The organism is Peribacillus sp. SRI_006 (assembly GCF_057586375.1).
This window is the reverse complement of record NZ_JBYCZT010000001.1, coordinates 115343-230685: the sequence shown is the minus strand read 5'-3', so window position 1 is coordinate 230685 and position 115343 is coordinate 115343. Positions and strand designations below refer to the sequence as shown.

The 115343-nt window shown below is 41.9% G+C and carries 105 protein-coding genes, 1 other RNA gene, 2 pseudogenes and 3 other annotated features (2 of these 111 running past the window's edge); of the genes and pseudogenes, 18 read left to right on the top strand and 90 right to left on the bottom strand.

All coding sequences use genetic code 11. From position 1 onward, the window contains the following. The 15 genes from AC2YHV_RS01075 to AC2YHV_RS01005 all read right to left on the bottom strand — a co-directional run. Positions 1–52 carry the 5' end (the start) of a nucleotide sugar dehydrogenase gene (locus AC2YHV_RS01075; RefSeq protein WP_487372427.1) on the bottom strand. The gene continues 1268 nt to the left of window position 1, outside the view, so the window shows 52 of its 1320 coding nt (coding positions 1–52); the start codon lies at positions 50–52; its stop codon lies beyond the left edge, outside the window. Between the two features lie 28 nt (positions 53–80). Then, on the bottom strand, positions 81–1346 hold the full coding sequence (locus AC2YHV_RS01070; protein WP_487372426.1) for a lipopolysaccharide biosynthesis protein: 1266 nt from the start codon (positions 1344–1346) through the stop codon (positions 81–83). Positions 1347–1349: 3 nt separating this feature from the next. Next, positions 1350–2555, bottom strand: a complete 1206-nt coding sequence (locus AC2YHV_RS01065) for a glycosyltransferase (RefSeq protein WP_487372425.1) — start codon at positions 2553–2555, stop codon at positions 1350–1352. A gap of 7 nt (positions 2556–2562) precedes the next feature. Further along, positions 2563–3120, bottom strand: a complete 558-nt coding sequence (locus AC2YHV_RS01060) for an acyltransferase (protein WP_487372424.1) — start codon at positions 3118–3120, stop codon at positions 2563–2565. A 292-nt stretch (positions 3121–3412) separates the two neighbouring features. After that, positions 3413–4807, bottom strand: a complete 1395-nt coding sequence (locus AC2YHV_RS01055; protein ID WP_487372423.1) for an O-antigen polymerase — start codon at positions 4805–4807, stop codon at positions 3413–3415. A 31-nt stretch (positions 4808–4838) separates the two neighbouring features. Further along, on the bottom strand, positions 4839–5756 hold the full coding sequence (locus tag AC2YHV_RS01050) for a glycosyltransferase family 2 protein (RefSeq protein WP_487372422.1): 918 nt from the start codon (positions 5754–5756) through the stop codon (positions 4839–4841). Between the two features lies 1 nt (position 5757). Next, the gene (locus AC2YHV_RS01045) at positions 5758–6864 is read right to left on the bottom strand and encodes a glycosyltransferase family 4 protein (RefSeq protein ID WP_487372421.1); all 1107 of its coding nucleotides are present in this window, start codon (positions 6862–6864) and stop codon (positions 5758–5760) included. Continuing rightward, positions 6839–7483 carry an acetyltransferase gene (locus AC2YHV_RS01040; protein WP_487372420.1) on the bottom strand — a complete coding sequence of 215 codons (645 nt, stop codon included), beginning with the start codon at positions 7481–7483 and terminating at the stop codon, positions 6839–6841. The genes AC2YHV_RS01045 and AC2YHV_RS01040 overlap by 26 nt, the downstream gene beginning before the upstream one ends. After that, positions 7480–8127 (bottom strand): sugar transferase, encoded by a 648-nt coding sequence (locus AC2YHV_RS01035; RefSeq protein WP_487372419.1) that lies wholly within the window; start codon positions 8125–8127, stop codon positions 7480–7482. The genes AC2YHV_RS01040 and AC2YHV_RS01035 overlap by 4 nt, the downstream gene beginning before the upstream one ends. Then, entirely contained in the window at positions 8127–9242 is a 1116-nt protein-coding gene (locus AC2YHV_RS01030) for a DegT/DnrJ/EryC1/StrS family aminotransferase (protein WP_487372418.1), read from the bottom strand. The genes AC2YHV_RS01035 and AC2YHV_RS01030 overlap by 1 nt, the downstream gene beginning before the upstream one ends. A 212-nt stretch (positions 9243–9454) precedes the next feature. Further along, positions 9455–10348, bottom strand: a complete 894-nt coding sequence (galU, locus tag AC2YHV_RS01025) for a UTP--glucose-1-phosphate uridylyltransferase GalU (protein WP_487372417.1) — start codon at positions 10346–10348, stop codon at positions 9455–9457. 16 nt (positions 10349–10364) lie between these two features. Further along, on the bottom strand, positions 10365–12185 hold the full coding sequence (locus AC2YHV_RS01020; protein WP_487372416.1) for a polysaccharide biosynthesis protein: 1821 nt from the start codon (positions 12183–12185) through the stop codon (positions 10365–10367). A 321-nt stretch (positions 12186–12506) separates the two neighbouring features. Next, complete coding sequence (locus tag AC2YHV_RS01015) at positions 12507–13271, bottom strand: tyrosine-protein phosphatase (protein ID WP_487372415.1); 765 nt, start codon at positions 13269–13271, stop codon at positions 12507–12509. Between the two features lie 136 nt (positions 13272–13407). Continuing rightward, positions 13408–14085, bottom strand: coding sequence for a CpsD/CapB family tyrosine-protein kinase (locus AC2YHV_RS01010; protein ID WP_430142820.1), 678 nt, complete (start codon positions 14083–14085; stop codon positions 13408–13410). A 36-nt stretch (positions 14086–14121) separates the two neighbouring features. Next, the gene (locus AC2YHV_RS01005; protein WP_487372414.1) at positions 14122–14802 is read right to left on the bottom strand and encodes a YveK family protein; all 681 of its coding nucleotides are present in this window, start codon (positions 14800–14802) and stop codon (positions 14122–14124) included. Between the two features lie 475 nt (positions 14803–15277). On the opposite strand from AC2YHV_RS01005, the gene AC2YHV_RS01000 reads away from it, so the two are divergent. Beyond that, complete coding sequence (locus tag AC2YHV_RS01000; RefSeq protein WP_487372413.1) at positions 15278–15604, top strand: helix-turn-helix domain-containing protein; 327 nt, start codon at positions 15278–15280, stop codon at positions 15602–15604. Between the two features lie 426 nt (positions 15605–16030). Here the strand turns inward: AC2YHV_RS01000 and AC2YHV_RS00995 are convergent, their stop codons facing one another. The 3 genes from AC2YHV_RS00995 to AC2YHV_RS00985 form a co-directional block, all read right to left on the bottom strand. Then, entirely contained in the window at positions 16031–16180 is a 150-nt protein-coding gene (locus tag AC2YHV_RS00995) for a hypothetical protein (RefSeq protein ID WP_487372412.1), read from the bottom strand. A gap of 462 nt (positions 16181–16642) precedes the next feature. Next, positions 16643–16780 carry a hypothetical protein gene (locus AC2YHV_RS00990; RefSeq protein ID WP_487372411.1) on the bottom strand — a complete coding sequence of 46 codons (138 nt, stop codon included), beginning with the start codon at positions 16778–16780 and terminating at the stop codon, positions 16643–16645. Between the two features lie 331 nt (positions 16781–17111). Then, on the bottom strand, positions 17112–18596 hold the full coding sequence (locus AC2YHV_RS00985) for a glycosyl hydrolase family 28-related protein (protein ID WP_487372410.1): 1485 nt from the start codon (positions 18594–18596) through the stop codon (positions 17112–17114). Between the two features lie 934 nt (positions 18597–19530). On the opposite strand from AC2YHV_RS00985, the pseudogene AC2YHV_RS00980 reads away from it, so the two are divergent. Further along, positions 19531–20708 (top strand): annotated as a pseudogene (locus AC2YHV_RS00980) (MFS transporter). Between the two features lie 207 nt (positions 20709–20915). Then, positions 20916–21107, top strand: a complete 192-nt coding sequence (locus AC2YHV_RS00975) for a hypothetical protein (protein ID WP_034308728.1) — start codon at positions 20916–20918, stop codon at positions 21105–21107. 212 nt (positions 21108–21319) lie between these two features. On the opposite strand, the gene AC2YHV_RS00970 is transcribed toward AC2YHV_RS00975, so the two are convergent. Then, a complete protein-coding gene (locus AC2YHV_RS00970; RefSeq protein WP_487372409.1) occupies positions 21320–22822 on the bottom strand; it encodes a CDP-glycerol glycerophosphotransferase family protein in 1503 nt (500 codons plus the stop codon). Positions 22823–23593: 771 nt separating this feature from the next. Between AC2YHV_RS00970 and AC2YHV_RS00965 the strand changes: the two genes are divergently transcribed. From AC2YHV_RS00965 to AC2YHV_RS00955, 3 genes are all read left to right on the top strand, one after another. Continuing rightward, the gene (locus AC2YHV_RS00965; RefSeq protein ID WP_487372408.1) at positions 23594–24430 is read left to right on the top strand and encodes a phosphodiester glycosidase family protein; all 837 of its coding nucleotides are present in this window, start codon (positions 23594–23596) and stop codon (positions 24428–24430) included. A 169-nt stretch (positions 24431–24599) separates the two neighbouring features. Further along, entirely contained in the window at positions 24600–24986 is a 387-nt protein-coding gene (locus tag AC2YHV_RS00960) for a helix-turn-helix transcriptional regulator (protein ID WP_487372407.1), read from the top strand. A gap of 279 nt (positions 24987–25265) precedes the next feature. Further along, on the top strand, positions 25266–25739 hold the full coding sequence (locus tag AC2YHV_RS00955) for a VOC family protein (protein ID WP_487372406.1): 474 nt from the start codon (positions 25266–25268) through the stop codon (positions 25737–25739). 50 nt (positions 25740–25789) lie between these two features. Here the strand turns inward: AC2YHV_RS00955 and AC2YHV_RS00950 are convergent, their stop codons facing one another. From AC2YHV_RS00950 to AC2YHV_RS00890, 13 genes are all read right to left on the bottom strand, one after another. Continuing rightward, entirely contained in the window at positions 25790–27673 is a 1884-nt protein-coding gene (locus AC2YHV_RS00950; RefSeq protein ID WP_487372405.1) for a S8 family peptidase, read from the bottom strand. Between the two features lie 714 nt (positions 27674–28387). Next, positions 28388–29095: an ABC transporter ATP-binding protein gene (locus tag AC2YHV_RS00945; RefSeq protein ID WP_034308744.1), complete on the bottom strand. Its 708-nt coding sequence runs from the start codon at positions 29093–29095 to the stop codon at positions 28388–28390. Further along, the gene (locus AC2YHV_RS00940; RefSeq protein ID WP_034308746.1) at positions 29095–29877 is read right to left on the bottom strand and encodes an ABC transporter ATP-binding protein; all 783 of its coding nucleotides are present in this window, start codon (positions 29875–29877) and stop codon (positions 29095–29097) included. The genes AC2YHV_RS00945 and AC2YHV_RS00940 overlap by 1 nt, the downstream gene beginning before the upstream one ends. Then, positions 29849–30814: a branched-chain amino acid ABC transporter permease gene (locus AC2YHV_RS00935; protein ID WP_034308749.1), complete on the bottom strand. Its 966-nt coding sequence runs from the start codon at positions 30812–30814 to the stop codon at positions 29849–29851. Before AC2YHV_RS00935 ends, AC2YHV_RS00940 begins: the two co-directional genes overlap by 29 nt. Before the next feature lie 13 nt (positions 30815–30827). After that, positions 30828–31706, bottom strand: a complete 879-nt coding sequence (locus tag AC2YHV_RS00930) for a branched-chain amino acid ABC transporter permease (protein WP_034308751.1) — start codon at positions 31704–31706, stop codon at positions 30828–30830. Between the two features lie 163 nt (positions 31707–31869). Then, positions 31870–33048: an ABC transporter substrate-binding protein gene (locus AC2YHV_RS00925; protein WP_487372404.1), complete on the bottom strand. Its 1179-nt coding sequence runs from the start codon at positions 33046–33048 to the stop codon at positions 31870–31872. A gap of 550 nt (positions 33049–33598) precedes the next feature. Then, complete coding sequence (locus AC2YHV_RS00920; RefSeq protein ID WP_034308755.1) at positions 33599–34306, bottom strand: ABC transporter ATP-binding protein; 708 nt, start codon at positions 34304–34306, stop codon at positions 33599–33601. After that, on the bottom strand, positions 34306–35085 hold the full coding sequence (locus tag AC2YHV_RS00915) for an ABC transporter ATP-binding protein (protein WP_063590527.1): 780 nt from the start codon (positions 35083–35085) through the stop codon (positions 34306–34308). Before AC2YHV_RS00915 ends, AC2YHV_RS00920 begins: the two co-directional genes overlap by 1 nt. Then, entirely contained in the window at positions 35060–36031 is a 972-nt protein-coding gene (locus AC2YHV_RS00910; RefSeq protein ID WP_034308758.1) for a branched-chain amino acid ABC transporter permease, read from the bottom strand. The genes AC2YHV_RS00915 and AC2YHV_RS00910 overlap by 26 nt, the downstream gene beginning before the upstream one ends. A 13-nt stretch (positions 36032–36044) precedes the next feature. Next, positions 36045–36923 carry a branched-chain amino acid ABC transporter permease gene (locus AC2YHV_RS00905; RefSeq protein ID WP_034308761.1) on the bottom strand — a complete coding sequence of 293 codons (879 nt, stop codon included), beginning with the start codon at positions 36921–36923 and terminating at the stop codon, positions 36045–36047. A gap of 76 nt (positions 36924–36999) precedes the next feature. Then, a complete protein-coding gene (locus AC2YHV_RS00900; RefSeq protein WP_487372403.1) occupies positions 37000–38187 on the bottom strand; it encodes an ABC transporter substrate-binding protein in 1188 nt (395 codons plus the stop codon). 190 nt (positions 38188–38377) lie between these two features. Further along, positions 38378–39139, bottom strand: coding sequence for a tRNA threonylcarbamoyladenosine dehydratase (locus tag AC2YHV_RS00895; RefSeq protein ID WP_048684392.1), 762 nt, complete (start codon positions 39137–39139; stop codon positions 38378–38380). 111 nt (positions 39140–39250) lie between these two features. Beyond that, positions 39251–40399 (bottom strand): M20 family metallopeptidase, encoded by a 1149-nt coding sequence (locus AC2YHV_RS00890; protein ID WP_411738717.1) that lies wholly within the window; start codon positions 40397–40399, stop codon positions 39251–39253. A gap of 84 nt (positions 40400–40483) precedes the next feature. Here AC2YHV_RS00890 and AC2YHV_RS00885 point away from each other — a divergent pair, with 84 nt between their 5' ends. After that, positions 40484–40708 carry a hypothetical protein gene (locus AC2YHV_RS00885; protein WP_487372402.1) on the top strand — a complete coding sequence of 75 codons (225 nt, stop codon included), beginning with the start codon at positions 40484–40486 and terminating at the stop codon, positions 40706–40708. On the opposite strand, the gene AC2YHV_RS00880 is transcribed toward AC2YHV_RS00885, so the two are convergent. The 5 genes from AC2YHV_RS00880 to AC2YHV_RS00860 form a co-directional block, all read right to left on the bottom strand. Next, positions 40699–41670 (bottom strand): nuclease-related domain-containing protein, encoded by a 972-nt coding sequence (locus AC2YHV_RS00880; RefSeq protein WP_487372401.1) that lies wholly within the window; start codon positions 41668–41670, stop codon positions 40699–40701. The two genes, AC2YHV_RS00885 and AC2YHV_RS00880, sit on opposite strands and share 10 nt — an antisense overlap. Before the next feature lie 503 nt (positions 41671–42173). Continuing rightward, a non-coding RNA gene (ssrS, locus tag AC2YHV_RS00875) (6S RNA) lies at positions 42174–42359 on the bottom strand. A gap of 86 nt (positions 42360–42445) precedes the next feature. Beyond that, positions 42446–44215, bottom strand: a complete 1770-nt coding sequence (aspS, locus tag AC2YHV_RS00870) for an aspartate--tRNA ligase (RefSeq protein WP_487372400.1) — start codon at positions 44213–44215, stop codon at positions 42446–42448. Positions 44216–44227: 12 nt separating this feature from the next. Next, a complete protein-coding gene (hisS, locus tag AC2YHV_RS00865) occupies positions 44228–45499 on the bottom strand; it encodes a histidine--tRNA ligase (RefSeq protein ID WP_487372399.1) in 1272 nt (423 codons plus the stop codon). 97 nt (positions 45500–45596) lie between these two features. After that, positions 45597–45833, bottom strand: a binding site (T-box leader). Between the two features lie 79 nt (positions 45834–45912). After that, positions 45913–46086, bottom strand: a complete 174-nt coding sequence (locus AC2YHV_RS00860) for a hypothetical protein (RefSeq protein WP_034308777.1) — start codon at positions 46084–46086, stop codon at positions 45913–45915. A gap of 129 nt (positions 46087–46215) precedes the next feature. On the opposite strand from AC2YHV_RS00860, the gene AC2YHV_RS00855 reads away from it, so the two are divergent. Further along, positions 46216–47985, top strand: a complete 1770-nt coding sequence (locus AC2YHV_RS00855; protein ID WP_487372398.1) for an N-acetylmuramoyl-L-alanine amidase family protein — start codon at positions 46216–46218, stop codon at positions 47983–47985. Between the two features lie 65 nt (positions 47986–48050). On the opposite strand, the gene dtd is transcribed toward AC2YHV_RS00855, so the two are convergent. From dtd to AC2YHV_RS00825, 6 genes are all read right to left on the bottom strand, one after another. Continuing rightward, positions 48051–48494, bottom strand: coding sequence for a D-aminoacyl-tRNA deacylase (gene dtd / locus AC2YHV_RS00850; RefSeq protein WP_487372397.1), 444 nt, complete (start codon positions 48492–48494; stop codon positions 48051–48053). A gap of 15 nt (positions 48495–48509) precedes the next feature. Then, positions 48510–50708: a RelA/SpoT family protein gene (locus AC2YHV_RS00845; protein ID WP_034308787.1), complete on the bottom strand. Its 2199-nt coding sequence runs from the start codon at positions 50706–50708 to the stop codon at positions 48510–48512. 318 nt (positions 50709–51026) lie between these two features. Continuing rightward, positions 51027–51539, bottom strand: coding sequence for an adenine phosphoribosyltransferase (locus tag AC2YHV_RS00840; RefSeq protein ID WP_034308789.1), 513 nt, complete (start codon positions 51537–51539; stop codon positions 51027–51029). Continuing rightward, positions 51530–53905, bottom strand: coding sequence for a single-stranded-DNA-specific exonuclease RecJ (gene recJ / locus AC2YHV_RS00835; protein ID WP_369315750.1), 2376 nt, complete (start codon positions 53903–53905; stop codon positions 51530–51532). Before recJ ends, AC2YHV_RS00840 begins: the two co-directional genes overlap by 10 nt. Before the next feature lie 145 nt (positions 53906–54050). Next, positions 54051–56312 (bottom strand): protein translocase subunit SecDF, encoded by a 2262-nt coding sequence (gene secDF, locus AC2YHV_RS00830; protein WP_487372396.1) that lies wholly within the window; start codon positions 56310–56312, stop codon positions 54051–54053. 195 nt (positions 56313–56507) lie between these two features. After that, complete coding sequence (locus AC2YHV_RS00825; protein WP_034308797.1) at positions 56508–56813, bottom strand: post-transcriptional regulator; 306 nt, start codon at positions 56811–56813, stop codon at positions 56508–56510. A 170-nt stretch (positions 56814–56983) separates the two neighbouring features. Here AC2YHV_RS00825 and spoVB point away from each other — a divergent pair, with 170 nt between their 5' ends. Continuing rightward, positions 56984–58546, top strand: coding sequence for a stage V sporulation protein B (spoVB, locus tag AC2YHV_RS00820; protein ID WP_487372395.1), 1563 nt, complete (start codon positions 56984–56986; stop codon positions 58544–58546). A 29-nt stretch (positions 58547–58575) separates the two neighbouring features. Here the strand turns inward: spoVB and AC2YHV_RS00815 are convergent, their stop codons facing one another. Beyond that, a complete protein-coding gene (locus tag AC2YHV_RS00815) occupies positions 58576–59232 on the bottom strand; it encodes a DUF421 domain-containing protein (RefSeq protein ID WP_487372394.1) in 657 nt (218 codons plus the stop codon). A 193-nt stretch (positions 59233–59425) separates the two neighbouring features. Here AC2YHV_RS00815 and AC2YHV_RS00810 point away from each other — a divergent pair, with 193 nt between their 5' ends. Next, the gene (locus AC2YHV_RS00810) at positions 59426–59797 is read left to right on the top strand and encodes a TIGR04086 family membrane protein (RefSeq protein ID WP_170946870.1); all 372 of its coding nucleotides are present in this window, start codon (positions 59426–59428) and stop codon (positions 59795–59797) included. 47 nt (positions 59798–59844) lie between these two features. Here AC2YHV_RS00810 and yajC read toward each other — a convergent pair whose 3' ends face one another. The 10 genes and pseudogenes from yajC to safA form a co-directional block, all read right to left on the bottom strand. Next, positions 59845–60129 (bottom strand): preprotein translocase subunit YajC, encoded by a 285-nt coding sequence (yajC, locus tag AC2YHV_RS00805; RefSeq protein WP_057276622.1) that lies wholly within the window; start codon positions 60127–60129, stop codon positions 59845–59847. Between the two features lie 43 nt (positions 60130–60172). Beyond that, the gene (tgt, locus tag AC2YHV_RS00800) at positions 60173–61312 is read right to left on the bottom strand and encodes a tRNA guanosine(34) transglycosylase Tgt (RefSeq protein WP_034308807.1); all 1140 of its coding nucleotides are present in this window, start codon (positions 61310–61312) and stop codon (positions 60173–60175) included. A 36-nt stretch (positions 61313–61348) separates the two neighbouring features. Continuing rightward, positions 61349–62377 carry a tRNA preQ1(34) S-adenosylmethionine ribosyltransferase-isomerase QueA gene (gene queA / locus AC2YHV_RS00795; protein WP_057276623.1) on the bottom strand — a complete coding sequence of 343 codons (1029 nt, stop codon included), beginning with the start codon at positions 62375–62377 and terminating at the stop codon, positions 61349–61351. A 38-nt stretch (positions 62378–62415) separates the two neighbouring features. Continuing rightward, complete coding sequence (locus tag AC2YHV_RS00790) at positions 62416–62622, bottom strand: DUF2905 domain-containing protein (protein WP_034308809.1); 207 nt, start codon at positions 62620–62622, stop codon at positions 62416–62418. Further along, positions 62619–63617 carry a Holliday junction branch migration DNA helicase RuvB gene (ruvB, locus tag AC2YHV_RS00785; protein ID WP_034308811.1) on the bottom strand — a complete coding sequence of 333 codons (999 nt, stop codon included), beginning with the start codon at positions 63615–63617 and terminating at the stop codon, positions 62619–62621. The genes AC2YHV_RS00790 and ruvB overlap by 4 nt, the downstream gene beginning before the upstream one ends. Positions 63618–63628: 11 nt before the next feature. Further along, positions 63629–64243: a Holliday junction branch migration protein RuvA gene (gene ruvA / locus AC2YHV_RS00780; protein ID WP_057276624.1), complete on the bottom strand. Its 615-nt coding sequence runs from the start codon at positions 64241–64243 to the stop codon at positions 63629–63631. A gap of 332 nt (positions 64244–64575) precedes the next feature. Continuing rightward, entirely contained in the window at positions 64576–65085 is a 510-nt protein-coding gene (locus tag AC2YHV_RS00775; protein ID WP_419775894.1) for a BofC C-terminal domain-containing protein, read from the bottom strand. A gap of 100 nt (positions 65086–65185) precedes the next feature. Further along, positions 65186–65785: a YhcN/YlaJ family sporulation lipoprotein gene (locus tag AC2YHV_RS00770; protein WP_487372393.1), complete on the bottom strand. Its 600-nt coding sequence runs from the start codon at positions 65783–65785 to the stop codon at positions 65186–65188. Between the two features lie 102 nt (positions 65786–65887). After that, positions 65888–66835, bottom strand: coding sequence for a phosphotransferase (locus tag AC2YHV_RS00765; protein WP_170956534.1), 948 nt, complete (start codon positions 66833–66835; stop codon positions 65888–65890). Between the two features lie 2409 nt (positions 66836–69244). Further along, positions 69245–69389 (bottom strand): annotated as a pseudogene (gene safA / locus AC2YHV_RS00760) (SafA/ExsA family spore coat assembly protein); the annotation flags it as partial. A gap of 337 nt (positions 69390–69726) precedes the next feature. Here safA and ypfJ point away from each other — a divergent pair. Continuing rightward, positions 69727–70572 carry a KPN_02809 family neutral zinc metallopeptidase gene (ypfJ, locus tag AC2YHV_RS00755; protein WP_487372392.1) on the top strand — a complete coding sequence of 282 codons (846 nt, stop codon included), beginning with the start codon at positions 69727–69729 and terminating at the stop codon, positions 70570–70572. 395 nt (positions 70573–70967) lie between these two features. On the opposite strand, the gene nadA is transcribed toward ypfJ, so the two are convergent. From nadA to nadB, 3 genes are read right to left on the bottom strand one after another with little or no spacing between them, the layout of a single operon-like run. Continuing rightward, on the bottom strand, positions 70968–72074 hold the full coding sequence (gene nadA / locus AC2YHV_RS00750) for a quinolinate synthase NadA (protein WP_057276629.1): 1107 nt from the start codon (positions 72072–72074) through the stop codon (positions 70968–70970). After that, positions 72071–72922, bottom strand: coding sequence for a carboxylating nicotinate-nucleotide diphosphorylase (gene nadC, locus AC2YHV_RS00745; protein ID WP_487372391.1), 852 nt, complete (start codon positions 72920–72922; stop codon positions 72071–72073). The genes nadA and nadC overlap by 4 nt, the downstream gene beginning before the upstream one ends. After that, the gene (nadB, locus tag AC2YHV_RS00740) at positions 72903–74486 is read right to left on the bottom strand and encodes an L-aspartate oxidase (RefSeq protein ID WP_430756700.1); all 1584 of its coding nucleotides are present in this window, start codon (positions 74484–74486) and stop codon (positions 72903–72905) included. The genes nadC and nadB overlap by 20 nt, the downstream gene beginning before the upstream one ends. Before the next feature lie 103 nt (positions 74487–74589). Between nadB and AC2YHV_RS00735 the strand changes: the two genes are divergently transcribed. Together AC2YHV_RS00735 and AC2YHV_RS00730 are read left to right on the top strand one after the other, a co-directional pair. Beyond that, positions 74590–75717 (top strand): IscS subfamily cysteine desulfurase, encoded by a 1128-nt coding sequence (locus AC2YHV_RS00735; protein WP_095679654.1) that lies wholly within the window; start codon positions 74590–74592, stop codon positions 75715–75717. A 49-nt stretch (positions 75718–75766) separates the two neighbouring features. Further along, positions 75767–76297 (top strand): transcription repressor NadR, encoded by a 531-nt coding sequence (locus AC2YHV_RS00730; protein ID WP_063575563.1) that lies wholly within the window; start codon positions 75767–75769, stop codon positions 76295–76297. Positions 76298–76357: 60 nt separating this feature from the next. On the opposite strand, the gene AC2YHV_RS00725 is transcribed toward AC2YHV_RS00730, so the two are convergent. From AC2YHV_RS00725 to AC2YHV_RS00675, 11 genes are all read right to left on the bottom strand, one after another. Beyond that, positions 76358–77050, bottom strand: coding sequence for a DUF6944 family repetitive protein (locus AC2YHV_RS00725; protein ID WP_063575562.1), 693 nt, complete (start codon positions 77048–77050; stop codon positions 76358–76360). A 361-nt stretch (positions 77051–77411) separates the two neighbouring features. After that, positions 77412–78287, bottom strand: coding sequence for a prephenate dehydratase (gene pheA / locus AC2YHV_RS00720; protein WP_063575561.1), 876 nt, complete (start codon positions 78285–78287; stop codon positions 77412–77414). Positions 78288–78853: 566 nt separating this feature from the next. Then, positions 78854–79303, bottom strand: a complete 450-nt coding sequence (locus AC2YHV_RS00715) for an ACT domain-containing protein (protein ID WP_034308837.1) — start codon at positions 79301–79303, stop codon at positions 78854–78856. Between the two features lie 40 nt (positions 79304–79343). Next, a complete protein-coding gene (obgE, locus tag AC2YHV_RS00710; protein ID WP_048688961.1) occupies positions 79344–80633 on the bottom strand; it encodes a GTPase ObgE in 1290 nt (429 codons plus the stop codon). Positions 80634–80681: 48 nt separating this feature from the next. Further along, the gene (locus tag AC2YHV_RS00705; RefSeq protein WP_063575560.1) at positions 80682–81221 is read right to left on the bottom strand and encodes a Spo0B domain-containing protein; all 540 of its coding nucleotides are present in this window, start codon (positions 81219–81221) and stop codon (positions 80682–80684) included. 537 nt (positions 81222–81758) lie between these two features. Beyond that, positions 81759–82049, bottom strand: a complete 291-nt coding sequence (gene rpmA / locus AC2YHV_RS00700) for a 50S ribosomal protein L27 (RefSeq protein ID WP_034308845.1) — start codon at positions 82047–82049, stop codon at positions 81759–81761. A 12-nt stretch (positions 82050–82061) separates the two neighbouring features. After that, positions 82062–82394 carry a ribosomal-processing cysteine protease Prp gene (locus AC2YHV_RS00695; RefSeq protein WP_048688952.1) on the bottom strand — a complete coding sequence of 111 codons (333 nt, stop codon included), beginning with the start codon at positions 82392–82394 and terminating at the stop codon, positions 82062–82064. A 13-nt stretch (positions 82395–82407) separates the two neighbouring features. Further along, entirely contained in the window at positions 82408–82716 is a 309-nt protein-coding gene (gene rplU, locus AC2YHV_RS00690; RefSeq protein ID WP_034308849.1) for a 50S ribosomal protein L21, read from the bottom strand. A gap of 13 nt (positions 82717–82729) precedes the next feature. Then, positions 82730–82813, bottom strand: a sequence feature (ribosomal protein L21 leader region). A 75-nt stretch (positions 82814–82888) separates the two neighbouring features. Then, on the bottom strand, positions 82889–84361 hold the full coding sequence (locus AC2YHV_RS00685; RefSeq protein ID WP_487372390.1) for an Rne/Rng family ribonuclease: 1473 nt from the start codon (positions 84359–84361) through the stop codon (positions 82889–82891). A gap of 42 nt (positions 84362–84403) precedes the next feature. After that, positions 84404–85270 (bottom strand): M50 family metallopeptidase, encoded by an 867-nt coding sequence (locus tag AC2YHV_RS00680; protein WP_034308855.1) that lies wholly within the window; start codon positions 85268–85270, stop codon positions 84404–84406. After that, positions 85263–86012, bottom strand: a complete 750-nt coding sequence (locus AC2YHV_RS00675) for a M23 family metallopeptidase (RefSeq protein WP_034308857.1) — start codon at positions 86010–86012, stop codon at positions 85263–85265. The genes AC2YHV_RS00680 and AC2YHV_RS00675 overlap by 8 nt, the downstream gene beginning before the upstream one ends. 257 nt (positions 86013–86269) lie before the next feature. On the opposite strand from AC2YHV_RS00675, the gene AC2YHV_RS00670 reads away from it, so the two are divergent. After that, positions 86270–86713, top strand: a complete 444-nt coding sequence (locus AC2YHV_RS00670; protein ID WP_034308861.1) for a S1 domain-containing RNA-binding protein — start codon at positions 86270–86272, stop codon at positions 86711–86713. 130 nt (positions 86714–86843) lie between these two features. Here AC2YHV_RS00670 and minD read toward each other — a convergent pair whose 3' ends face one another. The 10 genes from minD to AC2YHV_RS00620 form a co-directional block, all read right to left on the bottom strand. Next, on the bottom strand, positions 86844–87647 hold the full coding sequence (gene minD, locus AC2YHV_RS00665) for a septum site-determining protein MinD (RefSeq protein WP_034308862.1): 804 nt from the start codon (positions 87645–87647) through the stop codon (positions 86844–86846). A gap of 2 nt (positions 87648–87649) precedes the next feature. Further along, on the bottom strand, positions 87650–88333 hold the full coding sequence (gene minC, locus AC2YHV_RS00660; RefSeq protein WP_034308864.1) for a septum site-determining protein MinC: 684 nt from the start codon (positions 88331–88333) through the stop codon (positions 87650–87652). Positions 88334–88450: 117 nt separating this feature from the next. Then, on the bottom strand, positions 88451–88969 hold the full coding sequence (mreD, locus tag AC2YHV_RS00655) for a rod shape-determining protein MreD (RefSeq protein ID WP_057276634.1): 519 nt from the start codon (positions 88967–88969) through the stop codon (positions 88451–88453). After that, positions 88966–89838, bottom strand: coding sequence for a rod shape-determining protein MreC (gene mreC, locus AC2YHV_RS00650; RefSeq protein WP_057276635.1), 873 nt, complete (start codon positions 89836–89838; stop codon positions 88966–88968). Before mreC ends, mreD begins: the two co-directional genes overlap by 4 nt. 139 nt (positions 89839–89977) lie before the next feature. Beyond that, positions 89978–90997 (bottom strand): rod shape-determining protein, encoded by a 1020-nt coding sequence (locus tag AC2YHV_RS00645; protein WP_034308871.1) that lies wholly within the window; start codon positions 90995–90997, stop codon positions 89978–89980. Between the two features lie 148 nt (positions 90998–91145). Beyond that, entirely contained in the window at positions 91146–91820 is a 675-nt protein-coding gene (radC, locus tag AC2YHV_RS00640; protein WP_053537324.1) for a RadC family protein, read from the bottom strand. Positions 91821–91879: 59 nt separating this feature from the next. After that, a complete protein-coding gene (locus AC2YHV_RS00635; protein ID WP_098186765.1) occupies positions 91880–92449 on the bottom strand; it encodes a Maf family protein in 570 nt (189 codons plus the stop codon). A gap of 189 nt (positions 92450–92638) precedes the next feature. Further along, on the bottom strand, positions 92639–93604 hold the full coding sequence (locus AC2YHV_RS00630) for a hypothetical protein (RefSeq protein WP_142398224.1): 966 nt from the start codon (positions 93602–93604) through the stop codon (positions 92639–92641). Between the two features lie 306 nt (positions 93605–93910). Beyond that, the gene (locus AC2YHV_RS00625; protein ID WP_487372389.1) at positions 93911–94663 is read right to left on the bottom strand and encodes a prepilin peptidase; all 753 of its coding nucleotides are present in this window, start codon (positions 94661–94663) and stop codon (positions 93911–93913) included. Positions 94664–95253: 590 nt separating this feature from the next. Beyond that, positions 95254–96537, bottom strand: a complete 1284-nt coding sequence (locus tag AC2YHV_RS00620; RefSeq protein ID WP_487372388.1) for a bifunctional folylpolyglutamate synthase/dihydrofolate synthase — start codon at positions 96535–96537, stop codon at positions 95254–95256. 98 nt (positions 96538–96635) lie between these two features. Between AC2YHV_RS00620 and AC2YHV_RS00615 the strand changes: the two genes are divergently transcribed. Together AC2YHV_RS00615 and AC2YHV_RS00610 are read left to right on the top strand one after the other, a co-directional pair. After that, the gene (locus AC2YHV_RS00615; RefSeq protein ID WP_487372387.1) at positions 96636–97577 is read left to right on the top strand and encodes an ATP-grasp domain-containing protein; all 942 of its coding nucleotides are present in this window, start codon (positions 96636–96638) and stop codon (positions 97575–97577) included. Further along, positions 97546–98391, top strand: coding sequence for an ATP-grasp domain-containing protein (locus tag AC2YHV_RS00610; protein ID WP_487372386.1), 846 nt, complete (start codon positions 97546–97548; stop codon positions 98389–98391). The genes AC2YHV_RS00615 and AC2YHV_RS00610 overlap by 32 nt, the downstream gene beginning before the upstream one ends. 56 nt (positions 98392–98447) lie before the next feature. Here AC2YHV_RS00610 and AC2YHV_RS00605 read toward each other — a convergent pair whose 3' ends face one another. After that, complete coding sequence (locus AC2YHV_RS00605; protein ID WP_034308891.1) at positions 98448–101099, bottom strand: valine--tRNA ligase; 2652 nt, start codon at positions 101097–101099, stop codon at positions 98448–98450. A gap of 42 nt (positions 101100–101141) precedes the next feature. Continuing rightward, positions 101142–101370, bottom strand: a binding site (T-box leader). 226 nt (positions 101371–101596) lie between these two features. Between AC2YHV_RS00605 and AC2YHV_RS00600 the strand changes: the two genes are divergently transcribed. Continuing rightward, positions 101597–101788 (top strand): hypothetical protein, encoded by a 192-nt coding sequence (locus AC2YHV_RS00600; RefSeq protein ID WP_034308896.1) that lies wholly within the window; start codon positions 101597–101599, stop codon positions 101786–101788. A 56-nt stretch (positions 101789–101844) separates the two neighbouring features. Here the strand turns inward: AC2YHV_RS00600 and ysxE are convergent, their stop codons facing one another. The 8 genes from ysxE to hemA all read right to left on the bottom strand — a co-directional run bounded on the left by ysxE (position 101845) and on the right by hemA (position 111062). Further along, entirely contained in the window at positions 101845–102915 is a 1071-nt protein-coding gene (ysxE, locus tag AC2YHV_RS00595; RefSeq protein ID WP_230135225.1) for a spore coat protein YsxE, read from the bottom strand. Positions 102916–103010: 95 nt separating this feature from the next. Then, positions 103011–104411: a stage VI sporulation protein D gene (gene spoVID, locus AC2YHV_RS00590; RefSeq protein WP_487372385.1), complete on the bottom strand. Its 1401-nt coding sequence runs from the start codon at positions 104409–104411 to the stop codon at positions 103011–103013. A 405-nt stretch (positions 104412–104816) separates the two neighbouring features. Further along, complete coding sequence (hemL, locus tag AC2YHV_RS00585) at positions 104817–106106, bottom strand: glutamate-1-semialdehyde 2,1-aminomutase (RefSeq protein ID WP_063575549.1); 1290 nt, start codon at positions 106104–106106, stop codon at positions 104817–104819. A 40-nt stretch (positions 106107–106146) separates the two neighbouring features. Continuing rightward, positions 106147–107139 (bottom strand): porphobilinogen synthase, encoded by a 993-nt coding sequence (hemB, locus tag AC2YHV_RS00580; protein ID WP_487372384.1) that lies wholly within the window; start codon positions 107137–107139, stop codon positions 106147–106149. Continuing rightward, positions 107136–107933 carry a uroporphyrinogen-III synthase gene (locus AC2YHV_RS00575; RefSeq protein ID WP_487372383.1) on the bottom strand — a complete coding sequence of 266 codons (798 nt, stop codon included), beginning with the start codon at positions 107931–107933 and terminating at the stop codon, positions 107136–107138. The genes hemB and AC2YHV_RS00575 overlap by 4 nt, the downstream gene beginning before the upstream one ends. Beyond that, positions 107933–108865, bottom strand: a complete 933-nt coding sequence (hemC, locus tag AC2YHV_RS00570; RefSeq protein WP_057276649.1) for a hydroxymethylbilane synthase — start codon at positions 108863–108865, stop codon at positions 107933–107935. The genes AC2YHV_RS00575 and hemC overlap by 1 nt, the downstream gene beginning before the upstream one ends. A 9-nt stretch (positions 108866–108874) precedes the next feature. Then, positions 108875–109705, bottom strand: coding sequence for a cytochrome C assembly family protein (locus tag AC2YHV_RS00565; protein ID WP_283928974.1), 831 nt, complete (start codon positions 109703–109705; stop codon positions 108875–108877). Positions 109706–109715: 10 nt separating this feature from the next. Next, the gene (gene hemA, locus AC2YHV_RS00560) at positions 109716–111062 is read right to left on the bottom strand and encodes a glutamyl-tRNA reductase (protein ID WP_283928975.1); all 1347 of its coding nucleotides are present in this window, start codon (positions 111060–111062) and stop codon (positions 109716–109718) included. Positions 111063–111315: 253 nt separating this feature from the next. On the opposite strand from hemA, the gene AC2YHV_RS00555 reads away from it, so the two are divergent. Then, positions 111316–111798, top strand: coding sequence for a LiaI-LiaF-like domain-containing protein (locus AC2YHV_RS00555; RefSeq protein WP_063575548.1), 483 nt, complete (start codon positions 111316–111318; stop codon positions 111796–111798). A gap of 56 nt (positions 111799–111854) precedes the next feature. On the opposite strand, the gene yihA is transcribed toward AC2YHV_RS00555, so the two are convergent. From yihA to lonB, 3 genes are all read right to left on the bottom strand, one after another. Continuing rightward, positions 111855–112436 (bottom strand): ribosome biogenesis GTP-binding protein YihA/YsxC, encoded by a 582-nt coding sequence (gene yihA, locus AC2YHV_RS00550; RefSeq protein WP_034308918.1) that lies wholly within the window; start codon positions 112434–112436, stop codon positions 111855–111857. Next, a complete protein-coding gene (lon, locus tag AC2YHV_RS00545) occupies positions 112433–114754 on the bottom strand; it encodes an endopeptidase La (protein ID WP_057276651.1) in 2322 nt (773 codons plus the stop codon). Before lon ends, yihA begins: the two co-directional genes overlap by 4 nt. A 255-nt stretch (positions 114755–115009) precedes the next feature. Further along, positions 115010–115343 carry the end of an ATP-dependent protease LonB gene (gene lonB / locus AC2YHV_RS00540; RefSeq protein ID WP_187049838.1) on the bottom strand. 1337 nt of this gene lie beyond the right edge of the window, so 334 of the gene's 1671 nt are visible here — the last part of the coding sequence; its start codon lies beyond the right edge, outside the window; it ends in the stop codon at positions 115010–115012.

The window sequence follows — 115343 nt, the reverse complement described above, 5'->3', positions numbered from 1 at the left end:
CCACAACCGAGACCCTTTCTTCTTTAGATATTATTTTTTCATATAGTGACATAATCGATTCCTCTATTCATTTTATTTAATTACTTTCTTTCTCCATATGCATATTTCATCACAAACAAGTAGTAAATTATATAAATTAATGAAAATACAACTGTAATGGACATCAAATATTGATTTATATTTAAAGCCATTGACTTGGCAATTATGAAACAACTTATTGATGCAATAATAAACAATAGTTGAAGACCTAGTTCAAGGTGTTGTTTCTTTACCACTTGTAATCCAAATGCTACTGTATTTACAATTAATCGTATTCCAAACATGGGTGCAAGGATTTGCACATACACCCCTGCCTGACTCCAACCAGACCCAAAGACAATTTCAAATACAATAGGTGCCAGAAAATACAAAGATAATACCATCGGTATCGCTATTAAAAATAGAATAATACTTGTCTTTTTGAAACTGTTAATAAATTTACCAGTTTCATCATATTCTCTAGAGGCCTCTTGAAAAAATACTTTTGCTATATTATTACTCATTACTGTAAGAGGTAGTCCTAATACTTTGTAAGATATTGAGTAAAAACCTAAAGCAGTTAATCCAAATAACGATTCTACAAAAAGCATTATTGAAGCATATGAAAACCGATTAGCAAACATTGCCGGAGCTGAATATAATGGTTGACGATAATGACTTTTCATTACTGCAACCATTTCACTCTTACTTGATGCCCATATTTCATTAAGATGAGGCTTGATTGTTGTCGATTGCTTTTTAAATCCAAAAAACATTCCAGCAGTATGTGATATTAACATACCGAAAACACCAAATTTTAAAAAACCCAAAATAACAGTTCCAAAATTCTGTACTGAAGTTCTTAAAACATATACCGACGTCATAACTTTGTATTCTTTATATCTGTTGTTATAGGCTTCTAGAATCCTAATTAATCCATTCAGTACTAACATTACAAATATAAATATAATTGCATAGGAATAGCTTCTATACTCTTCTTTCATAACAAAGTAAAAAAAACCATATCCCAGAGAAGCTATGATACTAAAAATAATTGTAATTAAAACAGATAGCTTAATTATAGGATAAATATTTTTTTTATCTGGTTCAGAAACAATAGTAGCGTCATATCTCCCACAAATAATACTTCCAAACAAACTTTCTGCAGTCAGTATCAATGCATACACGCCTAATTCCGTAGGAGTAAAAATTCTTGTCAAAATTGGAGATACTAAAATTGTTATTGCTTGAGCAACTAACGATCCGGATATTAGAGTAATAATTGCTTTACCAAATCCATCATTTAAACGACCTTTTATTTTAAGCATCTGTTACTTATCCTCCTGTATAACAGAGCATATATTAGAATAGTATTCTTTTGATAAAGAAACATCACTTAAAAGCCTAACAGTATTCTTTGCATTCTCTCTAATTCTCTTTTGTTCTATAGGACTTAATGTCATAACTTGATATAGTGTTTTGTAAATTTCTTCTTCATTATTAGAGTCTGTTAGAAAACCATTTTCACCGTCAACAATGATGCCATCTATTCCCTGCCCTCGGGTTCCAATAATTATACATCCGGCAGCCATGGCTTCTAAATATACTAAGCCCAATGTCTCCTTTTTACTAACCATTAAAAAAATATCTGCAGATTCCATTAAATGAAATGTCTTTTCCCTACTTACTTTACCGTGAAATATTAGTCTGTCAGCAACACCAATATTTTGCGCCAATTCTTCTATATGTTTTTTTTCTTCTCCTTCACCCACAATATTGAAAGAATACTGTATTTTTTCATCAATTCTATTTAATGCCAAAATACTCTTAGCAACATTTTTATTTTTGTCTAATCTTCCTGCATATATTATATTAATCTTATCAGTAATGTTATAACTTGCTTGAGTTAAATTAATAGATATAAAATTGTCTGGGATGCCAGATAAGCACATAAATGATTTTTCATAAATTCCTATAAGTTCTTCGAATTCTTTTTTTATTACAAAAGATCTGTAACCTATGGCATCAAACTTATTAAAATACTGCTTCCAAAAATTTATATTTGCCCTACTTTTAATATTTTTGATATCAAATGAATGAATTACCGCAATGGATTTGGGGAAAATATCAAACTTCCTTATGAAATCAACATAATATGTTGGAAAATGCACGACCCCTATCTCCGGATAAAAATTCTCATTTGTACAATATTGCTCTAATAGTCGAGCATACTTGTTACTAAAATAACTAAAGGTTTTTATAGATTTGGGGAATAACAATAAATTTTCAAAAAAGAGCAAATTATTTCCGTAATCATCAATATATAAGTAATCTTTATATTTCGATTTAATAGGAACCACTCTTTTTAATTGTTTCCAAGCAGATTTAAAACCGTGCATAAACGAATGTACAACAAGAATATCGTTATCATCTGCAAACTCTTTCAGTAAATAGTGTACAGCTTTAGTATCTTCAAATAAATCATTTCTATGTTTAATCGGATAAAACGGTGTAATGATTACAATTCTATTTTTCATGGCTTCCTCAGTCTAACCTTTTTAAAATTTTTGCAGGATTACCAGCTATTACACAATTACCTTCTGGAAAACTTTTAGTAACAACTGAACCTGCTCCAACTATTGTTTTATCTCCTAATATAATACCAGGCAATATTGTTGAATTCATGCCCACCCAACATTTCTCCCCTAGGATTATATCTTTTGCTTCTTCATGATTATCTAAATCACCAATTTTGTGATTTTGAGTAATTAATCCAACATTCGGTGCAATATATGTGCCATCACCTAATATTATTTTCCCGTGGAAATTCTGATAATAACAGCCGAAATTCTGAAAATTATTCATATCATTCGGATTAAAAATAAGATTTTTGTAGTTTCCAACATTATTACGATGCGAAACTGGAAAAGGAATTCTTCTATTGTAACCAACTATTTTTTGCATAAAAATGCAACGCCAGCACCAACGCCATCCTTTAGATGAATTATCGAACCATCGACCTTTTAAATATTGCTTATCGTACAAAGTAGACATAATTAACCTAGAAATTTCGATGAAAATTTTTATAGCTACTTTTTTCAAAACCAAATCCTCCTCAGCCTACTAGCTTTTTCATATCGGCTATGTTTCAATTATTAATATTTTTTTGAAACAGACTACATTTTGAAACGCTTCAATCAAGATTGTAAATGGGTTCCCTAGATTCTAAACAGCAATGATAAGGATGGATAAGGAAAGGAATAGATTAACAAAAATAAAGTGGCAGCATTAATCTAAAAAACTTTGAAAGATTTCCTGATCAAAATGGTCTGAAATAATGTACAACCTTTTTCTAAACTTAATACCATTCCCCCAACATCAAAAAAATTCATTACTATAATTTCTGTTTTAGTGATACCTTTAGCGATTTTTTGTAAATATAGATTATTATTAAAGCTAACAAAACAACATCTAGTCTATTTCGTACAATTGCAGAAATGTCAGCATTATTTAAAAAAGTTATCATTGAAAAGGAAATTCTATATAACACGATTTTAATAGCAAAATTATTATCAAAAAAAATAAAAATCTTATCCAATTTTCTTAAAATCCTCCCAATTACAAAACATATAGGTATCAATGTCAGAAAACCAAATTGATAATAATTATAAGTTAATAAATCTACGGGAATTCCTCCAGTTGGTGTTACTCCTAGGAATACCCCATAAGCTTCCGTATTGAGAGTCGACAACGCAATAAGAGACTCTTTGCTGAGGCCTACTAAATTTAATAATGAACTAGGAATCATTGTTAATGGCCAAATAAAATAATCATACATATAACGATAGCCATTAACGTCAATTAAATCGTTTCTTAATGAAAAATTCGTAAATGGATAGCTAAATTCACTTAAAAACCCTGTAATAAAGTTACCGTTTTTTTCTACCAAGTAATTTCCATACGCAAAATACTGAAATAATGCATCTAAATAATTAAGTAGAAACAATCCTACCACAAACATACCTACTAACCCTAAAAAGTTCTTCTTACTTCCTTTACTAATAGTGAAAAGAAAAGGTAAAAAGAAAATTATTAAAGGAGCACGTCCTTGGTTGTAGAATAAAAATAAAACAGAAAAGAGGAATGAAACTAAAAATTTTATAATAATAAACTTACTCTTTTTCATACGATATAAATAAAGATACAAATACGGTGTTACTAGAATAATTACTGAGAGAGTAACAAGTTGTAAATAACTTGACCTTATAAAATCAGTTGGGGATTTATCAAGACCTCTAGTCATAGCTCCTAACGATAAGTATGTTTTTAATGAACCAACCTCTGCAATTAAAAAAATCATACTTCCTAATCCAACTAAAAAAACCACATCAGTTATACGATTTATTTTCTTATATAATACATCTTTTCCTACAACATTTTGATTTATGCTGTCCTGAATAGGATTGCTGCCTTTTGACTTAAAGTTCAATTTGTACGAAAAAACAATTAAAAGTAAGCAAATACTGCTAATAAAAAGATTCAAGAAAATTTCTTCATCACTTAGTCGATTTAATAGCCTTGTAAAGAGTGAAGTATCATCTCTATATAACTTAAAAAAGGTTTGTATAAAAGGCACAACAAAATAAAACATACTGAATGATAAGATGAACATACTTAAGCCATTAAATCCCTTATATGATATAATCCTTTTAACATATCCATACACTAGTAAAAAGATTACAACATAAATAGCAAAGGACATATAGGAAAATATACTATTAAATACCATAAATATCTCCTATCAATTTATTATTCTCTTGTTAAATATTAAAACCATAACTCTTTTTAAACGTACGGCGATATGCCAAATGTAAAAAGTATCTAATAACATCCGCCACCCTTACATCCCTATTTTTCACCATTTGATATCCTGCATTAAAATTCTTTATTGTAATTACTCTATATCGAAATAGTTGAAGGTTAATAATTTTATAAAATTTACTTTTTTCTTCTTTAGATAATTCTTCAATATGTGATTTAAATGCGTTTAAATAATGGTCAGTAATTTGATCCATATCAAAAAATCTTTTCTCAGATGTTAAATGTCTATGATATATTAAGCCCATTTCATCAACATAAGCTAATTTGTATTTTTTTAGAAGTCTTACAGAAAACTCAATATCCTGATTTCTGTTAAAAGATTCATCAAAGCCACCTAATTCTTCAAAAACTGCTCTTCGTACCATTAGATTTGATCCTGCCTGAATGAAAAGATTTCTACAAAGCTCTTCAAAATATAAATTACCTTCTCTACTCTCTGCACACAAAGTATCGATTTTTCCATTTCTCAATCGTTTATATTTTGTATAACAAGCTCCCCAAGAATTGTCTCGTGTCTCCAAACAATTAACTTGTACCTCTACTTTACGAGGAAGAAACTCATCATCATCATCTAATAGCATGATATATTCACCTTTTGAGTTTCTAAATCCCGTATTTCTTGCTGCCGAACCATTTTTATTGCATTCATGTTTAATATATTTCACTTTTTGATTATCTCTATATTTCTTCATTAATTCTTCAGTTTCAGTTCTTCCAGGTGTATTGGGATTATTATCATCTACTACTACAACTTCAATACTAGAATAGGTTTGATTTAAAACTGAATCAATTGCCCTAGATAATTTTAAAGGCCTATTGTATGTTGGAATTATTACGCTAACCAATTTTCTCTCCATTTTAATTCCTTCCTTGATTCATAATCACATATTTTATTTCCTTTAAATACTCATTAATTACTATTTGTCTATTAAACTCATTCTCTACTTTCTTTCTACCTGCTAACCCCATCTGCCTTTTAGTTTTATAATCTAAGCTTAAGAATTTATCAATCTTCTCTATCAGATCTTTACTATTTTGTTGCATAACAATGTACCCATTTACATCATTGTCAACTATCTCGCGGCAACCACTCCTATTGGTGGTAATAATTGGTCTACCAGATGCAGCACTTTCAAGTAATACATTTGACATTCCTTCCGGATAATATGTAGGGTGAATTGTACAGTGAGAGATTTTGTGATATTCCCTTACATCACTTTGCATTCCATGATATTTGATAACATCTTTGGCTTGCATTTCTTTCAATTTATCTTCATATGCATCTTCACAAAATCCTAAGATATGAAACACAGTATTTGGGTACTTGACCCTAATATACTCAGCGGCTTCTAAATATTGATCGATACCTTTTTCTTTCATTACACGAGCAATAAACAAAAAATTGATTGTTTTATCTGATGGATAATCTAATAAAGAATAATAGTCAAGGTTAACGCCGGATCCTGGTATTAATCTATGATTTCCACTAATAATTTTCTTCTTAAGCATAAACTCTTCATTCTCTTTATTCTGAAAAAAAACACATTTTGCTTTCTTTAAAGATACCTTATACAAAAAAAGAGTGATCTTTTGCAATATCCCACCATTTTCTACTGCTGATCCAAGCCCTGTAATATTTGCAATACTAGTGATACCACTCATTCTACAAGCTAAACCACCATAAACGTTTGGTTTAATCGTGTATGTTAAAACCAAATCTGGTTTGATATCCTTAATAATTCTTCTATAATTTAATATCAATTTCAAATCAGTTATCGGATTAGTACCTCTCCTGTTAATTGCTGTGTCAATAAATTTACAACCCAACTCTATTAACTCAGAAATAAACTCACCATTAGGGAGGGATATATATACTTCATTTTCCTTAACTAATTCCTTTAATAGTTCTTTTCTAAATTTATATAAGCCCACATCGTTATTAGCCAATATTAGAATCTTTGACATTACAAACTCTCCCAGCTGGAATTCCTACATATATTCCCGATTCAGTTATTTCTTTAACAACTACAGCACCCGCACCGATTTTACAGTCTTTACTGATGTTTAAGTTATTACTTACTATACTTCCAATACCTAACCATGACCCATGTCCAACTTTCACTGTACCAGCTAAATGCGCACCTGGTGATATATGAACAAAATCTTCAATTGTATTGTCATGGTCTATCGTAGCACCAGTATTGATAATGCATCCCTTGCCGATTATTGTACAGCAATTAATCACTACTCCAGCCATCACCACTGTACCGGAAGCTAACTCAACTTTATCCCCGATAACAGCAGTAGGATGAATCAATGTGGGGATGATTACTCCCTTAGCTTCAAGTTTCCCATGCACCTTTTCTCGTGTGGAATTATCACCTATACCTACAAAGATATCGTAATCTTGTATATGATTAAATACATCAGTTGATTTACCGATCACTTCTATTCCCATTGAAGATTTAATATTTTCGTTATCATCTAAAAAAGCAAGACTTTGCCATTTATTCATTTTCAATGCGATATCAGCAACAACTTTTCCATGACCACTGGCACCGATTATAAGAAGTTTATTTTTCATAATTCTATTCTTTCCTTTTGATTGGACCCTTTGAATGGCTCCATCGTTGCAGCAACTTCTGAATTTATACCTTCCCTTATAAAGACCTTTTTAATAGTAAGAAAAATAATCTTCCAGTCCCCAATGAAGCTTACATTATCTACATACTCTACATCGAGATCAAATTTATTTTCCCAACTAATAGCATTTCTTCCGTTCACCTGAGCCAAACCGGACAATCCAGGTCTAACCTCATGCCGACGCTTTTGATGATCATTGTAAATTGGGAGATACTGAACCAGCAAAGGCCTTGGGCCCACAATCGACATATCTCCCCTAAGAATATTAAAAAGTTCTGGAAGTTCATCGAGGGACGTAGAGCGCAGTAACCTTCCAAACCTCGTCAACCTAACATTATCAGGAAGCAGCTCTCCAAGTTCATCTCTTTCATCCGTCATTGTTCTAAACTTATACATCATAAAAATATTCTCATTCAGTCCTGGCCTTTTTTGTTTAAACAACACTGGACTGCCCAACTTTACTCTTACAAGAAATGCAACAACCAGAAGGATAGGACTAAGGATAACAATTGCAAGCAAAGATAGTATGAAATCCATAGCTCTTTTTATAAATTTTCTATAAATACCATCCTTAGAAGATTTCATTATCTTTCCCACAACCCTTTAATAATTTCAACAACTCTCTCCAAATCCTCGTCCGTTAACTTTGTATCAGAAGGCAAGCAAATACCATTCTCAAACAATTTTTCCGATACATCCGTTCCAACAAAGTCATACTTCTCAAAAAATGGCTGAAGATGCATTGGCTTCCAAACCGGTCTTGATTCAATATTTTCTTTTTCAAGAGCTTCCATAACATCAATCGGTCTAACATTACCATTCAGAGTCATAGAACTTAACCAATAATTCGGTTTATCCCACTCATTACTAGGCATGAACTCTACACCGTCAAGTTCACCAAGTTCTCTCTTATAAAACTCAAGGATATAATTCTTCTTCTCAACTCTCTGATCTAATACCTTTAGCTGCCCTCTGCCAATCCCAGCAACTACATTGCTCATCCGATAATTAAATCCTAATTCACTATGCTGATAGTGCCTTGCTTGGTCCCTACTCTGAGTCGCCCAAAATCTTGTCTTAGCAATACGCTCTTCATTATTAGAAACTAGCATCCCACCGCCTGAAGTAGTGATAATCTTATTCCCATTAAAAGAGAAAATCCCATAATCACCAAAGGTCCCAGTATGTCTCCCTTTATAATAAGTACCTAAGCTTTCAGCAGCATCTTCTATTACTGCTACCTCATGCTTATTGCAAATCTCCATTATCTTATCCATATCTGCAGAAAGTCCGTAAAGATGAACTACAATTACGGCTTTCACTTCAGGGTATTTCTCAAAAGCATCTTCCAAAGCTTTAGGACACATATTCCAAGTCTCGTAATCACTATCTATAAAAACAGGAATGGCTTTTTGATAAATTACCGGGTTGACAGTTGCTGAGAATGTTAATGTAGGACAAAACACAATATCTCCTTCTTCAACTCCTGCTGCTTTAAGAGCTAAATGGATTGCGGCTGTGCCTGAAGATAGTGCTGCAGCAGCTTTAATTCCTACCTTATTTGCCAATTCTATTTCAAATTGATTTACATTTTCCCCAAGAGGAGCAATCCAGTTCGTATCAAAAGCTTCCTTTATATATTCCATTTCATAACCTTCATCACTCATATGTGGTGATGATAGGAATAATCGATCCTTCATCTCTAAAACTTCCTTCCTACAATAAGTCACTTTATATGTAGATATTTTTCAAACAAGTTCTTTCTCCATCTAGCCACTATTAAAATAGGGTTAAAGATGGTTAAAGAGTATCCAAGGAAGATGGGTATAAAGATATCCCTTGATGTTTCACTTGTTAAATCTTCCTTAGGTAAAACTATATGAATCATATTTCACGAAAAACATGAATATACCTATGCATTAATCTTTTCTGAGGAAATCTCCTTAACCATTTGTTCTAAAAACTCTACTAAATCATCCTTGATTTCTTCATTTTGCAAAGCAAACTCTATCGTCGTTTTCACAAACCCTAACTTCTCCCCAACATCATATCGTTTTCCTTCAAAATCATAAGCAAAAACTTGCTGTGTCTGGTTTAACTGTTGAATCGCATCTGTTAACTGAATTTCCCCGCCTGCACCAGCTTCTTGCTGATCAAGCATACTGAAGATTTCAGGAGTAAGGATATATCTTCCCATTATTGCCAAATTAGAAGGAGCTGTTCCTAAGGCTGGTTTTTCTACAAAGTTTTCAACTTGATATAGTCGTCCATCTTGAAAAGCGGGATCAATTATCCCATAGCGATTGGTTTCTTCCTTTGGTACAGTTTGAACTCCGATAATTGAATTATTTGTTTCCTCAAACTGATTCATTAACTGCTTTAAGCAAGGCGTTTCACTCTGGACAATATCATCACCTAAAAGTACGGCAAATGGCTCGTCCCCAATGAATTTACGTGCACACCATACAGCGTGACCTAATCCTTTTGGTTCCTTCTGTCTAATATAATGGATATTAGCAAGTTTTGAGGAATATTGTACCTTATTGAGCAACTCTACTTTTCCTTTTTCCAATAGGTTTTGTTCGAGTTCAGGAGCGTAATCAAAATGGTCCTCAATAGCACGTTTGCCTTTTCCAGTTACGATTATTATATCTTTTATTCCTGATGCAACAGCTTCCTCGACTATGTACTGAATCGTTGGCTTATCAACGATTGGTAGCATCTCCTTAGGCATAGCTTTTGTAGCAGGCAAAAACCGAGTGCCCAACCCTGCTGCCGGAATGATTGCTTTTGTGATTTTCTTCACTTTATAGTCCTCCTTATTACTTAACTGCTGAGAAAGTTCTGTTCTTTCTTCGATTTGCTAAATTTATAACGAAATCTTTAAGTTCTGTTATGGAAAAATCATCATAAGAGTTTAAAAGATACTGTATTTCCTCTTCCTGTTCCAGTACTGCTTTTCCTATAAAGATTTTAGGGAATACCGCTTCACTATGAACCTCTTTCTCCCCTAATAGTTCTTCATACATTTTCTCACCAGGACGAATCCCTGAGAATTCAATTCCAATTTCGTCTACCGAATAACCTGATAACTGGATAAGGTTTGTAGCTAATTCCACTATCTTAACTGGTTCACCCATATCAAGAACGAATATTTCTCCGCCACGAGCCAAAGAACTTGCCTGTATGACTAATCTGGATGCTTCAGGTATAGTCATAAAATACCTTGTCATGTCTGGATGTGTGACCGTTATTGGTCCACCTGCCTGGATTTGCTTTTTAAATAAAGGAATGACACTTCCCCTGCTGCCTAAAACATTTCCGAAGCGAACCGCAACAAATTTTGTTGTGCTATGTTTAGCTAATTGCTGTATGATCATTTCAGCAATCCGCTTTGTCGAACCCATGACGTTTGTTGGGTTAACGGCTTTATCAGAAGAAATCATTACAAACGCACCCACACCAAAAGTATCTGCTGCTTCTGCAACATTCTTTGTACCAAAAACATTATTCTTAACTGCTTCACGAGGATTGTATTCCATTAGCGGGACATGTTTGTGTGCAGCCGCATGGTAAACAACATCAGGTCGGTAGGTTTCCATCACTTCAAAAATTCTATCTCGATCTTGAATATCTGCGATGACTGGTATGATTTCAATTTGATTGGCATATAACTTTTTCAGTTCCATGTCAATCTGATAAATGCTATTTTCTCCATGTCCTAGTAATATCAGAGTTCCCGGAGAGAATCTGCATATCTGACGGCAAATCTCCGAACCAATAGATCCTCCAGCTCCAGTTACTAATATGGTCTTACCAGTTACATATTCAGAAATACTATTAATATCTAATTCAACAGGTTCTCTTCCTAAAAGATCTTCCACTTCCACTTCTTTAAACTGATTAACAGCTACTTTCCCTAACATAATATCTTCAAGCATCGGCATTATTTGTGTTTTTGCATTTGTTTTCACACATTCATCAAAAATGACCTTCAATTCTTTCTTACTTAATGAAGGAATCGCAATAACAATATTATCTATATGATATTTTCCAACCATTTCGGGGATATGTTTTGAGTTACCGACAACAGGTATTCCTAATATGTCTAGCTTTTCTTTTTTCGGATCATCATCAATGAACGCTACTGGTTTAAGTTCCGTATCATGATTATTGAGAAGCTGACGTACAACCATGGTTCCGGCAGATCCCGCACCGATTACCAATGTGTTTCTGGTTTCCTTTTGATTATTTATCAAACGGTCACGCAGCATTCTCCAAGAAAAGCGGGAACCCCCAATAAGGATAACATGCATCATCCAGGTCAATGCCATGGCTCTTACGTAAACATCTTGAAAAACAATTAACTGGATGGCGATAACAGTGATAACCGATAGGCTTACGGCTTTAACTATGGACAGTAACTCTCCAATACTTGCATACTCCCAGGCCTTCTTATACAGTTTATAAATAGAAGCAAAAAAATGATGGCTAATTAATAGAGAGACAGATGTGACCAAGAGCGTTGGTAATTTAAATATATTTAAATACGGATACAAGAATAAATAACTTACATAAATGGCCGATAATACTATTAATGAGTCTAATAGGGCCAGAAGTGTTAATCGTTTTCGGTAGGCCAACCACATTTCCCCCTTTAATATTGTTTGATTTACTCTCTTTTACATACTGTTTTAATGTATTGAATTCTATTTCACATGCTTTTCATTGTTAATATAAGAATGAAATATGCTTTACATGTTCCCATTTGCTATGTTTCTTTAATGCCCTTATTTACCATTTACCCTAAGGACCGTTTTGAATGATGAACAATGAACTTTCTAAATTCAAGGTGGTTTATCCACCTCCTCTATTGGTTGCTCCAGCAACAAAAGAACCTAAAACTTTACACGGAGGCAAAATTTTTTTATAATGATGAAAACGTTTCCTAACTTTCTGGTTTTCTAAAAGATCCCTAAGATTTTCTTTTTGAATGGAACGGGTTTTTCAATAGAAGGACTTTGTCCCTTTATTAGCTGTTCAGCATTTTCTTTAAAATAAAATGTACGTTGTATTCCGTATGTTTTAGTGATTGTTTCATAGGCTTGTTGTAACGTGAATCCTCTAGAACCTATATTATGAGCATCTGTTGCAACAAAATGAGCGAGATTATGTTCGATTATTTTTTTTGAAAATGATTTAACATTTTTCCCAAAGAGACCGATAATACTACCGGAGGTAAGTTGAGTTAACGCTCCCTCTTGAACCAACTCAAATAATAGTTTATGATTCTCGATCAATTCCTTATTTCTTTCCGGGTGTACGATAATAGGTTTTATTCCTTTCAGCTGCAGCTCGTAAATCACTGCTTTGGTGTATGTAGGGACGCTTCCCGACGGAAGCTCTAGTAGCAAATACCTTCCGTTATCGTCCAGAGTTAGGATTTCTTCTTTTTCAAGTGAAGTAAATATGTCCCGGTGTATTCTTACTTCTTGTCCGAGATGGATGGTAAGTGGAATATTGTTTTGGTGTAAATTCTCATTTAACATCACTGCCCGGTCAATGATGTAACTTTTAACATTTACATATTTCTCATTTAAGTGATGTGGCGTGGCAAAAATATGGGTGATTCCTGCTTCTACTGCTTTTCTTGCCATGTTCATGCTTTCATTCATGTCCGCAGATCCATCATCAATCCCTGGGAGAATGTGACAATGTATGTCAATCAAATTTCATACACTTCCTTTATAAAACAAATAGAAAAAAGCCCGACTTCTAAAAATAGGAATTATTACCCTGACTAATAGTAGCATATAAAACTGCCATTAAACAGGGTGTTATTTTGTCGAAAATTGTTTTATTTCGTTAGGATTGATAGTAATAATAATTGCTGTTATCCGTTTCCACGCCATTCAAAACGACTCCAAGCAAGGATGTATTAGCTTTCACTAAAAGCTCCTTTGCTTTCACTGCACTTTGTTTGTTTGTCTTGCCGCTCGCCACTACTATTATCACGCCATCACATTTATTGGAAACAATCTGGGAATCCGGCACTACCAGAACGGGCGGTGTATCCAAAATAATATAATCATACATTCCTTTTAGTTCATCAATCGCGGTTTCTATCGCTTTGGAATTTAATAACTCTGAAGGATTAGGTGGTATCGGCCCACTTGTTAAAATGTCTAAGTTTGAAACATTTGAATTCAAGATAGTTTTTCTTAAGTCCATTTTCTTTGTCAATACGCTAGTAAGTCCATGTATATTACTAAGGTTAAAAGCATAATGAACCGATGGTTTCCTTAAGTCCGCATCCACAAGTAATACTTTTTTCTCTTCTTGAGCAAGCACAATCGCTAGGTTGGCAGCTGTAGTCGATTTCCCATCATTAGGCTCCGATGAAGTAACCACAATCGTTTTGATTTCTTTATCCACTGAAGAGAATTGTATGTTTGTCCTAATTAATCGATATTGTTCAGTAATAGGCGATTTAGGATTAGTCTGCGCAATTAATTTCACTTGTTTTTCATCTTTACTTCTCAAAAATCCCACTTCCTTTCTTAATGTCACTGAATGTTTTTATTTATTTTGCGATATTTTTTGAATAGATCCAAGGATGGGTAATTCTAGGAGTCTCTCAATATCATCCTCGTCCTTGATCGTATTGTCCATATACTCTAGTAGGAATGCCAAGCCGACTCCAGCCATCAATCCAACCACAACTGCAATTGCGATATTCAATAGTGGATTAGGTTTTACAGGAGTAGGATTTTCCTTAACTTCTGCCTTAGCAAGAATGCTAACATTGTCGACTTTCATAATATCTTTGATTTCCTTTTGAAAAATTGAAGAAACCGTGTTGGCAATCTCTACTGCCTTGGCCGGATTACTATCTTGAACCGTTAATGAGAAGACTTGCGAATTTTCTTGACTGTTAATCGTAATTTTTTGACTAAGTTGATCTACGCTTTGGTCTAGTTCAAGTTCATCAATGACCTTCTCCAAAATGGCTGGGCTTTTTATGATCACACTATATGTATTGATCATGTCGATATTAGATCGGATTTGTGTAGAGTCCAATTGGTTTTCCGATTGTTTCTGATTAACGAGAATCTGTGTTGAAGATTGGTAAACTGGTGTTAATAAGAAATACGAAATTGATCCACTAATCAAAGCGGCAATTAATGTTAGCAGCATGATCAGCTTCCAACGTTTCTTTAATGTTTTAAAAATATCTTTAATACTAATAGTTTCTTCCATTTCATCCTCCTGATATGTTAAAAATGACCTATTACATTATACCATAATATTACCTACTTATATGTATTTTCAAGGAAATTTACATGAAAATTACAATCAAAGAATACTTTTCTAATGCAAAAGTAATTTTACAAAAAAGAAAACGTTAATACAAAGGAAAAAAAAAACAAATTTAAAATATTGTATTAATGACATCTAAATAACTCATTTTCCAGAATATTTGCGCCTGAAAATTTATTAAACCTAAGTATACACCCACTACCATATTTTGTTAGGTCTTTGCGTTTTTTAACAAAATTTACCATAATTAAACCTAACTAAATGCCTACCAAAACAGAAAAATCCATTTATACATATAATAATGTCAAGTATTTTAGTGCCTAGTTATCATTAAAATTGAAAGGAAAATGTGTAAACTGAAAGTGATAGTTTAATCAGTATATAATTTTCATATTAATGGTTAGGTGTGGTCAATATGATAGGTTACCGAGTTAAGTCGCTTAGGGAAGAAAGGAAAATGTCAATTAGTGAACTCTCCTCAAAATCCGGCGTTGCCAAATCCTATATAAGCTCACTGGAAAGAAACCTTCAAACAAACCCAACTATATTAGTTTTGGAAAAAATCGCTAAAATTCTTTGTATTAAGGTCGATTCTCTATTGAATGAACAAGCAGACAAGATCATGGATGAAGAGTGGATGGAGATCATGCAGGATGTTATGGGGTCAGGAATATCGAAAGAGGAAATGCGCGAGTTTATTCAAGATAGAAAATTGATGCCTTTAAGGATTGAGCAACTATGATACCGCTTTCTTTTGATGTAATGAGTAAAATTAAAGGGGGAAAAGTGGATATAGCCACTTTTCCCCCTTTTACATGTACTACTTTAACTTAAAATATTCCTGCATCACCTCGAACCATATGTAATGCCCTTAATCATTGGGATGGATATTAACATTCATTTATGAGCAATGAACCAGAGAATTTATTTCTATTTTCAAACCCCCACCAATGGGGGTTGCTGATCTTAAACTATCCTCTAACAAAATCATTATCCCCCTTTAAACTCAAAAAATTTTAATATGATAAATATATCATTTTGTGTAAATATTTCATATTTTGAGTTTTTTTACTCAGAGAATAAGGATTAAGTTTTTATTTATCACTTTTCATCTAATTGGAATTTACTTACTCATAACATATTTAAACCAAACATATACCTCTTGCAATCATGTCAGCCATTCATAACCCACTTTCCCCTGTTGTTCTTTCAGTTTATTAAGAAGATCAATATCTAATTCATATTTAGGAACCGGATTGTCTCCGGGATTAAATTTAATTTTAGATTCAATGAGTTTTATAAAATTAGTTCTAGCCATTGAATCTGCTTCCGATGAGAGTTAACAGCTGCTAAGAAAGAGATCCACCGGTCCTTGTCTCCTTTTTGAGCTTTGGCTTTAGCCTCGTTCTCTTAACTCAACATCAACAAATTCCCAAGGCTTTCTATAACTGGAGCTTTCAAAACCTCTGTACGACCTCACAAACTAGTAGAAAGAGCGAATAACAGTGTTTCAATTAATGTTACACCTCTTTGTTGCTGGTATGCCCGTTGCCTTTTTGACCAGGTTCAAGAACTTCATTATCCCTTGGGTTAACACGAAAGACTTTTTTATGTGGCTGATTAAACGATCGATATCATTTTCCTCTAGGACCACATCGTAAATATTTAAGCATGTCTTCAAACTTTTGAGATTTAAGTACATGCAGCTCTACATTACTTAAAACAGATAGTAATTCAAATGCCTTGTTTGGCAATTTCAGCATTAAAGGTTCAAATGAATTCACACCGTTTGTAATTCAAAATTGACTTGAGCAAGATCCATATAACGAACATCTGCATCAACAAATGTTGAAGCAAATAATCCTTTTAAAGATTCATCTTCATGAAGTTCTTTAATGAGTCTGTTTACTACTTTCATAACTCCTTCGAAAAATGGAACCCATTCAAAGATTCTATTTCAGGTTGTTTGGTAGTTGGATCGCCATTTTCGCCTTTAATATTCACATTAATAGTTGTTGTTATAAGTGTTTTCCTCCAATAAAATAAACACCCCGAAGGATGCCTTGATTTTTTATATTTTATTTTCCACTACCGCACAATTTGTTCCTACTACAAGGTTAAACAGTAGTTCTTGTAGCTTATTTTCAAGTGGTACTGTTCCACCTACCGGTTTGTTTAAAGTAGTGTCAAAATACCTATTCCTATATAAGTTGCCACAGGTCTAATAGTATTAGTGCCTTGACGGTCTTTTACGGTATAAAAATGTTATTTCTTATTCTTGAAGTACTATCTGTGAAACTAACATAGTTAGAAATACATAGAATGAAGATATTCCCGCTGAAAATACAACCCACTAGAGATTTACTTGAGCGTTTAATCCCTTCAACTGCCCCTGTTATTTTATTTCTCGAGATAATTAGATTTGCACTATTCCCCATTTCAATCCCAATTGTGGAAACTCCCGACATATTAATAGTGTTTTCTACTACATCGAAATTGATAGCTTGGCGAATGGCTATAGCTCCATCAGTTACAGATTCGAAAAAGTTATTAAATGCCTTGCCTGTATTACCTGTCAATCCGTACTTAGAAAACATGATATGGTTTTCAGACACCCACGCTTTCGAAGCATAAACACCTGTTTCACAGTTATCAATTTTATTTTGCCTAATGATAACGTTATCTGTTAAATTAAAGTTTGAAAAGAGTGTTCTGACTCCATAAGAATCAACTATACCTGATCCATATATTAGATTATTTGTGACGCAAACATTTTTACCTTTGCTGTTATCTCCAATATATACTCCCGAAGTCATTGTAGTTACTTCTTTTTTATAGTTAATCATGTTATTAGCAATAGTTAGATGAGATACTAAACAATCGGTATTATCAGTGATTTCTGTTGTTGAAATAATTATTCCTTCACCATTAACGCCACATTCCATTTTATTGTCTTTAATGCTTATATTTTCTAAAACGTGTGTACTTGTATCAAATCTAAACTTGATTAAATGTGCTCCCAATAGTCTTCCTGCTGCTATTGTCCCTGGCGATCCAATATAATTATTTCTTATATCCAAATTTTTGATAAATGTACCGCCACTAGAACTGAAATAAATGCCATGATGTCCTGTATCATATATCTCACAATCATGTATTTTAATATCTTCTATAGCACCTTGAGTAATGCCGGGGCCGGATGTATTATGAATACGCACTCTTTCAATGGTTAAGCGACTACAAGCGTGAATACCTCCATATGCTTGACTATCTTGTAATCCCCTTTCTTCTCTTTTATGATTCAATGTTAAGTCCGTTACGGCACTCCATTGGATTGAATTGTTTTGCGAAAACTCCAACATCCAGTTTAAAGTAGAATTATTTGTAGCCCAATGAATAAAAGTACGATTAATTCCTGCTCCTCTTACCGTAGTGTTAGGTGGTGCAACTAATTTAGCAGAAATAATATACGTTCCATCAGGAATAAAAAGTGTTCCACCAGATGTTAAGGAGTTCAGTGCATTTTGTATAGCTATTGAATCGTCCGTTAATCCATCACCTATAGCACCAAAATCTTTTTTTGCATCAACCCAATTGTTATTAAGATTTTTCTCAGTTTCGGACAACTCTCCACTTAAAACTCCAGTTTTTATATCGGAATTGCCAATTCTATAGCCAAAAATGAAATATAATATCCAAAGTGAAAAGCTTAATAAGAATTTTCTTCGATTCACATATTTCCTCCTTTCAACCCAGGTGAACCCGTTAAATCATATAATTTTGACTTCGTAAAATGATAAATGCCTTTAACTGTATTAATTAAATTATAGCCTTATTGCTTAGGGTTGGCTATACAGTTTCATTCTACAGTTCCGATTCTCTATAACAATTCATTCGCGAAAGGAAACTCACCTATATTAAATGTTGCTCCGCCTTCTAAAGAATACCCTGCTTCTAATCGATTATTGTAGGTATCCCCAACCTGAGTTTTTCCTTTCGAAATCAATTAATATAATTCTAACACCAAGGTATTCTCTATATAAGGTTTAATAGGGAGTGGACTTTCCATAATTTTTTTCTACTTTATGTTCGAGTATTAAGTGTTCTCCATGTTGAATTCGAAAATCAATTTCAATTTATAAATATTTGAATCTGGTTAGTTTTCCCCTATAGGGATAAAAAGGTCTTCGCCTTTTTCTACGACTGACAGCTAGAAAAGCCAGCATCATATCAAAATCCTGGTAAGATATATAAGATTGTTTTAATTTCATGAGAAAGCCGACTGATTCAACTTTTCTGCTTTCTCTTAAGGATTATATTGTAAAGTAATTGCTTCAAATGCCTCATATACAAAGAAAGCGCTTTCATTTATAATTATCACAAGAAAACCAAGCCGAGAGGTGTGTTCAATATGATAGGTGAAAATGAAGGGAATTTCTTTAAAGGACTTTTGTTTGGTACATCTTTGAGCATACCGTTATGGATTTCTTTTATTGGATGGATAAAATTGATCTTAAATAGTTTATTTTAGAGCCTTAGGGCTCTTTTTATTTTGTTGTAGTCAATATTACTTAGATTTAAGATGATCTCTTAATTTTTATAGATTGTTCTCCATAACTTTAGTAAAATGATAATGATAATTACTATCAATTGAGGAGAATAACTATTATGGGTGTACCTTTGTTAAAAGAAGAACTTCCGGTTGTTAATAAAATCTGGTCGCGTGATTTTATTATGATTTTCTTGGCTAACTTTTTTGTTTTTTTATCCTTTCAGATGACTTCCCCGACCCTTCCGCTTTTTGTAAAAGAGCTTGGCGGAAATGAACGGTATATTGGGTTAGTTGCTGGCATGTTTTTATTCTCTGCCCTGATTGTCCGCCCTTTCGCTGGACAGGCCTTGGAAACAAAAGGGAGACGCTTTGTTTTCTTGTTCGGTCTAGCCCTTTTGGCTGTAGCGATTGGTTCGTTTGGATTTATGATGAGTATTTTCCTTCTATGCGCCATAAGGATTGTACAAGGAATTGGCTGGGGATATACGACCACCGCATCAGGTACGATTGCCTCCGATCTTATCCCAGCAAGGCGTCGGGGTGAGGGAATGGGATACTTCACTTTATCGGGTAATTTGGCGATGGCCTTTGGTCCTTCATTCGGGCTTTTCTTAGCGGATGTTTTAACTTTTCAACATTTGTTTTTATTTGCGGTGTATTAAGCCTGGCAGCTTGGATCATGGCTTCAACAATTACTTATGAAAAAGTAGATCATGCATCTGCCCCAGTAAAAACTAATAGGTTTGACATTTATGAAAAAAGCGCTGTTGCTCCGTCCGTTCTTGTTTTTTTCATTACGGTAACTTTTGGCGGGACTGCTACCTTCTTACCGCTTTATACAATCGAAAAAGGTCTGACAGGTATTTAAGGATACTTTTTTCTTTACGCTTTAGCTCTTATTTTCACACGTATGTTTGCTGGAAAAATCTATGATCAAAAAGGACATCAAGCTGTCTTCATTCCGTCTACTCTTTTTATCGTAGTGGCGATGCTATTGCTAGCCTGGATGCCAAGTAACATGATTCTGTATTTGGCAGCTATTTTTTATGGCATTGGATTCGGTGCTGTCCAACCGGCTCTTCAAGCGTGGTCTCTTGAACACGCTGCCCGAAATCGAAAAGGCATGGCCAATGCCACGTTCTATTCCTTCTTTGATCTTGGAATCGGTTTCGGGGCCATCCTCTTCGGACAAATCGGCTATCTTTTCGGGTATATAAGCATTTACATAATGGCAGCAGTTTCTGTGGGGATTTCAATATTGGCTTACCTATGGATTTTTAGAAAAATGAAGTAATTACACATTAAAGGACATCTTTATGGATGTTCTTTTTTTAAGAAAACAGAAGTGATTTTGCAGAACAGTTTATCGCATTTGCATCAGCACATTTTTTAACCCTATGTAAAGTATGTTATGGTTTTATTTGTTTTAAGTAATGTTATTGTATTCCCTGTTTCCTTCTCTCTTTTTCGTTGTATGATAGAAAAAAAAGGAGTTTTGGGAATGATTATTCTGCAGTATATTGGAAAAGCTTTTTCATTCATGCATAAGGATATACCGGAAACTCATGTTAAATGCCATGTTTGTGCAGGTACAGGCGCCTACGATATTTATACAGATTGCCTTACCTGTAATGCAAAGGGATTAATCAGTAAAGTTGAGTATAATAGGAGGCTTGAAGAGGGTGAAATTTAAAGAATTTCATGAAGTCGATATATGTAATCAAAGAAGCAATATTGGCTATTGCTTCTTTTTTTGTCCCAAAACGGTATCGGTTGTCCCTCACAAAGGTATTTTTCTCTAATTTGAATGTTGATGTAAATGATCGCATATTCAAAAGACCACCATATGGTGGCCTTCTGCAAATATAACCTTTTTGTCCCCGATTGACGTTCCATTCAGAACAATCAAGAAGCAGAAGATTGCTTTTCAGAAATAGAAAATGCACTCTCTTCCTCTAAAGGGTTATGTTCATTTTCGGAAATTACGTTTTGAATGTAGTCATAGGTATTTTTAGTATTGTGACCACTTGTGCACTCCATTAGTTTTGAAAACTTTGCAGTATAGAAAGGAGTTTGTGGGTTATTGTAATTGTAAACAATTTCAGAGTGCAAATCTTTGAATCTCTCTACTATGCCGCCAAAAGCAATTTCTTTCTGAAGAATGTTTGGCGCGCCATATTCCACTTCTGCCAAAGCCTTGTCTTCCCAATAGAAGATTATATTACTTCCACCTGCAAACGCATAGAAAGTAATAGAAGAATAATCGGATATGACTACTTTACTGTTTAATAGCGCATCCTTTATGTCCCCTACATAAAACGATTCTTCGTATTTATCATATATATCCGGGAACTGTTCTTGAAGTATGATTCTTGATTTAGGATGGAGAATGACATTAATTTTTTTATCTTTGTAGAACTTCTCTTTGCGAATCAATTCCAAGAATGAGAAATACCGGTCCAAATAGCTTCCAACTTCAATGCTTCCTGTGAGATCCCATGGTCGCCATGTAAGCATGAATGTAATTTGTTTTTTTTCATTTTGTTGTTCCTTGACATATAAATCAATATTAGGCAGCCCTGTTACCATCAGTTCTTTATCTGTATAACCTGTATTTTTAAGGAACAAGTTTTTCTCGAAATTGGAATTTACGAGCATGTAATCTGGTGCAATCGGCACTTTACGGTTAAAGTAACCACGTTCGAAAATATTGGTCGCCATACATGGTCCATGCTGCAACATTATTTTTTTATCAGTTGAAAGTACCTTTTTCTTAATTAAGTAATCATTATCGTACAATCGGCGTTGTATATGGCCCACAAGATCGGAAGATTGAAAACTTCTGGCTAAAAAGATGTGATAGAAAGCAAGAAAACTATTTTTCCCAACTAGGGCTTTTCCGTATTGTTGCTTAAGATTTTGGAATTCGGGGTGGTCTTTTTCTAAGATATAAACGCATGAATCCCCCATCTTGAATGCATATTTAAACAGTTCAAAGGCCGATTCCGAAGCCCCTGCACTGAACTTTTCAAAATAGATATCGTATTTTTTTTTGTTTGGTGAAAATAGGCTGATCAGATAAGCAAATCTTTCTTTAATAAGAATGCTTTTGGCCATTATACTTGTCAATACAATAACGTATTGACCTGTTATTGACTTTCGAATAAAAAGTTCACTGTTCATCTGCCCCAAACGATAGGAACCGGTGTTGTACAGGTAATGATTTTTATCGTATTTGTGATTAGAGTCTGATTTAAAATTGTACCAATAATTATGATCAGCGTGACTGAGCTTGATAAAAATAGGTGTATTAATCTCGCTAGTTTTTACATAATGTTGATAAATTTCCTTCATTGGCACGAAAGACCAGTAAGTATGAATGAGAATCGATAGCTTCCCTGTCTTCATTGCAAATTTCTCTCTTATTTTGACTGGAAAGAGAAAATGGACTTTAAAATTTATACTTTTATCGTAGCCGAACGATAAGTATGCATCTTTGAACGAATAATTTCTGAAACGCATGACCCCAACAAAAAGGAAGTGAAAGAATAAAAGGAATACTAAACTTTTGAAAAACGGGCTTTTCTCTATCTTATCCAGTGTTTTGTCTATCTGCAGATTTTTTTGATGTGTTTTCACGAAGGATAGTTTGCAGTTTGTATCTACGAAGAAAATGATTCTTTCATTCTCTAATTTCCCCTCTTTATTAACTTGTCCTTTCGTTGAAGTGATCGTTTGTAAGATTGTCATTGGTTCAAATTCTGAGAGAGTAATCGTATTGTTCGTTTCTTGACTATATACGAAATACTTCATATTATTTTTTCTTTTTTTACTAATACTCTTTGTGCCATTGAAAAGGCAATATCCATCCGATAAAATAGGATTTCCATTTTCAAGACGACCAAAAACTGTTTCTTGTTTCAATTCTTTCCCTCCATGTTTTCCGGAACTTATAATCCTACGGCATATTTTGCCGGTACCTTTGTCACACCCTATATTTTGAAAAAAAGACAATATACCTATGATAGTATAAATAGTTAAACACTTCAATGTAATTATAATTTTTCTTTTGTTGGTACATCCTAATAGCCTTTGCGTAACTTTTCCCTATTGAAGCCATAAATATGATAAAATTGATGGCTAACTAAAGAAACAAGCAGTGAGGGGATTATCGCAACTATGAGGAAGATTACTATATTATTATTTTTTTCTTTTTTATTATATGGATGTAAAGCAACAGACGAGGAAATTAAGCCTGATTCTGAAAAAAAAGTCACACATTCAAACTCTGATGTGGCCACTGATTCTAACGAAAATTCTAATGGACTTTACGATTATCATTCAGATACTTTACATATACAAATCCAACCTGTAATTAAACCGAAACTGAAATATTGGGTCTCAACCATAAAAGTAAATAAGGCATCACAAGTAAAATCTGAATTTGCAGGCGGTAGCTTTAGTAGTAAAACAGAGGAAACATCAGAAATAGCAAAAAATAACAAAGCTGTGTTTGCAGTTAATGGAGGAGGTATTCAGTATAAATCCAGAAGCACTGTCATTAGAAATGGAAAAGTATATAGATCGGGTTTTGCACCACTGGAAGTCAGAAAAAATGGCACACTCTTTATTGGTGATGGAAGAAGAACGACAGATGACATGCTTAAACAAGGCGTATTACATACATTTGATTTTGGGCCGGAGTTACTGATCAATGGAAAGGTTCCTTCTTTTAAGAACCAAGATTGGTTTACAACAGTCCGTGCTCCTAGAACGGCGATAGGTCAAAGGAAACCATATGAATATATCATTATAACGGTAGATGGTCGTTCGTCTGAATCTAGTGGCATGACGTTTGCAGAGCTTGTAAAGGTATTTCAATCAAAGGGAGTAAAATGGGCTTACAATCTTGATGGAGGCGGCAGTACTACCTTATATTACTTGGATAACATTTTAAATCACCCTTCAGATGGCGAAGAAAGACCCATATCAGACATATTATATTTCACAGAATAGAATTGCTACAAACAATAATAAGCCCCTCTCAATTTTGAGAAGGGCTTATTCGGGGTAGCACAATAATAGAAACGTGATTAGTAAAAAGCGCTTAGGCTTACCACATATCAAATTAGCTCCTTATAAAATTTGTTAGTTTAACAAATGATAAGTCTAAGGAGTGATACATTTGAAAGTGGAAGGTGTATATACTTATTTATGTGAAAGTTGTTTAACACTATTTGGCGTAGTATCTCGTTTTTCTGTAATGGAAGATAGAATTGATACACTGACGTGTCCCAAGTGTTCTAAGAAAGTAGCAGTTTGCATGGGAGAAGGGCATATAACTTACGCAAATCATGAAAGAAGGGAAGAAATAATAACGAACGAAACGGATGAGACTTCACAACTGCCAGAATTATTAACTGTAGAGCATTTGGCAGCTTATTTAAATGTTAGTGAACGAACAGCTGATGAATACATGGGTAATCCCGATTTTCCTTTGATTCGTTTAAAAAGGTCCAAAAGGGTTTTTAGGGATGACTTTTTAGACTGGTTACACTCAAAGAAAGAATGAATGGTTTGGAATTTGTATGGCTAATAGAAATTTTTAAAAAGCAGAGGTGCTACGTAATGGCAGCACCTTATTTGTATTTTTCTTTTTAAAGAAGATAGCACTTTCAATAAGATATGATTTATTGAATTTCTGCGAAGCTGCAACGTCACCTTCATTACATTCATTTTCCTCGACTGCTTATTTTGTTTATACCTTTTGTTATTGCTTCTTTTTTGTCCCAAAACGGTATCGTTTGCCCCTCCCCTCCAAAGGGTATTTTAATTACCAGGAGGGATACATATGACAACTATTACTCATGTTGGATTGGCTGTACCTGATTTGGATGCGGCGATTAAGTGGTATGAGCAGGTATTAGGATTCAGGTTATTGGCGGGTCCCTATTCGTTTGATGCGAGTGAGGAGAATGAACATAATATGACGAATGATCTTCTTGGTGGTCATATTAAAAAGATGCGTAATGCTCATTTAATGGCAGATAATTCAGTAGGGATTGAGCTTTTTGAGTTTGTGGAGCCAAAGATGCCAAAAGGTAAGAGTCGCGGTTATGAGGGCTTTTTTCATATTTGCTTGATAGCGGATGATATTGAAAAGCTGGCTGATGATATTGCTGCTTCTGGCGGTAAAAGGCGAAGCGATCTATGGAATACCTGGGAGAACAAGCCCTATTATTTAATCTATTGTGAAGATCCTTTCGGCAATATTATTGAACTTTACAGCCGAAGCACGGAATTGATGTATGGAATTAGAGATTGATAAAAGTGCAGCCCCCAATCAGATGATTGGGGGCTGCTCCTGTTTTTCCATCACTTTTTAACTGTTACTTTTCTTGATTCGCTTACGTTTTTCGCTTTGTCTTTGGCATGAATATATAGGTTCTTCCCGGCTTTTTGCTTGGGGATTCTAACCGAGAATGTACCTTTGGTCGTTGCTGTTGCAGAGCCGATCACTTTTTTTGATGCTCTGATGTACACTGTGGAGTTAGCTTCTGCCTTTCCGGTTACTATTGTCGTTTTTGTCGTGACTGTGTTGACCGTCGGTTTACTTGGTGCCGTTTTGTCTGCAACGGTCACGGTTTTGATCGAACTTATATTTCCCGCTTTATCGGTTGCTGTAACGGATAGGACTTTTCCGGCTTTTTGTTTTTTTGACATCGTTACGGTGAAATTCCCTGCGCTGTTGGAATTTGCTTTGCCTAGAACCGTTCTGCCGGTTTTGACGGTGACGGAAGAGCTAGCTTCCGCTTTGCCGGTTACTTTTACGGTATTGTCACCTACCGTATTTACGGACGGTCTTGCAGGAGCCGTTTTATCTGCCACTTTAAATGAAACGGGTATACTTTTATTTCCCGATTTATCGATGAGCCTAGTAAAGATGGTCGTGCCGGCTGTTTGTTTTGCGATGGTCGCTGTAAATGTTTTTTCGCCGTTGATTTTCACTGTGGCGAGTTGTTTTTTATCGGTATAAATGGAGACGGTGCCCGTTTTGAAATCAGCCGGGATTTTCCCGTTGATTTTGGTGTCCTTATCGGATATCGCAATCACGGACGGTTTGGTCAGCGTCTTCATTTCCAGTGCTTTTTTAGCATTGACCCGACCGTTTCCATAGTATATGTCTTTCCCTTTTGTACCTAGGTCCACGGCTGAATCATAGAGGCGGTATTCAACCTCCGTTTTGTTGAGCTTGGGCTCATGGGACCAAATCAATGCCGCTACACCCGCCACCATTGGCGTCGCCATCGATGTTCCGCTCATCCAGCCGTATTTACCATTTGGCAAGGTTGAAAGGATGTCATCTCCAGGGGCCGCAATATCGACTGTTGAATGGTAGTTGGAATAACTGGGACGTTTGTCACTTGAGTTAGTGGCAGCAACGGAAATGACGTGGCTGAATGCAGCTGGGTACACACGCTGGACATTTTTCCCCATATCCCCTTCATTCCCGGCAGCCGCGACGATCAGTACGCCTTTTTTATAGGCTTCCTGGACGGCCTTGTTCAAGGACTCCGAATAACTTGTGTCGCCTAAACTCATATTGATGATGTTTGCCTTTTGCTGAACGGCATAATGTATCGCGTCAATGATATCGGCCGTATCGGCATACTCTCCATCAAAGACGTTGATCGGCATTAGTTTAACGTTCGGGGCAACACCCGCTCCGCCTATGCCGTTGTTTGCAGAACCGGCAATGATGCCAGCGATATGCGTTCCATGCTCCCCTTTTGGGACGATATGCTTCCGATTGCGTATCGTATCATAGGCATTGACGATCCTCCCTTTTAAATCTTCGTGGTTGCGATCGATGCCGTCGTCAATGATCGCAACGATTAGTTCCTTTGATCCCATTGATTTTGTCCACGCTGCACCCGTACCAAGCTTTTTATGGTGCCACTGGTCTATGTACGCTGGATCGTTCGGGCTTTCCATCTTCTTGAACAGATAGTTTGGTTCTGCATATTCCACATCCTTCTGTTCTTCAAGTTCCTCGATCAGTTTATCGGTTGATTCCCCTTTAGGAACCTCCACCTTTTCTATCAACTCGTTGATTGGCTCATCGCTCGTCTCTTTGTACTTGACGATGACACCATCAGATTGAGGCGTCTCTTCCGCAGATGCAGAGTCTCGCTGGTAGATTGGCAGAATCATAAACAGTAATAATACCGGCAATATGGCCTGAATAAGCTTGTGCATACAATCACTCCAAAAAATATGATTAAGAATAGCTATCGATGAGGTTATATCATGAACCAATTCTACTATTATTCCTAACTAGATTGTATACCGTCCGATAAGGTTTTACTAACCTTTTTATCTAGTTGAATTAACTTAATTGCACAACAAAAAAAACTGCTATAAAGCGGTCTCAGTTTGTCGACAAAATGGGGTTCTAACTAGTTTTTAAAACAAAGGGGTTGACTGTAGACAAACTTGATAATAATTAATTACTTTAAAATTTGCACTTTGATTTCCACTCCAGGCACTCGCTTTCCGCGGGCGGTCCGTGAGCCTCCTCGACGCTTCGCGCCTGCGGGGTCTCCCCTGGACTCGCATTTCCCGCAGGAGTCTCGAACACCCGCTCCAATCAACTTCGTTTGAAAAATTCAGATAGAAGCACTTTTGTCTAATAAAGAGAGTTCCAATTGGTCTAATCCTAAACCATGATTTTAATATAAGACCAAATTCACTTATTGTTTATTACTGTAATCCTTATTGGATGGAAGAAATTTGCGACACTCCTGCCGAATTACTGGCTAGCCGAGACACCGCAGCCGCTAGGCGAGGAGGCTTGGCAGACAGTCGGCGGAAAGGGAGTGGATTTCTGAAATCAACTGGAACCTTTTTAAAATAAAAAAACTGCAGCCAAACTCGCTTTTTCCTCGAGTTCGTCTGCAGTCTGTAACAGGCTTAATGTCCGCCTAAATAGGCATTCTTGATTTCTTCGCTTGCGGTCAGTTCCTCTGATTTGCCTGATAGGACGATTCGGCCGGTTTCGACAACATAGGCTCTGTCCGCGATGGATAGTGCTAAGTTGGCATTTTGTTCGACCAGCAGAATCGTCGTACCTGTTTTATTGATTTCTTCGATGATATGAAAGATTTGCTTCACCAATAATGGAGCAAGTCCCATAGATGGCTCGTCCAGTAACAGAAGTCGGGGCTTGGCCATGAGTGCCCTGCCCATTGCGAGCATTTGCTGTTCCCCGCCGGAAAGGGTTCCGGATTGCTGTTTCAGACGCTCTAGCAAACGCGGGAATAATTCATAGACTTTCTCCATGTCCTGCTTGATGCCTGCCTTATCCTTGCGCAGATAAGCACCAAGCTGAAGATTTTCTTCGACGGTCATGTTAGCAAAGACCCGCCGGCCTTCAGGGACATGGGAAATGCCCATTTTCACGATGGATTGTGCTGCCTTTCCGCCGATGGAATCCCCTTCGTATATGATCTTCCCTTGTTTTGGTTTTAATAGGCCGGAAATGCTCTTCAGCAACGTGCTTTTCCCGGCTCCGTTCGCCCCGATCAGGGTTACGATTTCGCCTTCGTTAATAGAAAGCGAGATTCCTTTCAAGGCTTGAATGTTTCCGTAATAGACGTTGATGTCCTCGATTTTTAACATTATGAAACCTCCTCGCCCAGATAGGCCTCGATGACTTTTGGATTGTTACGGATTTCTTCTGGCTTTCCTTGAGCGATCAGTTGTCCGTGATCGAGTACATATATGCGTTCGCAAACACCCATGACGAGCGGCATATCATGTTCTATCAATAATACTGTCAAATCGAATTTCTCACGGATGAGGGCAATCAGGTTCATGAGTTCGTGCGTTTCCTGGGGGTTCATCCCCGCTGCCGGTTCATCGAGCAAAAGCAGTTTCGGGTTGGCGGCAAGGGCACGGGCAATCTCCAAACGTCTTTGTTTACCATATGGCAGGTTCTTTGCCTTTTCATCCTTATATTGATCAAGGTTGAAGATCTTCAGGAACTCAATCGCTTTTTCATCCATTTCCTTTTCGCCTTTAAAATGGATCGGCATGCGGAAGATCGAACTTAAGATGCCATGCTTCGAAAGCGAATGATAGGCCACTTTTACATTGTCGATCACCGATAGTTCGCTGAATAAGCGAATGTTCTGGAATGTCCGGCTGATCCCTTTTTGCGTGATTTTATATGGAGGCAGTTTTCTTAAGTTCTCACCTTCCAAAGAAATGGTGCCCTCCGTCGGGACGTAAACTCCTGTCAGCAAGTTAAAGAAAGTGGTTTTTCCAGCGCCGTTCGGCCCGATCAAGCCAATTAGTTCTCCTGGATATAATTCGACGTTAACATCAGAAACGGCTTTAAGCCCTCCGAACTGGATGCCGACCGAATCGACTTTAAGCAGCGGTGTTTTTATTTTTTTCATGGCTGCTTCCTCCTTTACGTTTGAACATGGATGTTATTTCTTTGGTACCCATTAAACCTTGCGGGCGATAGAGCATCATCACGATAAGCACAAGACTGTAGATGATCATTCGTGTTTCCGGATAATCCTGCAGGAAAGTCGTTACTACCGTCAGTAATATCGCTGCCAATACGGCACCGGAAAGACTTCCAAGACCGCCAAGTACGACAAGGATCAAAATATCAAATGATTTCAGGAATCCAAAGTTCGATGGCTGGATGATATAGAAGTTATGAGCGTAAAGCCCCCCAGCGATACCGGCAAAAAAAGCACCGATGGCAAAGGCGACAACTTTGTAATAGGTCGTGTTGATTCCCATTGAATCGGCAGCCGTTTCGTCCTCGCGGATCGATATGCAGGCTCTTCCGTGAGTCGAGCTAGTAAAGTTTCGGATGACGATGATCGTTACGATGACGGAAGCGAATACCCACGGCCAAGTGGTCAAATGGGAAACCTGCATGCCGCTCGCCCCGCCGACATAATCGATATTCAAAAGCATGATCCGGACGATTTCCCCAAAACCCAGGGTCGCAATCGCCAGATAGTCACCTTTTAAGCGTAAGCTTGGAATTCCGATGATCAATCCTGCCAGCGCTGACGCCAAACCGCCGACTATCAATGCCGCATAAAATGGCATTTCAAGCTTCATCGTCATGACGGCTGAAGCATAGGCACCAACTGCCAGGAATCCGGCATGCCCGATGGAGAACTGCCCGGTTATCCCGATGATCAAGTGCAGGCTCGCTGCCAGAATGATATTGATCCCGATGAACATGAGCGTATTTTGATAAAAAGGATTTAGCGATCCGCCGCCGATTAACACTTGAACTACGGCGAAAAAGATCAATGATAGTGAAATCGAGAGCCAAAAACCTTTTGCTCGCTTAATTGTAGTCATTGCTTTGTCTCCCCTATACTTTTTCTTTTTTGTTTTTACCGAATAAGCCTTGTGGCATGAAAATCAAGATAAGAATCAGTACGACGAAGGCTACAGCATCACGCCATAATGAGTAACCGGCGGCACTGACCAAAGCTTCGATGACACCTAGCAATAGGCCTCCGACCATCGCGCCCGGTATAATCCCGATCCCTCCAAGTACGGCGGCAACGAATGCCTTCAATCCCGGAAGCACACCCATGAGCGGCTCGATCTTAATATAGTAAATACCGAAAATGACGCCCGCTGCCCCAGCCAATGCGGAACCGATTGCAAAGGTGGCAGAAATCGTGTTATCGACATTTATACCCATCAGCTTAGCTGCATCCGCATCGTAGGAAACGGCACGCATCGCTTTTCCAATTTTCGATTTATGAACGATGATTTGAAGGATGATCATCAAGACTACAGCCACTCCAAAAATCAAAATCGATTGACTATTGATGGAAACTCCAAAAATATTGAACTTGTCTGTCGGCAATACATCATTCGGATAAGCTTCCGGCTGTGCACCGCGGACGTAGATGAATCCGTATTCGATCAAAAGGGAAACACCGATGGCAGTGATAAGTGCCGCGATACGTGTTGCGTTACGCAATGGCTTGTACGCGATACGTTCGATCAATACTCCAAACAGAGCACAGACCGTCATCGAGATTAATAGGGCGGGCACGAATGACAGATCCAGGACCGTTATTGAGTAAAACCCAACGAATGAGCCGACCATGAATACATCGCCATGTGCGAAGTTTATCAATTTAACAATCCCGTAAACCATCGTATATCCGAGAGCGATAAGGGCATAAATACTTCCTAATGAAACCCCGTTAATTAACTGTTGTATCAATTCCATGTTCGACTCTCCTTGAAAATCTAATTTTATGAGTGATTAGTCCAGACTCTTTTCATTCCGCTAAGGGGATGTTCAGCACCCTGGCATGCTTGAAAAATGAGAATTCGCCAGCACCTTCTTATTAAGGAAGGGCCGGCGAAAGGGTTGGAGTTGTTCTCCGAAATTAAGGATTGATTTTTGTGTTGAATACTTGTTTTCCTTCTTTAAATTCAAGGATGGTGGCAGATTTGATTGGATTATGTTTTTCATCCAATGTGAATGTACCCGTAACAAGCTCAAGGTCAGCCGTTTTTTCCAGCGCTTCTTTGATTTTTTCCGAATCCGCTGAACCAGCACGTTTAATCGCGTCTGCAAGGAAGTATCCTGTGTCATATCCTAGAGCATTAAATGCATCCGGGGATTTATCTTTGTACTTCGCTTTAAATGCTGACACAAAATTCTGAATTTTCTTATCAGGGTCACCTGAAGAATAATGGTTCGTGATGAACGTGTTATTTAGAGCTTTTGCACCGGCAATTTCAACTAGCTTAGGAGAATCCCAGCCGTCGCCGCCCATGAATGGTACGTCAAGTCCAGTTTCGCGTGCCTGCTTCACGATCAGACCAGCTTCCTCATAGTAACCAGGAAGGAAAATGAAATCAGGTTTTGCCGATTTCAAACGAGTCAATGTGGAACGGAAATCAGTATCCTTCGCAATGTAAGCTTCCTCAGCCACGATCTTTCCGCCATTTTTTTCGAATTGTTCTTTAAAGGCTGCGGCTAACCCTTTTGAATAATCACTTGAGCTGTCAATATAGATGGCTGCACTTTTCGCTTTGATTTCTTTAGCGGCAAAGTTTGCAGCTACCGTCCCTTGGAACGGATCGATGAAGCTTGTCCTGAAAACGAAATCGTTCAATTTATCCTTGCTGAAAGTGATTTCAGGGCTTGTACCAGAAGGTGAAATGACCGGCACTTTATTATCTTGGGCAATCTGTACTTGTGCAATCGAGTTCGTGCTTGTTGCTGCGCCCACGATCGCTGCAACCTGATCTTGCGATGTCAGCTTGATCGCCCCGCTTGTCGCTTCGGACGCTTCAGATTTATTATCGACTTTAATTAGTTTGATTTTTTTACCGTCAATGCCTTCTTTATTGATTTCTGCAGTTGCAAGCTCCAGACCTTCTGCAATCGATTGTCCATATGAAGCTACACCGCCTGATAATTCAAGGTTGACACCGATTTTGATCGTATCTCCATCCCCGCTTGATTTTTCAGATGAACCAGAGCCGGAACAACCCGCTAGCACTCCTGCAGCAAGTGATAGAGAAAGGAATGCACTTGCTAATTTTTTCTTTTTCATAAATAATCCCCCCATTTTGTAATCAAGCTCTGATGCATGAATATTTATTCATGATCCTTCAGAAAAAAATTGATTAGATGAAATGTTTCAAATTAAATTAATATTTCGAAAAATAGTTTACCGCATAATTTTCATTCCGTCTATACAATAATTGCGAGAAGATTTCGGTAATTAGGATATTTTTCACAGGTAGTGCTCTATCATTTTTATCTTTATATATTTTAAATATTGCGACAATAGGCGATATAATCAGAAAAAACGGATAATTAAATTATATTGATATTATAAATTCCTTGTTTACAGATCAAAAAATTTTATTCATTCTCTAATTTTCCTCATCCTATTAATTACATTTTTACCAAAATACAAGGATATTGATAGGGAATTAAACCCAGTTTTTTCGTGTTTTTTTAGTCTTAATTCCTATATCAAAATTGAATAATACTATATTGGATGTATAAAATCATGCATGAAACCCTGTGCTTTTTTATCTTTTTGCATATTTTGCATAACCCGATCAACAAACAAAAAAAACCGCCAAACGGCGGTTTTAGTGGCCTCCTAAATAGGCCATTTTTATTTCTTCACTTGATGTTAGTTCCTCGGCATTGCCCGACAGGACGATTCGGCCCGTTTCAACGACATACGCCCGATCTGCAATGGATAAGGCGAGGTTGGCGTTTTGCTCGACCAAAAGGATCGTTGTGCCGGACTCACTGATTTCCTGGATGATGTTGAATATTTGCTTCACCAGAAGCGGTGCAAGGCCCATCGAAGGTTCATCGAGCAGTAATAATCGCGGTTTCGCCATTAAGGCCCGGCCCATTGCAAGCATCTGCTGTTCGCCGCCTGAAAGCGTGCCAGCCTGCTGTTTGATTCTTTCCAGCAGCCTTGGAAATAGCTCGTATACCTTTTCCATATCCTTATGGATGCCATCCTTGTCTTTTCGCAAATAAGCTCCAAGCTCCAGGTTTTCGGCCACCGTCATGTTGGCGAAGACACGTCGTCCTTCAGGCACATGGGATATGCCCAGTTTCACGATGGCCTGTGCCGCTTTTCCCCCAATCGAATCGCCTTCGAACAGAACTTTTCCTTGCTTTGGTTTTAACAGACCGGAAATCGTTTTGAGCAGCGTGCTTTTTCCCGCTCCGTTCGCCCCGATCAAAGTCACGATTTCCCCTTCATTTATCTCCATGGAAACCCCTTTTAGCGCTTGGATATTGCCGTAATAAACATTGATGTCCTCTATTTTCAGCATCAGGAAACCTCCTCCCCTAGATATGCCTCGATAACCTTTGGATCGTTGCGGATTTCATCCGGTTTTCCGTGAGCGATGAGCTGTCCATGATCAAGGACATAAATCCGTTCGCATACACCCATGACCAGTGACATATCATGTTCGATTAGCAAAACGGTAAGGTTGAACTCCTTCCGGATAAAAGCAATGAGGTTCATTAATTCTTTCGTTTCATGGGGGTTCATCCCGGCTGCCGGTTCATCCAGTAAAAGAAGTTTCGGATTGGCGGCAAGGGCACGGGCTATTTCCAGCCGCCTTTGCTGTCCGTATGGAAGATTCTTCGCTTTTTCATCCTTAAAATGGTCAAGGTTGAAAATCCGCAAAAATTCGAGCGCCTTTTCATCCATTTCCTTTTCCCCTGAAAAATGTCCGGGCAACCGGAATATGGAGCTTGGAATTCCATGCTTGGCAAGCGAGTGGTAAGCAACCTTCACATTATCGATCACGGATAACTCACTGAAGAGACGAATGTTTTGAAAGGTCCTCGAGATCCCTTTTCGGGTAATTTTATAAGGCTGCTGCTTATTTAGATTTTCCCCGTTCAAGGCGATCGTTCCTTCTGTAGGGACATACACACCCGTCAATAAATTGAAGAAGGTCGTTTTCCCAGCTCCATTCGGCCCGATCAGGCCTACAAGTTCCCCTGGAAATAATTCCACATTCACATCGGACACCGCTTTCAATCCGCCAAAGCGGATACCCACCGAATCTACCTTAAGCAACGGTATTGTGGCTTCCATCCTTTGGGCCCCCTTTCGTTTTTTTATGTGTGAACAATGATGTGATTTCTTTTGTTCCCATTAACCCCTGCGGGCGGAAAATCATCATCAGGATCAGGACAAGACTGTAGATGATCATCCTCGTTTCCGGATAATCCTGAAGGAATGTCGTCACGATCGTCAGTAAAATGGCGGCCAAAACCGAACCTGAAAGACTTCCAAGACCGCCAAGTACGACGAAAATCAGTATATCGAAGGATTTCAGGAAACCGAAATTCGATGGCTGGATAATATAAAAATTATGGGCATAGAGCGATCCGGCAATTCCGGCAAAAAAAGCTCCGATGACGAAGGCCGCCACTTTATAATAGGTCGTATTGATTCCCATCGCATCAGCCGCCGTTTCATCTTCCCTTACGGATATGCATGCACGCCCGTGAGTCGAATTGGTGAAATTCCTGATGACTAAGACGGTGATCATGACACAGGCAAAAACCCATGGCCAAGTAGTCAGGTGGGATACCTGCATCCCGCTTGCACCGCCTACATATTCAATATTCAAAAGGACGATCCGGACAATTTCCCCAAAACCAAGGGTGGCTATCGCCAGGTAATCCCCCTTCAGGCGCAAGCTGGGTATCCCGATCACCATACCCGCAACAGCGGCGATGACGCCCCCAGTCAATACAGCTATGATGAAAGGAAGTTCCAGCTTCATTGTCATGACTGCCGAAGCATAGGCCCCAACCGCTAAAAAACCTGCATGCCCGATCGAGAACTGCCCGGTTATTCCTATGATTAAATGAAGGCTCGTAGCCAGCATGATATTGATGCCGATGAACATGAGCGTGTTGATATAAAATGGATTGAGGATACCGTTTGAAATGGTGTACTGCATGATTCCGAAAAAAATAAGTGCGAGCACGATCGAGAGCCAAAAACCCTTTGAATTCTTTAAAGTAGTCATCGCCATGTCTCCCCTACACTTTTTCTCTTTTATTTTTACCGAATAGTCCCTGCGGCAAGAAAATCAAAATCAAGATAAGTACGACGAAAGCCACACCATCGCGCCATAATGAGTAACCGGCGGCACTGACCAAAGCCTCGATCACTCCAAGCAGCAGACCGCCGACCATCGCTCCCGGAATGATGCCGATGCCACCCAAGACGGCTGCAACAAATGCTTTGAGGCCAGGAAGGACACCCATCAACGGTTCGATTTTAATATAGTAGATGCCAAAAATGACACCAGCCGCCCCTGCCAGGGCCGAACCTATGGCGAACGTAGCGGAAATCGTATTGTTCACATTGATTCCCATCAGCTTGGCCGCCTCGGAATCGAAAGAAACGGCACGCATCGCTTTGCCGATTTTGGTTTTATGAACAACGAATTGCAGGATGATCATTAATATGATGGATACGGATAAGATCAATATCGATTGACTGCTGATGGAAACTCCGAATATATCGAGTTTATCCATCGGAAGGACATTATTTGGATAGGCTTCCGGCTGGGCGCCCCGGATGTAAATCAGCCCATTTTCTATCAGAAGGGAAACACCGATGGCCGTTATCAAGGCCGCAATCCGTGTTGCATTACGAAGGGGTTTATAAGCAATGCGTTCAATTAAAACGCCAAAGATGGCACATGTGGCCATTGAAATCAATAAAGCCGGGATGAAGGATAAGTCCATTACGGTAATGGCGTAAAAGCCCACAAATGAACCGACCATGAATACGTCTCCATGGGCGAAGTTTATGAGTTTGACGATTCCATACACCATCGTATAACCAAGCGCGATCAAAGCATAAATGCTTCCGAGTGAAATGCCATTTACCAATTGCTGAATCAGTTCCATATTGCACTCTCCCCGTTAAGGTGTTTTTTAAGTGAATATAGAATAGGGGGGACTTGCCCCCTATCCACGTAAGGTATTATGGATTGATTTTTGTCTTGAATGTTTGTTTGCCATCCACATATTCCAGGATGGTCGCCGATTTGATCGGATCATGATTTTCATCAAGGTTCAGCGTTCCGGAAACTAATTGAAGATCTTTTACATCTTCCAACGCTTGTCTGATTTTTTCAGGGGAAGCATCTCCAGATCTCTTGATGGCGTCTGCCAGGTAGTACCCAGTGTCATAGCCAAGTGCAGCAAAGGCATCCGGTGTTTTATCGTATTCCTTTTTGAAGGCTGCAACGAAATCCTGGATTTTTGCATCTTCATCTTCTGGGGAATAGTGATTCGTGATATAAGTATTTTTTAAAGCTTCCGCTCCGGCAATTTCAACGACCTTCGGGGAATCCCAGCCGTCCCCGCCCATGAATGGAAGGTCTATGCCGTCTTCACGTGCCTGTTTTAGGATCAATCCGACCTCCTCATAATAACCAGGAAGAAAAACGAACTCAGGTTTTGCCGATTTGATACGTGTCAATGTAGAACGGAAATCAGTATCTTTCGTTACATAAGCTTCTTCCGCCACGATTTTACCGCCCTTGGCAGTGAATGCTTCTTTAAAAGCTGCGGCCAATCCTTTAGAATAATCGCTTGCGCTATCCACATAGATCGCAGCCGTCTTTGCTCCAATTTCGTCAGATGCGAAATTGGCTGCCACCGTACCTTGGAATGGATCGATAAAGCAAGTTCTGAACACATAATCATTTAATTTTCCAGCTTTGTTGGTAATGTCGGGATTTGTTGCAGTTGGTGTGAGTAGAGGAACTTTATTATCCTGTGCGACTTGAACCTGTGCCAATGTATTCGTGCTTGTCGCAGATCCGACTACAGCCACAACCTTGTCCTGGCTGACTAACTTGATCGAACCGCTTGTAGCTTCTGCTGCATCTGATTTATTATCAACCTTCACGATTTCCATTTTTTTACCATTGATGCCCTCTTTATTAATCTCATCAATGGCCAGTTTCAAACCATCGGCAGCCGATTGGCCGAATGATGCCGTACCTCCGGATAATTCAAGGTTGGCCCCAATTTTAATGGTGTCACCCGATTTTGATGAACCCCCGCTTGAACTGCTGGTTTTCGAGTCGCCGCTGCAACCTGCCAGCGCCCCTGCAACCAAAGAAAGTGATAGAAACACTCCTGCTAGCTTTTTCTTCTTCATTTGAAACCCCCTTGTTTTAATATGTTCTTTTAAACAAATAGAATATCTGAATAAAAATAATATTCTGAAAATATAGTGTATCTCATTCTTTCGACCCCGTCTATATGATATGGATAAAAAAGTTATTTAAAGGAATATCTACTATTCGCCACAAAAAAACTGACCCCTTTATAGAGTCAGTTGATTTTTATCAATCATTTACACGGCGAACTTCAATGTCTTTCAATAGATCATTGATCACCCAACTTGCTGCAATTAAGCCCGCAACGGATGGTACGAAAGCATTCGAAGACGGAGGCATTTGGGCTTTACGGATTTTTGCCTCATCATTGCCGACTTCTTTCCGCACATCCTCCCGAATGACAATAGGGCTCTCGTCGGAAAAGACAACGGGAATTCCCTTTGTTATGCCCTCTTTACGCAATCTAGTACGAATGACCTTGGCAAGCGGATCGGTATGCGTTTTGGAGATATCGGCAATTTGAAAACGCGTCGGGTCCATCTTATTAGCGGCCCCCATGCTTGAAATCACCTTGATATTCCGTTTGAGGCACTCCTTCATCACATGGATCTTGTAAATGACCGTATCCGATGCATCAATGACATAGTCCAAGCCATAACTGAAGAATTCTTCAAACGTCTCTTCTGTATAGAACATTTTAAGAGCGATCACTTCGCAGTCGGGATTGATATCTTGAATGCGATTTTTCATCAATTCCGCTTTCGGTTGACCGACTGTTGATAATAGAGCATGAATCTGCCTGTTTACATTTGTGATGTCGACATCGTCTTTATCCACAAGAATAATACGGCCTACCCCGGAACGTGCCAATGCTTCGGCTGAAAATGAACCGACGCCTCCAACACCCAGGACTGCAACGGTCGTATTTTTCAGTATATCGATTCCTTCCTTGCCAATTGCCAATTCATTTCGTGAAAACTGATGCAGCATATATATTCAACTCCAATAAATTCTGTTCTTATTTAGCTTCCCAATTAACAATATATCATAAACATCATTAATGACAAGCGAAATATGAGCAGTCTAATCGGAATTAGTGTGCTAGGTCATTTTTGATAATTTTTGAATGACGGTTGCCAATAGGAGTGTCCTTTCCGTAAGGCTGGGAATTTCCAAATACTCCTCTTCACTATGTGCATTCCCTCCAATGGGCCCGAGTCCATCCACTGTCGCGATTCCCAAATCAGAAGTGATGGAAGCATCCGAACCTCCACCTGTGGCCGTATCCGTGATTTCGATGCCGATTTCCTTCCCAGCCTGGCGGATCGTTTCTAAAAGCAAGTTCGTTTTCTCATTCTTTTCCATGGGAGAGCGGTCCATTTTCCCGCTTAATGTAGTTTTCGTTCCTGGAATATAGGTTTCCGCACATATTTTTTTCAGTTGCTTGAGGATGATGGCTTCCTGCCTTTTTTCCGAAATCCGTACATCCACGAAGGCAGCCGCATGGGACGCAATCATATTGACAGCGGAGCCCCCTTCAATTTTGCCGACATTCACGCTGATTCCTTTCTGCTGATCATTCAATCGATGTAAGGCGATGATCTTATGGGCCAATTCTTCAATCGCACTTCGTCCCTTTTCCGGTTCAATCCCTGAATGGGCGGCCACCCCCGCAATATCCACTTTAAACTGACCGCAGCCCCTTCTTGCCGTGACAAGCGAACCGTCCGTCCTTGCCGGTTCAAGAATTAGCGCAAACTTCTTATTGGCCGCTTTTTCCGATATGAGTGAAGCGGATGACGGAGACCCGATCTCCTCATCACTATTAAGAATGATCTGGACATGCTTATAGCCTGTCTGCCCCGTCTGTTTCAGGCAAAGGATCGCATAAAAAAGCTCAACCAAACTAGACTTCATATCCGCCACACCAGGACCGTATGCCCGATTTCCCTTCACTTTAAAAGGACGTTTTTGCGCTGTGCCCTCCGGAAAAACCGTATCCATATGGGCAACGACCAGAATATGCGGTTGATGCGCATCACGATGCTGGATGACCAGCTGATTGCCATAATTCTGCTGCTCAACGGTATCCACAATAAAATCCAGGCTTTCAAATTTCGTTTTCAAAATCGAACCAATTTCATCAATACCCTTTTTTGTATGAGAACCACTATCTATATTCACTAGCCGCTCCACTAATTGAAGCATTTCCATCCTCTTTGCATACAATAAATCTTTCAAAGCCCTCACTACTTTCTATCCTTAGCTGACTTTTGCTCAACCTTACTATAATTTACGACTCTATATTGCGGAGTGTTACTTAAATGGGAATATTTGAAGATTATTCGCTGGTTTTTGGTAGTTTTCTTTGAGTATGGGGTCTTTATTCGTGGGTCTGGATCATTTACTCGTGAATTTGCGGCATTTACTCGTGAGTTTAAGCCATTTACTCGTGAGTTTGCACCATTTACTCGTGAGTTTGTACCATTTACTCGTGAATTTGGCTCTTTTACTCGTGAATTTCCGCTGTTTACTCGTGAGTTCGCCATTTACTCGTGAATTAATCCATTAAGTTTATAAGCTCTATTTTTAAACTGCCCCGAATAAGGCAATTCCAGTGAAGACAGCATCCGCTGCATAATATCAATTGAATCTATTTGTAAAAAGAGCCGTGCTTGTTTATTTGTTATATTGGGTTTTATGAGGAGAGCAAAATCGCGAAGAGTTTGAATGTGGGCATCTTTGGAGGCGTAAGAACATTGACTGCATGACCATTTGCCCCAGTGATAGTGCATATGGAAAGCAGCACATTCAGGACATTGAACGCTTTTTAGCAGATCTTGCTCATCGATTTGATATAAATTGAGTATATCAGGATTAAGTGGAGTGTTTTTTTGCAGAATCATATTCGAAAGTCTAGTGCTCTGCCTTTGGGTTAATAGCTCAGAAGGATACTTTTTTTCAAGGGTATTGATTTTGGTGATGAGGGTTTCTTTTCCCGTGATTTTTTTGAAAATGGGGGTAAAACCTGGGGTAGTCCTGATAATCGTATTCGAGTTTGCGTTGGCAATTAACGTTTCAATCGGCAGCGAGGGGAATTTGTGAATAGTAAGCCAATCATTTAATCGGGATTTTTGCAGATCAACCTGGATTAGCGGATCCAGATATGCCTGTTCCTGTCCATCTTTTGAACGAATCAACTGGGGATAGGTGCGGTCAAAATAGAGCGTTCCCGCAAAGTTTTTCACTTCAATGATGATACAGTAATTCCTGGTGATTATTAGGAAATCCATTTGAAAATAACGGCTCCCATCGTGGTCTAACCTCAAATCATGAAATACTCGATATTCTTTCGGGAGATTCTTCAACTCCTTTCCAATACTCCGCTCCCCGTTAAATCCTGTACGAATTTTCCGGAAATCGTTCTTTATTCTTTCCTGTTTTGGATGATTTGATGATAGCCTCCTGCTTAATGCCTCCAATTTGAGCATTTTCATAGGCATCTCACACGGTTTTAACATCCATACATCAACTCCTTCTTCTTAAGCTTCTTTATTAATGCCCTTTTTTCCTGCTAGGAACTGAAATCAGACGTTTTACCGTAAGTTTACTCTTTTTAATTCATGAGATTTGTAGCTTACTCGTGAATTTGGCTCTTTTACTCGTGAATTTCCGCTGTTTACTCGTGAGTTTGAACCATTTACTCGTGAATTTCCGCTGTTTACTCGTGAGTTTCCACCATTTACTCGTGAGTTTCCGCTATTTACTCGTGAGTTTGCACCATTTACTCGTGAATTTCAGCTGTTTACTCTTGAGTTTCCGCTATTTACTCGTAAGTTTGCACCATTTATTCGTGAATTTCCGCCATTTACTCGTGAGTTTCCGCTGTTTACTCGTGAATTTCCTCTATTTACTCGTGAGGTTGCACTATTTACTCGTGAGTTTGCACCATTTACTCGTAAGTTAACCATTTTAAAGCACAAAAAAACCCATGTTATTTAACATGAGTTGCTTTGTAAGGTGTAAGAGTCCCAATTGTGCCGTTTACGCCTTTGTTTTGAACCCGCTCTCCGCAGGTGGGTGCTCGGTTCCTCGCGTTTGTAAGTCCTCTTCGAGGGAGGCTTTTACGCGGCCAGGAAACTAGTGCTCCCGGTAACTATAAGTGTTCGGTCAAAACTTATAGGTTAAAGAACGAACACATCAGGACTCTTACTTGTTGAAAACATCATAGCATAATGCTTAACTCTATTTCAAGGAAAAACACATAGGTATTTTTTCATATTTTTCCCAAATGAATTATTTTTTAAGTGCAGCAAGTCTTAGGTTAAGTTCGGCCAATTGCTTGTCACTTACAGTACTCGGTGCGTCAACGAGCAGGTCGCTTGCGCTTGCTGTTTTCGGGAACGCGATGGTGTCGCGAAGGTTCGTGCGGCCTGCGAGCAGCATGACCATGCGGTCCAGTCCAAGGGCGATCCCGCCGTGTGGCGGCGTTCCGTATTCGAATGCGTCCATTAGGAAGCCGAATTGTGCGTTTGCTTCTTCTTCGGAGAATCCAAGTACTTTGAACATTTTTTCCTGAACGTCGCGTTCGAATATCCGCAGTGATCCACCGCCAAGTTCGTAGCCGTTCAAGACAAGGTCATATGCTTGTGCACGGACGCTTGCTGGGTCTGATTCCAGTTTGTCCATGTCTTCACGGAATGGCATTGTGAATGGATGGTGTGCTGCATAGTAGCGTCCTTCTTCTTCGTCATATTCAAATAATGGCCAGTCCGTCACCCATAGGAAGTTGAATTTGCTTTGATCGATCAAGCCTCTTTCTTTACCAAGCTTGTTGCGAAGTGCTCCAAGTGCATCAGCGACTATGCCTTTCTTATCCGCGACGAATAAGATTAAATCGCCCACTTCAGCTTCCAATGCAGATACTAATTGCTCTTGATCTTCTGCGAAGAATTTGGCGATCGGCCCCTTTACGCCGTCTTCTTCAACTTTCAGCCATGCAAGGCCTTTTGCACCGTAAATCGCTGCAAATTCAGCCAATCCATCAATATCTTTACGGGAATAATCCGCATTTCCGTCCTTAACGACGATTGCCTTAACTTGTCCGCCGTTTGCAACAGCGCCGGTGAACACTTTGAAATCACTGTCTTTAACGATTTCGGAAACATCTTTAAGTTCCATTCCGAAACGAGTATCCGGCTTGTCGGAACCGTAACGGCTCATCGCTTCATTATATGTCATTCTAGGGAATGGCAGTGTTACGTCCAATCCTTTTACGTCTTTCATCACTTTAGCCATCATGTTTTCAGCGGTGTTAATGATATCTTCTTGGCTCATGAAGCTTGTTTCAATATCGATTTGCGTGAATTCAGGCTGTCTGTCAGCACGTAAGTCTTCATCACGGAAACAGCGGGCAATTTGATAATAACGTTCGAAACCGGATACCATCAATAGCTGCTTGAAGATTTGCGGTGACTGCGGAAGTGCATAGAACTCCCCTTCGTGTACACGGCTAGGCACTAAATAATCACGTGCCCCTTCAGGTGTGCTTTTCGTTAAGATAGGTGTTTCGATATCAAGGAAGCCTTCACCGTCCAAGTAATCACGGATCGCTTTTGTTGTTTTGTTGCGCATTTTCAACGTTTCGAACATCGCTGGACGACGCAGGTCCAAATAACGATATTTCAAGCGGATGTCTTCTGATACATCCGTTCTTTCATCAATGACGAATGGAGGGGTCTTTGCTTCGTTTAAAATTGTAACGTTTTCAGCTTGAACTTCGACGGTCCCTGTTGTTACGTTCGGATTGAAGTTGGCTTCATCACGTTTGATGACCGTTCCTTGGATATCAAGGACGTATTCATTACGGATCTTTTCGGCTGTGGCCAGCGCGTCTGCCGAAATGTCCGGATTGAAAACGACTTGGACGACCCCGCTTCTGTCACGTAGGTCGATAAAGATGACCCCGCCCAAATCGCGGCGTTTTTGTACCCATCCTTTTAATGTAACTTTTTCACCAATAGCTGCTTCTGTCACTTCACCATTGAAGTATGTTCTGCCAAACATGGTATTTCCCCCTTAAGCCTGTAGCTTTTTGAATTGTTCAACGAATGTAGCAAGATCCATTTGGACTTGTTCACCGGTTTCCATGAACTTCACATTGATTTTATTATTTGCCAATTCATCCTCCCCGAGTGTCGCCACATATCTCGCTTCAAGGCGGTCGGCTGATTTGAATTGTGCTTTCACTTTACGGTCTTGATAGTCTTTTTCGACGGTAAAACCGGCATTCCGCAATTGATGGGCAAGTTTGACGGTGTAATCCTTGGCTGTTTCACCTAATGAGACAAGATAGCAGTCAATTCCCTTTTTGATCGGAAGCTCGATGTTCTCTGCTTGGAGGGCAGCAATCAGGCGTTCAATGCTAAGTGCAAAGCCGATTCCAGGTGTTTCCGGTCCGCCAAGTTCTTCAGCCAGCCCGTTATAACGGCCGCCTCCGCAAAGAGTGGTGATGGCGCCAAAGCCTTCTGCATCACTCATGATTTCAAATGCGGTATGATTATAGTAATCCAAGCCCCGCACTAGGGTCGGATCTTCTACGAAATCGATTTCCAAATCGGTTAAGTGCTGTTTCACCTTTTCGAAATAAATACGGGATTCATCATTTAAATATTCAATGATGGAAGGTGCCGTGTTCATCAATTCGTGATCGTGATCCTTTTTGCAATCCAGGATACGCAAAGGATTTTTTTCGAGACGGTTTTGACAATCGCCGCAAAACTCGCCGATGCGGGGTTCGAAATGTTTGATTAACGCATTGCGATGCGCTGTCCGGCTTTCCTTATCTCCAAGGCTGTTGATCACAAGTTTCAGCTTTTTCAAACCAAGTTCCTTGTAAAGGTTCATCGCAAGTGACAGAACCTCTGCATCGATTCCGGGATCCTTACTTCCTAAAGCTTCGATGCCGAATTGAACGAACTGGCGGAACCGACCTGCTTGCGGGCGTTCGTAACGGAACATCGGCCCGATATAATAAAGCTTGACCGGTTGATTGGCCCACCCGAACATTTTGTTCTCGATATATGAGCGTACAACCGATGCTGTGCCTTCCGGACGGAGGGTTAAGTTCCTTTCACCGCGATCTTGAAATGAATACATTTCTTTTTGGACGATATCGGTTGTATCCCCTACACCACGTAAAAATAATTCCGTATGCTCAAAAATCGGTGTGCGGATTTCTTTATATTGGTAACGGTGACAAATCTCACGCGCTGTGTTCTCGATATACTGCCAAATCTCCGTTTGGCCAGGCAATAAATCCTGGGTACCTCTAGGAATCTGAATAGACATGTGTGTTTCCTCCTTTAAAGCAAGACGCCCTTTCTGATACGGCGCTATACTGATTTTTTCCAAACAAAAAACTCCCGCCCCTTGTAACTTATCCGTTACAAGGGACGAGAGTTTGGATATCCCGTGGTGCCACCCTAGTTGAAGCACAAAAAAAGTGCCTCCGCTCAAAAACAGTTAACGCCTGTTTTACGTCCATCTCCTATTAAGTAAATCCGTTCGGAGTGAAGCCTACGGAGGGTTCTTTCATTAAGTCATCATGTGGAATGCTTTCAGCCTCGGCATTTCCTCTCTTTTCATGTGTTTCTTAATTACTCTTCTCCATCATTGGTTATTGCAGTAATAAGTCTGATATTTTATAATCATACGGACGTTAACATCAAATGTCAAGGCAGACTGAGGATATTTATCGCTTTTTACTGGTTCAAACGTTTTTTCAAATTTTTGATCGTCCGGACATTGACCCCGAATTCGGATGCCAATTCAACAAGGTTTGCGCTTTGTTCCTTTTGAATGAAATCGTGAAAATCGACACCCAGTACTTGATTGCCCCCGCTTAAGCTCGTTTGATCTTTTTCGCTGAATTTCATATGGTTTCCCTCCTAGAGTTATATAAGCTTTATTCTTTCCTAAAAAAAATGTTTTTTGCACAGGGAAAGAGGGAAATTTTTATTGAACGAGAATACATACATATAGACATTAAAAGGGAGAGACAACTTATGAAGAAGAAATCGGGTTTATTCGGCCTGACACTGATGCTGATATTCTCAGCGATTTTCCCCGTCCATCACGCTTTTGGAAAAGATGATGGGGAAAATATCGTGACGACCCAAGTGGTCAATGTCCGTGAAGGTGCAGGTCTCAGTTTCCCTATCGTAAAAAAACTGTCAAAAGGGGAATCGTATCCCATTCTGAATGAAGATGGCGACTGGATTGAAATCCGGATTGGCACCGGCAAAACGGGCTGGGTTGCCAATTGGTTAGTGGAGAGACAAACAGGGGCTGACACCAATCAGGTCAAAAAGGAATCCGGACAAGGGACGATATCAGGCAGCTCCGTCCGTGTCCGAACAGGTCCCGGCACTACATTTCAAACGGTTGGGTCCTTGAGTAAAGGAACTTTTGTTGACATCATTGAAAAGAATGAGAATTGGATAAAGGTCAAAACGGCGGATATCGAAGGCTGGGTCTCTGCTGACTACATAACGCTTCCCTCCGCATCAGAAAAAGCAGCGAAGAAAGATTCAACTAGGGAAAAAGGAACGAATCAATCCGTAAAAACCGGAGTAACTTTGGTGGACCGGCTTAATGTCCGTTCGGAACCGTCAACAAGCAGTGCCGCTCTCGGAAAGCTGAATAAAAATACGTCAGTGACCGTCTACAGGGTTGAAAATGAATGGGCGGAAATTGATTTCCAAGGAACCCGCGGTTGGGTAGCTGAACCCTACATACAAATAGGCGAAGATAAAGAAGATATGAAAAATGATACGGCAGGCGCCACTGCAAGGGTGACCGCTGCGGGTTTAAATGTCAGGAAAGAAGCCTCGCTCTCAAGCAAGGTCATCGGTTCGGTGAACAAGGATGAGACTTACGCTGTGCTCCAAACAAAGGGAAATATGACACAGATCCAGCTCACTGGTTCAAAAAAGGGCTGGGTAGTGAGTTGGTACCTGGAAAAAGAGAATGTTGAGCAAACGGCGAAGGAAAAAAAGGTTGATGTAAAAGGAAACAAGATTACCATCATTCATGATGGTACGATCCTTAGAAATGAGCCGGATGGCAACTCGGAGATTGTAGAGCAGGTCAATGCAGGTGAAACATTCACGGCATCAGGTATGGAAGGCGACTGGTATTCCATTAAACTAAAGGGCGGAAAAACAGCTTATGTGGCCGGATGGATCGTGACGATCGAAGGGAATGCCGAGCAGATCCAACGACCAGGCGTTGAGAAATACCTAAAGGATAAAACGATTGTGATCGATCCCGGACATGGCGGCAGGGATAGCGGTACAATCGGGGTCGGTGGAACACTTGAGAAAAACCTGACGATTCGAACGGCAGAATTACTGCGGGACAAACTTCAGGCGGCAGGAGCAAAAGTGATCCTGACCAGGAGCGGAAATACTTATGTTCCACTCCCTTCCCGGGTCAGCACTTCACATATACATAATGCGGATGCTTTCATCAGCCTCCATTATGATAGCACCAAGGACCAGATCACCAGCGGGATAACCACATATTACTATCATGACTACCAGCGTGCGTTGGCGGCGACACTGGCCAATTCAATCGGTTCCACCATGCAGGTGCCCAATCGCGGATCACGATACGGGGATTATCATGTAACCCGTGAAAATAAACGGGTAGCTACACTCATTGAACTAGGTTATTTGAGTAATCCAGTGGAAGAATTGACATTAACATCGAATGAGTATCAAGAAAAAATCACATCGGCCATCTATAATGGCTTGGCGCGGTATTTTAAATAAGGACCAGAAAAGCCAGCTTCGTATAAGAAGCTGGCTTTTCTACAAAAAAAACCTGCCGCAGCAGGTCATTTCTTGCTTTCGAGTATTAATGTGACGGGACCGTCATTAGTAAGCTGAACATCCATCATGGCTCCAAATTGACCTGTTTCCGTATGGACGCCTTTTTTGCGGAGTTCCTCGTTAAATGCTTCATATAATTCATTCGCCTCTTCAGGACGGGCGGCGTCCATGAAGTTCGGTCGACGGCCTTTACGGCAATCGCCGTATAAGGTGAATTGTGAAACGGATAAAATCGAACCTCCCACATCCAATAGTGAGTGGTTCATCTTTTCATTTTCATCTTCAAATATTCTTAGATTGACAATCTTTTCGGCCAAATAGGTGGCGTCATCGATCGTATCTCCATGGGTGACACCAACCAATAGGACGAGACCGCTGTCGATTTGTCCGATTATTTGGTCTGCGACAACTACTTTTGCCGCTTTGGAACGTTGTAAAACAACACGCATGACAATAAAAACTCCTTAGTTCATGATCCTTCTAACGGAATAAACATCTGAAATTTGTTTAATACGGTCGACAACCTTTTGCAAATGGGCAATGTTATGAATATAAATCGACATGTGAATGGTCGCCACCTTATTCCTGTCGGATTTACCCGAGACCGCTGAAATATTGGTCTTGGTTTCATTGACGGCTTGAAGGACTTCATTCAATAAGCCGCGACGGTCATAGCCGCTGATTTCAATTTCCACGATGTATTCCTTGCGTTCGTTAATCGTACTTTCCCATTCAACCGGTACAAGGCGATGATCGGCATCCCCGCTATCCAGGTTCGGGCAATCTTGCCTATGAACTGAAACTCCACGGCCTTTGGTTATATAACCAACGATTTCGTCCCCTGGTACTGGGTTGCAACAGCGTGATAAGCGGATAAGCAGGTTATCAATCCCTGGTACTTGTACGCCCGAGTCACGTTTTTTAGATGTATTCGAGAAGGTTTTCAGATCGGCTACCGCTTCAGAAATATCCGCTTCTTGCTCGACCATTTTCTGCTTACGCCATTTTTCGGTAAGGCGGTTAGCTACCTGAAGGGCTGTTATTCCGTTATATCCGACTGCTGCATACATATCCTCTTCATTCAGGAAGTTGAATTTATCCGCAACACGTCTGATATTCTCGGCAGCCAGGATTTCCTTCAGGTCGAACTCCATATCCTTGATTTCCTTTTCAACAAGCTCTTTGCCTTTTTCGATATTTTCTTCCCGGCGCTGCTTCTTGAAAAATTGGCGGATCTTATTTTTCGCTTGAGATGTTTGCGTCAGTTTAAGCCAATCCTGGCTTGGGCCATATGAATGCTTCGATGTTAAGATTTCTATGATATCGCCAGTTTTCAGTTTATAATCCAGCGGTACCATTTTCCCGTTCACTTTGGCACCAATCGTTTTGTTCCCTATTTCCGAATGAATCCGGTAAGCGAAATCAATCGGGTTGGATCCTGATGGCAGTTCGATGACATCGCCTTTTGGAGTGAAAATGAATACCATATCAGAAAAAAGATCTATTTTAAGGGATTCCATGAATTCCTCGGCATTAGTCGCATCATCCTGGAATTCAAGAATTTCCCGGAACCATGTCAATTTTTCTTCCAGTGAAGGCTGTTCACCGACATCTTTTCCCTCTTTATAAGCCCAGTGCGCAGCAACCCCGAACTCGGCAATGCGATGCATATCGGAAGTACGGATCTGCACTTCCAGCGGATCGCCTTTCGGTCCGATCACCGTCGTATGGAGCGATTGATACATATTCGGCTTCGGCATCGCGATATAGTCTTTGAATCGGCCAGGCATCGGTTTCCAGCATGTATGGATGATCCCTAAAACGGCATAGCAATCTTTTATGCTATTGACGACGATCCGAACGGCAAGCAAGTCATAAATTTCGCTGAACTGTTTATTCTGCAAAGCCATTTTGCGATAAATGCTGTATATATGTTTCGGCCTGCCGGATAGGTCAGCCTTAATGTTGACTTCCTCAACGTTTTTACGCACTTCATCAATGACTTCTTCCAGATAGTTTTCACGTTCTGCACGCTTTTTCTTCATCAGGTTGACGATTCGGTAATACTGCTGAGGATTCAAATACCTTAGTGCAGTATCTTCCAGTTCCCATTTAATCGTGCTGATCCCGAGGCGATGGGCAAGCGGTGCGAAGATTTCCAGCGTCTCGTTCGATATCCTTCTCTGCTTTTCCTGCGGCAGATGCTTCAATGTCCGCATATTATGCAGTCTGTCCGCAAGCTTGATCAAGATGACCCGTATATCCTGGGCCATCGCCACGAACATTTTCCGATGGTTTTCCGCCTGTTGCTCCTGCTGTGATTTGTATTTGATTTTCCCTAACTTGGTCACGCCATCCACAAGCATGGCGACTTCAGGACTGAAGTTTTCTTCAATATCCTTCAAAGTGATCTCCGTGTCTTCAACAACATCATGTAAAAAACCTGCCGCAATGGTTGCAGGGTCCATTTCAAGATCAGCCAGAATGCCCGCCACTTGAATCGGATGAATAATATACGGCTCTCCCGATTTACGGAATTGTTCTCGGTGAGCATACTCTGCATACTTAAACGCTCTATGAATAAATTCAGCTTCTTCCGGCTGAAGATATAAGCTGGCCCGTTCTACAACCTGCTCGGCAGTCAATATTTGATCATTAGCCATTTAATCACCTTAACCCCACTTTAACTGCCACCGGATATGATCCGGATTGAGTATGATTGGTAGCACTTCCCTTTATTCTGCAAAACGTGACAATTTTTGCGAAAAAAAATAAATCCGCTTAAACGGATAAAAGTGCAAATAAACTTATTAGCAGAAAAACTCTTTATTATTACTATTATCGAAAAAAAAGGCAAGGATGTAAAGAGTTAAACGTGTATTTTATTAAGAATAGTGCATTTTTTCACTGGAAATTCGACAAAATCCAGCTAAAATGGGAAAAACAGAAAGAGAGCACCCTGGTCAGAGTGCTCTCCTTTATTAAAAGCTCATTAATGTCAAGACATCATAGCCGTCTAATTTATCTTTTCCATCCAAGTCAGTCAATTCAATAAGGAAGGCAATCCCTGCTACAATTCCGCCAAGCTGTTCAACCAACTTGATCGTTGCTTCGATTGTTCCCCCGGTAGCAAGCAAATCGTCGGTAATCAGGACACGCTGTCCCGGTTTAATGGCATCTTTATGGATTGTCAATACATCCTTGCCGTATTCTAAACCATATTCGACTTTTATCGTTTCACGTGGAAGTTTTCCTTCTTTTCTCACTGGCGCAAAGCCCACTTCCAATGAGTATGCGACTGGACATCCGATAATGAATCCGCGTGCTTCCGGCCCGACCACCAAGTCGATATTTTTATCGCGAGCATACTCGACGATTTGGTCTGTTGCGTATTTATAAGCTGCGCCGTTATCCATTAATGTTGTAATATCTTTAAAGACGATACCCGGTTTTGGCCAGTCTTGCACAATTGTTACATATTGCTTTAAATCCATTGCTTTGTTTCCTCCTCAAGGTCTGTTGCCTCATGAACTAAATAATGATTGAACCAATCGAATAATTGCTGATAGGAAGAATAAACAAGCTCTTGTTCAAGCTCAAATTGCTCTTTCTTTCTTGTATACGATTCAGATTCACTGAGATCGCGTTTTTTCGCATTGGTTGTGAGCATAATTAACCCATTTTCTATTGTAACAAAATCAAGCTCAAAAAACACCTTAGAAATGAAATCCACTGTATCTCTTGACCAGCCGCGATATTTGGCCAGGTCATCACCATATCTTTTCACATCAAGCGGACCCTTCTTGGCAAGGAAGGCATAAAACCATTTAAAATGATCCCTTGTCGGCATCGTACTTAAGAAATGGTCCTGTTCATGGGAAAGGTGAGCGTAGATACGGGAAGGGTTCTTTTTGGCAACCGCCCGTTTCAAATATTCCCTGGACGGCGGCATGTCCATGAGTACCAAATGCCCTTCGAAGCAGTCGAGTTGCTCAGCATCCAGTTCATTCTCGATATGAACGAGATCTGGATGGTTTTGCAAAAATGGATATCTGCTATAAATATCTTCCGAGAAAATGACGATCTTCCGGTTTTGTGCAGGAATGTCGGCAAGCCACTTCTCTGCTTGTCCCTTGCCGCGGTAATCGAATAACTGCCAATGGTCCACCGAGACATCCTGGACAAAGATCTGGGGCTTTTTCATATTATTCCACTCATTGATGGAGAGCTCTCCAATCACCGAAACTTCAGCGTGCGGAGCTATTTCATCGACAAAATGACCGAGACCGAAGCCCACACCGTCAAGTTTGTGTTTTTCACCATCTTCCAGCTGAACCTTCAAGTGATTTTGGTTGGCACCAATTTTGCGGACACTTGAAAGTTGTACGGAATCTATCAAAATCTTCGGCTTGGGATTCGTAACCCCAAATGGTGCAAGCAAGCTCATTTCCTGAATCGTTTGAATGGAAACTTCAGCTAAAGTCGTAGCACCGTCCAAGTTTGTAATCGGTGTGAAGTCCTCTTCGTTCAGTTCTTCCTTCGCAATCAAGTTCATGCGGTCCCTAAGCTCCTGAACATCTTCTATTTTCAACGTCATTCCAGCTGCCATAGGATGTCCTCCGAAATGAGGCAGCATTTCACGGCATTGGGAAAGACTTTGAAAAAGATCGAAACCAACGATGCTCCGAGCAGAGCCTTTAGCTAATCCCTTATCCCGATCATAGCTCAATACAATCGTCGGCCGGTAAAAGCGTTCAACAAGTTTAGAGGCCACAATCCCCACAACTCCGGCATTCCAGCCTTCCCTGCCGATGATGAGCACGCCATTGGACTCCGGAGGGAAGTTTTCCTCGACTTCAGCAATCGCTTCCTCAGCCATTGCTGCAACCATTTCCTGCCGCTCTTTATTGATATCATTGATTTCATTAGCAAGTTCCATTGCTTCTTCGAGACTTGCGGACATCAATAAATCAACAGCGGGATCGGCATCTCCAAGGCGGCCGACAGCATTGATCCTCGGTGCCATTGCAAAGCCGATCGATTCTTCATTCAATGCTTCCTGCTGAACATTCGCCACTTTCATTAACGCAACAAGTCCCGGGCGGCGAGTCAATCGTAACTGCTCGATGCCTTTCGCAGCAATGACGCGGTTTTCCCCTTGTAAAGGCACTAAATCCGCTATCGTGCCGATTGCCGCTATTTCAAGCAAATCCTCAGGCAATTCCCCAAGCAAGGCGTGTGCAAGCTTAAATGCGACCCCTACCCCGGCAAGGTCTTTAAATGGATAGGTACTGTCCTCAAGTTTAGGATGGATGATCGCCAATGCCTCAGGCAGCTGCGGTCCAGGTTCATGGTGATCGGTCAAAATATAATCCATGCCTAGCTCGGCGGCAAGCTTCGCTTCAGCAACTGCGGAAATTCCGGTATCGACGGTTATTAATACCTTCACACCTTGCTCGGCTGCAAGGCGGAATGCCATCGGATTCGGACCATATCCTTCTGTAAACCGATTCGGGATATAAAAATCAACATCGGCCCCCAATCTCGTCAGCGCGGTCATCATCACTGTGGTCGATGTCACGCCGTCCGCATCATAATCACCGAATATACGTATTTTTTCTCCATTTTGAATCGCTTCTTTTATTCTATATACTGCTTTATCCATATCCTTCAATAAAAATGGGTCATGAAAAGTTTGATTTTTTACAAATAAAAACGATCGGGCACTTTCAATCGTATCCAGGCCTCGATTCACAAGCAGGGCTGCAACCAAAGGTGTGATATGAAGCTCTTCAGCTAGTACAGCAACTTTGTTTTCATCGGCAGTTCGCAAGTTCCACCGGGTTTTTGGCTTTAACATTTATTCACCCCTCAACCTACTCATTATACAAAACGAATATACCAGTTTCAATTTTATTTTAAACTCATAATTGGCTGTAATTCCCTATTCAATAAGCTAGTTCAACAAAAAGAAGGCTGGCATCATGCCAGCCCCCTCTCACCTATTAAACTTGTCCTTCAAGACTTTGTTTCTTTTCTTTTGCGGTATTCAGCGGACCTTTCTTCTTCAATTCCCTGATTTTCAAATCAAGCCAGAATTGGGAAGCGATCAATAGCGATGAATACACGCCGCATATTAAACCGATAAACAGGGCAATGGAGAAGTTACGGATAGCTTCACTGCCGAAGATCATCAACGCTATGACCGTTATGAGAACGGTCAGAACCGTGTTAATGGATCTCGTGAGCGTTTGTCTGATACTGATGTTCACAATGTTCTCCAGTTCTTCGACGGTTTTTATTTTACGGCTGAAGCGCAGGTTTTCACGAATACGGTCAAAGGTTACGATCGTATCATTGATCGAATAACCGACGATCGTCAGAACCGCAGCAATGAAGGTGATATCCACTTCGAGCCGGAGCAAGCTGAAAATCGTGATGATGAAGAATGCATCATGTATAAGCGCGACCACGGCTGGTACAGCCATCCGCCATTCAAATCGTATCGATACATACAATATGATTCCGATTGAGGCAATCGCTAAAGCTTTCATGGCATTTTTCGCAAGCTCTTTTCCTACTGTCGGTGATACGGTGCTGACATTCGGTTCTGCTCCGTAATCCTTCTTGAAATGGTCCTTCAATTCAGCAATCTCTTGCTTATCGAGGACACCGACTGTCCGAACGACAGCATTTTTATTGTCTTGTCCAGCGAGCCTGACATCCTTGATATCATCCTCGTCGATACCGACCTTTTGCATTTCGGTTTTGACTTGCTGAGTCGTCAAGACGTCTTTGGAAGCGATCTCGATTCGGGTTCCGCTCGTGAAATCAATCCCAAGATTCAATCTGAAGACGAGCAGGAAAATGATCCCGATAATGGTGACACCGATTGAAATGCCATAAAAAACTTTCCGATGTTTCACGAAATCGATTTTATCAAAGCGTGTTGGCAATGACATTAAATCCATTTTCTCTTTTAAATCGTGAATGTATTTCTTCTTCACGCCAAACCACGATGCACGTTTGTCCAGGAACCCGCTATTCACCCACAGGCTCATGAAGAGGCGTGTACCATAGACGGCAGTAATGAAACTCATTAAAATCGAAATGATCAAAGTGGTGGCAAACCCTTTAACCGAGCTTGTTCCATAATAGAACAGAACAGCCGCAGCCAGCAAGGTCGTTAAGTTGGCATCCGTGATTGTAGCAAGTGAATTCTTGGTACCTTCTTTATAAGCCGCTTTAACCGACCTGCCAAGTTTCATTTCATCTCTGATTCGCTCATAGGTTATGATATTGGCGTCGACGGCCATCCCGACCCCGAGTACCAATGCTGCAATACCAGGCAGCGTAAGGACCGCATTCATCCAATCAAACACTAAAAGCGTCAAGAAAAGGTATATGCTTAAAGTGACGACTGCAATGAATCCCGGGAAGCGGTAATACACAAGCATGAAGATGAAAACAAGTGCAATTCCGATAATTCCTGCAAAAATAGTATCATGCAGTGCACCTGCACCAAACTGGGCACCTACAGAAGTCGAATACTTTTCTTTCAAATCAACCGGCAGGGCACCTGCATTCAGCAGGGCTGCAAGCTCTTTCGCTTCTTCCAACTTGAATTGACCGGTAATATACACCTTATTCGTATTGAAAACTTCACTGACAGCCGGAGCGGATATCATATTGTCCTGTGAGGCTGTATCCTTAATGGAATCTTTTCCTTCCTCAAAATCCAACCAGATTGCAAGTACATTAGTCGGACTTGGCATCGAGGATATTTTTTGAGTGATGTCCTTAAATTTATTTACGTCTTTCAGCGTGACTTCGACAACCGGTTTATTATCTTGGAACGTTTGCTTCGCGCCGCCTTCTTTAAGGTCGGCACCGGTCATCATTTCCTTATCGTTGTAGTCACGGAAGGATAATTTAGCTTGTGTAGAAAGGATTTCCCGAGCGTTGTTTTGGTCTTTGACTCCAGCCAATTGTACGCGGATCCGGTCTTTCCCTTCTATTTGTATGTTAGGCTCGCTAACACCCAACACATTGACACGCCGCTCAAGTGAGCTTACTGTAGCCCGTAAAACGTCCGGGGTTATCTTTTCCCCTGACAGCGGTTTTACTTCATATAACACTTCAAACCCGCCTTGAAGATCAAGACCCAGCTTGATATCCTTTAGGATTCCTTTTGAAGTCGTACCCATCGCTGCGAAAATCAAAAGTGCGATTAGAAAAAACGCAACGATCCTGCTTCTTTTTACCATTATGTAGTAGGCCCCTTTCTATAATACGCCTGTTCCTGAAGTTAATAAAATCGTCATTTGTTGTTTTAATGATAACTGCATACCCTATGCTTCTTGAGAAAAAAGACACAGCTTTCCATACTTTTTCCAAAAAAGCATAACCATATCTATTATGAGTCATATACAAACAGCTGTCAATTTAAGTATATCTTTGCGTTATTCTTTCAAAAGCTCCTTCAGTTCCTCTTCGGAAAGCGGCTCGAATAGGTTTGGTGATTTATAAGCTTCGACCATTTGGAAGGTCATGAACTGGTTGCTCGAAAATGTCACGATATCTGCGACAAGTTCATGAAGGTGAATGTTTTCCTGCGGGCGCTTCCATTTATTTTTGGTTAAGGTTCCCCATATGTCTTCTTCTGTTACAGCATTCAATCCGACCATTTGGAATTCCTCACGCTTACTCTTCAAAAATGGACGCACCTTTAAATAATACCTTTGATAGGGATGATTCTTTTTTGCCATCATTTTGCCTCCAGTAAAATGATTCTCAAATGAATGCGCAGTTTCTTAGAAGGGTTTCTTATCATTTGTTAGAACGCAAACAAACACTTTTGTCATGCTTTGTCCAAGTACAAGCATATAGATAATTGTATAGCATAACCGCTTTTTTGAGAAGGCAGGGAGGGAGTTCAATGTCCAAATTTTTAAAAGGGACGCTGATTTTATTAATCGCAAGCCTGATTACAAGGGTTCTTGGTTTCATTAACCGTATTGTCATCGCCCGCTTCATCGGCGAAGAAGGCGTTGGTTTATATATGATGGCTTTACCGACACTCTTTCTCGTCGTGAACATAACCCAGTTGGGCCTGCCAATCGCCATTTCGAAATACGTGGCCGAAGCCAATGCTAGGGGTGATGAACGGAAAATCAAGAAAATCCTTGTCGTCTCTTTGGCCTGCACCTTTACTCTATCGATGATTTTCACTCCTGCGATGCTGCTTTTCGCACCGGTTCTATCAGAATACCTATTCACGGACGATCGGACGTTATTGCCGCTCATGGCGATTGCCCCAATCGTACCGATCATTGCCATTTCATCCGTACTGCGCGGTTATTTCCAAGGCAAGCAAAATATGAAGCCCTTCGCTTTCTCACAAGTTATCGAACAGGTGGCCAGAATCACTTTCATAGCCGTCCTGACCAAGGCCTTTTTGCCATATGGAATCGAATATGCGGCAGCCGGGGCAATGCTTGCATCGATAATCGGTGAGCTCGTCTCTCTCATTTACTTATTGACCAGCTTTAAAATAAAGAAACATTTTAAGTTCAGAAAGGGTTTCTTCAATAATGTCAAATCCGGAAAAGGAACGTTCACCGAATTGATGGGGATTGCCCTTCCTACAACCGGAAGCAGGATGATTGGATCGGTATCGTGGTTTTTCGAACCGATAGTGGTCGCCCAGAGTTTGGCACTTGCCGGAGTCACCGCGGCCGCAGCCACCAGCCAATACGGGGAGTTGACTGGATATGCTCTGCCTTTACTCATGCTTCCTTCCTTCGTTACATCATCATTGGCGACGGCACTTGTCCCGGCAGTGAGCGAAGCCCGTACGACCGGAAACTTTTTACTCGTTGAACACAGGCTTCAACAAGCCCTGAAAATCACCTTCATCACAGGCTGTTTAGCTATCGTCATTCTGTTCATCTTTGCCGAACCGATCTTGCAAGTCATGTATGGATCTTCGCATGCTGCCGTTTTCATTAAATTCCTGGCACCTTTTTTCATCCTTTATTACTTTCAATATCCGCTGCAATCCATGCTGCAAGCACTGGACCTTGCAAAGGCTGCAATGTTCAACAGCCTGGCTGGGAACATCCTTAAAATCGGTGTGATCTGGCTTCTGGCTTCAAAGGAAAGTTTCGGGATCATGGGAGCCGCAATCGGGATAGCTGTCGGTACGATGCTCGTTACTTTCCTGCATTTTTCAACCGTGCTGAAGGTCGTCCCTTTCACGCTTCATTTCCGAAGCTATATGTCAGCCCTGGTCCTTGCTTTAATTTCAGGATGGGGCGGTTATTATCTTTATCAATTCCCGCTCTCCTCACAGCCTATCGGGATACGGCTTTTGCTTTCCGTAACCGTCGTTATCCTGCTGTTCACATTTTTCCTGCTCATGACCGGCAGCATAAAAAAGGCCGATCTGATCAGGATTCCTGTAGTGGGGAGCTTTTTGTCAAAATTGGCTTGGAAATAAAATGAACCGAAGCATTCAAAGGCTTCGGTTCATTTCTTCGTTTCATTTTTATCGATGTAAATTTGGCCATCTATGTACCCGCAAATCGAAATCTCTTTAACCTTCGTTTCTCCATGTTCTTTTAACTGATTCAAAAGCCAAACATGGTTTTTCCCAATTTTATCTAGATTGTCTTCCTGTATCTCTCCGTCGACAATCAGCGGGAATGGTACCTGACTTTCCGACCCTTCTTCGACGCTTTTTTTAATCACCGAGAGCTTTCCTGAAGTTTCAAGGATGGCAAATTGCACTTCGTTTATATCAATAATTCCTTGTTCACGAAGCTGGGTCAATAAGTCATCAAAATTATATCGTTGTCTGCGCATCGCTTTTTCATCTATTTTCCCCTGATTAATGATGATTTGCGGCTTACCGTCCATGAGATTGCGTAATTTGACACTTTTCAATGAGGCAAATGCCAATGTGATTTGGAGGAACGCGAGAACAAACATCGGGATAGTCTGTCGGATAAACGGTTTTTCCAAATCTTCAAAGGATAGCACAGCAATGTCCCCTATCATGATGGATACAACTAAATCAAGAACGCTCAGTTCGCCAACTTCCCGCTTACCCATCATTCGAAAAAGGAACCAGATGACCAGATAGATTACCGCCGTTCGAAAAATAACCCCTAGATAGATATCCAATTCAACAACACTTCCTTCATCCATAGCATGGCTTGGGAACTGAAAAATTACACCATAATCTTTTCTAATTTTACGGGAAGCGTCTTAAACCTGGTCTAAAGGTTCGATATCGGGAATATGCTTGTACAAACACATAAACAGGCTATACGTATCAGCCTTTTAAAAAGGAGGAATACCCATCGAAACTAAAAAAATGAGTGTCGCCGTAATTTATGGCGTAGGCTCCATCTTTGCCATAGCGATGATTGCTAGTTTAATCGTTTCCATCCTTCTTCGTTTTACTTCACTGACGGAATCATCCCTGACATACGTGGTCATGATCGTGTCCTTTTTATCGCTGTTCATTGGTGGATTCATATCAGGAGGCAAAGGGAAAAAGCAAGGATTATTCTTGGGCGGGAGCACTGGGCTGCTTTATCTGTTGGTCGTGTTCCTATTTCAATATTTAGGTCACGATGCCCTTTTCACCATCAAGCAATGGATATACTATGGCTGTTTTGTGATTACAGCCATGATGGGTGGCGTTCTTGGGGTCAACATGAGTTCCGACTCCCGCACCGATTAAAAAAACAGCAAAAAAAAACCGGGCACATGGCCCGGTTTTCGTTTGTCTTATACGGATACTTCCTTATTCGGTGCGCTTTCCGTAATTTCACGGATTGCTGCACGGTCAAAAGTCAGTTTTGTGCCGTCTGGTGATTTAATGACGATTTGCTTTTCATCGATTGCGTCGATTGTTCCGTGCATGCCGCCGATAGTAGCAACTTTATCACCTTTTTTCAAACTGCTTTGCATGCTTTGCGTAGCCTTTTGGCGTTTTTGCTGCGGACGGATCAATAAGAAATAGAACAATACGAACATTAAAATCAACGGAAGTATTTGTGTTAAAGAACCCATTTAAGTATATTCACTCCTTTCGTTCATTAAAATATTTATGGAATTAGAAGTTTCTCGCATTTGGTTCATTGAAACCATACTGCTCAAAAAACTCTTCCCTAAAGTCTCCAAGACGATCTTCTCGAATAGCTTGTCTGACCTGTTCCATCAAGTTTAACAGAAAATGAAGATTATGGTAAGTCGTAAGGCGAATTCCAAAGGTTTCTTCACATTTAATCAAGTGGCGGATATATGCCCGGCTATAATTCTTGCAAACATGGCAATCGCAATTTTCATCGATTGGACCGAAATCGCGTGCATACTTCGCATTTTTCACAACCAGCCGCCCATTGCTCGTCATGAGCGTACCATTACGCGCGATTCGCGTCGGCAGTACACAGTCAAACATATCAACACCGCGGAGTGCACCATCGATCAATGAGTCCGGTGAACCGACCCCCATAAGATAGCGCGGTTTGTCAGATGGCAGCAGCGGAGTTGTAAACTCAAGGACGCGGTTCATGATATCCTTCGGTTCCCCTACGGATAGTCCTCCAATAGCATAACCCGGGAAGTCAAGGGAGACAAGGTCTTTTGCACTTTGTTTGCGAAGATTTTCAAACTCCCCGCCTTGAACGATCCCGAACAGCCCTTGGTCATTTGGACGCTCATGTGCATTCAAACAGCGTTCCGCCCAGCGCGATGTCCGTTCAACCGACTTCTTCATATACTCTTCAGTCGCCGGAAATGGCGGACATTCATCAAATGCCATCATGATATCGGAGCCAAGCGCATTTTGTATTTCCATCGCTTTTTCCGGAGATAAAAATAATTTATCGCCATTCAGATGGTTCCTGAAATGCACACCCTCTTCTTCAATTTTGCGGAACTCGCTTAAACTGAAGACTTGAAAGCCGCCTGAGTCGGTCAAAATTGCCCGATCCCAGTTCATGAACTTATGCAATCCGCCAGCTTCCTTGATGATTTCATGCCCTGGACGCAGCCATAGGTGGTACGTATTGCTCAGGATGATGCCTGCCCCCATTTGTTTCAAATCTTCCGGGGACATCGTTTTGACAGTAGCCATCGTTCCAACCGGCATAAATGCCGGTGTTTCAAAAGAACCATGCGGCGTATGGACCCGGCCTAGCCGTGCCCCTGTCTGTTTACATGTTTTGATTAACTCATATCGTATTGCAGTCAACGCAATAACTCCCTTCAAGAGCTTCTCACTCTTATATTACTTAATTAACATTGCATCTCCAAAGCTAAAGAACCTGTATTTTTCTTCCACAGCCGTTTCATAGGCATGAAGGACATGCTCCCTGCCTGCAAGTGCAGAAATAAGCATGATTAAAGTCGATTTAGGCAAATGGAAGTTCGTTATCATCGCATCGATCCCTTTGAACTCATAACCAGGATAAATGAAGATGCTCGTCCAGCCATTCTCTTCCTTGAAAACCCCATCATTACGGGACGCAATCGTTTCCAATGTCCTTGTGGACGTAGTGCCGACCGTAATGATTTTCCCGCCTTTTTCCTTCACGTCATTCAGTAATCTGGCAGTGCCTTCCGTCATTTGATAAAATTCCGAATGCATTTCATGGCTGTCAATATCGTCGACACTTACCGGACGGAATGTACCAAGCCCGACATGCAGCGTGATGAAGGCGATGTGGACACCCATCCCTTTAAGTTTCTCAAGCAAATCCTCCGTAAAATGCAGACCAGCGGTAGGTGCAGCTGCAGATCCCCGTTCCCGCGCATAAACGGTTTGATAGCGGTCCTGATCATCGAGTTGTTCCTTGATGTATGGAGGTAACGGCATTTCGCCCAGCTTCTCCAGTATTTCATAAAATATGCCATCATATTTAAATTCAAGGATACGGCCGCCATGCTCGAGTACACCTGTACAGACGGCACTCAGCTTACCATCGCCGAAAACGATCGTCGAGCCTTCCTTAATCCGCTTGGCCGGCTTCACAAGCGTTTCCCAGACATCATCATGATCTTGCTTAAGCAGCAATACTTCGATCTTTGCACCTGTCCCTTCTTTACTGCCGTATAGTCGGGCCGGAAGCACTTTTGTATCATTCAACACCAGGCAATCTCCCGGTTTGATATATTCCGTGATATGGCTGAATACATCATGCTGGAGCTTACCGGTTTCTTTGTCCAGTACCATCAATCTACTTGCTTCCCTATCCTCCAAAGGAACTTGGGCAATCAGTTCCTCCGGTAAATGAAAATCAAACATATCCAATTTCATCTGTTCCACTTCCTTACGTGTCTATCAAGCTGTAATCATTATTTAAAACGGCCGATCAAATAAAAAATCGCGGACAACACAACACTGACGATGATTGATGTAACGATAGGAAAGTAAAAAGTCGTATTCCCCTTTTTCAGAAAAATATCTCCCGGCAGCCTGCCGAGATGGATATATTTCATCGCAAAACCAATCACGAAAATAATCACACCCAGAATCATGACCATCTTTGGTATATTCATCATTCAGGCATCTCCATGCCGAAATGCTCATATACAAGCTGTGTTGCCATCCGGCCTCTAGGGGTACGCTGAAGAAAACCGACTTGCAGCAGATATGGTTCATACACATCTTCGATCGTATGTGCCTCTTCGCCAATCGTTGCCGCAATCGTTTCCAGGCCCACGGGCCCGCCACGGAATTTTTCAATGATCCCTTTAAGTAATTTATGGTCAATATGATCGAGTCCTAAACGGTCGACCTGCATTAATTCAAGCGCATAATCGGCAAGCTCCGCCGTTATCGTCCCATCACCGCGTACCTGGGCGAAATCCCTGACCCTCCGTAAAAGCCGATTGGCTATTCTTGGTGTGCCCCTTGACCTTCTTGCAAGCTCTGCCGCTGCTTGATCGTCCATTTCCGTATCCATGATTCTTGCTGTACGGATGATGATATCAGTCAAATGGTTTTCGGTATAATATTCAAGACGGCTCAATACGCCAAAACGGTCCCTGAGCGGTGCAGACAGCGAGCCTGCCCGTGTCGTGGCCCCCACAAGGGTGAACGGCGGCAAGTCGATCCGGATCGAACGGGCTTCCGGTCCCTTACCGACTACAATATCCAGACAGAAGTCCTCCATAGCCGGATATAACACTTCCTCAACGACACGAGGGAGACGGTGAATCTCATCAATGAACAATACATCACCTGGTTCAAGTGCACTCAAAATGGCCGCCAGATCTCCCGGCCGCTCAATGGCGGGACCGGAAGTCGTGCGGATATTCACACCCATTTCGTTGGCGATGATGACGGCAAGCGTCGTCTTGCCAAGACCAGGCGGTCCATATAAAAGTACATGATCGAGCGTTTCTTCACGCATCCTTGCCGCCTCGATGTATACACTCAAATTCGCTTTCACTTTATCCTGTCCGATATATTGCTTTAAGTTTTGCGGCCGCAGGCTTTGTTCAAAGGACAGTTCGTTCAGATCGGCTTCCTGATTGAATATTCTCTCCTCCATTGCGCCACTCCTTATCTTAACATCATTTGCAATGCTTTCTTAATATATTGCTCGGTCGTCATATCTTCAGCCTGCAATTTCTTGGCTACCTTTTGGACTTCCTTTTCAGAATAACCAAGAGCCTTCAATGCAAGAATGGCTTCATCCAATTCCTCCGTATAACCATTTGGACTGATTGCAGCCGTGACGCCTTCGTTAAACAAGCTTGGAAACGCATCAGGTATAATGTTCTCCAGTTTCCCTTTTAAGTCGAGAATCATTTGCCGTGCCGTTTTCTTTCCGACTCCCGGGAATTTCACCAAAAATGATTCATCTTCATTTTCGATCGCCTGTACCACCTGATCAACCTGGCCTGATGCCAATATGGCTAGGGCACCCTTCGGCCCGATTCCGGTTACATTCAATAATTTTGTGAATAACGCCTTTTCTTGACGAGTCTGAAATCCGTATAATGCCACCATATCCTCACGAACATAATGATACAGGAAAACTTGGATTTCTTTCTGGTATTGAGCGGAAAAAATAAAAGGATTCGGCGTCATCACTTGATATCCGATCCCCCCATTTTCCACAACTATGTATTCAGGTCCAATATAATCGACCTTGCCTTTTATATAATCATACAAATTAATTCTCTCCCTGATTTTGCTGTACCTCTTATTTTATCATAAAAAGGGGGTGTTGTTCATTAAAAGTTATTTCATAATCGGCAAAGTCTATTCACGAGGAATTCCGGGTGTCACCTCACTGTTTAAAACAAAGTTGATTGAAACAGGCGTGCAAGACTAGCGTCCAAGGGAGACCCGGCAGGCGCAAAAACACAAAGGGTGGACCGCCCGCGGAAAGCGAGTGCCCGCAGTGGAAATCAACGGTAATGGTAAACACCAAAAAAACTGTAGACAACTCTCCATCATTATCGAGTCAGTCTACAGTCTGAAGGGTGGGATATCATCCCACCCTAGTTTACCGAATATGGCTCATATTCTTTAATGAGCTGTTTATATTGGTCTTTATTCATGATCGGAATCCCTTTTTGCAGTTCCTCCTGCTTGTATGCTTCAAGTTTACCAACGTCTATTTGGTAGAATGTATGAATGATCTTGGCGTGCTCAGGCCTGCCGATAAAAATGGATAATGTACCATCTTCCCTCATCCCAAGGTAACCATTCGCTTTTAACAGCGGAGATATGTCATTCTCAATTTTCTTCATGACAATCTGCTCTTCATTTTGATCGACTACTTGCCATCCTTCATATTTTGCCCAAAAGTCCTCCATCGACCAAATTGTTTCTGTCAATTTCTCTTCACTTAACTCGCCATCCAAATACATACGCTGAAGAATGACCTTCCTTTCAATTGGATCATTTTCCTTTTGAACGGTTTCTTCCGCAAAAACGGTTAAGCAAAATGGCAATATGAAAAGTGCCATGATAAATTGGATTCTAAGTTGATTAAACAATATACTCACCTCTTAAGGCGTTTACTTTTTATGTAGTTTGACCTAAATAAGGATTATTAACCAGAAAAAAATCAAAAAGAGCTGACTCCAAGTCGGGTCAGCCCACAAATTATTTTAAGTGATTTTCGTGGATGTTAAGATTATCGAACATGTCATTGGCATCCAAAATGACCATTTCCCTCGTATCTCCATCCCGAAGATTGTTATCAAGTGTCATCGTCCTGAAATAGACACCTTCATCGGTGGTTACATATAGGGTACGGCCATTGGTAAGCGGTCCGATCTCCTTCTTGATTCTTTGTTTAACATCATTTGCTTGGCTGTAGTCATCCAGCCGCAAGGCTACCAGCATTTCATCTTGCATGATGATTGTCCTGGCATCGCTAACCGGCTCCACTTTATTGGCGACACCATTTACTCTGTCGGCTAAAGAGCCTTCATAAGAATTATAATAAGATGATTTTGCCTTTAGCGGCTTACTTTCATGTCCATGGTAGTTACGGTCACTCTTACTGTACGCATCATCTTTATTGTATAAACCATGCGCCATATTCTCATAATTGATGTTTCGCACCAATGCATCTTTTTCATGGTACCCTGTATCATTCGTGATATTTTCATTTTCCGCTGTATCATTATTAGCACATCCAACCAAACTGACGGCGGCCAATACCGTATAAAGCGGCTGTGCCCATTTTATTTTCTGCACCAATAACCCTCCCATTGCAATAGAATGAGCTATATTCCGCTCATAATTAGCATGGGTGTCGAATGGGAAATGTACTCTGTAAGATACGGCCAAAAACCCGTTTTAATTCCTATTAAGGGAAGAAATCCTTTTCGCCAATTTTTCATTCATCTCCATCCGCTCCGAAAAACCTTCCACTGTCATTTTCCAGACCGAATGAAGCTGGGAAGAACTTTTATTAAGACGATTCCATTCACGGAAGATATCGGTAGGGTAAGTTAAAGCATATAAAAAGGCCAGGTCTGACTGATACCTTTGCAATTGCGGCACTTCCCACAGCTCGTTGGCCGCATCTTCCAGATGTGGCGAAATTCGATTTGCGTACTGTAAATAATCAATGCACCTCGGGGCATTTGCCATTAAGTCAAAATCGATTAAAGTCAAAGTGCCGTCAGCTCTCCGTAAGAAATTATGGTGGGCACAATCACCATGAATGATGACTTTCTTTTCCTTATCCCATAAAGACTGATATTTATCAAACCCCTCGAGCGACCATTCCCCCCATCTAATCCATTCCTTGATAATATCTTCGGAAACATATTGGCGAACATAAGAAAAGTTCTTTTTAAATAGTGATAAGCGTTCTTTCCACTTTTTTGATTGATTGAACACAGGCGCGTTAATGGAGAGATTTTCCGACACATCATGGAAGCTTTCCAGTAACTGAATGCCTTCTAAGCGGTCCTTATCATTGGAAAACCTGAATTTTTTCTTGTTCGGCGGAAAATAGTCCATACTGCCATACCACTTCCCTTTAAATTGAAAGGGCATTAAATTCTGATGAATATAATACGTTTGATGAAATCCCTTTTGTTTTAATAAAGAAGTCAATTCTCTTTGTCGATCCCATTTTTCAAAACTGTCAAACCCTTTAAGGATCATTGAATGACCTTTTTCAAAAGTTATTAAATAGACACTGCTTTGGATATGGTGGACATTCTTTGGCTTACGATTTAAATAAGAGAGGAGACGAGTGTTAAAAACACTGTCTCCTTGATGATTAGTAGTCATCGCTTTCATCTACATATGTCGGTATCCCAAATGTTTCAGGTGCACGCACGCCCCCGAATTGGCCTGGCTGGCCTCCCATTTGTCCAGGTAACATAGCTTCAGGTTGCCCCCCAAGCTGTCCGCGCATCATGTCCGGCTGACCGCCAAATTGTCCCGGCATCATTCCTGGTTGACCTCCGTTTTGACCACCCATCATCATACCTAGTGGCTGACCTCCATTTTGGCCGCCCATCATCATGCCTGGTGGCTGGCCTCCGTTTTGACCGCCCATCATCATGTCCGGCTGACCTCCGTTTTGACCGCCCATCATCCCTGGAGGACCTCCTATTTGCATCTCCTTAATGCCGGGCTGGCCTCCGTTTTGACCGCCCATCATCATACCTGGTGGCTGACCTCCGTTTTGGCCGCCCATCATCATGCCTTGTGGCTGACCTCCGTTTTGGCCGCCCATCATCATGCCTTGTGGCTGGCCTCCGTTTTGGCCGCCCATCATCATACCTGGTGGCTGACCTCCGTTTTGGCCGCCCATCATCATGCCTGGTGGCTGACCTCCGTTTTGGCCGCCCATCATCATGCCTGGTGGCTGGCCTCCGTTTTGGCCGCCCATCATCATGCCCGGTGGCTGACCTCCATTTTGGCCGCCCATCATCATGCCTGGTGGCTGACCTCCATTTTGGCCGCCCATCATCATGCCTGGTGGCTGGCCTCCGTTTTGGCCGCCCATCATCATGCCTTGTGGCTGGCCTCCGTTTTGGCCGCCCATCATCATGCCTGGCTGACCTCCGTTTTGGCCGCCCATCATCATGCCTGGTGGCTGACCTCCGTTTTGGCCGCCCATCAACATGTCCGGCTGACCTCCGTTTTGGCCGCCCATCATCATGCCTTGTGGCTGACCTCCGTTTTGGCCGCCCATCAACATGTCCGGCTGGCCTCCGTTTTGGCCGCCCATCATCATGCCTGGCTGGCCTCCGTTTTGGCCGCCCATCATCATGTCTTGTGGCTGACCTCCGTTTTGGCCGCCCATCATCATGTCCGGCTGGCCTCCGTTTTGGCCGCCCATCATCATGTCGGGCTGACCTCCGTTTTGGCCGCCCATCATCATGCCTTGTGGCTGACCTCCGTTTTGGCTGCCCATCATCATGCCTTGTGGCTGACCTCCATTTTGGCCGCCCATCATCATGAATCCATCTGATTCTACTGACTCATCATCAAATTGATATTGCATATCCATTCCCATCTGAGACTCGTTAGGTGACATCCCTGGGTATGGGGCCTGTTGCTGTGATTGAACGGATTGATATTGGTTATAATCCGGATGGTGATGTGCATTGGCATCCATCCCTTGGTTCCCTTGATACTGTCCCTTCACATCCGGGCCATAAGTTCCAAGTAGCCCCTTATTACAGCCGCAATCTTCCTCTTCCTCACCGGCAGTCTGTGAAAACTGAGGGAAGTTTTGATTGTAGGAAGATGATTCGCCTGGTGACTCATAATCTTGTTGCATATATGAACCCGCTTGAGGTTGTTGATTCATTCCTCCATAATAATGGTGCGGAACCGGTGCGGAGGCTTGATATGGATAATATTGCTGGCTTGGTGCATTCATGCTCGCCCCTTGGACAAATCCATGATCCATCATTTCCATGTCAGGAGATTCTCCCCAAATATCAGAGCTCTCTTCCATCATTTGATAACCATGCATTTCCGGAGCCCCCTGATACCCTTGAACGCCTTGGTATGGGGCTTGCATGCCTTGCATTTGCATATGCGCCCACGGTGGCGGTTGAATGCAATAGCCGCTTCCAGGCAAGATTGGCGTTACTGGAATACAATCATCCACCGACTCATCCTGAGCTGACTGTACAGCTGGCTTTTTCTTCTTCTTTTTAGTGACTACAGGCTCTTCTTTTTTCTTTGGTAAAGGCGGTGGTGCAGGAGGCTTTTGCACACTCATATTAGTCATGTTGACCATATAATAATTATTGACATCGATCTCCGGAATTACCGGCATAGGCACCGGCATTTCTTTTGGAACGACTTTTTGCTTTTCTTTAATGATAGGCTTTGGCTGAATGATTTGCTGCTCTTTTTTTGGTTTTTGAACGATTGGTTGCTCTTTAACAGGCTGTTGAAATTTCGGTTGCTCTTTAACGGGCTGTTGAAATTTTGGCTGTTCTTTCACCGGTTGTTGAAATTTCGGCTGTTCTTTTACCGGTTGTTGAAATTTTGGCTGCTCTTTTACGGGCTGTTGAAATTTCGGCTGTTCTTTTACAGCCGGTTTTTGCATGATTTGCTGCTCTTTCATAGGTGCTGGCTGAGCATGATACGGTTGAATTTGGGATTCTTTCATTCCCGGCTGAATATTCACGTTTGGTTTACCCGTTTCTTTTATTACAGCTCCGGATGTCCCTGGAATTTTAATTTTCATACCGGGCATCATCATGTCCGGGTTGCTCAATTGCGCGTTAACTTTTTTAAGTTCTTCAAAACTGACGCCGTATTTTTTGGCGAGTTTCCAAAGTGTATCGCCTTTTTGGACTATATGAATTTTCACGCTGTTAACCCCTCCTGTGCATATGTCCATATATTCTATGAAGCAGTGGGTGAAATGCTATTATTTTTATCATGAAAACTTATGCGTGAAAAATGACTTTTATGATTGGTTCAATGATTTAGGGACATGGAAGCTATTTTTTTAGAGAAGAAATAAATGATATGACATCTTAAAAAAGGAGATTCCATTGCATTCAGGAGGCAATGGTTTTTTAGTTATGTTCTGAAATGCTTCAATCAAGCTTCTGTCTAAACTTAGGGAAATACGGGTATAAGAAAGTAAATGGCCTAAGGCTTTGTCTTCAGGTACTTATCTTACATTCCTGGGGGGAATAATAATGAAATGGAAAGGTAGACAGGGCAGCTCGAATGTCGAGGACAAAAGAGGGATGACCGGAAAAGGCATGGCAGGAATCGGCGGAGGGGTCGGATTGGTAATTGTCTTGATCGTGACGCTCCTTGGCGGTAATCCAAGTGATTTGCTGGGCAGCTTGAATTCTACTGAGCCGAACAATGGCAGCTCTTATGTAGAAACGGATGAAGAGAAGGAGCTTGCGCAGTTCGTATCTGTCGTCCTTGCAGAAACGGAACAGGTCTGGACAAAAGAATTCCGTAAAAATGGACTGGAATATAGGGAACCTACCCTTGTCATGTATTCAGGCAGTGTCGAATCGGCATGCGGGATGGCAGCTTCTTCGGTAGGGCCATTTTATTGTCCTGGTGACATGAAACTATATATTGATCTCAGCTTTTATCAAGAGTTGAAGCAAGAATTCCAGGCACCCGGGGATTTCGCCATGGCCTATGTCATTGCCCACGAGGTCGGACATCATGTTCAGACACTTTTAGGGACAACGGAAAAGGAAATGCCCGATCGGTCAAAGGTCAGCGAGACTGAATATAATAGGTATTCTGTCCGTCTTGAATTACAGGCCGATTATTTGGCTGGAGTGTGGGCACATCATGTCCAAGGAGAGAATTTGCTTGAAGAAGGCGATCTTGAGGAAGCCTTGAATGCAGCAAGTGGTGTGGGAGATGACCGTATCCAAAAAAAGGCACAGGGGTACGTGGTTCCAGACAGCTTCACGCACGGTACATCCGAACAGAGAAAACGGTGGTTCAATAAAGGATTTAAATCCGGTGATATGAATGAAGGCAATACTTTTAAAGCGAATAGCCTTTAAAAGTTCTACTTGTTTCAAAACATGAAAAAAGGGGGAGTTTATCCCCCTTTTTAGACTGAAGACAAATTCGAAGAAAAGCGAGTTTGTCTACTTTTTTATGGTGAAAATTATATTCGATTTCAGAAATCCGCTCCCTTTCCGCCGACTGTCTGCCAAGCCTCCTCGACGCAAGTGTCTCGGCTAGCCAGTTATTCGGCAGGAGTGTCGCAAACCTGTGAGTTTCAGTTAAAACAGTAACAATACATGTGGATTACTCGGTCTTGTTTTAAAATCATGGCAATGATCCCATGATAAAATTGCATTCGGGATAAGACCATTCAATCCTCAGTAGGTCTACTGACCGAACGGGTGTTTCACCCCTCTATTTCTTATGATTCAAAGTCTTTTGCACTGACTCAAACGCGCTCCAGCATTCTGTTTAATGCTAGGATGGCATTATCCGCAATGTTCTTCTCCACTTTTATCGGATTGATGATGATACCTTCTTCAATGGATTCAAGCGCCCATAGCAGGTGAGGCAGATCAATCCGGTTCATTGTAAGACATGGACACATATTCGGATTTAATGAGATGATGTTCTTGTCAGGATTATTGGCGATAAGACGCTTGACAAGGTTCATTTCCGTGCCGATTGCCCAAGAACTACCCGGTTCGGCTTTTTCAATCATATTTATGATGTACGATGTCGAACCCGCGTAATCTGACAGGGCGACTACCTCACGGCGGCATTCGGGATGAACGATGATATTCATTTCAGGCTGCTCCGCTCTAAGCGTTTCAATATTCGCCGTAGTGAAATTTTCATGGACTGAACAATGTCCTTTCCAAAGAAGTACCTTCAGATCTTCCAGTTCCCCTTCATAGATCAATTCATCCTTATGCGGGTCCCAGACAGCCATTTCATTCAATGGGATTCCAAGGTCAAAGGCGGTATTCCTCCCAAGATGCTGATCGGGAAGAAAAAGGATTCTTTCTTTTTGCGAGAGGGCCCACGAGACCATCCCTTGTGCATTGGAAGACGTCACCGTCGCCCCGCCATTCTTCCCTACAAAAGCTTTGATGGCCGCAGTTGAATTCACATAAGTTAGCGGAAGGATCGTATCGCCAAAAAGATCCTGAAGCTTTGTCCACGCCCGTTCCGTTTGTTCAATATCGGCCATATCCGCCATGGAGCAGCCTGCACGCATATCAGGAAGGATAACCGTCTGCCCTTCTTCCGTCAAAATATCCGCTGTTTCAGCCATGAAATGCACGCCGCAAAACACGATATAATCCGCTTCACGATTTTGCGCGGAAAGCTGGGCCAATTGAAGTGAATCCCCCGTTGAATCCGAAAATTGAATGACTTCCTCCCGTTGATAATGATGACCTGGGATATAAAGACGGTTCCCCAGTCGTTTCTTTATGTCATGGACCCGATTCTCCATCTCTTCCTTTGTCATCGTTTTATACTTTTCAGGCAATGTATTTCCTGCTGTTTTAGCCATCTCCAATATGTTCATTTCAATATCCCCTCCTGCTCTTTGACCTTTGCGCTGATATCAAGTGCCCTGACACTGTGCGTCAAGCTGCCCAACGAAATATAATCTACCCCTGTTTCCCGATATGAGGCTAGATTGTCTAAATGGATTCCTCCAGAAGCTTCAGTAATGATGTGGGCGGGAACCAATTTGATCAGTTGCTTGATTTCTTCGGGGCTCCGGTTATCGAACATGATGATATCTGCACCGGCTTCCACTGCTTCAAGCACCTGCTGTGGTGATTCCGTTTCCACTTCCACCTTAGTGGTATGTCCCAGTTTGGATTTTACCGTTTGAACCGCTTTCGTTATGGACCCAGCGAAAGAAATATGGTTGTCCTTTATCATGACTGCATCATACAGACCATATCGGTGATTGAATGCCCCGCCGGAACGGACCGCATATTTTTCAAGCATCCGCAGGCCCGGTGTGGTTTTCCTCGTATCACAAGCTCTCGTCTTCGTCCCCGCTAATATCATGGCAGCTTTATGAGCCTGTGTCGCAATTCCGGACATACGCTGCACCAAATTCAAAACGACCCGTTCCCCTTTTAAAAGGGAGGCCATATCGCCGGTCATTTCTGCAAGCTGCTGTCCTTCTTCGAAAACTTCGCCATCTTGAACAAAAAGGAAAACCTCTATTTGATCATCCAGCAATGCAAATCCCGTCTTGATGACGTCCCCTCCACTGAAGACGCCGCCTTCTTTTGCGATGAATGTCAAAGTACCTTGTTCACCTTGGTCAAAAATCGTGTCGCTCGTTACATCGCATTCCCCTATATCTTCCATTAAAAATTGTTGCAGCATCTGCTTAAGCTTCAATATATTCATATAGTCGTCTCCCTTTCACTCGGTTTTTTACATCCGTGCAAGCAAGGATAACCGAATTTTCAAGCCATTGGGTGTCATCTTCGTTAGGATAGTCACTGCGGAAATGACCGCCCCTGCTTTCGGTTCTGGTCAATGCGGATTCGGCAATCAGCCACGCCACGATGATGGCATTGATTTTCGTTATTTCCTGTATCGGTAATGCCGTCACTTCCATTTGCAGCAATTTTTCGATATTAAATGTCTCAAGATAATCCTTCAGTCGAGTTAAACCCGCTTCATTTCGAACGATTCCCGCTTCGTTCATTAATTTTTCCTGCAATGTCGTGAGTTCAGGTAGAAAGGAAATTTGACTGGAACTCTTGGACTGCTCTTTTTCTTGCGGTATCGACCTTGCCGGCACTTTAGCAAGGAAACGGCCAAGCGTATTTCCAAAAACCAATCCTTCGAGAAGGGAGTTGCTTGCCAATCGGTTTGCACCATGTACACCAGTGCATGCCACTTCACCAACTGCATACAAAGAGGGTACAGAGGTTTGCCCCGATTCATCCACATCAATCCCTCCCATTAGAAAATGGTTTCCAGGTGCAACCGGGATTTTCCCCAATTGAAGGTCCAGCCCGCTTTTTTCACATAATGAGCTCACTGTCGGAAAACGATTTTTAAAATCCTTGATCATCGAAATATCCAAAAATACCTTTTCACCGCGCTGTAAATAAGAAAAAATCGTCTGTGCAACAATATGCCTTGGTGCTAGATCCTTCAAGCTATGGACATCCTCCATGATCGGCTTTCCCATTTCCGTCACTAATCTCGCACCATCCCCGCGAACCGCTTCTGAAACCAGGCCTTTCACTTTGCCATTCACAAAAAGCAGGGTCGGATGGAATTGTATGAATTCCATGTCACGCACTTTTGCACCGGCCTTGAATGCAAGTGCGATCCCATCACCTGAAACCGTTTGTGAATTTGAAGTGAAATGGTATAGGGAACCACAGCCGCCTGTTGCCAAAACCGTCCGTTCCGCGTGATAGGCAACAAGTTCCCCTGCCTTATCAAGTGTTTTGACGCCTATGCAAGAATCATCTTTCCCGATGATCAACTCCACTGCAGCAACATTCTCCATCACAGTAACCGATGATTTTTTCAAGCAGCCTATAAGATGTTCCATCATGTACTTTCCGGTAGCATCCCCGTGACTATGGAGGATTCTTCGTTCACTGTGGGCCCCCTCCATGCCAAGCAATAAAGTTCCGTCATCATCTTGGTCAAATGGCATACCCGAAGCAATAAGTTCAGCTATAACCGAAGGTGCCTCTTCAACGAGTTTTTCCACTGCCTTCACCTTGTTATATCGCTGACCAGCCGCCAGCGTATCTTTTTTATGAAAGGATACTCGATCACGATCAGATATTGCAGCAGCAATCCCGCCCTGGGCTAAATAAGAATTACCATGACGGATATTTGATTTTGTGATGAGTATCACATGCTTATGTTCACTTGCTTCCAATGCCGTTTTCAAGGCAGCAATCCCACTGCCTATCACGATGATATCCGCTTTTACCATTATTTCATTCCTCCTGTTTATTACAGGTGTCTTGACAACTATATTTACATATTATTAAACTATTATCAAGAGTTTTTTAAGTTTAAAGGATGGAAGTGATTTCTTGATTTATTTGGATTACGCCGCTACAACTCCGATTGATGAGGAGGCTCTTGACGTATTCAGCCAAGCATCCCGGAAGTTTTTCGGGAATGCGAGCAGTTTGCATGATATTGGCTCTGAAGCGGCACGTTTATTGGATATGTCACGGCAGCAACTCGCAGAAATGCTGAACATAAAAAAGGAAGGAATCATCTTTACGAGCGGCGGATCAGAAAGCAACATGCTTGCGATAGATACTTTCATCGCTTCGAAACCATCCTGGCAGAACCACTTGATTGTAAGCCGGACTGAACATGCATCTCTTGCCAATTTCGTCGAAAAGCTTGAACAAGATGGCTTCGAGGTTACTTATTTACGGCATTTGAAAGATGGCCGTGTTGATATTGAACATCTGCAGGAATGCATGTCGGAGAGAACATGCTTAGTCATTGTCCAACATGTGAATTCGGAAATCGGGGTCATTCAACCCATTGAGCAAATAAGTGAAATCGTTCGAAAACACCAGGCTTTTTTTCATGTGGATTGCGTCCAATCATTTGCTAAATTACCGCTTGGCAAGATAGCCGCCTCATGTGATGGACTATCCGTTTCCAGTCATAAAGTTTATGGTCCAAAAGGGACTGGGGCCGTCATTTTCCCGGCCATCCATCAGTTGAAGGCTTCGGTACCGAATATCACTCATGAATATGGTTTCAGACCAGGAACAGTGGACGTCCCCGGGATAGCTTCCTTCGTGACCGCTGCTAAGAAATTGGGCGACATCATGGAAGATGAACGAAAACGGATTTCCGCACTTAGGACGCAATTGATTCAACGGCTGACGGAAAGGAAAATCGATTTTCAAATCATCGAAGCAAAATACGAGCAATTGCCTCACATATTGGCGCTGACCTTCGCTGGATTGCAAGGACAGTACATCATGCTGGAATTAAACCAGAAAGGATTCGCCGTTTCGACGGGAAGCGCCTGCCAAATCGGTAAACAGGATCCTTCAAAAACGATGATGGCCATTGGAAAAAGCGAAGATGAAGCCCATCAATTCGTCCGCTTTTCCTTTGGCAAAAACACGACGGCCGACGACATTCACAAGTTGGCGGACTGCATCGAAGGAATTGCTTCCATTCGATAAAACCCTCCAATCTGTGTTAGAATGTTTGTAATTAAAGAGGTGAATGTTTATGGAAAGAAAGAAATTACTTGGGGAAGAAAGACGGACGAAACTCTTACATTTATTGCAAACAAGCACGGAGCCTGTAACGGGCAGCGAGCTTTCGCAAATAACGAATGTAAGCCGGCAGGTTATCGTTGGTGACATTACCCTCCTGAAAGCGCGGAATGAACCTATCATTGCCACAAGCCAAGGCTATCTGTACCTGCAATCGGGGAGCACGCAGAAGCCGGAAAGGATCATTGCTTGCCAGCACGATCCTTCCCGGACCCAAGAAGAACTATATTTACTAGTGGATATCGGCATCACGGTGAAAGATGTCAAAATCGAGCACCCCGTATACGGCGACCTAACCGCTTCCATCATGGTCAGCAGCCGTAAGGAGGTCCAGCAATTCCTTTCAAGGGTGACGGCAACGAATGCATCGTTTTTATCGGAACTAACGAGCGGCATCCATCTCCATACACTGAGCGCATCATCTGAAGAACTGCTCGACGAAGCGGAGTGCGCTTTGAGGGATGCCGGCATTTTAGTCGATTGAATGAACGAAAAATCCTCAAAAGATAGGGCTTTTGAGGATTTTTTTTATGGACTCGCATGCTCACTCATCATTGGAATTGCTTTCATTTGAGCTTCCATTCCCGGAGTTTTCATCTTCGTTACTTCTCAACTGCCCTATAAGGCTAATGACGGAACCGACCGCCTGTACCCAGCCCCCCACCACTTGGATTAATTCTCCATCAGATGGCTTCTCTTCCAAATTAGGATATTGATATTTTTGCTGTTCCTGCTCCTTATCTTGTTCATCTTGTTCTTGATCCTTATCTTGGTCTTTTTCTAGAATGCTATTTTTAAGTTCGGCAATTCCACCCATCGCTTGCATCGAATTCCCAATCGCCTGCAACAAATTTCCCGTAGCATTGAAGGCCTGTTCCGGTTCATCCGGATTTTCGTATGCCCCCGCCAAAGCGGTTCCTCCTCCCAACGCTTGAATCAGATTGCCTTTGATGATTAATTCCTGTTTCGTTATTTCATCAAAATCAATGACTAGGCCTAAGATAACAGTCGAATTTCCGATTGCCTGTATTATATTCCCGAATTTATCCAGTGACCAGGTTTCTTCCGCGTCGGCCAATAAGGCATTTCCTGTTGCTTGAAGTTCATTTCCAATTAAATCCAAGTTAGTGCGAAATTCTTCGTCCAAGACATGTGAGGGTGTACCAGCAACAGCAGAAATGACAGTTCCTATCGCTTGAATCCAAGAACCGAAAGTTTCTTTGAATTGATTATCCATCTCTGCTGATCACCACCCTCTCTCTGTATTTTTTGATAAAAAAGGTGCATCCACTGAATTAGTTTTCAAAATATGTATTGCCAGTTCCACATATGGGCCACCGAGATTTACTTATTGTATTTGCTTTCAGCACAATCGGTGTTTGTTTTCCATCCAGAATCATAGGCACTTTTTATCATGAAAAACTTTCGCCATCTTCCCAAAATCCAATAAACCTGCCTATTGCTATATATTTCATCAAATGACAGCCCACCATTTTAGGAACTTGTACACAAGGGAAATACATCTTAACGAACACAAAAAATGCCCCGGAAATAATCCCGGGGCACCCTTCTTATTCATTGTACTCAGCTTTTAACATTCATCGTTGCGGTACACCAGTTTGGACTTTAAAGCATGTATAGCTTCCCATGATCGATACCGTACATCCTAAGGCCTCGAGCTCAGAGATCGCTCCTGGGATCAGGACATCGTCAAGGGACATTTCGATGTCGATGATGAAGAAGTAATTGCCTAATCCTGTTTTCATGGGTCTTGATTCAATTTTGGAAAGGTTAAGTTTCCTCCAGGAAAAAGCGGAAAGCACTTGGTGCAGCTGCCCTGAGTGGTCGGCAGGCAGCTGAATCATCAAGGTCGTTTTCTTATCCCCTTCAACGGTCAAATGCCCTTCATAGTCGACTTCACTGTTGGATACGACGATAAACTTGGTGTGATTATGTTCATAATCGTGAATATTTTGTTTGACAATCGTCAAACCGTACTCCTCTGCAGCCATATCATTTGCAATTGCAGCAATATTGATATCGGGATTCTCCATCACCATCTTCGCAGCGGCTGCGGTGGATGTGACATACTCATATGGAATGCCCCTTAGCTCATTATGTAGGAATTTGCGGCATTGAGCGATGGCATGGGAATGCGAATAAACCATGTCAGGTTTGAAACCAGGATATGCATGATCCGGGTGCACCATATAATGCTGTTGGATTGGAATCGTCACTTCGCCTTTCATCGGCAATGTGACTTCATGGACTAAGTAATCCATCGTTATATTTACCGAACCCTCTAAGGCATTCTCGATCGGCACGAGCGCGTGATTTACTTCCCCGTCCCGAACAGCATCAAGGCAGTCCGGAATCGTGTTCATCGGTATTTTTATATCATTAGGAAATAGTCGCGATACAGCTAAATCCGTGAACGTTGCTTTTGGTCCAAGAAATGCAATTTTCGCTGTCATATTATAAACTCCTTTTCACGGAAAATCTATTGTTTATGTTATGCCATTTTCTGATTTTTTACAATAGTTAATCGTTAATTTCCTTACAAATGAAAACAGCCTGAAGACAAACCCGATAATAAATGAGTTTGTCTTCAGGCTAATTTATGTTTTTAAACGTTGACCGTTGATTTTCGCTCCAGGCACTCGCTTTCCGCGGGCGGTCCGGGAGCCTCCCCGGCGCATTTGCGCCTGCGGGGTCTCCCTTGGACTCGCTTTTCCCGCAGGAGTCTCGTACCTTACGTTCCAATCAACTTCGTCTATTCAGCGAGATCAAAAATGATCACGAGAGCCCATTGGCCTTTAGGTTACGGCTGAGCCACGCTTTAAAGATATCGACCTGTTTGAACAGATTTACTATTGCATCTTAATGAAAGCTTCCGGATTATTTCGCGGAGTACTATCTACGGTCTGCACCGCATGAAACGAATAGGCAAACTTTTTTGTTCAGTATCAGTTGGAAAAGGTTTAGGAAACCTTTTGTCTACAAACTGACAGCCTGTACATGTGTCATGTACAGGCTGTTGTCATGCGCCGTTACCAATGATTTCGACTTTTTCGACGAACTCCATTTTACGCAGTTTAGTGAGCAGTTCATTAATATCCATCGTCATCCCACCCGTATTCAGGGATAGGGTGACATTTGCACGTCCCTGTAAAGGAATCGTTTGGTGGATGGTCATGATGTTGCAACCGGATGAGGCGACGAGCCGTAAAAGCTCCGATAGAGTACCAGAACGATCTTCAAGATAGAAGAACAGTGTAATCAGCTTTTCCTTAACAACTGTATGAAATGGAAAAACCGTGTCACGGTATTTGTAAAAAGCACTCCTGCTTAGGTCCACTCGCTGTACCGCTTCCCAAACTGATTCCGCTTTTCCCCGTTCAATCATTTCTTTTGCATCCAGCGTTTTTTTCATCGCTTCGGGAAGGACATCCTCTCGAACGAGGAAAAATTTCTGATCGGACTTATTCAAACTCCGCACGCCTCCTTTTGCCTGCCATCATGGTCTCCAATCAATCAACAAATTCAAATTCATATTCAAGGATGCGGACGATATCGCCATTTGTCGCACCTTTTTGGCGAAGGCCTTCGTCGACTCCGAATGAACGAAGCTGTCTGGCGAAACGACGTATGGACTCTTCACGGGTGAAGTCAGTCATTTTGAATAGACGCTCGATCTTGAATCCTGATACGGCAAAGCTGCCATCGGGTTCGCGTTCAATGTTAAATTCATCCGACTGTGATGTATGTTTATATAGAACCCGGTGGATTCCAGTATTTTCTTCTTCATGTTCAAGAGGGAACTCAGGGGTCTCTTCGATTTTATCAGCGATTGCATAAAGAAGCTCACGGATCCCTTCACGCGTCACGGCAGAAATCGGGAAGACAGGATAGTCTTCTTCCAGCTTTTCTTTGAAAGCAGCTAAGTTATCTTCTGAGTCCGGCATATCCATTTTACTTGCTACAATGATTTGCGGACGTTCAGTCAAGCGCAGGTTATACTCTTCCAATTCTTTATTGATTGTTTGGTAGTCTTCATATGGATCCCGGCCTTCAAGACCCGACATATCGATTACATGAACGATTACCCTCGTTCTTTCAATATGGCGCAGGAATTGATGTCCAAGTCCCACTCCTTCTGAAGCGCCTTCAATCAGACCAGGTAAATCGGCCATGACGAAGCTGCGGTGATCTTCCGTTTCCACCATTCCGAGGTTCGGTACGATCGTTGTAAAATGATATTCGGCAATTTTAGGCCTTGCTGCGGATACGACAGAAAGCAAAGTGGATTTCCCTACACTTGGGAAACCAACCAAACCGACATCAGCCAACAGTTTCAATTCCATGACGATATCGCGTTCTTGGCCGGGTTCGCCATTCTCCGCGATTTCAGGTGCAGGATTGGCAGGCGTGGCAAAACGGGAATTTCCCCGGCCTCCGCGGCCACCTTTGGCGATAACGGCGCGTTGTCCATGCTCAACTAAATCAGCAATGACTTCCTTCGTTTTATCATCGATGACAACGGTGCCAGGTGGAACCTTGATGACCATATCTTTTGCAGCCGCACCATGCATGTTTTTGGACATGCCATGTTCTCCGCGAGGTGCCTTAAAGTGACGTTGGTAACGGAAATCCATTAATGTACGCAAGCCCTCTTCCACTTCAAATACGACATTGGCACCATTACCGCCATCTCCGCCAGCCGGTCCGCCTTTAGGTATGAATTTCTCACGACGATAAGCAACTATCCCGTTACCACCGTCTCCGCCTTTTACATAGACTTTCGTTTGATCGACAAACATGCTATCACTTCCTTGTTTTCTGCAAGTCAATTCTTGCTGTATACTTCTCTAAAAGTTAATATCCATCTTAAAAAATATTTCATCCTCATTACATTCAAGAATTTCAATTGATTGCTCGGCCGTTAATGAACTCTCCAAAAACTCGATCACTGGGGATTGATCAATGAACCTGCCTTGCATATGAAATGTACAGTGCATATCGCTCACTTCTTTTTTACACATAGAAACAGCCAGTATATTTTCAAAAAACGGATCCAGGTTTTTATCCAGAATCTTGAAGAAATCGTTTGTCCAGCGATACATCAGCCCGTCCATCTCGGCTGAGCCTTCAAAAACATCAATGATTTCATATTCGCAATAAAATGATCCATTATTCCAATTCGACGTCAACAGCATCTCGGTGAACTTAGGCAAATTCAAACTGGAAAGTCGTGCTTCATTCTGGGTTTCAACAATGATTTCATCAATGATGCCCTTGACACGATCAATTCTGTTCAACTCCAGATTCCCTTTGATGATTTGAATTTTATTCAGCCAGTCATGCCTGGTTTGACGCAGAGTTTCAATAGTCGTCCAATTTTTATCCATTATTAACACCTTCAATTATGATAAAGAAACTTTTTTCAGCTCTATCATGTTGAATACTTCCATTTGTACAGTATATCAAAAAAACAACAAACAGGAAATGAAGCTCGATTCACATGCCTTCACATGAAAGCCCCCGTCCAAAAAATACAGCCGCACACCCTGAGTTCTTTGGACGATGGTAGAGCCATTTGAACTAAAAAAGAGAATGGGCCTTATTTATGCACCAATTGGAGATATTATAGTTGAATTGGAGTGTCTATTTGGTTTAACCAAATCGGATGGATGAATAATCTTGGATTTACCCCCTGAAAGTTTAAGAAAGCCCGCCTATTGGCGAGCCTTTTGTAAGTCAGAGGTTGTTTCCTTATACTAATGACTAAAGTCTCCTGCAAAATGCTGGTTCGTTCCTATAGTATAAATAAAGGGCCGGACCCCTTCATCACTATATAGCATACCATTATTAATAATGACGCGGTATATAGTGTCTTGTAGAAGGAATCAGACCCTTTTGAGTCAGCCTCTGTTCAAAGATGCCAATTATGCTTCTTGTGCAACTGGATATACGCTTACTTTTTTACGGTCACGTCCGAAACGTTCGAATTTAACAACACCGTCTACTTTAGCGTATAGAGTATCGTCTCCACCACGGCCTACGTTCTCACCAGGATAGATTTTTGTTCCGCGTTGACGGTAAAGGATAGAACCACCAGAAACGAATTGACCATCTGCACGTTTAGCGCCAAGACGCTTAGATTGAGAGTCACGTCCGTTCTTTGTAGAACCTACTCCTTTTTTCGAAGCGAAGAACTGAAGATTTAATCTTAACATTTGTTCCACCTCCTATTGGTTGAGGATAATTTTCATGTATTTACCATAATCACGTTCGATAGTTTGCAGCGATATGAGCATTCCGTTCAAAAGCAGCTGAACCTTCTCTTCCGATTCCGGCGAAAGATTCCCCGGAATGGCGCAGCGAAGATAGCCGCCTTCTCGCCCTTGCTCAATCTCAGGCTCTACGTCCGTTAAGGACATGATCGCATTGACTGCCCCGAAGGAAACAGCCGATACACCTGCACAAACGATATCAGAACCTTTTTTAGCAAAATTAGCATGTCCGCTTAAGGTGAACGAAGCAATCCGTTCCTGCGGAGCATCAAATACAACTTTAATCATCTAGAATCAGCCCTTACGCGTTGATTGCTTCGATAACAACTTTAGTGTATGGTTGACGATGACCTTGTTTTTTACGATTGTTTTTCTTCGCTTTGTATTTGAAAACAGTGATTTTCTTTTGCTTACCTTGTTTTTCGACAGTACCTGTTACAGTAGCGCCTTCAACTAGTGGAGCACCGACTTTCACGTCTTCGCCACCTACGAATAAAACTTTGTCAAATGTAACAGTTTCGCCTGCTTCTGCGTTTAATTTTTCAATGTAAACCGCTTCGCCAGCTGCTACTTTAATTTGTTTACCGCCAGTTTCGATAATTGCGTACATACTTGCACCTCCTTAAATGTCTCAGACTCGCCAATCACAGGCGTTTTACCAAAAAGGCAAAAGCTTAAAACCTGATGTTGAGCGGTTGTAGCACGGGTGCTACAAACATAACATTAAAATCCTACCATGAAACAGGAAAGGCTGTCAATATATTTATAACAATTCCCGCTCTTCACTCGAAAGCCCGCCCGATTTCCTGAATGCTTCCGAATCGCTTGATGGAATAGGCATTCGTCAAACCTGGGATAAAAGACAGGATTATCTTTTTAGCGATCAATTCCTCCAATGCCGGCCGATATGATTCCTTTTCACCAAGCAGCACGTCCGCCACCGCTTTACTGACCTCCACCCATACCGCTTCATCATCCGTCTTCCTGTGCTCTAGCAGTTCACGTTCCAACCGGAAGGCCACCGTTTCCGGGCTCTCGATTTTACCGCTTCCGCTGCACACAGGGCAAGGTACCGTCGTCATTTCACTTAAAGACGGGGAGGTTCGCTTTCTCGTCATTTGTAAAATGCCCAGTTCCGTAAAACCGATGACCTGGATTCGCTTTTCATCCCTCACCGCTTCCTTTTTGACGATTTCGATGATTTCCTGCTTATGCCGGGACTGGTCCATATTGATGAAATCTATCAGGATAATTCCGCTGATATTCCTCAATCTCAGTTGACGGGCGACCTCTTTCGCCGCAGCCTGATTGACCGCAAACAATGTTGCTTCCTTCTCCACCTTGCCGGTGAACTTACCTGAATTGACATCGATTACGGTGAAAGCTTCCGTTTCTTCAAAAATTAAATATCCGCCATTATCAAGCCAAACGATTTTCTTGGCCATTTTCTCAACTTGCGCTTCCACATTCCATTCGGAAAAAATATTCCTGGTACCCGCTACATGGGATATTTCCCACTCCTTACGGTTTTCCTGTATCCACTTTTTCAACTCGAGATAGGTCTCGAAGTCATCGATGGCAAGTTCCCCGTTCGCCGTTCCCGACATTTCGGAAATGATCATATCAAGGTATGCTTCCCTTTCATAGAGAAGGGACGGGGCCTTTAGGGACGCAGCCTTGACTTCAAGCCCTTTATGGAGCTCCCGCAATCCAGTTAACCTGTCAAGGAAGACCGATTCACTTTCGTTCTCCATCGAGGTGCGGACAATCAGTCCCTCATCAGGATTTTTATGCTGCATGGCCGTTTCCCGCCATTGCTTCTGAAGATCGTCGTTTTTGAATTTCTTTGAAACACCAACATAATCTATTCCATGTATGTAAACGAGGGACTCCGTTGAAAACTCGATCAGCCCCGTCAATTTAGCTCCTTTTGTTCCCGTTTCATCCCGGGTCACCTGAACTAGCAGCTTTTCTCCCTGACGGATAAATTGACCGATGGGTGCTTTCCCATCACTTTTTTTTGTAAGCTGGAAGGAGGGAATCTCGTCACGGTGTAAAAAACCATTCTTCTCTGCACCATAATCAATGAAGGCGGCATCCATTCCCGGCAGCACCTTCGTCACCTTCCCAAGATAAATATTACCGACCGTACTGCGCTTTTGAGGCGGCATGATTTCAAGTTTACGTAAAACACCATTCTCAAGGACGGCCACTCTTTTTTCGCGTGAAGCTAGGTTCGCGATCATTTTTTTCATCAAAAAAAATCCTCTCCTCAATTTGAAGAAAGGATAACATATTTAATAAGAATATAATAGGTCGCCGATTTTCCCGTTCGTCATTTTCTCCGAAAAATAGGCGTGAAGGATTTCCGTTTCATCCAACGAGCCGCTCTCTTTCCCGTTTTTCATGATGATGACGGGGTGTTTACAGCCGCGTTGAAACAGTTCCAGCACTTTATAAATCGGTTCTTGTGAATCCACCGATATCGGCTTCAGTTTCGCCAAATCATTCGTATGCCCGTAATGGCGCTGCAAAAGAAAGCGGATGAACGCGTAATACCTCTGCCGCCATTCCATGACGAGTGAGAGACTTATGAAAAAGATGATGAGCCAGATGTTCAAATTGAGCGGATCCAATATGATCCAGGTCAAAAAAGCCAGGACAGCGAATACTGCAGAAAAGTGAAGGGTATGCTTCTGCGCTTCCAAAAAGGTGCAGTATAGGGAAATACCGATGAATAGCAGGCGTCCCCCGTCCAAGGGCCAAATTGGCAGCAGATTAAAAATCAGCAGCATGAGGTTCATATACAAAAAGGGCTGGTACAGCTCATATGGGATAATAGTGAAGAAATAGAGCAAAAAAGCTGCGCCAATGAGCCAAACATGTTGAAGCGGACCGGCAAGCACCACCGCCAAATCCTCCTTCAAACTCTTATTTCCATACTCCTCAGTCTCGACTGCCCCGCCAAAAGGAAGAAGCTGGATTGACTTTATCCGCCATTTGAAGTGCTGGGCACAGACAGCATGCCCCATTTCATGAATGAAGACGATGAGCAGCAGCATCATCATTTCAACGAAATGGGCTGTGAGGATGGCGATGCCAATGACAAACCACAGTGTCGGGTGCACCCTGATTTTAAACAGTAACTTCGCATATTCACTCAAAGGAAATCACCTTTTTAGGATCGACGAAAGCATCATTTTCTTTTATCGCTAAATAAAATCTGCCCTTGGATCCATCTTCACTTAGTGTAACCTGTCCGACTTCATTTCCCTTTTTAACGAACTCATACAATTTCACATCAATTTCTTTCAGCTGCCCATACCAAGATTCAGTTTTATTGGCATGCTGAATGACTACCGTCTTTCCGATCCCCTCCTTTTCACCGGCAAAAATGACGACCCCTTCATTAACGGCCTCGACCTTTGAGCCTTTGCTCGTTTCCAATATGATTCCCTCACCGTTCGTCTCGAAGTTTTGGGTAATCTTCGCAGAAGCAGGCATTGCATATTCCTCATTCGAATCAACAGTTTCCGTATTGGCTTCATTCGGTAAAAAAGCGATTGGTTTACCAAACGCACTTTCGTACCAATTGGAGATTGAAGCGAACTGAAATTCCTTGTTCATGTTCTCCGTGACAAAACTTCTGGCAGGGTCCAGCCGCACAGAAGGGTGTTTGAACATCACCGCAACTATCAGGAACAGGCATACACTGGCAAGGATTTTAAAGAAAAAATATTCTTTCTTGAAGAGCGGATGATCTTTCTCGGAATACCCGTTATATGAATCAATCCCATATGGTTCCTCATTGTTGATTTCCGTCCAACTGCTGCTTCCTGCCGGCTTATCATTAAACTTGCGTCTCTTGGCAATACGATTTCGGATATCTTTCCTGCGATCATCCATTCCAGATTCCCCTCCCTGCTCATGTCAAAGCGCTATATTACAACGTATGAGCAACTTGTCCAGACTATGACGGAGAAAAGATATTCTTTCTGCACATCCTGAAAAATTTTTTCCAATGAAAAATCATCAAGAAACCAATGAATTTCCAAGCTGATTTCTGTATCGATTCAGAAAATCTAATAATTGAGATTGATATTGTTCCCTGAAATTTGTTATAATAAAGTGGTTTTAACATTATTGAGGGGGAACAATTTTTTATGTCAATCGAAATAGGCAGCAAAGTACAAGGTAAAGTAACAGGTATCACTAATTTTGGAGCATTCGTAGAATTACCAGGAGGCTCAACAGGTCTTGTGCATATCAGTGAGGTAGCAGATAGCTATGTAAAAGACGTAAATGACCATCTTAAAGTAGGCGACCAAATTGAAGTAAAAGTGATTAGTGAGAAAGACGGAAAAACTGCCTTGTCCATCAAAAAGGCTATAGATAGACCCGAAGGGCAAACCTCTTCTTATACCAAACGCCCACCACGCCAAGGGGATAGCCGTTCTAAAGATTTTCGTTCAAAAGGTAATTTCCAACCAAAGGAAAATTTCGAAGATAAAATGGTGCGCTTTTTAAAGACTAGCGAAGAAAATTTATCGACTCTTAAACGCAGCACTGAATCAAAACGCGGCGGCAGAGGCGGAAGACGCGGATAACCCGCTGCATTTTAGCATATAGAACAGGCAAGCCGGGATACGGCTTGCCTTTTTTATTTTCCTGAAGTTCCGTCCAAAAAAAAAGCGAGGGCATCAAATGCTCCCCGCTTCTTGACAAAGGAATATAGATTTACCGCACGCTAAAGAATTTTTTCAACTTGGACATGAAGCCCTTTGGTTCGCTGCCAATTGGAGTCAAAGGCACAGATTCACCAAGGATCCTTCTGGCAATGTTCCGATAGGCAAGCGAGACTCGATTGTCCGGATTGTATGCAATGGGTTCCTTTTTATTCGCTGCCACAATGACCTGGTCATCATCAGGAATGACGCCGATCAAATCAATCTTAAGAAAATCGGCAACTCCATCGATATCCATTTCTTCATCCTCATGAAGCAAATGGCCGCGAATCCGGTTGATGATCAATTGAGGCGGTTCAATATGCTCTTCTTTTTCAAGCAGGCCAATAATACGGTCAGCATCCCTTACAGCCGGTCTCTCTGCCGTCGTAACGATAATCGCCTTGTCTGCCCCAGCTATAGCATTCCTGAACCCCTGTTCGATGCCTGCAGGGCAATCAATGATGACATAATCATAGTCAGGCTTCATATCGCTTATGAGTTTCCTCATCTGCTCTTCATTCACCACTGTTTTATCACTATTTTGCGGAGCTGGAAGCAAATAAAGCAAATCCTCGAAATGTTTATCCTTAATGAGCGCCTGGTGAATCTTGCAGCGCCCTTCGACCACATCGACCAAATCATAGATGATGCGATTCTCCAATCCCATGATCACATCCAGATTCCGAAGACCAATATCCGTATCAATCAAGCAAACCTTCTTGCCTAGAAGAGCTAAAGATGTTCCTAAATTGGCGGAGGTGGTCGTTTTCCCGACACCACCCTTACCGGATGTTATAACTATTGCCTCTCCCACGATTAGAGACCCCCTTCTAATCTATTTAAATTAGGTCTATATTTCTTTAAAACTTGCAGTTTTTCTATAATGATATTTTCTTCTTCATCCATGAAGGCACATTCCAAGTCATGTCCCCATTTTGAATATTGATCGGGAGATAAGTTCACTTGTCCGGCAATGCGCAGCTGGGCAGGCTTCATGACAGAGGCAGCTATGATGGCCTCATTATTCCCTTTATATCCGGCATGGGCTATTCCCTTTAGCTGTCCCATGATATATATGTTGCCACCCGCACGAACCGTTCCGTCGGGATTGACATCCCCAATTAACAGTAAGTCACCGGGAACTTCAAAAACCTGTCCCGACCTTATCACCTTTGTCACTGTCGTCACTTGGTTTTCTTCTTTCCATCGTTTCGCTTCATCCTTCGTCAGGACATTCGAAATCATCTCAACCACGAAAAGCTTCTTCTTTTTATGGATGACCTCTTTAATCTTTTCTTCTTGTTGTTCATCAAGATAGCGGTTCCCTGTATGTACTTTTACGGAAATGGACGGGTCATTTTCTTGAAACTGATAGTTTGCCGAAAGCTTCACTTCTAACTCTTTCAATAATTCGGAAAATGAGCAAGAATCATCGAGATGAAGCATAAACCCGTCTTTTGTTCCCTTAATCATGACATTTTGCTGAATTCTTTTATTCATGACGTTTGTTTCACCTCAATGAAATATAATTCGACATAGGAAAACAAATTTCCTTTTTCTACGTACACGGAAAAGAGAAAATACATTTCCCACCTGCTTCTTAAAGACACAGGAACGTTATTCCGTTTCTCCTTGCAAATCAAGCATTTCAATCATTCTTTTTAAAGGATAGCAGCTGATGATAATGAATGCGAGATTCAATAATAATGTCGGAATCAATCTCCGTTCCGCAAATTCACCAAATCCCATATCTGCAAATGATAGGATGATATTCATCTGAAAGATGACAACCTCTAAAACTGCCGTGAATAAAAGCGCAGTAAGGCAGGCAACCAAAATATTATTTTGCAGGATTTTCATGCTTTTCGATATCAGATAGGCAAGAAAAGGCAGCAGGAACATGTAAATTCCAAGGATTTCCGTATATACGACATCATAAGTCAACCCAAGAATCGCCCCATAAAGCATACCCATTTTCCTGGACCCGTACATGGTCAGGAAAAAAACGAATATCATCATGAAATGGGGCACGACGATTTTATCGGCCCCGAATGCATCTCCAGCGAACATCTGGGCGAAGATGCTTTCAAAAACAAAAAAAACCAAGGCTATGAAAGAAAGGATGAAATATCTCACTCAGCTTCATCCTCCCCTTCACTTTCTTTCGTTACACCATCCACTTCACGCTGAACGACCATGACATTATTAATATCATAAAAATCCGTCGAAGGTTCGATATATGCAGTCTGGTTCAATCCATATTGATCCACTTTGACATCGACAACTTTCCCGATCAGCAGACCCTTCGGAAAGATTCCTCCATAACCGGATGTGATGACCAATGAATTTTTCTTGATCTTTTTATCGTAAGGAATCCGTTTCATCAGCAAAAGGTTCTTCTTATCATCGAACCCTTCAATCAAGCCATATGCTTTATCATCACCCTGAACGATGGCTGAGACACGGTTGGCTTTATCGATTGAACTTAAAAGTTGAACCGAGGCCGTGAAATCCGTCGCCGATTTCACCTTACCGACTAACCCATTGGAAGTGATGACAGCCATGTTTTTTTCTACCCCATTACGCTTCCCTTTATTGATCGTCAGCATTTCATGCCAGCGGTCGGGATTACGGCCGATGACCGTCGCCTGAGTGGGCGAATACTTCCGCAGGTCATCTTCTTTTTTGAGGTTGTCGCGAAGTTCTTCATTTTCTTCCTTTAAATCTTGGACTTGGGTTTTCAATAATACATATTCATCCAAGCGGGCTTTCAATTTTTTGTTTTCATCGTATGTATGTTGAAGGTCTTTTAAGCCCCCTACAAAACCTGTTATACCCGATACTGGCTTATTAAACACATTTCCGACCCAGCCTGTCGTATCTTTCAGGAATTGCTCCGGCCAGGTCAACTCTTCTCTCTCCCTTAATGAAAAACCGATCAATGCCACGAGAACGATAATACTAACGAGCAAGAGAAGGAGCTTTTTATTAAAAAACTGTGGCATGGTGATTACACCTCTATCTAAAATTTACTCTATGGTTTTTTTAAATTACACTATGGATTTAATGAAACAGCAAAACATAAGAAAACCGGCTCAAAATTGCACCTTTTGTTGAGCCGGCCCTATTTGAGAAGTAATGTGCTTATCGCGAATCTCTTGATTTAGTCTTGAATAAATGAATGTGGTCCAGCGCTTTTCCCGTTCCGATCGCAACACAATCCAGAGGATTTTCAGCGATGATCACCGGCATTTGCGTTTCTTCACTGATGACTTTATCCAAATTGCGCAGCAAAGCACCCCCGCCTGTCAGTACAATGCCTCTGTCCATGATGTCAGCGGCTAATTCAGGTGGTGTTTTCTCTAAAGTGTTTTTCACGGAATCCACAATTGCAGAAACAGTGTCGCTTAATGCTTTGGATATTTCCTCAGCTGTAATTTCGATCGTTTTTGGTAATCCGGTCAATAGGTCACGGCCGCGAATTTCCATGTTTTCAACGCCTTCCGTGTCTCCAGCAGAACCAATTTCCATTTTGATCGCTTCAGCAGTACGCTCACCGATCATCAAATTGTAGTTCTTACGGATGTAGACGATTATGGCATCATCCATTTCGTCACCGGCAATACGGATCGATTGGCTTGTAACGATTCCGCCAAGGGAAATGATGGCCACTTCCGTCGTCCCTCCGCCGATATCGACGACCATGCTGCCTGTAGGCTCCCAAACGGGAAGGTCCGCACCGATCGCTGCTGCAAACGGTTCTTCGATAGGATATGCGTCACGGGCTCCAGCTTGTCTTGCTGCATCGATGACTGCACGCTGCTCAACTGCCGTAATTCCAGAAGGCACACAAATCATGACATATGGCTTGTTGCCGAATACGCCCTTCTTTTGAGCTTCCTTCATATAGTACTTCATCATGGTAGCCGTCGTTTCATAATCGGCAATTACTCCATCCTTCATCGGGCGCAGGGCAACCACGTTACCAGGTGTACGGCCGATCATGTTTTTCGCATCGTTTCCGACTGCAACGATTTGCTTTGTATCTGTTTGCACCGCTACAACCGATGGTTCACGTACTGCGATGCCTTTTCCCTTCACATAGACAAGCGTATTCGCCGTTCCTAAATCAATCCCTATATCTCTTGCTCCAATTCCAAACATTCTGGTATCTCCCTTTCGTAAACAAAAATGCCTTTTTATAAGTTCAAATAATAATTTGTCGTTTTTTGACAATAAGAGTTTTGAAAAAGTTTCCTCTTTTAAAAATCATAAACAATATTATATCGTATCGTCAAAAAATTTGATAGTGTCATAAATAACCTTTTTCCTTCAAGCTAACATATTTATGTTCCCCGATGATGATATGGTCCAATACTTCAATGCCGATTATTTTACCACATTCGACTAACCTTTTCGTCACTTCAATATCTTCTCTGCTGGGAGAGGGGTCTCCGGAGGGGTGGTTATGAAGACAAATGATAGAGGCAGCTGACCTTTTGAAAGCCTCTTTAAAGACCTCGCGCGGATGCACGATCGAGGCATTGAGGCTCCCGATGAATACCGTAGTTTTTTGTAGCACTTGATTTTTCGTATTTAAATAGAGACAGACGAAATGTTCCTGTGATAAAAACCGCATTTCCTCCATGCAATAATTAGCTCCGTCTTCAGGAGATCGAATCACATAACGGTCTTGGTCATTCAAATTGTTAATTCTCCTGCCAAGTTCGACAGAGGCCAGGATTTGTATCGCTTTTGCTTCACCAATCCCTTTAATCACGGTCAGTTCTTCCACTGAGGCTTCTTTTAGCAGGCGCAGGCCCTTGAAGGAATTGATGAGCCTGCCGGATAGTTGCAGGACTGATTCTTCCCTTGATCCCGTCCTCAATAGCAAAGCAAGCAATTCCTGATTGGAAAGACTTTGCGGCCCGTCCTGGAGAAACCTTTCGCGCGGCCTCTCTTCTTTCGGGTAATCCCGTATTAACATTTTTTCGCTCAAAAGATCAACCCTTCCTTAGAAAAGGGAAGATGCCAGGGGAAATCTGATTATCCTAACTCTTCCTGCATCGCTTTAAGTTCCCGGGCCAGTCTTGAGACCGGAAGCCCGACGACTGAGAAATAGTCCCCTTTGATTTGTTTGACAAGAAGAGATCCGTATCCTTGAATCCCATAGCCGCCAGCTTTGTCAAAAGGTTCCCCGCTATCCAGATATCGTTCGATTTCAGCTTCTGGCAGCTCCCAAAATGTCACTTCCGTTTTTTCTGCGAATACTCTGCGATGCTTTCCGAACAGGATGGCGACACCTGTGTATACTTCATGTGTCCGTCCTGATAACATTTCCAGCATTCTTTTTCCATCCGCCCTGCTTACCGGCTTACCCAAAATCTTACCATCAAGGACAACAACGGTATCCGAGCCGATTACCCAGCTTTCCTGAAATTTTGCTGCGATGGCTTCCGCTTTACGGGATGCCAGTTCTTTCACTGCTGCATCAGGACACATGTTTTCATCAATACTTTCATCAACATTGGAATTCATGCTTTCAAAGGGGATTTGAAGAAATTGAAGAAGTTCTTTACGACGTGGTGATGAGGAAGCTAAAATCAATGGCTGCATAATATAAAAGTCACCTTTCTTTACATAGGGAGATACATATCTATCCTATCAAATAATGGTGCAATCCACAATTATTGTTTACTAGGAATCGACAAATCCTTGTAAGTATTTCCCGGAAAATAAAAAAGGGTGTCACAGATGGTTTCATATTGGGAGGCTTGTCCCATTAGGCAGCCCCCCCTTTTTTCTTTACTTTTGGTAATTCAATAAAAAATTCAGAAGACTTTCTTGAGCCTGGAATAGCTTTTCTTCATTTTTGGAAGTCTCATATTCATCAATCGACTTTGCCGCAGCAGTCAGGTCATCGTTCATCTTTGAAAACGCCGGCGATAATTTCCCCGCCTTCAGTTCATCCATGTTTTTTTTCAGGGTTTCCCCGTTTACCGTCCCTGCCTTTCCGCGAAGCTTTGTTGCGGATGTTTCTGCCAACGAAGCATATACTGCCTTCATCTTGTCGAGGGTTTTTTCATCTTCTTGGCTTGTCCCGGCCGCTTCAAAATTGATTTCCTTCCAATATACATCCACATCATATGACTTTAAGAACAAGGCCAATTCTTTACTTGCAGCTAGACTCTCTGCCGATCCCAGAAATAGATAATAGCTTTCTTCCAATTTGAAGATTTCAGCAGGAACCTGCTTTTCAATGATTTTCTTTTGAATTTGCCTTGCCGCATCCTCGCTGCTGAATACTCCTCCCTGTACAAGGAATGTCTTCAGCTGGTTTCCCGGTTCAGTCACTGCCGCTTTTTTATCTTCAACTGTGGCTTCGGTTGGAATCGGGGTCTCGACCGAAGATACTTCGGCTTTTTCCTTTGTTATCGTTTTAACGGCGATCAAGCCAAGAATCGACCCAAAAAACACAGCACAAATGACTGCAATCATGAATGTCTTGATCGGTCTTTTATCCGAGCTTTTCAGTGACCCGGTACCAAAGCCGATGAGCTTCGGCATTTTCTTCTTTGGCGGTGTGGGGACCAATACGATCTTGCCTTCATTTGAATCCTCAGGGAGTATCCATTCGAAACTCTCATCAGTTTGTTCCTGCTCCTGCTCCTTACTCGCCGCCTCTTGACTTTCAATTTTTTTATCGCCAAATACTTTTTCTTCCCCATTTATTTTAATCGTTACACCCTTGCTTTGTTCCGGCTTGCCCAATTTTTTTCCTCCCCTCCAGATCATTTTTTTCATCCTATCATAGAGGGAAAAAAAAATAACAAGACTTTTGTCGTCTTGTCATTAATAGGTTTCGTCAAATTTCCCTATTCATATATAGGTAACAAAAAAGGAATTCCGTGTACTGGTACTATTGCTTCATGAACCATTCCATATCACCTCTCACGAATTACATACATCCCTCCATCATTTCATAATCTCTTGCCGTCACATGGGGATGGTTCCCTACTGAGCTATTGTTCAGGTGGTTTTTGACAAATTCCTCTTGATCAGGATGGTCCTTTAAGCTCATCTTAAAAATGTTACATACCAATGTAATAGCGAATCGCCCCATAAATAAGCAGTCAATGTCCCAAAAACGATATACGGTCCGAAAGGAATAAGGGTTTTCTTTTTTAAGATTCCGGTCAGCAACCCAGTGATGCCAAGCAATGCCCCATAAAAGCACGCAAAAAGCAAAGATAACAGCACCATCTTCATTCCCAATACGAAGCCAATCACTGCAAACAGCTTGATATCACCGCCACCCATGCCACCCTTACTCACGACCGCGATTGATAACAGCAGGCTAAAGCCAACCGCTGCCCCGACAATTGAATCCCACCAGGGCATCAATGGAAATGAGACTCTTAAAACAATAAAAATCACTATAAAGAAAAGCAGTATTTTATCGGGTATGAGCATATAGGCGACATCAGTCACGAAGATGATCATAAATAATGAAATCAATATCCAGCCAACCAAAAGTTCGCCCGACCAGCCAAGGAATATCGGAGCAGAGGCAAACAAAACACCGGTCAGCATTTCCACGGCTGGATAAAGGGGGGATATCCTTGCTTTACAGCCCCGGCATTTACCGACTTGCAACATATAAGAAATAACCGGTATCAACTCGAAGAATGTCAATGTACGCCCGCAAGAAGGGCAGGCGGAACGACGATTCGCGAATGAATGACCAGCTGGAACACTTAAACCGACAACGTTAAAGAATGAGCCTAAAATCAAGCCCAATACGAAGAGATAGATATGGATAGCCATCATTTATGCAACGTGCATGAGGATTCGATTGCCTTTCTTTGAAATCCTGATATAAAAGTCCCTTCCGCTATGTAATTAACCATTGGGTTCTTCATGCTCATCCCTCCCGTCATTTTATTAAGCAGATCCTACTATTCAACATTCATATGGAATGCAATATATAATCATATTTTAACAAATAAACTGGGTGATTTGTTATCAATCACTCTATTGGAGTTTTTTCTTTTCAAGAGTCTCTTTAACAAGAGAAAAGGACCTTTGAATACATATCTTTCACCAAATCATAAATGAAAGCGAAGTCAATGACAGCCTCAATTTTACGAAAACAATAAAGACTTTTGGCAAAGGGGTTTTATATAAAAGTTAAAACAAAGTTGATTGGAGCGGGTGTACGAGACTCCTGCGGGAAAAGCGAGTCCAGAGGAGACCCCGCAGGCGCAAGGCGCCGAGGAGGCTCCCGGACCGCCCGCGGAAAGCGAGTGCCCTACGTTCCAATCAACGTTTAAATTGCACCCCTCCCTAAAAAACTGCAGGCAAACCCGCTTTGCTTTGGTTTCCATGATAAAGTGCCTCATTGCGGTAATGCACATCCTTTAGGCTCTGATGAGGAACTCCCTCACAAGTGAAAGGAAATGAAGGGACCCTGTAATGACAAGAATCTCTTTATCCCCCGTTTTCCTTCTGCCTTCCGTTATCGCCGCCTGCCAATCCTTATTTATACTTTTATTTGGATGATTGCATTTTTCATAAAGCGTTTTCGCATCCGCCGCCCGTTCATGGTCGAATTCGGTAATGATGATTTCCATCGCCCCCGTTTCCAGTCCATGAAGCATCTCGGAATAGTTTTTATCTTTAAAAGAGCTGAATACGAATCGGTACTGATAGTCGGGGTAATGCACTTTTAGCGTTTCCTTCAGAACGTCGATGCCGGCAGGATTATGTGCACCATCAATGATCACCAACGGCTCATCCGATATTTTTTCAAAGCGCCCATCCCATTTCGCTGCCCCTATTCCTTTAAGGATGCTTTTTTCATCGATATTTTCCATCCCTACTGTGACAGCAGCAATGGCCAGTGCCGCATTCTCCATTTGATGACGGCCCAGCATCCGCATTTCCACATTTTCGATTGACCTATCGGCAAGCGCAAATGAGAAACTTTGCCCACGTTCACTTCGCTTCATATCGCTAACACGAAAATCTTTACCCAATTGGTAATAAGGTACGCCTAAAGCTGACGCTTTTTCTTCAATTACTTTTGCTGGTTCCCCGGCTGTGACTCCGCTGATGACCGGCGCTCCGCTTTTTATGATGCCTGCCTTCTCAAAAGCAATTTCCCCAAGTGTGTTACCCAGGATGTTCGTATGTTCCAAAGAGATCGAGGTAATGATCGAAAGAAACGGCTGGATGACATTCGTTGTATCAAGCCTGCCTCCCAAACCGGTTTCCATCAAAACTAAATCGACTTCCTTTTTGCTAAAATAAGAGAATGCCATTGCAGTCAAAATTTCGAACTGGGTGGGACCATTCCCCTTGCTGTCCATCTCACGTATGATCGGCCAAAGCTTCCGGAAGACATCGATGAATTCCTGATCACTGATTTCATCCTCATTCACCTTCAGCTGTTCATTCATCCGTATTAAAAAAGGAGAAGTGAAGGAAGCGACCCGAATCCCTTGGGCAAGCAGAATTTCTTTAATATATTGCAGTGTCGATCCTTTCCCGTTGGACCCCGCAATGTGAATATACTTTAGCTCCTTGTGCGGGTCGCCTAATTCTGTTAACAATGTTTCCATCCGTGACAGGCCAAAATTCATGCCCAATCGAACTTGGCGCCGTTCAAAAAATTGATTGATTTCTTTCATGGTTGTAACCATTATCGTGGAGCCTCCTCTTTCTTTATACCGCTCTTATGCGTTAAGATTATTTTATCAATATATGTACGATTAACCTAGATGAAAGGTAGTGTTTTACCATGAAAACTTCAGATTTCCACTGCTGGATTGTCGTCAACGGCTATTTACAGCATGATAAGTTTTCCAGTTTAGCTTTGTTCATTAAAGAGGCGGCTGAAAGGAAAGATATCACGGCAACCCTTATCCGCAATTCAGATCTCATGCCTATAATCGAAAAAGGAGTGCCGCTGCTTAAAGGAAACTTTGATAAGCTGCCGGATTTTGTTCTGTTCATGGATAAAGACATTCATTTGGCGCGCCATTTGGAATTGCTCGGCATCCCCGTATATAACAGCAGTGCAGCAATCGATATATGCGACAGCAAAGCAAAAACACATCAAGCCTTAACAGGGCATGGCATACCGATGCCGAAAACCATATTTCCCCCTTTTACGTACGAAGGGATTGAAAGGGTCAATATGGATGCTTTTATCCAAATCGGCAATGAACTCGGTTATCCTCTTATCGTTAAGGAAGCATACGGTTCTTTTGGGGAACAAGTATATTTAATCCAATCAGAGGATGAGTTACTGAAGACGGTCCGTGATCTTGGCCACAAACCATTTATCATCCAGGAATTCATCGAGCACAGTAAAGGTCGGGATATTCGCGTGAATGTCGTGGGCAATCAAGTCATAGCAGCGATGCAACGTCATTCCGAGCAGGACTTCCGAGCTAATATGACTGCCGGGGGACAGGCTGCACCATATATCCCCACTAGTGAAGAAGCACAACTTGCCATTCGATGTGCGCAAATTCTGGGTGCCGACTTCGCTGGCGTCGATTTGCTGTTTGGTGAAGAAGGTCCGCTTTTGTGCGAAGTGAATTCAAATTCGCATTTATTGAACATTTATGAATGTACTGGCATCAACATCGCCGATAGCATGTTCGATTATATCTTGAAAGAATTAGGAAAAGGAAGTGCATCTGATGAAAAAACAAGCAGGCTGGTTGATTTATAACCGCGAGGATGCCTTGAAAAATAAAGGATACATAGATTGGATGCTTGACGAAGCCAGTAAGCTTGATCTTGATTTACACTTTCACTTTCGGGAAGACCTTAGGATCGGACATCGTTTCAACAAGTTGTATGTGGAACATGAGATGCAGCCAATTTCATTGCCGGACTTTGCCATCGTCCGGACCATCGATCCTTTTTTCACTAAGCAACTTGAGCAATTGGGGATTGCTTGCTTTAACTCCTCCTTCGTATCGGAAATCGCGAATGACAAAGCAAAGACGCATCAATATTTGTCCTCGCTGGGGATTCCAATGGCCGATACCGTATATTGTAATGGAAGGCCGAGTGCCGATGACATGGAGCTCCCTTTCATTGCTAAAGAAACAAGCGGCCGCGGCGGGAAACAAGTATTTTTAATCGAGCATGCCGATGATTTTGCCCAGCTGAATGATGGGAATTGGATAGTTCAAAAACCTGGCTTATTCGGTAGGGATATCCGCGTTTTTGTGGTTGGTAATAAAGTGAAGGCTGCTGTACTCAGGGAATCCGCTTCCAGTTTCAAGGCAAATTATACGCTGGGCGGATCGGCTTCGCTATATGAGCTGACTGCATCTGAATTAGCCCTTGTTGAAAGAGTAATGAGTTCATTTGATTTCGGCCTGGTCGGTATCGATTTCATATTTGCCGAAGATGGCAGCCTCATGCTGAACGAAATTGAGGATGTCGTCGGGAGCCGGACATTAAGTGCACTAAGTGATATGAATATCGTATGGGAGTACCTTACATTCATAAAAGAAAGCATATCCTCTTCTTAAATAGCATGTAAACAGAAAAAGGATGAACCGGCTTCAAGCTGGTTCATCCTTTTGTTTTACAGTTGTTTCAGTTCGCTGATCCTGTGGATTACAGAGTCGCGTTTTTCGCTATAGTCTTTTTCCTTGGCACGTTCTTCTTCGATGACGCTTGCCGGCGCCTTTTTAACGAAGCCCTCGTTGCCTAATTTTTTCTGTACACGCTCAACTTCTTTATTAAGTTTGTCGAGTTCTTTTTCAAGACGTTTCACTTCTTCGTCAATATTGATCAGTCCTGTAAGCGGAAGGATTAGTTCTACGCCAGTTACGACAGCTGTCATGGCTTGAGCAGGCTCTTCGACTTCGATTCCGATCGTCAATTGTTCAGGATTACAGAAACGCTCGATATAGCTGCTGTTTTTCTGTAATGTCGCTAAGATGGCCTCATCTTTCGCTTTTAAAATCAAATTGATTTTTTTGCTTAACGGTGTGTTCACCTCAGCACGGATATTACGGACGGAGCGGATGATTTCAACAAGCAGCTTCATTTCCTCGGCTGCAGCTGTATCTGTCAACTCTTCATTCACTTCCGGCCAAGCGGCAACAGTGATGGACTCACCTTGATGCGGTAGGTTCTGCCAGATTTCTTCGGTAATGAATGGCATGAACGGGTGTAACAATCTCATTGTGTTATCCAGTACATACGCCAAGATCGAGCGCGTCGTTTTCTTAGCCGCTTCGTCTTCTCCATATAGCGGAAGCTTCGCCATTTCAATATACCAGTCACAGAAGTCATCCCAAATGAAGTTGTATAGCACGCGGCCCACTTCACCAAACTCATAACGGTCCGCAAGTCTGGTTACGTTGGAAATCGTTTCATTCAAACGCGTCAAGATCCATTTATCGGCTACAGACTTCTCACCGCTTAAATCGATTTCGTCATACGTCATGCCATTCATGTTCATCAAAGCAAAACGTGATGCGTTCCAAATCTTATTGGAGAAATTCCAAACTGCTTCGACTTTTTCCGTACTATAACGAAGGTCCTGGCCTGGCGAGCTGCCCGTAGATAAGAAGTAACGCAGGGAATCGGCACCGTATTGATCGATGACATCCATCGGATCGACACCATTGCCTAGCGATTTACTCATCTTGCGCCCCTGTTCGTCACGAACCAGTCCGTGGATCAGCACATCTTCAAATGGTCGTTCACCTGTGAACTCAAGAGCTTGGAAAATCATCCGAGATACCCAGAAGAAAATGATATCATAGCCTGTTACAAGTGCCCCGGTTGGATAGTAACGTTGGAAATCGACACTGTCCTTGTCAGGCCAGCCCATAGTCGAGAATGGCCATAATGCCGAGCTGAACCATGTATCAAGGACATCTGTATCTTGTTCCCAGTTTTCAGCGTCCGCCGGCTCCTCATGACCTACATACACTTCACCTGTTTCTTTATGGTACCAGGCGGGAATGCGGTGACCCCACCAAAGCTGACGGGAAATGCACCAGTCGCGGATATTTTCCATCCAATGCAGGTACGTTTTCTCGAAACGGTCCGGTACGAAATGAACTTTTTCCTCATCGGTTCCTTTTTGAAGCTCAACGGATGCATCAGCCAGCGGCTGCATCTTAACGAACCATTGCGTCGAAAGATATGGTTCAACAACAGCACCGCTTCTCTCTGAATGGCCTACTGAGTGAAGGTGATCTTCGATTTTGAAGAGTACTCCTTCTTCCTGAAGGTCCTTGACGATTTGCTTACGGCATTCAAAACGGTCCATGCCTTCATATTTACCGGCCTTTTCATTCATCGAGCCATCTTCATGCATGACAAGGATGCGCTCCAAGTCGTGACGGTTCCCGATTTCGAAGTCATTCGGATCATGAGCAGGAGTAATTTTGACCGCGCCTGAACCGAATTCCATATCGACATAATCATCACCGACAATCGGGATTTCCCTGCCTGTAATTGGCAAGCGGACCTTTTTGCCGATCAAGTGTTTATAACGGTCATCTTCAGGGTGTACAGCAACAGCAGTATCGCCAAGCATCGTTTCTGGACGGGTGGTGGCAATTTCAATTTCACCCGATCCGTCAACCAATGGATATTTCATATGGTAAAATGCGCCTTGCACATCTTTGTAAATGACCTCGATATCGGATAACGCCGTTTTCGTTGATGGATCCCAGTTGATGATGTATTCGCCGCGATAAATCAAGCCCTTGTTATAAAGCGAAACGAACACTTCGCGCACTGCTTTTGAAAGACCTTCATCCAGGGTGAAGCGTTCACGGGTATAATCAAGTCCAAGACCTAGCTTTGACCATTGTTCACGGATATGGCTCGCATATTCCTCTTTCCATTTCCATGTCTCTTCCACGAATTTTTCACGCCCAAGGTCATAACGGCTCACGCCATCCGCACGAAGTTTCTGTTCTACTTTCGCTTGAGTAGCAATACCGGCATGGTCCATGCCTGGTAACCATAAAACATCATAGCCTTGCATCCTTTTCATGCGTGTCAATATATCTTGAAGTGTCGTATCCCAAGCGTGGCCAAGATGCAGCTTACCTGTAACGTTAGGCGGCGGGATGACAATCGTGTATGGTTCTTTTTTATCGTCACCCGTCGTTTCGAAAAACTTTCCATCAAGCCACCATTTGTAGCGGCCTTTCTCTATCGTCTGCGGATCATATTTAGTCGGCATTGAAATTTGGTTCTCTTCCATATCATTTCCTCCTTTTGGGCATAAAAAAAACTTCCATCATCTCAAAAGGACGAAGGAAGTTGTTCGCGGTGCCACCTTTTTTCCGAAAAAGAAAAAAATCCCTTTCGGCTCTCAAATCGGATAACGGCTCTTCACCGGCCTTCGCTACTAAGAAGTTCACGAAGACTGCTCGCGGACGACTTCGGATGCTGCTGCCTGGAAACCTCGCACCAATTTGGTTTCCTCTCTGAAAAGTGCATTTCATCTTACTATTTCCGGTCTTTGCATTGATTTATATTCATATGTAAAAACATTGAATGCATATAGTATATAGTACAAAAAACATGGGGCTCCAGTCAATCATCTTTTCGCTTACTTTCTCAGGAATCATCCCATTTGATGCATTCATGTTCGTTTTCTTTATTTTATCCTCCAGAAACAGTGAATGTGACGGCTGTTTCACCTTTTTCACTGCCCACCCATAGAATATAAGAAGTCCTAAAAAGGAAGGTAATAATATGAAGCGAAGATATACTCCCTATACTTTACCGCCTTGGGTGAAAAAATTCCGCGGTGTCTGCCAGCAGTTCATCGTCCCCTTTATCGTATTCCAAGGATTACGTACGCTGATTTTCCCGACTTTTTTCGATATGCTCCTGCTTATCGCGTTTATTTTCCTGGCCATGTCTTTGTATTTCGAATGGATTTAATTATTCCCTTACAGCAAAAAAATATACATGACTGGAGATGATCCAATCATGTATATTTAGCTTGGGGGTGATTGTTCTTCTTTGGCAGCCTCGGCAGCCGCCTTTTTCTTCTGTTCGATTTCTTCGATTCTCATCACCATATATTCAATATTTTTCAATAGCCAAAATTGCCGCTGAAGTTGCGTGACATTATCAAGCTCTGAACGATGGCCCCTGCCATCGGAATAACCCTTCACTAATTCCAAAGCTGATCCAGGGAATGCCAGATAACTTTGCATGAGCAATAATTCTTCTTCTTTTAACGGAAAATAACGAAAATAGTTATATAGCCAGTCAACACAGTCATCGCATTGGACAGGATAGGTCCTGGCCGCTTTAACGAGAAATGGCAGTAAATCGAAATGCGGCGGAGCCGTATTCGAATTCTCAAAATTGATGAAGTAGCCATATCCCCGCTCATCATAAACGAAATGCTTCAAAGAAACCTTTCCGTGCGTTACCACGGTTCGAACCTTTTCACTATCCTTCGTTTTTTCATACCAGGTTTCAAACTTCTTGATCGAGTACTTCAGTGCCTGTGAAATATCAGTGTAGAAAGAACAAACCGTGAGTTCGAATGGAGACATATACCACTTCTTTTCACAACTGACAATATACTCTTCTATAAATTCCTTTTCGTTATTCCAGGCATCAAGCGTCCGCTCATAATGTGCTTCCCGTTCCTCAATATCCACTTGTATTTCCTTAACGGAAAGTGTATGCATCCGAGCAAGCTCTCTGAACAATTGCTTATGCTTTTCATCGCGCTCCCCGTCCCTTTCATCATTGAGCCAGGGCATCAGGTAATACAAACGTCCATTATGAAGAACGGCGTAACGCTGATCCATCGTTTGATAAATGGGAACGATTCGATTATAGCCGCGATGGTACAGTTTTTGAACATTTTTGATAAAATCAATGCCGTTATGCGGTGACATGGATTTCAAGGCAAATGTACCGCGATCACTGTATACTTTTTTTACACGCCCGAAGTCCTCAATATATTGTACATACATGGCATATTCCTTCAATACGGTCTCCGTGTCCCGATCCCGATTGGCAGGCTGCTGATTCTCGTTTTCCCTCACGAGACTCACTCACTTTCTCTAAAAAAACTAAACAATCCGCTTCCTCTAGCATTTAAAAAACAGGAGCAGAGCATATGCCCTGCTCTCTGTCCCGGTCAATTCTTATACGCAACCGCCTTCGGTATATAAATGACTTGCCCTTCATGAACGTTCTGATTCGACTCCAATTCATTGCTGAAAAGGATCGATTGAACCGTAACATCATATCGTTGAGCCAAGTCATCAAGCGTTTCCCCTTGCTGAACAATGCAAACCTTCATCCTTACCAGTTCTTCTTCTTGTTTCCGTCCGAATAAATCCATGATGGAAAGCTGCTTTTCATCATGATCGGCCGTTTCTTTTTCATCACGTTCCGCTGCTTGTTTCCTGCCTTTGAAACTCTTCCCCTCCTTAGCCGGAGGCGCAGGTCTTTCCCTCTTTTTGAATAGATCGCTTATGGACGAATTGGATTCCTCTTCCTGCTCCACCTTCACATTCTCATTAAGGATAGGACCCGCTGTAACGGCATCGTCTTCCTGCCGGATGACATCCTCGGTTTCTACATTTAAAACTGGGCTACTTTCATGATTGGTTGCTTGACTTGGCTCTTCTTCTACTTCTTCTATAAATGTCACTCTAGGAATCTCCAAGGAATCCTGCCTGCTTGGTTCTTCCTCCAATTTTGCCTCTCCCATGGAAGGTACCTTTTCCGGGGAGTCAGGCGGATCACCAATTACTTCTTCCTCTACAGCTTCAGCTTCTTCCTGTCTATGCACTTCCGTTTCCCATTCCTCCTCTTCAGGATATGGTGAAACAGGAATTTCAAAAACGGGAGCATTATGCTGATCGCTTAAATAAATCGGTTCCTCTTCTTCTTCTTCATTTGCTTCAGAAACCCGTTTTGACTCTGCAGAAAAAGGCGCGTATAACTCTTCTTCCTCCTCATCACGGAAAACGGGCTGAAAATCCGGGATTGGCGGCACTGCGGCTGCATAAGGAATATATGACTCATTTTCTCCATCCGTTTCTTCCTGATCCTCCGTTTCCCCAACTTCCTGCTCAGTATCAAACCGTTCTTCCACATATGAATCATTATAGATTCCGGTTATCAAAAGGTCCGCCTGCAATTTCAAGCAGTTATGCTCTGGCATGGCATAATCAAAGCTTTGAATCGAGACATCAACCTCATCCAAAGAGGCAATCCGATTATTCGGAATCGTTATATCAACCGGAAAACGGTGTGTGAACTCATTAAGTCCATTGGGATGCCTCTCGACCTTTTGAACCGCTTTTGGCAAAAAGGTCTGCGAAAACTCCTCTTCTTCACCATTTTGCGAGTCTTTGTATTCACCGCTTAAATCCAACGAGCCTCGTATAAAAACATATTGATCACTTTCTTGAATCGACACATTTGGATCAAGGGAAATAGAGTATAGCTCAGCCACTTCCTGTCCCTTCTGGAACCAAACGGATTCCTCTAAAGAAAATCGTAAATACGATTCATTTTCTTGCGACAAGACAACTCCTCCTTTCAGCTTCATGAAACGGTACCTATACCAATATCAATCTATGAAGGGAGGAAGCTGTTTATTCCTTAATTCATTTGCAGCTCTCCTTAGATATTCCCTGAATTAAAAGAAAGAGGTTCAATTTTCAGGCTAAATCAAGCGGGAATAACAATCAGCTTGAAAAACCCGCTCGGCATACCGCCATATTAATTCCCAACAGCCTATTAATTCTGCTTTCTACCAATTATTTCGACCTACCTCCAATTAATTCGGCCGTGAACGTTAAATTCGGTTCTTACACATACGGATTGAATTCAAAAAAACTGGCTGCATTTCTCCAAAAGTTTTTGGAAAAATGGCAGCCAGTTCAAATTTATCATTATCGAATATCGCGGTAGCTCATGAAGCCTTGAATCATTTTTTTAATTTGGCAAAAGCCTGTTCTGCCGCAGCAATGGTTTTTTCGATATCTTCATCACTATGTGCAGTGGAAAGGAATAACCCTTCAAACTGTGACGGCGGCAAGTAGATGCCTTGATTCGCCATTTCCCTATAGTAGGAAGCAAAGAACTCTAAATCGGATGTTTTTGCTGTATCATAGTTTACGACATCTTCATTAGTAAAGAAAAGTCCAATCATGGAGCCGGCACGGTTGAATGTATGGGGAACACCGTACTTATCCGCTGCCGCTCCAATTCCTTTTTCGAGCATATCCCCTTTTCGAGTGAACTCAACATAAGATTCTGGAGTCAATTGGCTCAGCGTTTCAAGGCCGGCCGTCATGGCAAGAGGATTACCGGACAATGTTCCCGCTTGATAGATTGTCCCACTCGGGGCAATTTGTTCCATGAATTCGCGCTTGCCTCCGAATGCTCCGACAGGCAAGCCGCCGCCAATTACTTTCCCAAGGCAAGTCAGGTCAGGTACGATGCCAAAATAGCCTTGTGCACAATTATAGCCGACACGGAACCCTGTCATGACTTCGTCAAAGATCAATAAAGCCCCGTATTGGGTCGTCACTTCACGTAAGCCTTCGAGGAAACCAGGTTGTGGCGGAACCACACCCATATTCCCTGCAACAGGTTCTACGATGATACAGGCGATGTCTTCGCCAAATTGTTCAAACGCATATTTGGTTGCAGCAAGATCATTATATGCTACGGTAATCGTATTTTTTGCAATGCCTTCCGGTACACCTGGGCTATCCGGTAAACCTAATGTTGCAACGCCGGAACCCGCTTTGATCAGCAATGAATCGCCATGGCCATGATAGGAACCTTCGAATTTCAGGATTTTATCACGGCCTGTTATGCCTCGTGCCAGCCTTAGCGCACTCATCGTCGCTTCGGTTCCTGATGATACCATCCGGATCATTTCAATCGAAGGCACCCGTTCCATGACCAGCTTGGCCAGTTCATTCTCAATCAGCGTAGAGGTTCCAAAGCTTGTACCTGACTCCGCTACTTTTTTCAATGATTCCACGACACGGTCATTCGTGTGACCCAGGATGAGCGGTCCCCATGATAGAACATAGTCGATATATTCATTTCCATCGATATCATACATTTTCGAGCCTTTTCCACGCTCCATGAAAATGGGATCCATGTCCACAGATTTGAAGGCACGTACCGGGCTGTTCACGCCGCCTGGCATCAAATTTTTTGCTTCGGCAAAAGCTTTTTTCGATTTTTCATATGACCGCATGATTCAATCCCCTTTTTCCATTACAGGTTATATTTTTTTATCATTGATTATCTTCGTTTATCCAGCGTGCTACCTCTTTTGAAAAATACGTGATGATCAAGTCGGAACCTGCGCGTTTCAAGCCTGTCAGCATTTCCATCACTATCGCTTTTTCATCAATCCAGCCGTTTTGGGCAGCAGCTTTGACCATTGAATATTCACCGCTGACATTATAGGAAACGATCGGAAGATTAAAGTTATTCTTAACGTCCCTGATGATGTCCATGTAGGAAAGGGCCGGTTTCACGATTAGGAAGTCCGCACCTTCAGCAACATCGCTTTCAGCTTCACGAAACGCTTCAAGGCGATTGGCGGGATCCATTTGGTAAGTTTTCCTGTCGCCAAATTGCGGCGCACCATTCGCGGCATCACGGAATGGGCCGTAAAAAGCCGAAGCATATTTCACCGCATAGGACATGATCGGAATATCTTCATAACCCGCTTCATCCAGACCTGCACGGATGGCCGCAACGAAACCGTCCATCATATTGGAAGGCGCAATGATGTCTGCGCCGGCCTCAGCCTGGCTGATTGCCGTTTTGGCAAGAAGGTCAAGAGAAGCGTCATTAAGGATTTTTTCCCCTTCAACGACCCCGCAATGGCCATGGCTTGTATACTCGCAAAGGCAGGTATCCGCTATGACAATAACTTCAGGATATTGTTTTTTAATAAAGCGGATTGCTTCTTGCACAAGTCCGTTGTGATGAAATGCCCCTGTTCCCTGTTCGTCTTTATCATGATCAAAAGGGACACCGAATAAAATGACTGATTTAATGCCCAGACTCACGACTTCATCCATTTCGGCACCCAGATTATCCATGGATAGCTGATAGATACCTGGCATGGAGTTGATTTCATTTTTCACATTTTTCCCGTCGATGACGAAGATCGGATAAATCAAATCCTCTTTATGCAATTGTGTTTCACGGACTAAAGCCCTCATGCCAGCACTTGCACGCAAGCGGCGGTGGCGATTGAATGGAATGTTTTTCATTTGAAAGTTCCTCCCTGTTTATTTCTTTTCAAGATAAAGCGTATTAACTCCGCAACCATGGCATCCGTCGTATAAACATCTGGACAGACATCGACGGATAGCCCATGTTTTTCAGCCGTTTTAGCGGCAATCGGCCCGATGCAGGCGATGATGATCCGGTCTATGTATGTATCCAATTCATGGCTTTTCATGATCTGTAAAAAATGATTGACCGTCGATGAACTCGTAAAGGTCATGATGTCGATTTCATGGTTCTTTATAAGCTGCACCAGTTTTTTTTCACTGCTTCGAGGAAGCACTGTATGATAAATTATCACTTCATCACAGATTGCTCCAGCTTCATTGATCGCCTCCGCTATAACCGCCCTTGCGAGATTTCCTTTTGCCAGCAACACTCGGGCACCCGGATCTAGCAGGGTATTGAACTCTGCCACGAACCCCTCGGCAACAAACTGGGCTGGAACGAAATCCGCCTTATAACCATGCCGTTTCAGGGCCGCTTCTGTTTTGGAGCCGATTACGGCTATTTTCGGAAGCTTCAAAGGCTGGTTTCCAAGAAGCCTAAAGAAGAATTCCACCCCATTTTGACTGGTCAGAATGATCCAGTCATATGTAAGCAACTCTTCAAACCGCTGATGCACATCTTCCATATGATCTGGAAGGGTGAACTCAAGCAATGGAACAAGAAGCGGCGTTCCGCCATTTTTTTCGATCGACTCTTTTAAACCATCTGCCTGTCCTTTCCCTCTGGTGATCAATACCTGATAATCCTTAAGAGGTTGAACTGGGTTCATTACTGATCAAGCTCTTCTTTTACGCGATCGATCAATTCTTTACCGCCCATTTCGCTAATCTGTTTGGCAGCAGCATGCCCAACCGCCTCTGGATCAGCACCTTCAACCATTTCTTTATATATCACCTTTCCATCCGGGGCAGCGACCAAAGCCGTCAAGGAAACGGACCCATTATCTTTTGCCACCGCAAATCCAGCAATCGGCACCTGGCATCCGCCTTCCATTTTATCCAAAAAGGCACGTTCCGCTTCAACCGTCCTTTTCGTTTTTTCACAGGTCAATTTCGCAAGTTCCGCCAGCAGTTCTTTGTCGTCTTCACGGCATTCAATGGAAAGAGCTCCTTGTCCAACTGCCGGAATGCAAATATCTTCATCTAAAAATTCCGTTACGATGTCCTGCTCCCAACCCATTCTTGATAGTCCGGCTGCCGCTAAAATGATAGCATCATAATCTTCCGTTTTCAGCTTATTCAGACGGGTATCGATATTTCCGCGAATCCATTTAATTTCAAGGTCCGGCCTTCTAGCCAAAATTTGCGCGCCACGCCGCAAGCTGCTTGTACCTATGATGGAACCGGGCTTCAGTTCGGAAAGGGTTTCATGGTTCTTTGAAATCAAGGCATCCCGATGATCCTCCCTCGGTGGTATGCAGCCGATCGTCAAACCTTGAGGCAGCACTGCCGGCATATCCTTCATACTATGTACGGCCATATCAATTTCTTTATCCAGCATCGCTTGTTCGATTTCTTTAACGAATAAGCCCTTTCCGCCGACCTTGGAAAGTGTTACATCAAGGATTTGGTCACCCTTTGTGACAATTTCCTTCACCTCGAACTCGTATGGGACCCCAAGTCCTTTAAGTTGATCGATCACCCAGTTCGTTTGGGTGATCGCTAATTTACTACGTCTTGAACCGACAATTATTTTTCTCATAGTTTCCTCCTATGTATTCCAAAAGTGGAATGTTGAAAGGCTTCCGAAAAGGAAAAAGTTAATTAACACAATCATGAAAGATCCAATATTCAGAAAGGCTAGCGTCCTTCCATACATTTGTTTCCGAATTTTCAAGTATAAAAACATACTGTAAGCAATAAGCAAAATAAATGAGCCGATGATCTTCATGTCCAGCCAGGATACCCCAGGGACTTTTATATAAGCCCATTGAATCCCGAGGATGAGGGAGACCACCAATAATGGAACACCTATAACTGCGAGGACATAGGACATATGCTCGAGCTTTGTTAAATCGCCGAGTCGAAGCAGGCGTTTTCCCCACTTCTTCCGTTTCAATAAATCATATTGAATTAAGTATAAAACTGAAAAAACGAAAGAAAGCGTGAATGCCCCATATGATAGGATCGCAAAAGTGATATGTATGAGCAATAGCTCTGAAACCAGGCGCTGTGCAAGCACTTGAGATTCTATCTGAACAGGTGCAAAGGTATGGATGGCCATAACCATGAAACCTAATACATTCGTAAAAAAGACCGTAAAATCGACTCTTAGCAATCGGTTAATGATCAATGATAGCGATATGAGGACCCATGCATAAAAATATAAGCCTTCAAAAATCGTCAATACCGGGAACCTTCCCGTTTTCAACACATACAGAAACAAAAAAATTGTTTGCAGCACCCAAACAATAGAAAGCAACCAGAAGGCGACCCTGTTCGCCTTCTGGTTATTATTAAGGAAATCAATAAAGTATAAAAGCATACTGATGGCATACAGCAAAACAGTGGCTTCATGCAATCTTGTCATTAGTAATTCCATATCTACCTCATTACTGGACAGGAACTGGATTCAATAGGGATGACTTGGAGCTGTTCCGTTCTTTTTCATCCCCAACCAGCTGGTCTTCAATCAATTCCTCTAAATGGAAGATTTTCACGAAATTATTTAATTGCTCTTTTGCATTCGGCTCATCTGCCAGCTCTTTTGCATAAAGTATCGGATCTTTCAGCATTTGGTTGATGATGCTTTTCGTATGCTTGTTCAGGACTTTTTTGTCACGTTCGCTCAAATGCGGAAGCTTTCTTTCGATGCTTTCCATCGTTTCCCTTTGTATCGATAGGGATTTTTCCCGTAAAGAAGAAATGACGGGAACCACACCAAGTAAATTAATCCACTGGTTGAAGTCCACGATTTCTGATTCGATCATCATTTCTATTTTCTCGGCAGCTTTTTTACGTTCTTCGATATTGGCTTGCACGATCCCTTCCAGATCGTCAATGTCATACAAGAAGACATTTTCCAGCTCGGCCAATGTTGGATCAAGGTCACGCGGCACTGCGATATCGACCATGAAAATAGGACGGCCCTTACGAAGCTTATTGATGAATGACATCATTTCTTTTGTTACAAGAAGATCTTTTGCACCAGTGGAAGTAATCAGGATATCGGTATCCACTAAAGCGCATTGAAGCTCTTGCAGCTGTTTGGCCGTACCATTGAATCTCTCAGCCAGGTCGACCGCTTTCTGAAAGGTGCGGTTAATGACCGTAATGCTGTCGGCGCCATTGCTATGCAGATTTTGAATGGCCAGCTCACCCATCTTACCGGCCCCAAGAATCAAGACATTCTTGCCATTCAGGCCTCCAAAGATTTTTTTTGCAAGCTCGACTGCCGCATAGCTGACGGAAACGGCATTGGTATTGATTTCGGTTTCCGAATGAGCTTTTTTAGCTAATGTAAGGGCTTGCTTGAAGAGATGGTTAAAAACGGTACCGATCGTATCTTCCTTCTGCCCTAACAAATAGCTTGAACGTACTTGTCCCAAAATCTGAGTTTCTCCCAGTATCATGGAATTCAAACCGCAGGTAACTGAAAATAAATGCTCGACAGCCCCATCGCCTTCATAAATGAACAGATATTTAGAAAATTCTTCTTTATCGATGTTAAACCATTCCGAAAGAAATTCCTTGATATAATACCTGCTTGTATGGAGCTGGTCCCCGACCGCATAGATTTCCGTCCTGTTACATGTTGAAATAATAATGTTTTCCAAGATGCTTTTTTTATTTTTAAGAGCTTTCATTGCCTCGGCAAGTTCGGCTTCGTTAAACGATAGTTTTTCCCGAATTTCTACAGGGGCAGTTTTGTAATTTATACCAACCGCTAGAATATGCATCCTTTTGTTTTGCACCCCCAAAATTTTTCATGTAAATTAATTATACCATGTACTAAAATGGATTCACGCAAATAATATGAACAGTTTATGAAAACATATGCTACCATGAAAAGACAGCCAAAACGCCTCAATGCTACAAAAGGTGTCTAAGCGGGATTTGTAAAGTTACATACATATTTCGACATTGTGTACAAAAGTACCATATCAAAAATGGCAAAAAACTTCAAGTAATCGAATTGCATAGGAGGATAAAATGAAAACGCAACGTATTTTCCCAGGAATCGTTTTAATCGGTTTCGGGCTCTATTTTTTTCTTGAACATTCCCAAATCGAAATCTTTCCGGGCTTTTTCAGCTGGCCCACTTTATTATGTATTGTCGGTGCCGCCTTCCTGATTCAGGCATATAGCGGTAATGAATATGAGTCCATCCTGCCAGGCGTCATCTTACTTGGGTTCGGTGCCCACTTCCACATCGCCGAGAACCTGGAGATTTGGCCGGATGATATAGGTATCTTTATTTTAATCATCTCACTGGGATTTATTCTCCGGGCACGTAAAACAAATTCTGGAATGTTTCACGGGATGGTCATATTCATCGTCTCGATCACATTCTTATTCTACGATAAAATCACAACGTCTTTCGGGATTGTTGAAACAACCACCGCGAACATCGAAAGGTTTTGGCCTTTTGCCTTGATGGCGATCGGCATTTATTTTTTGGTTCGAAAAAAGTGAAGATTTTCGATTACATAATGAAAAAGGGTATTCCAGATGCGGAATACCCTTTTCTTTTACATATATTTCTTAAGGACGCCCCATGCTTGTTCCTTACCTTCGCCTGTTTCACCAGAGAATAGAAGCAATTCATCTTCTTTTTCCATATTTAACGTTTGGCGCGTGATTTTCAAGTGTTTCTGCCATTTGCCTTTTGGAATTTTATCCGCTTTGGTGGCAATGACGATCCGGGGCAGGTCATAATGCTTCAGGAATTCATACATTGCGATATCATCCTTTGTCGGCGGATGACGCAAATCGACGATCAGAAGCGCAGCGCGGAGCTGGTCACGGGAAGTGAAGTACGTTTCGATCATCTTCCCCCACGCATCACGCTCCGTCTTGGATACTTTTGCATAACCATAACCCGGTACATCCACAAAATGGAGTGCTTCATTTATGATATAAAAATTCAAGGTCTGCGTCTTACCCGGTTTAGAGGATGTGCGCGCCAAGTTTTTTCGATTGATCATTTTGTTGATGAAACTGGACTTCCCAACGTTGGAACGGCCTGCCAAGGCAAATTCCGGTATTGGAGTATTGGGATATTGTTCAGGCTTCACTGCACTGATGACAATATCTGAACTTGTTACTTTCATTCGTTCACACCTACCAATGCATGCTCAAGGACTTCATCGACGTGTGAAACTGGAACAAATGTTAATGCTTTACGGACACTTTCCGGGATATCATCAATATCCTTTTCGTTATTTTGCGGGATGATGATTTTCGTAAGTCCTGCGCGATGGGCCGCTAAAGATTTTTCTTTAAGCCCGCCGATCGGAAGAACCCGTCCGCGTAATGTAATTTCGCCTGTCATGCCTACCTCTTTTCTGATCGGCCTATTTGTAAGGGCCGATATTAACGCTGTTGCAATCGTGATGCCTGCAGAAGGGCCATCTTTTGGAACCGCACCTTCGGGGACATGAATATGAATATCATATTTTTCATGGAAGTTCGCATCAATCTGAAGTTTCTCGGTTTTTGAACGGACATAACTGAAAGCAGCCTGGGCTGACTCTTTCATTACATCGCCAAGCTTTCCTGTCAGGATCAGCTTCCCTTTACCTGGTGATAAGGAAACCTCGATTTGCAGCGTATCGCCACCTACCGACGTGTATGCTAAACCATTAGCTACACCAACTTGGTTCTCGACCTCCGCCTGTCCATAATGGAACATGGTTTTCCCTAAAAACTCCTCGACATTCTTTTCAGCAATGACGACCCGCTTTTTATCTCCGGACACGATGATTTTTGCAGTCTTCCGACAGATGCCTGCAAGCTGTCGTTCCAGACTCCGAACACCGGCTTCCCGAGTATAGTAACGGATGATTTTTGTAAGTGCTTCCTCACGGACTTGCAATTGTGTCTTCAATAAACCATGGTTTTCAAGCTGTCTAGGCAGCAAGTGATCCTTGGCTATATGAAGTTTCTCTATCTCAGTATAACCTGCAATCGAAATGATTTCCATACGATCACGAAGCGGACCAGGAATCGATCCCAAATTATTTGCCGTTGCGACGAACATGACTTTGGAAAGATCGTAGGTTTCTTCAATATAATGATCACTGAAATTATGATTTTGCTCTGGATCGAGCACCTCAAGCATCGCTGCAGATGGATCTCCCCTAAAGTCATTGGACATCTTATCCACTTCGTCCAGTAAAAAGACCGGATTTATCGTTCCAGCTTTTTTCATGCCTTGAATGATCCGTCCCGGCATTGCCCCTACATATGTGCGGCGATGTCCGCGGATTTCTGATTCATCGCGCACCCCACCTAAAGATATACGGACGAAATTCCTATTCAGGGATGAAGCGATCGATTTAGCCAAGCTCGTTTTCCCGACTCCTGGCGGTCCCACCAAGCAAAGGATCGGTCCCTTCAGAGATTTGGTCAATTGCTGTACGGCCAAATACTCAAGCACACGCTCCTTCACCTTTTCCAAACCATGGTGGTCCTGGTTCAGGATTTTTTCGGCTTTATGAATATTCAAGTCATCTTTGGTCGCTTTGGTCCAAGGAAGAGAGATCAGCCATTCGATATAATTGCGGATCACAGAGCTTTCGGCTGAGCTCGAAGGAACTTTTTCATAACGGTCCAATTCCTTTAATGCCGTTTCTTTGATATGCTCAGGCATATCCGCTTCTTCTATCTTTTCGTTCAGGACTTCAATTTCCCCTGTTTTTCCTTCTTTATCGCCCAATTCCTTTTGTATGGCTTTCATTTGCTCTCGTAAATAATATTCCTTTTGAGTCCGTTCCATCGAACGTTTAACACGCTGGCCGATCTTTTTCTCGAGAAAAAGAACTTCTTTTTCGTTATTGATGATCTCGATTACACGGCTAAGACGCTCTTTCATATCAATGGTCTCAAGCACTTCTTGCTTCTCCTTCAATTTCAAAGGCAAATGGGAAGCGATTATATCCGCTAATCGCCCAGGCTCTTCAATATCCGAAGTGGACGAAAACGTTTCACCGGTTATTTTCTTGGACATTTTTATGTATTGTTCAAAATAATCCAGTAGTGTGCGCATTAATGCTTGATGTTCAGCATCCTTTTCATCACTGTCTTCATATATTTTAATCTTGGCACCATAATGTGTCTCATAATCGTAAAATTCCATGACTTCTGCACGGTTCAACCCTTCCACCAACACCCGGATTGTACCATTCGGAAGCTTCAACATCTGTTTTACCTTTGTTAAAGTTCCCATTGTAAATAAATCTTCTTCACCTGGTTCGTCCAACGAAACATCTTGTTGTGTCGTCAAAAATATAAGATGGTCTTCCACCATTGCTTTCTCAAGGGCTTGTACCGATTTATCTCGGCCTACATCTAAATGAAGTACCATCGTTGGATATACAAGCAGTCCTCTAAGCGGCAGGAGGGGGACGATGATTTCTTTATCAGTCATTTCCTGACACCTCCATCTAATTAGTATCGTCGTTGTAAACTATTTACCCATGTTCTCAACCTTTTAACAATTCTATCCTATTTATATAGAAGTGTCTATTCGTTTACCTTAACACGTTTCGACTGCTATTATTATCTCCAATATTAGATAAAAAAGCACGCCTGAATGCGTGTTTATTTTTTACGGCAGGGTGGCCGGGAACGCCAATTTTGTCCTTAAAATGCCCCGGTTCTATTTTTAGCCGGGGCATATCCTTTATACACTTTCTTTTTTTGATAGGTCCAAGGTTGTGAGGATTTGTTCCGACATCAATTCTTTCTTCAGTGCCTGATCCAGCACTTCTTTCACATTCGAAACAGGAATGATCTCTATATCCTTGATTTCAGATAGAAGCGGCTGCATGTTTTCGGCTGGGATGATTACCTTTTTTGCCCCGGCAAGTTTAGCCGCCTTGATTTTCGGAATGACACCGCCGATCGGTTTAACGCCGGCATGAATGCTTATTTCCCCAGTCATCGCCACAGTGTGGTCAACAGGGATTTTATATATGGCCGAGTATATGCCTGTGGCCATTGCAATCCCTGCAGAA

What these genes read in the sequence shown, in the direction of transcription:
- AC2YHV_RS00880 (WP_487372401.1), bottom strand. Translation starts at nt 41,670, where the DNA reads ATGTTAAAACCGTGTGAGATGCCTATGAAAATGCTCAAATTGGAGGCA.
- nadA (WP_057276629.1), bottom strand. Translation starts at nt 72,074, where the DNA reads ATGAACATATTGGAGATGGCTAAAACAGCAGGAAATACATTGCCTGAA.
- AC2YHV_RS00900 (WP_487372403.1), bottom strand. Translation starts at nt 38,187, where the DNA reads ATGAAGAAGAAAAAGCTAGCAGGAGTGTTTCTATCACTTTCTTTGGTT.
- AC2YHV_RS00825 (WP_034308797.1), bottom strand. Translation starts at nt 56,813, where the DNA reads ATGGCAAAAAAGAATCATCCCTATCAAAGGTATTATTTAAAGGTGCGT.
- obgE (WP_048688961.1), bottom strand. Translation starts at nt 80,633, where the DNA reads ATGTTTGTCGATCAAACGAAAGTCTATGTAAAAGGCGGAGACGGTGGT.
- AC2YHV_RS00970 (WP_487372409.1), bottom strand. Translation starts at nt 22,822, where the DNA reads ATGAAGACAGGGAAGCTATCGATTCTCATTCATACTTACTGGTCTTTC.
- AC2YHV_RS00975 (WP_034308728.1), top strand. Translation starts at nt 20,916, where the DNA reads ATGATTATTCTGCAGTATATTGGAAAAGCTTTTTCATTCATGCATAAG.
- radC (WP_053537324.1), bottom strand. Translation starts at nt 91,820, where the DNA reads ATGTTAATACGGGATTACCCGAAAGAAGAGAGGCCGCGCGAAAGGTTT.
- AC2YHV_RS01040 (WP_487372420.1), bottom strand. Translation starts at nt 7,483, where the DNA reads ATGAAAAATAAACTTCTTATAATCGGTGCCAGTGGTCATGGAAAAGTT.
- AC2YHV_RS00955 (WP_487372406.1), top strand. Translation starts at nt 25,266, where the DNA reads ATGACAACTATTACTCATGTTGGATTGGCTGTACCTGATTTGGATGCG.
- AC2YHV_RS00950 (WP_487372405.1), bottom strand. Translation starts at nt 27,673, where the DNA reads ATGCACAAGCTTATTCAGGCCATATTGCCGGTATTATTACTGTTTATG.
- AC2YHV_RS01035 (WP_487372419.1), bottom strand. Translation starts at nt 8,127, where the DNA reads ATGAAATCTTCTAAGGATGGTATTTATAGAAAATTTATAAAAAGAGCT.
- AC2YHV_RS00610 (WP_487372386.1), top strand. Translation starts at nt 97,546, where the DNA reads ATGAAAAAACAAGCAGGCTGGTTGATTTATAACCGCGAGGATGCCTTG.
- AC2YHV_RS00840 (WP_034308789.1), bottom strand. Translation starts at nt 51,539, where the DNA reads ATGGATTTAAAGCAATATGTAACAATTGTGCAAGACTGGCCAAAACCG.
- AC2YHV_RS00940 (WP_034308746.1), bottom strand. Translation starts at nt 29,877, where the DNA reads ATGAAAAAAATAAAAACACCGCTGCTTAAAGTCGATTCGGTCGGCATC.
- AC2YHV_RS01000 (WP_487372413.1), top strand. Translation starts at nt 15,278, where the DNA reads ATGATAGGTTACCGAGTTAAGTCGCTTAGGGAAGAAAGGAAAATGTCA.
- AC2YHV_RS00930 (WP_034308751.1), bottom strand. Translation starts at nt 31,706, where the DNA reads ATGGAATTGATACAACAGTTAATTAACGGGGTTTCATTAGGAAGTATT.
- rplU (WP_034308849.1), bottom strand. Translation starts at nt 82,716, where the DNA reads ATGTACGCAATTATCGAAACTGGCGGTAAACAAATTAAAGTAGCAGCT.
- AC2YHV_RS01065 (WP_487372425.1), bottom strand. Translation starts at nt 2,555, where the DNA reads ATGAAAAATAGAATTGTAATCATTACACCGTTTTATCCGATTAAACAT.
- AC2YHV_RS00725 (WP_063575562.1), bottom strand. Translation starts at nt 77,050, where the DNA reads ATGGATAATCAATTCAAAGAAACTTTCGGTTCTTGGATTCAAGCGATA.
- yajC (WP_057276622.1), bottom strand. Translation starts at nt 60,129, where the DNA reads ATGGGTTCTTTAACACAAATACTTCCGTTGATTTTAATGTTCGTATTG.
- hisS (WP_487372399.1), bottom strand. Translation starts at nt 45,499, where the DNA reads ATGTCTATTCAGATTCCTAGAGGTACCCAGGATTTATTGCCTGGCCAA.
- AC2YHV_RS00635 (WP_098186765.1), bottom strand. Translation starts at nt 92,449, where the DNA reads ATGCAGCCATTGATTTTAGCTTCCTCATCACCACGTCGTAAAGAACTT.
- AC2YHV_RS00860 (WP_034308777.1), bottom strand. Translation starts at nt 46,086, where the DNA reads ATGAAATTCAGCGAAAAAGATCAAACGAGCTTAAGCGGGGGCAATCAA.
- nadB (WP_430756700.1), bottom strand. Translation starts at nt 74,486, where the DNA reads ATGGTAAAAGCGGATATCATCGTGATAGGCAGTGGGATTGCTGCCTTG.
- AC2YHV_RS00945 (WP_034308744.1), bottom strand. Translation starts at nt 29,095, where the DNA reads ATGTTAAAAATCGAGGACATCAACGTCTATTACGGAAACATTCAAGCC.
- AC2YHV_RS00965 (WP_487372408.1), top strand. Translation starts at nt 23,594, where the DNA reads ATGAGGAAGATTACTATATTATTATTTTTTTCTTTTTTATTATATGGA.
- AC2YHV_RS00625 (WP_487372389.1), bottom strand. Translation starts at nt 94,663, where the DNA reads ATGATGGCTATCCATATCTATCTCTTCGTATTGGGCTTGATTTTAGGC.
- AC2YHV_RS00645 (WP_034308871.1), bottom strand. Translation starts at nt 90,997, where the DNA reads ATGTTTGGAATTGGAGCAAGAGATATAGGGATTGATTTAGGAACGGCG.
- AC2YHV_RS00620 (WP_487372388.1), bottom strand. Translation starts at nt 96,537, where the DNA reads ATGGTTACAACCATGAAAGAAATCAATCAATTTTTTGAACGGCGCCAA.
- AC2YHV_RS00605 (WP_034308891.1), bottom strand. Translation starts at nt 101,099, where the DNA reads ATGGAAGAGAACCAAATTTCAATGCCGACTAAATATGATCCGCAGACG.
- AC2YHV_RS00895 (WP_048684392.1), bottom strand. Translation starts at nt 39,139, where the DNA reads ATGCTGCATCAGTTTTCACGAAATGAATTGGCAATTGGCAAGGAAGGA.
- AC2YHV_RS00565 (WP_283928974.1), bottom strand. Translation starts at nt 109,705, where the DNA reads ATGGAATTACTAATGACAAGATTGCATGAAGCCACTGTTTTGCTGTAT.
- AC2YHV_RS01055 (WP_487372423.1), bottom strand. Translation starts at nt 4,807, where the DNA reads ATGGTATTTAATAGTATATTTTCCTATATGTCCTTTGCTATTTATGTT.
- rpmA (WP_034308845.1), bottom strand. Translation starts at nt 82,049, where the DNA reads ATGTTAAGATTAAATCTTCAGTTCTTCGCTTCGAAAAAAGGAGTAGGT.
- AC2YHV_RS00675 (WP_034308857.1), bottom strand. Translation starts at nt 86,012, where the DNA reads ATGGATGATCGCAGGAAAGATATCCGAAATCGTATTGCCAAGAGACGC.
- AC2YHV_RS01030 (WP_487372418.1), bottom strand. Translation starts at nt 9,242, where the DNA reads ATGAAGGATCGATTATTCCTATCATCACCACATATGAGTGATGAAGGT.
- minC (WP_034308864.1), bottom strand. Translation starts at nt 88,333, where the DNA reads ATGAATAAAAGAATTCAGCAAAATGTCATGATTAAGGGAACAAAAGAC.
- AC2YHV_RS00935 (WP_034308749.1), bottom strand. Translation starts at nt 30,814, where the DNA reads ATGACTACAATTAAGCGAGCAAAAGGTTTTTGGCTCTCGATTTCACTA.
- AC2YHV_RS00685 (WP_487372390.1), bottom strand. Translation starts at nt 84,361, where the DNA reads ATGAAAAAAATGATCGCGAACCTAGCTTCACGCGAAAAAAGAGTGGCC.
- dtd (WP_487372397.1), bottom strand. Translation starts at nt 48,494, where the DNA reads ATGCGTGTTGTTTTACAACGTTCCAAAGCGGCAAAAGTAGTTGTCGCA.
- AC2YHV_RS00705 (WP_063575560.1), bottom strand. Translation starts at nt 81,221, where the DNA reads ATGGATAAAAATTGGACGACTATTGAAACTCTGCGTCAAACCAGGCAT.
- queA (WP_057276623.1), bottom strand. Translation starts at nt 62,377, where the DNA reads ATGAAATTGGATATGTTTGATTTTCATTTACCGGAGGAACTGATTGCC.
- hemC (WP_057276649.1), bottom strand. Translation starts at nt 108,865, where the DNA reads ATGAGAAAAATAATTGTCGGTTCAAGACGTAGTAAATTAGCGATCACC.
- AC2YHV_RS00575 (WP_487372383.1), bottom strand. Translation starts at nt 107,933, where the DNA reads ATGAACCCAGTTCAACCTCTTAAGGATTATCAGGTATTGATCACCAGA.
- AC2YHV_RS00695 (WP_048688952.1), bottom strand. Translation starts at nt 82,394, where the DNA reads ATGATTAAAGTTGTATTTGATGCTCCGCAGGAACGGATTGCTTCGTTC.
- AC2YHV_RS00925 (WP_487372404.1), bottom strand. Translation starts at nt 33,048, where the DNA reads ATGAAAAAGAAAAAATTAGCAAGTGCATTCCTTTCTCTATCACTTGCT.
- AC2YHV_RS00600 (WP_034308896.1), top strand. Translation starts at nt 101,597, where the DNA reads ATGAAGCGAAGATATACTCCCTATACTTTACCGCCTTGGGTGAAAAAA.
- AC2YHV_RS00555 (WP_063575548.1), top strand. Translation starts at nt 111,316, where the DNA reads ATGAAAACGCAACGTATTTTCCCAGGAATCGTTTTAATCGGTTTCGGG.
- AC2YHV_RS00910 (WP_034308758.1), bottom strand. Translation starts at nt 36,031, where the DNA reads ATGACTACTTTAAAGAATTCAAAGGGTTTTTGGCTCTCGATCGTGCTC.
- mreC (WP_057276635.1), bottom strand. Translation starts at nt 89,838, where the DNA reads ATGCCACAGTTTTTTAATAAAAAGCTCCTTCTCTTGCTCGTTAGTATT.
- AC2YHV_RS01005 (WP_487372414.1), bottom strand. Translation starts at nt 14,802, where the DNA reads ATGGAAGAAACTATTAGTATTAAAGATATTTTTAAAACATTAAAGAAA.
- ypfJ (WP_487372392.1), top strand. Translation starts at nt 69,727, where the DNA reads ATGAAATGGAAAGGTAGACAGGGCAGCTCGAATGTCGAGGACAAAAGA.
- AC2YHV_RS00905 (WP_034308761.1), bottom strand. Translation starts at nt 36,923, where the DNA reads ATGGAACTGATTCAGCAATTGGTAAATGGCATTTCACTCGGAAGCATT.
- AC2YHV_RS01045 (WP_487372421.1), bottom strand. Translation starts at nt 6,864, where the DNA reads ATGTCAAAGATTCTAATATTGGCTAATAACGATGTGGGCTTATATAAA.
- AC2YHV_RS00790 (WP_034308809.1), bottom strand. Translation starts at nt 62,622, where the DNA reads ATGATGAATATACCAAAGATGGTCATGATTCTGGGTGTGATTATTTTC.
- hemA (WP_283928975.1), bottom strand. Translation starts at nt 111,062, where the DNA reads ATGCATATTCTAGCGGTTGGTATAAATTACAAAACTGCCCCTGTAGAA.
- spoVB (WP_487372395.1), top strand. Translation starts at nt 56,984, where the DNA reads ATGTCCAAATTTTTAAAAGGGACGCTGATTTTATTAATCGCAAGCCTG.
- AC2YHV_RS00730 (WP_063575563.1), top strand. Translation starts at nt 75,767, where the DNA reads ATGGAAAGAAAGAAATTACTTGGGGAAGAAAGACGGACGAAACTCTTA.
- ruvB (WP_034308811.1), bottom strand. Translation starts at nt 63,617, where the DNA reads ATGGAGGAGAGAATATTCAATCAGGAAGCCGATCTGAACGAACTGTCC.
- AC2YHV_RS00765 (WP_170956534.1), bottom strand. Translation starts at nt 66,835, where the DNA reads ATGACTACTAATCATCAAGGAGACAGTGTTTTTAACACTCGTCTCCTC.
- hemB (WP_487372384.1), bottom strand. Translation starts at nt 107,139, where the DNA reads ATGAAAAACATTCCATTCAATCGCCACCGCCGCTTGCGTGCAAGTGCT.
- pheA (WP_063575561.1), bottom strand. Translation starts at nt 78,287, where the DNA reads ATGACAGCGAAAATTGCATTTCTTGGACCAAAAGCAACGTTCACGGAT.
- AC2YHV_RS00855 (WP_487372398.1), top strand. Translation starts at nt 46,216, where the DNA reads ATGAAGAAGAAATCGGGTTTATTCGGCCTGACACTGATGCTGATATTC.
- nadC (WP_487372391.1), bottom strand. Translation starts at nt 72,922, where the DNA reads ATGAATATATTGAAGCTTAAGCAGATGCTGCAACAATTTTTAATGGAA.
- AC2YHV_RS00845 (WP_034308787.1), bottom strand. Translation starts at nt 50,708, where the DNA reads ATGGCTAATGATCAAATATTGACTGCCGAGCAGGTTGTAGAACGGGCC.
- aspS (WP_487372400.1), bottom strand. Translation starts at nt 44,215, where the DNA reads ATGTTTGGCAGAACATACTTCAATGGTGAAGTGACAGAAGCAGCTATT.
- AC2YHV_RS00615 (WP_487372387.1), top strand. Translation starts at nt 96,636, where the DNA reads ATGAAAACTTCAGATTTCCACTGCTGGATTGTCGTCAACGGCTATTTA.
- AC2YHV_RS00990 (WP_487372411.1), bottom strand. Translation starts at nt 16,780, where the DNA reads ATGAAAGTAGTAAACAGACTCATTAAAGAACTTCATGAAGATGAATCT.
- recJ (WP_369315750.1), bottom strand. Translation starts at nt 53,905, where the DNA reads ATGTTAAAGCCAAAAACCCGGTGGAACTTGCGAACTGCCGATGAAAAC.
- yihA (WP_034308918.1), bottom strand. Translation starts at nt 112,436, where the DNA reads ATGAAAGTAACAAGTTCAGATATTGTCATCAGTGCAGTGAAGCCTGAA.
- AC2YHV_RS00920 (WP_034308755.1), bottom strand. Translation starts at nt 34,306, where the DNA reads ATGCTGAAAATAGAGGACATCAATGTTTATTACGGCAATATCCAAGCG.
- AC2YHV_RS01050 (WP_487372422.1), bottom strand. Translation starts at nt 5,756, where the DNA reads ATGGAGAGAAAATTGGTTAGCGTAATAATTCCAACATACAATAGGCCT.
- AC2YHV_RS00915 (WP_063590527.1), bottom strand. Translation starts at nt 35,085, where the DNA reads ATGGAAGCCACAATACCGTTGCTTAAGGTAGATTCGGTGGGTATCCGC.
- AC2YHV_RS00995 (WP_487372412.1), bottom strand. Translation starts at nt 16,180, where the DNA reads ATGGCTAGAACTAATTTTATAAAACTCATTGAATCTAAAATTAAATTT.
- secDF (WP_487372396.1), bottom strand. Translation starts at nt 56,312, where the DNA reads ATGGTAAAAAGAAGCAGGATCGTTGCGTTTTTTCTAATCGCACTTTTG.
- AC2YHV_RS00810 (WP_170946870.1), top strand. Translation starts at nt 59,426, where the DNA reads ATGAGTGTCGCCGTAATTTATGGCGTAGGCTCCATCTTTGCCATAGCG.
- hemL (WP_063575549.1), bottom strand. Translation starts at nt 106,106, where the DNA reads ATGCGGTCATATGAAAAATCGAAAAAAGCTTTTGCCGAAGCAAAAAAT.
- AC2YHV_RS01070 (WP_487372426.1), bottom strand. Translation starts at nt 1,346, where the DNA reads ATGCTTAAAATAAAAGGTCGTTTAAATGATGGATTTGGTAAAGCAATT.
- lon (WP_057276651.1), bottom strand. Translation starts at nt 114,754, where the DNA reads ATGACTGATAAAGAAATCATCGTCCCCCTCCTGCCGCTTAGAGGACTG.
- AC2YHV_RS00670 (WP_034308861.1), top strand. Translation starts at nt 86,270, where the DNA reads ATGTCAATCGAAATAGGCAGCAAAGTACAAGGTAAAGTAACAGGTATC.